The sequence below is a fragment of the Actinoplanes campanulatus genome, from assembly GCF_014647795.1.
GTDB classification, from domain to species: domain Bacteria; phylum Actinomycetota; class Actinomycetes; order Mycobacteriales; family Micromonosporaceae; genus Actinoplanes; species Actinoplanes campanulatus.
In genome coordinates, this window is record NZ_BMPW01000033.1 from 1 (window position 1) to 87,728 (window position 87,728).

Consider the following 87,728-nt stretch of genomic DNA (forward strand, 5'->3'; position numbering starts at 1 on the left):
AGTTCGGGAACTTGAGGAAACGCCGGAGTGCGCGACGGGGGCCCCTCGGTTGCCGTCCGGTTGACTCCTCGAGTGGGCCCGGTTTCCCCGCGTGCCTATTGTGGGGCCGTGAACATCGGAGTGCTGGCCCTGCAGGGCGACGTACGCGAACACCTGGCCGCGCTGGCCGAGTCGGACGTCCTGGCCCGGCCGGTCCGCCGGCCGGAGGAGCTCGCCGACGTCGACGGACTGGTGATCCCCGGCGGCGAGTCGACCGCGATCAGCAAGCTGGCGGTCTCCTTCGGGCTGCTCGACCCGATCCGTAAGCGGATCGCCGACGGCATGCCGGTGTACGGCTCCTGTGCCGGCATGATCATGCTGGCCGGGACCGTGCTGGACGGCCGTCCGGACCAGGAGTCGTTCCACGGCATCGACATGACCGTCCGGCGCAACGCGTTCGGCCGGCAGGTCGACTCGTTCGAGGCGTCGGTGGAGATCGATGACATCGAGGGCGGCCCGTTCCACGCGGTCTTCATCCGCGCGCCGTGGGTCGAGGAGATCGGCGGCGACGTGCGGGTGCTGGGGCGCGTGGCCGAGGGGGCCGCCGCCGGTAGGATCGTGGCAGTTCGGCAGGGGAACCTGCTCGCCACGGCTTTCCACCCGGAGCTGACCGGCGACCTTCGTGTCCACCGGTACTTCGTCGAGATGGTCCGCCAGGCCGCACCCGTTCGGTAGACACGGAGGTTACGCATGTCCGGCCACTCCAAGTGGGCGACGACCAAGCACAAGAAGGCCGTCATCGACGCCAAGCGCGGCAAGATGTTCGCCAAGCTGATCAAGAACATCGAGGTCGCGGCCCGGACCGGTGGTGGTGACCCGGCCGGTAACCCCACGCTCTACGACGCCATCCAGAAGGCGAAGAAGTCGTCGGTTCCGAACGACAACATCGACCGCGCGGTCAAGCGGGGCTCCGGCCTCGAGGCCGGCGGCGCCGACTGGCAGACGATCATGTACGAGGGGTATGGCGCGAACGGCGTTGCCATCCTGATCGAATGCCTCACCGACAACCGCAACCGGGCGGCCACCGAGGTGCGCACCCGGCTGACCCGCAACAACGGCACCTTCGCCGACGCCGGGTCGGTGTCGTACCTGTTCAACCGCAAGGGCGTGGTGATCGTCCCCAAGGGTGAGCTGACCGAGGACGACATCATGCTCGCCGTGCTCGAGGCGGGCGCCGAGGAGATCAACGACCTCGGCGAGGAGTTCGAGGTGGTCAGCGAGCCCGGTGACCTGATCGCCGTGCGGACGGCGCTCCAGGGCGCCGGCATCGAGTACGACTCGGCCGAGTCCTCCCTGGTCCCGACCATGACGGTCGAGCTGGACGAGGACGGGGCCCGCAAGGTGCTCAAGCTCGTCGACGCCCTGGAGGACTGCGACGACGTGCAGAACATCTACTCCAACGCCGACATCTCCGACGAGGTCATGGCGACCATCGACGCGTGAGCGGTGCGCTGCTGGAGGCCGGTCCGGTCGGGCCGGCCTCCCGGCGTTCTCAGAGCGGATCGGTGCTCAGCCAGGCCATGTACTGGATCAGGCCGAGCACCAGCAGGAAGCTGCCGATCGCGTAGCCGAGTGTGCGGCGCAGCCGACTGCGCAGGCCGGCGTGCACCCAGGCGATCTCGGCGTCGGCCAGCGCGTCCAGGGAGGCTCTCGCCGTACCCCCGATGATCGCGGCCTTGCGCAGCGCCAGGCTGCCGCCGGACCGCGGAAGCGCGACCACCGGCTCCGGAGGGCGCAACACGCGCACCTCGACCTCGTAGACCTGGTCCTCGCGCCACTGCGCGGTCCGTGCCAGCAGGCGCTTGCGCACGTAGCCGCCGGTCCGGCGCAGCCAGCGCATCCGGCGCCAGTGCCCGGCCAGGTCGGTGAGCACGGCCAGATAGATCTCCTCGGACACCGGCGCGCCACCGACCAGGCGGAACGCCTCGGCGCGCAACTCGGGGGCGTGCAGCGTGACGAAGGCGACGTATTCCGGTGGCGGCTCGTCGTCCATCGGCGGAATGAGGCGCATAGCGGACCTCCCGTCCCCATCGTCGAGGCGTGTCGGCGGAGGCCGCAAGTGGCCCGGGTACTAGGGTGTCGAACACACGTACGCGAGGGGGAGGCAGTCTGTGCGCGTGCTCGGCATCGATCCGGGGCTGACGAGATGCGGCGTCGGCGTCGTCGAAGGGGTGCCGGGACGGCTCGGGAAACTCGTCGCCTACCAGGTGGTCCGCAGCGAACCGGACGAGGACATCGCCCACCGCCTGCTGCACCTGGACCGAACGCTTGCCGAGCTGGTCGAGCGGTACCAGCCGGACAGCGTCGCCGTCGAGCGGGTGTTCTCCCAGCACAACGCACGGACCGTGATGGGCACGGCACAGGCCAGCGGGGTCGCGATCCTGGCCGGGGCTCGGGCCGGGCTGCCGGTGCAGACCTACACCCCGAGCGAGGTGAAGGCGGCCGTCACCGGCTCCGGCACCGCCGACAAGGCGCAGGTCACCGCCATGGTGACCCGGTTGCTGAGACTGGCCGCGCCACCGAAGCCGGCCGACGCGGCCGACGCCATCGCCATCGCCATCTGCCACATCTGGCGCGGGGGCACCCGTGCGAAGATCGAGGCCGCAGCAGCCCGCAGGAGTAACCGATGATCGCCAGCGTGCGCGGTGTGGTCACCGCGATCCTCCATGACAGCGCCGTGGTCGAGGTCGGCGGTGTCGGCATGCGGGTGCTCTGCACGCCGAACACGCTGGCCGGGCTGCGCACCGGCGCCGAGGCCCGGCTCGCGACCACGCTCATCGTCCGGGAGGACTCGCTCACTCTCTTCGGCTTCGCCGACGAGGACGAGAAACAGCTCTTCGAGCTGCTCCTGACGGCCAACGGCGTCGGTCCGCGGATCGCGCAGGCGGTGCTCGCCGTTCATCAACCCGATGTCGTACGCCGTGCGCTGTCCGGTGGCGACGTCGCGGTCCTGACCGCCGTCCCGGGTATCGGCAAGCGCGGCGCGGAGAAGATGATCGTCGAGCTCAAGGACAAGATCGGCCCGGTCGGGCCGGCCGGCGCCGGCTCGGCCGGCCTGCTCAACGGCGCGTGGCAGGAGCAGGTCCGCCAGGGTGTGCTGGCGCTCGGCTGGACGGCGTCGCAGGCCGATCAGGCGGTGGCCGCGGTCGCCGAGACGATCGACGGCGAGACGCCCGCGGTCCCGGTGCTCCTGCGCCAGGCCATCCGTCTGCTGGGCAAGGCGCGATGAGCGAGCTTGCGAGCGAATCCATGAGCAACGTCGACAGGTCATCGCGACGCCGGAGCGCAGCGGAGGTGGCGCGATGACCACCTCGGGGGGCGACGGTCTCGTGTCGCCGGACGCCTTCGACGAGGAGTTGGACGCCGAGGCCAGCGTCCGGCCGCGCCGGCTGGCCGACTTCATCGCACAGCACCGGGTCCGCGACCAGCTGGAGCTGCTGCTGAAGGCGTCGATGGGCCGGGGCACGCCGCCCGACCACATCCTGCTGTCCGGCCCGCCCGGCCTGGGCAAGACCACCCTGGCCAACATCGTGGCCGCCGAGCTGGGCACCGGGATCCGGACCACCAGCGGCCCGGTGATCGAGCGGTCCGGCGACCTGGCCGCGATCCTGACCGGGCTGGGCCCGGGCGACGTGCTCTTCATCGACGAGATCCACCGGATCGCGAAACCGGCCGAGGAGCTGCTCTACAGCGCCATGGAGGACTTCCGGGTCGACGTGGTGGTCGGCAAGGGGCCGGGCGCCACCGCGATCCCGCTGGACGTGGAGCCGTTCACCCTGGTCGGCGCCACCACCCGGGCCGGTCTGCTGTCCGGGCCGATGCGTGACCGGTTCGGTTTCGTGGCGCACCTCGACTTCTACTCGCACGAGGACCTGGACGCGCTGCTGCACCGCTCGGCCCGGATCCTCGGGGTGCGGATCACGCCGGAGGGGTCGGCGGAGATCGCCCGCCGGTCCCGGGGCACGCCGCGTATCGCCAACCGGCTGCTGCGCCGGGTCCGGGACTTCGCCGAGGTGCGGGCGGACGGCGTGATCACCGAGGAGGTGTCGAAGGCGGCCCTCCAGGTGTACGACGTCGACGCCCTCGGGCTGGACCGGCTGGACCGGGCGGTGCTGCGGGCGCTGATCGAGTCGTTCAAGGGTGGCCCGGTCGGCCTGTCGACGCTCGCCGTCGCGGTGGGCGAGCAGAGCGACACGGTCGAGGAGGTGTGTGAGCCGTTCCTGGTCCGGGCCGGGCTGCTCGCCCGGACCCCGAGGGGCCGGGTCGCCACCGAGGCGGGCTGGGCACATCTGGGCAGAACGCCACCCGCCGACGGTCGCCCGGGCGTCTTTCAGGGTGACCTGTTCGCCCGGGAAGCCTGATTCTCCCTCGTGATGCGAACGTGACGTGTGCCGCATTCGTTATCTCAAGGTTGACCGATTAGACTCGCCGCCGTTCCAACCGAACTCTCTGCATATCGCCACCGGCGCCCGCCCACGATGCGCCGGCGGCTGACGGAAGGCTTTCTAGGTGCTCAACGCAGCTGACCCAGCGAGCGGTGGCGGAAATTTCTCGTTCCTGCTGATCCTCGTCCTGCTCTTCGGGTTCATGTATTTCGTCATGATCCGTCCGCAGCAGAAGCGGCGCCGGGAAGCGGCGGACATGCAGAACTCGCTCGCCCCGGGCGACGAGATCGTCACCATCGGCGGCCTGCACGGCACCGTCACCGGGATCGTCGACGACCAGGTGGCGCTCGAGATCGCGCCTGGTGTCGAGGTCCGGTTCGCGCGTCCGGCGATCGCCCGGGTCGTTCAGAAGGCGGGCGGGGCCATCCCCGAGCCCGACGAGGCCCCACCGGTCGCGGACGAGCCGGAGAGCCCCGTCACCGAGACGCGCAAGCAGGACTGACCCGAAGCACGCCCATCGCGCCGGTCCGGGGTGACGCTCCCGGTCCGGCGCGTCCGCCCGCCGTTCGACCGTCGACGGCCGGTCACAGACAAAGAGCGCCGCGCCGTCGCGCGGCCGAAACACAGGGAGACCTAACGCCGTGGCACGACCACCACAGGGACAGATGCATCCTGGACGCCAGCTAGGCGTGCTCGGTCTGGTCTTCGTCGTCCTGTATCTGTGCGTCTTCTTCGCCGCCGGTGCGGAGGGCAGCTGGAAGCAGCGGCTCGAGCCGAAACTCGGCCTGGACCTGATCGGTGGCACACAGGCCACCTACATCGCCTCCCAGCAGGGCGCCCCGCCCCGCCCGGAGGACATGGAGCTGGCCCGCGAGATCATCCAGAGCCGGGTCGACGCTCTCGGCGTCTCCGAGGCCGAGGTGGTCATCCAGGGCAACAACACAATCGTCGTCTCCCTCGCCGGCAAGGCCGACGAGCAGCTCAAGGGCCTGGAGCAGGCCGCGAACATGCGGTTCCGCCTGGTCACCGGCGTGACCGGGGACGTCTCGTCGGTCGCCCTCAACCCACCGAGCCCGGCCCCGAGCGCGTCGGCCAGCGGCAGCGCCGCCCCGTCGCCGTCCGCCGGCGCCAGCAGCGCCCCGGCCCCGAAGGCCGAAGACGCCAAGCCGTCCGCCACCCCGTCGACCGGCGGTCAGGGCGGTGGCGCGGCCGCGCCGAGCCCGAGCGCCACGCCGTCCGCGACCCCGTCGCCCGCCGCGTCCGCCGCGGCGCCGGCCCCGGTCAGCGCGGACATCGAGGAGCAGCGCGCGGCCATCAAGAAGAAGGTCGGCGCCGACGCCTGGGCCGCGGCCGAGAAGCTGACCGCGCCGGTGGACCTCAGCGCCGACCCCAAGGCCGGCCTGCCGTTCAAGGCGTTCGCCGAGCTGAGCGGCACCGAGGTGGCCGCGCTCAGCCCGCAGATGCAGTTCAACGTCCCGACGATCAGCTGCGAGCAGCTGAACGCGCGGCCGAACGGCTCGATCGACGGCGTCGACAGCGAGGTCGTCGCCTGCCAGGACGGCGTCTACAAGGTGATGCTGGACAAGGCCGAGGTCGTCGGCGACGACATCGACGAGGCCAGCCCGCAGCTCGACACCCAGCAGAACCAGTGGGTCGTCTCGCTCGACTTCAAGAGCGAGGGCCAGAAGAAGTGGACCGCCCTCACCAAGAAGGCGTACGAGGCCGGCCCCAGCGACCCCTGCTACGTCGCGGTCACCTCGATGTACGCCGACGCCGACCACTGCGCGGTGGCCGTGGTCCTGGACAAGGAGATCATCTCCGCGCCGCAGATCCAGGGTGTGCTCACCGGCCAGTCGCAGATCACCGGTGACTTCAACGGGGCCAGCGCCAAGAAGCTCGCCGACCAGCTGAACTTCGGCGCCATCCCGGTGACCTTCGACGCCGGCCCGGCGCAGACCGTCTCGGCGACCGTCGGTGACCAGCAGCTGCAGGCGGGTCTGCTCGCCGCGGCGATCGGCCTCGGCCTGGTCGCGGTCTACGCGTTCTTCTACTACCGGCTGCTCGGCCTGGTGATCTTCCTGAGCCTGGGCCTCTCCGCGCTGCTCACCTTCGGCGCCCTGGTCTTCCTCGGCCGCTCGATCGGCTTCACCCTGACGCTGGCCGGCATCGTCGGCTTCATCGTCTCGCTGGGTGTCGCGGCGGACTCGTTCGTCATCTACTTCGAACGTCTCAAGGACGAGATCCACGAAGGCCGGAGCCCGCGCAGCGCGGTTCCCCGGGCGTGGCAGCGGGCCAAGCGCACGATCATCTCGGCGAACGCCATCACGATCATGTGTGCCGTGGTTCTCTACATCGTGTCGATCGGTCAGGTGCAGGGTCTCGCCTTCGCGCTCGGCCTCTCGACGATGCTCGACCTGCTCGTGGTGTTCCTCTTCCGGCACCCGATCATGTCGCTGCTCGCCAGCACCCCTGCGTTCATGTCGCCCAGGGTCAGCGGCCTCGGCCGTGCCCTGCGCCGCGGCCAGACCGAGGAGTCCGGCTCCTCGCGCGTGAAGGAGGCCTGACATGGCCCGACCCGGTTTCGCGACCCGCCTGTACCAGGGCGAGGCGAACCTCAACATCGTGGGCCGCCGCAAGATGTGGTTCACCATCGCGGCGGCGCTCGTGGCGATCGCCATCGGCAGCTTCGCGATCAACCGTTTCCACCTGGGCATCGAGTTCGCCGGTGGCAGCGAGTTCAGCGTCCCGGCCCAGGTGGACGGGAAGACCTTCGAGCAGTCGGAGATCCAGCAGGCGGTCGAGACCGCGGTTCACGGGGTGGACCCGGAAGCGCAGGTCAACGCGGCGCAGCAGGTCGGCGACGGGACCGACGCCAACTACAAGATCCGTACCTCCGAGCTCTCCGCCACCGAGATGGCGGAGGCCAAGACCGCGCTCGCCGAGGACCTCGGCATCGAGGTGACCGCGATCAGCGACCAGCAGGTCTCCTCGGCCTGGGGCGGGGCGGTCATCGACAAGGCCATGCTCGGCCTGGTGATCTTCCTGGTGCTGGTCTCCGCGTACCTGGTGGTCCGCTTCGAGTGGCGGATGGCGGTGGCGGCGCTCACCTCGCTGCTGTTCGACCTGATCTTCACGGCCGGTGTCTACTCGCTGGTCCAGTTCGAGCTCACGCCGTACACCGTGATCGGCTTCCTGACGATCCTCGGTTATTCGCTCTACGACGTGGTGGTGGTGTTCGACAAGGTCCAGGAGAACACCCGCGGCATCACGGCGAGCAACACCCGGACGTACGCCGAGGCCACCAACCTCGCGGTGAACCAGACCCTGATGCGCTCGCTGAACACCGGCCTGGTGGCGCTGCTGCCGGTCGGCGGCGTGCTCTTCATCGGCGCCGGCCTGCTCGGCGCCGGCACGCTCAAGGACCTGGGCCTGGTGCTCTTCGTCGGTATGGGCGTCGGCGTCATCTCCTCGATCCTGTTCGCCGCCCCGGTGCTGAGCTGGCTCAAGGACCGGGACCCGAAGATCAAGGCGCACAACGCCCGGGTGCTGGCCCGCCGGGCACAACAGTCGAACGACGTGGCCCGTGGCGAGCGGTCCCGCTCGGCCGGCGCCACCGAGGGCGACGAGGTGTCGGTGCTGGCCGGCACCAGCACCCCGCGGCCCGGCGCCCGGACCACGCAGAAGCGTGGCGGCGCCAACCGCCCGGGGACCAAGCGCCGCTGACGTACATCGTCGACGGAACGGCCCGCCACCCTCCGGTGGCGGGCCGTTCCGTCTGCGCCGGTTTCGGCCGGACACCCCGTCCGGGGCAGACGCTAAGCTGTCCGCCGTGAGTAGCGAGATCCCACCGGTGACCGGTGACAGCGGACCCGAGTTGGCGGCGCTGGTCGCCGGCGGCGCGGTCGATGTGCGGGACTTCCCCAAGCCGGGCATCGTGTTCAAGGACCTGATGCCGTTCTTCGGCGACGGCCCGAGGTTCCGGCGGGTCGTCGACGGGATCGTGGCCCACTACGGGGCCGGCTCGTTCGACGTGGTGGCGGGCGTCGAGGCGCGTGGGTTCGTGGTGGCGGCGGCGATCGCGTACGCGACGGGGGTCGGTGTCGTCCCGGTCCGCAAGGCCGGCAAGCTGCCCCGGCCGGGCTTCTCCGCCTCGTACGCGCTGGAGTACGGCGAGGCCACGCTGGAGGTCAGCGAGGACGCGTTCGTGGCCGGACAGCGGGTTCTGGTGGTCGACGACGTGCTCGCCACCGGCGGCACGGCGGCCGCGACCATGGACCTGGTCGAGCGGGCCGGCGGCGTGCTCACCGGGTTCACCGTGTTGATGGAGCTGGCCTTCCTGAACGGCCGGGAGCGGCTCAGCCCGCGTAAGGTACACGCTCTGTTGACCGTTTGATCCTGCTTCGATGTTCTTCGCCCGGCCAGGCCTGCTTATTCGTAGGTTCGGCCGGGGTACTCGATAGGGCGGTGCGGGTAGGATGGGCGTTCCAAGGTGACCAACCCTGGTTTTGATCCCGGCAAACCTTTGGATGCTGGCGAACCTTTGGATCTCGGCGATTTGGTGAGGAGGCCGGTGTCCAGCGACGTCGCCCCTCCGGCGGAGGGCACGGTGCAACCGACCCAGAATCCGGGCGATGCTACGCCCGGCGACAAGATCGCTGGTGGCGATCTGGAGAACACCCAGCCGCTCTCGCCCGTGGACGAGCCGGGCAGCGGTTTCGGCCTGGCCAGCGCTCCCACCGGGCGGCGGGTGCGGGCCCGTCTGGCCCGCTTCAACGCCCCATGGCAGAGCACGCAGGTCAGCGAGGTCCTCGAGCCGCTGATCGCGACCCACCGGGCCAGCCATCCGAAGGCGGATGCCCGGGCGCTGCAGAAGGCGTTCGACGTCGCGGCCCGCTGGCACTCCGGCCAGTACCGCAAGTCCGGCGATCCGTACATCACGCATCCGCTCGCCGTGGCGACGATCCTGGCCAACCTGGGCATGGACACCACGACGCTGGTGGCCGCCCTGCTGCACGACACCATCGAGGACACCGACTACTCGCTGGACAACATGCGCAACGACTTCGGCGCCGAGGTGGCGCTGCTGGTCGACGGCGTGACGAAACTCGACCGGGTCAAGCTCGGTGACGCGGCCAAGGCCGAGACGATCCGCAAGATGGTCGTGGCGATGGCCAAGGACCCGCGGGTGCTCGTGATCAAACTGGCCGACCGGCTGCACAACATGCGCACCCTGACCTTCCTGCCCCGCGCCAAGCAGGAGCAGAAGGCCAAGGAGACGCTGGAGATCCTGGCCCCGCTGGCCCACCGCCTCGGTATGAACACGATCAAGTGGGAGCTGGAGGACCTGGCCTTCGGCACCCTGTTCCCCAAGCGGTTCGAGGAGATCAACCGCCTGATCGGGGAGCACCAGCCGCAGCGTGAGGCGCTGCTGCGCCAGGTGACCAACCGGGTCCAGCTGGACCTGAAGTCGGCGAAGATCAAGGCCGAGGTGACCGGCCGTCCCAAGCACCTCTACTCGATCTACCAGAAGATGATCGTCCGGGGCCGCGACTTCAACGACATCTACGACCTGGTCGGCGTCCGCATCCTGGTCGACACGGTCCGCGACTGCTATGCCGCGCTGGGCGTCATCCACGCGAACTGGCAGCCCGTGCCGGGCCGGTTCAAGGACTACATTGCGATGCCGAAGTTCAACATGTACCAGTCGTTGCACACGACGGTCATCGGCCCGACCGGCAAGCCGGTCGAGATGCAGATCCGCACCTTCGCCATGCACCGCACGGCGGAGTTCGGCATCGCCGCGCACTGGAAGTACAAGGAGCAGAAGGGCGCGACGATCGTCGGCCCGCCGGCGCACATCGACGAGATGACCTGGCTGCGGCAGCTGCTCGACTGGCAGCGCGAGGCGAGCGACCCGTCCGAGTTCCTGGACGCGCTGCGGTTCGACCTCTCCAGCCAGGAGGTCTACGTCTTCACGCCGAAGGGCGACGTGATCCCGCTGCCGACCGGGTCGACGCCGGTCGACTTCGCCTACGCGGTGCACACCGAGGTCGGGCACAAGTGCATCGGCGCCCGGGTCAACGGCAAGCTGGTGCCGCTGGAGTCCCCGCTGTCGAACGGCGACGTGATCGAGATCTTCACGTCCAAGTCCGCCACGGCCGGCCCCACGCAGGACTGGCTCGGCTTCGTGAAGAGCCCTCGCGCCCGGACCAAGATCCGGCAGTACTTCAACAAGGAGCGCCGCGAGGAGGCGATCGAGGACGGCAAGGAGGCGATCGTCAAGGCGATGCGCAAGCAGGGCCTGCCCCTGCAGCGCATGCTGACCAGCGAGAACCTCATGACGATCGCCCGCGATCTGCACCTGGCCGATGTGGCCTCGCTGTACGCCGCGGTCGGGGAGAGCACCGTCTCCGCCCAGTCGGTCGTGCAGAAGCTGGTCGCCGGCTTCGGCGGCGAGGAGGGGGCGGTCGAGGACATCGCCGAGACCGCCGTCGCCACCCGGCCCCCGCGTAACCGCAGTTCCGCGCAGGATCCGGGCGTCGTGGTGAAGGGCGTCTCGGACGTCTGGGTGAAGCTGGCCCGCTGCTGCACCCCGGTGCCCGGCGACGCGGTGTTCGGCTTCGTCACCCGCTCCGGCGGCGTGAGCGTGCACCGGGAGGACTGCGCCAACGCGGAGGACCTGCGCGAGCAGGCCGAGCGGATGGTCGAGGTGAGCTGGAAGCCGACGTCGGCGTCCACGTTCCTGGTGGCCATCCAGGTGGAGGCGCTGGACCGGCACAAGCTGCTGGCCGACGTGACCCGGGTGCTGTCCGAGGAGCGGGTGAACATCCTGTCCGCGACGGTCACCACGACCCGGGACCGGGTGGCGGTCAGCCGCTTCACCTTCGAGATGGCCGACCCCAAGCACCTGGGTCACCTGGTGGCGGCGGTCCGGAAGGTGGACGGCGTGTTCGACGCCTACCGGGTCACGTCGGGCGCGTAGCCCGTACCGAAGCAGAAAAAAGGGCGACCCCCGCGGGGGCCGCCCTTTTTCGCTGAGTTCAGGTCAGGAGACCGTCATGGTCTTGATGAGGAGTTCCTTCTTCGGGCGACCGCCGCCGGGGCTCGGCTCGAACTTGCCGTCGTCGCCGGCCTTGACCACGTCCTTCACGATGTCGAGGCCCTTGGTGATGGTGCCGAGCAGCGTGTAGTTCGCCGGGAGCTGGGTGTCCTCGGCGACGATGAAGAACTGGCTGCCGGTGCTGTTCGGCATGCCGGTGTTCGCCATCGCGATCGAGCCCGCCGGGTACGGCTTCTCGGTGTCGGTCGGCAGGTTCTCCTCGGCCAGGGTGTAGCTCGGGCCGCCCTGGCCGTCGGTGTCGCGGTAGCCCTCGCCGGTGGCGAACGGGTCACCGCACTGGAGCACCCGGAAGCCCTCCTTGTTCACCAGGCGGTGGCACTTGGTGTTGTCGAGGAACTTCTGCGCGGCCAGGTGCTTGTAGCTGGCGCCGGTGCACGGGGTCTTGGCGAGGTCGATGTCGGCCTCGATGACACCCAGGCCGGTGTCGAGGGAGAGCACGGCGGAGCCGGTGTTCGGCACGTTGGCCGGGGGCAGGCCGACGTCCTTCACCTTGCCGCCGCTGGCCTCGTCGACCGGGGTCCAGGTGCAGTTCACCGTGCCCGCCGGCGGGCCGGCCGCCTCGGTCTTCTCATCCTTCTTCAGGGCGCGGATGACGAAGAACGCCGCTCCGGCGATGAGGATCACCGCGGCCGCCGAGCCGAAGATCGCCTGGCGCTGCCGGCGCTTGCGTGCGGCCGCCGAGCGCTCGGCCATCTCCTTCTCGAGCCGGGCCCGCGCTGCCGCGCGCTGCCGGTCCTTGATCGACGACACGGTCTCCTCCATGCTGCTGCTCTCGTCCTTCGAAGTCACGACTGGGCGCTCGCCGAGGGAGCCGCGATGGCGGCCGCACCGATGGTCAGCGTCTTGATGGTGATCTTGTCCTTGGGCTTGACCTTGTTACCGGCGGAGTCGTCGACCGTGGGGATCTTCGCGATGGCGGCGAGCGTGTCCAGCCCGCCGGTCACCTGGCCGATGATCGAGTACTGCGGCTCGTCGGTGGGGGTGAAGTCCTTGTGGAAGATCAGGAACTGGCTGCCGTTGCTGCCCTTGGGGTTGCCGATCAGAGCGACCGTGCCCTTCGGGTAGACCACCTCGGCGGCCGGGGCGGCGCTCGCACTGGGCGCCGGCTCCGGCAGCACCGGAAGATTCTCGTCGTAGAAGCTGTAGGTCGGCCCGCCCTGACCGGTGCCGCTCGGGTCGCCGCAGCGCAGCGCGCCCTCGGTGGTGAGCTCGTGGCACTCGGTGTTGTCGAAGAAGGCCCGCCCGGCCAGGTGGGTGAGGCTGGCCGCGGCGCACGGGGCGCTGGCCACGTCGAGACTCACCACGATCGGCTCACCCTTGTCGGTGGTGACCGTCATCGTCTCGGTGCCCTCCTGGGGCAGGTCCTTGGTGGGCGGGGTGCCGACCTCTTTGAGGTTGGGGTTGGTCTGCGCGTTCTGCGGGGTCCACAGGCAGACGTCCGCGGCGGTGGTGTCGGCCGGCTCGTCGCTGTCGAACGCGCCACCGATCCAGGCGCCGCCGACGACGATGAGGATCACTGCCAGAGTGGCGCCGACGCCCGCCGAGATCCGGCGACGACGGCGTTCGCGCTCAGCCCGGCGGGCCTGCTGCCGATCGTATTTCGCCCGCGCGAGTTTGCGCTGCCGGTCCTTGCTGGAAGCCACCGAACGCTGTCCCTTCCCGGTACATGTCAAGGGGTGCGGCACGCCACACGACCCGCAAGAGTGTACGGGTACCTCCTGAGAAAGTGGCGTGCGCCCGCCCGGCTACTCTCGTTACGATTCGCACCCACCCCCGCGAGAGGCTGACCCCGTGCTCGTCACCGGCTTTCCGGCCCAGGCCTTCGGCACCAACTGTTATGTGGTCGCCGCCGGTCCGGGGGAGCAGTGCCTCATCATCGACCCGGGGATCGGCGTGCTGGATCAGCTCGAGGAGATCCTCGCCGAGCACCGGCTGTCACCGGCCGCGGTGCTGCTCACCCACGGCCACCTGGACCACACCTTCTCGGTGGCGCCGGTCTGCGGGGCCCGTGGCATCACGGCCTACGTGCACCCCGATGACCGGGAGATGCTCGCCGACCCGGCCAAGGGGCTGAGCACCGACCTGACCGCCCTGTTCGGCGGCCGCCTGCCGTACACCGAACCCGACGACGTCGCGGAGCTCACCGACGGCGCGACCCTGACCATCGCGGGCGTCGAGGTGACGGTCGACCACGCGCCCGGCCATACCGGCGGGTCGGTGCTGTTCCGCCTGCCGGGCGAGTCGTCGGAGGAGATCTGCTTCTCCGGGGACGTGCTCTTCGCGGGGTCGATCGGGCGCACCGACCTGCCGGGCGGCAGCACCCCGACGATGATGGCCAGCCTGCGGGACAAGATCCTGCCGCTGGCCGACGAGACCGTCGTGCTGCCCGGCCACGGACCGGCCACCACCATCGGCCGTGAGCGCGCGTCGAACCCGTACCTGCGGGAGCTGATCGCCGCGCCCGGCCGCTTCCTGTAGGAGATTCTCACGTGCCTATTTCCGGCTTCCCCGAGTGGCTGCCGTCGCAGCGGATCATCGAGCAGCGGGTGCTCGACCGGATCCGGTCCACCTTCGAGCTGTACGGTTTCGCCCCCCTGGAGACCCGCGCCGTCGAGCCGCTGGACATCCTGCTGTCCAAGGGCGAGACGTCGAAGGAGGTCTACCTGCTGCACCGGCTCCAGGAGGAGGAGGGCGCCAAGCGGGAGGACCAGCTCGGCCTGCACTTCGACCTGACCGTCCCGTTCGCGCGGTTCGTCACGGAGAACCACGGCAAGCTGCAGTTCCCGTTCCGCCGCTACCAGATCCAGAAGGTGTGGCGTGGCGAGCGCCCGCAGGAGGGCCGCTACCGCGAGTTCCTCCAGGCCGACATCGACGTGGTGAACCGGGACACGCTGCCGTTCCACTTCGACACCGAGATGCCGCTGGTGATCGGGGACGTGTTCCGGTCGCTGCCGATCCCGCGGGCCACCATCCTGGTCAACAACCGCAAGATCTGTGAGGGCTTCTACCGCGGCCTCGGTCTCGAGGACACGGCACAGGTCCTGCGTACGGTCGACAAGCTCGACAAGATCGGCCCGGAGAAGGTGGCGGCCGCCCTGGTGGAGACCGCAGGCGCCACCGACTCCCAGGCCGCGCAGTGCCTGCGGCTCGCGGAGATCTCGGCCACCGACGGCTCGTTCGCCGACCGGGTCCGGGCCCTCGGCGTCACCGACCCGATGCTCGACGAGGGTCTCGCCGAGCTGCTCCAGGTGGTGGAGACGGCCAACGAGCACGCGCCCGGCCTGGTCCGCGCCGAACTCAAGATCGCCCGTGGGCTGGACTACTACACCGGCACGGTCTACGAGACCCTGCTGGAGGGCTACGAGCGGTTCGGTTCGATCACCTCCGGCGGGCGCTACGACAACCTGGCGTCGGTGGGCAACACCCGCTTCCCCGGCGTCGGCATCTCCATCGGGGTGTCCCGCCTGCTCGGCCTGCTCTTCGGCCAGGACGCGCTGACCGTCTCCCGGTCGGTGCCGACCTGCGTGGTGGTGGCCCTGCCCAGCGACGACCGGCGCGCCGAGTGCGACCGGATCGCGGCGGCCCTGCGTGGCCGGGGGATCCCGACCGAGGTGGCGCCGACCGCCGCGAAGTTCGGCAAGCAGATCCAGTTCGCCGACCGGCGCGGGATTCCGTACGTGTGGTTCCCCGGCGAGCCGGACACGGTGAAGGACATCCGCTCCGGTGAGCAGGTCGAGGCGGACGCGGCGACCTGGCAGCCGGCGCCCGGCGACCTCCACCCGAACGTGTTCGCGCGCTGACTAAGAGTCATATGAGGGCGGTCCGGCGGCTACCTTGAGGGGATGCCGCTGGACCAGACCGCCCTGCTCCTCGAGTTGGAGCCCGTCGTCGCCGCCAACCTCGACCGGCATCTGGCGCTCGCCAAGGAGTGGTTCCCGCACGAGTACGTGCCGTGGAGCGAGGGCCGCACCTTCGACGGCCTCCTCGGCGGCGAGGCGTGGCGGCCGGACGACTCGAAGCTGCCGGACGCCGCCCGCACCGCGCTGATCGTCAACCTGCTCACCGAGGACAACCTGCCCTCGTACCACCACGAGATCGCCACCCTGTTCGGCCGGGACGGCGCCTGGGGCACCTGGGTGCACCGGTGGACCGCCGAGGAGGGCCGGCACGGCATCGCGATCCGTGACTATCTGACCGTCACCCGCGGTGTGGACCCGGTCGAGCTGGAGCGCGCCCGGATGGAGCACATGCAGTCCGGCTACGTCAACCGGCACGACGGCGACGTGCTGCACTCCATCGCGTACGTCGCCTTCCAGGAGCTCGCCACCCGGATCTCGCACCGCAACACCGGCCGGGCCACCGGCGACCCGATCGCCGAGCAGTTGCTGGCCCGGGTCGCCGCCGACGAGAACCTGCACATGGTCTTCTACCGCAACCTGCTCAGTGCGGCCTTCGAGCTGGAGCCGGACCGGGCCATGCGGGCGGTCGCCGACGTCGCCGCCGCCTTCCAAATGCCGGGGGCGAACATCGCGGGCTTCGGGCGCAAGGCGGTCGCCATCGCACTGGCCGGCATCTACGACCTGCGCCAGCACCGGGACGAGGTGCTCGCTCCGGTGCTGCGCCAGTGGAACGTCTGGGACCGTACCGATCTGCGTGGTGACGGTGAGCGGGCACGTGAGCAACTCGCGGCGCAGATGAGCGAGCTGGAGGCACAGGCCGCGCGCTTCGAGGAGAGGAGAGAGGCCCGAAACCACCGGTACGCCTAGGCAGGCTCCTGGATTAGGCATGCTCCTGAATTAGGTGCTTGTTTCGGATTTGTTCCGATTAACCTCAACAGTAGCTCGAGGCTCTGCTGAGGAGGGGCGGTGGACGCAGGCGCCGATCCGCACCACGGGCGGCTGCTGATCATGGGTGGCGCGGCCGGTTCCGAGTTGCTCGGCAGGTTCGTCGAGCTCGCCGGATCGGGGGCCGCGCGTATCGTGGTCATCGCCACGGCCAGTGAGTCCCCGGAGAGCACCGAGTCCGCCTACCGGGAGAGATTCGCCGGCCTCGGCGCCGGGGACGTTCGCGCGCTGAGGTTGGCTCACCGGGCCGCCGCCAACGCGCCGGAGACCGAGTCGGTGCTGCGTGCCGCGACCGGTGTCTTCTTCACCGGCGGGGACCAGGAGCGGATCACCGGCGTGCTGGGCGGCACCGCGACCGACACGCTGCTGCACGCCCTGGTCGGTGAGGGGCGGGTGGTGCTCGCCGGAACCAGCGCGGGCGCCGCGGTGATGTCCGCCACCATGATCATCGGCGGGGAGCGCCCCGGCGTGGCCGCGGACAGTGTGCGCACCGGCCCGGGGCTCGAATTCCTGCCGTGCGTGCTGATCGACCAGCACTTCGCCGAGCGGGGCCGGCTCAACCGGCTGCTCAGCGCGGTGGCCCGCTACCCGCACGAACTGGGCGTGGGCATCGACGAGGACACCGCCATCCTGACCGGGGGCGACACCTTCGAGGTCCTCGGCAGCGGGGCGGTGACGGTGGTCGACGCCGGCGCCGCGACCGACATCCGGGTTCCGCCGGCCGGGCCGATCACGCTCGCCGGCGCCCGCATCCACGTGCTGCCGGCCGGCTGCACCTTCCACCTCTCGGGCCGCCGACCCGGTACCGGCCCGCCCCCAGAACGGGAACCAGCCCCATGAAGATCGAAAGCCTCCGCCGCCTGCGCGGACCCAACGTCTACCTGTCCCGGCCCGCCGTGGTGGCCCGGGTGGACCTCGGTGAGTTCGCCGGCGTGGAGACCACCGACGTCACCGGGTTCACCGAACGCCTGTTGCGGGCGGTGCCCGGCCTGGCCGAGCACCACTGCGCCGCCGGAGTGCCCGGCGGATTCGTGAGCCGGCTGCGCAACGGCACCTACTTCGGCCACGTCAGCGAGCACGTCTGCATCGAGTTGTCCCAGCTCATCGGACGGGACATCAGCTTCGGGCGGACCGTCGCCGCGGACCGGACCGGGGTCTACGACGTGATCATCGAATGTCCGGTGGACGAGTCGCCCGAATCGTCGGTGCCGGGTGAGCTGCTGGAGGCCGCGATCGGGCTGGTCCTGGAGGTGCACAGCGGCTCCGGGCCGTCGGCCCGCACCCTGGCCGAGCGGCTCTCCGGGCTGGGCGAGCTGGCCGAACGGGAGGCCACCGGGCCCAGCACCCGATCGATCATCGCGGCCGCCCGCCGCCGTGGCATCCCGGTGGAACGGTTCGACGATCTCAGCCTGGTGCGGCTGGGCTGGGGCCACCGGCGACGGCTGGCCTGGGCGGCCATGACCGACCGGACCAGCGCCGTGGGCGTGGACATCGCCGGGGACAAGCACGTCACCCGGCGGCTGCTCGACGAGGCGGGCATCCCGGTCGCTCCCGGCGGCGTGGCCGCCACCGCGGGCGACGCTGTCCGCCTCCTCGGTGAACTGGGCGCCCCCGTGGTGGTCAAGCCCCGGCACGGCCGGCAGGGGCACCTCGTGGCGCTGCACCTGGACACCGCCGACGCCGTCGAGCGGGCCTGGGCCGCGATCGGCGGCGAGGTGGTGGTGGAGCGGCACCTCGGCGGCCGCGACTACCGCGTGCTGGTGGTGTCCGGCGAGGTGGTGGCGGCCGCCGAACGGGTCGCCGCGCACGTCGTCGGCGACGGCCGGGCCACGATCGCCGAGCTGGTCGGGCGGGTCAACGCCGATCCGCGCCGGGGCGCCGGCCACTCCCGGGTGCTGACCCGGATCGTCCTCGACGAGGCGGTGGAGGGGGTGCTGCGCCGTACCGGGCACACACCGGAGTCGGTCCCGGAGGAGGGCCGGGTCGTCCGGCTGCGCGATGCCGCGAACCTGTCCACCGGCGGCACCAGCCGGGACGTCACCGATCAGGTGCACCCGGACGTGACCCGGCTCTGCCGGCGGGTCGCCGCCCTGGTCGGCCTGGACATCGCCGGGATCGATCTGCGCCTGCCGGACATCGCGGCGCCGGTGCCGCCCACCGGGGAGCAGGCCACCGCCGGGGTGATCGAGGTCAACGCCGTACCCGGGTTGCGGATGCACCTGGCGCCGGTGCACGGCCGGGCCCGCGACGTGGGCGACGCGATCGTCCGGGCCATGTTCCCGGGCGGTTCGGACGGACGGATCCCGGCCGTCGCGATCACCGGCACCAACGGCAAGACGACGGTGACCCGGCTGACCGCCCACCTGCTCAGCGGCAGCGGCATGCGGGTCGGCATGACCAGCACCGACGGGGTCTCCATCGACGGCCGGATCATCCAGGTCGCGGACGCCACCGGGCCGCGGTCGGCGCAGATGGTGCTCGGCGACCCGCAGGTCGAGGTGGCGGTCCTGGAGACGGCCCGGGGCGGGCTGCTGCGGCGCGGTCTCGGCTACGACTGGTCCGACGTCGGGGTGATCACCAACATCACGGCCGACCACCTGGGCCAGGACGGGCTCGACTCGATCGAGGACCTGGCGCACGTCAAGGCGGTGGTGGCCGAGCGGGTCCGGGACGGCGGGACACTGGTCCTCAACGCCGACGACCCGTGGGTGCGCAGCCTGGCCGGCCGGCCCCGGGTACGGGCGGACCGCAAGCGCCTGATCTGGTTCGGTCTGGACACCGGGAACCCGGTGCTCGGGGAGCATCTGGCGCGCGGCGGGGCGGCGTACGTGCTGCACGACGGCTGGCTGGTGCAGGCGACCGGCGCGCGGCGGACACCGCTGATGCGGTTGGCCGAGGTGCCGGGGGCGTACGGCGGCGCGGCCCTGCACGTGGCCGCCGACACGCTCGCCGCGATCGCCGCGGCCCGGGCCCTGGGCGCCCGTCCGGAGAACCTGGCCGACCGGCTCGCCGAGTTCGACCCGAGCGTCGAGAACCCCGGGCGGGGCACCCTGTTCCGGATCGGCGACGTCTCGGTGTTCGTCGACTACGCGCACAACCCGGCCGCGCTGGCCGCCACGCTGCGGACGCTGCACCGGCTGTGGGGCGCCGAACGCTGCGTGGCCGCGGTCACGCTGCCCGGGGACCGTCGCGAGGATCTGCTGGCCGCCTCGGCGCAGGTTCTGGCGGACGGCCTGACCCGGGTGGTGCTCTACGAGGACGAGGACCGGCAGGGCCGGCCGGCCGGCGAGGTCGCGGCGCTCATCGAGCGGGAGATGCGGGCCCGCCGCCCACAGTTGACCGCGGTCCGGGCGGACGATTACCGCTCGGCGGTCGCGGCGGCGCTGCGGCTGGCCGGGCCGGGCGAGGTGGTCCTGGTGATCTACGAGAAGTGGGAGCCGATGCGCGCCCACCTCGCCGAGCTGGGCGCGGTGCCGGGCGGCACGGCGCCGGTGCTGAGCGGGATCACGTCACTGTCGTCGCGGGCCGCCGGGGCGGTTCCGCACGTGACCCGCGAGCTCACCGGACTCCCGGCGCGAGGGTGACGAGATTGACAGATCAAGGACAGACTTGATCTCTCTCTGTAGCTAAGTGTTGACCGATCGTGAACGCCTCCGGAGTGGACTCACCCGGAAGGTTGAGAGTGAAAGTTCCGACGAAGCGGGCATTCGCTGCCCATCGTCGTGGCGCTATGTGGCGGCCTGATGGCGGAAAGCCCTTTCCCGCACGGTGCGATAACCCGTACGAGCGGCTCCCGGGACCGAACTGACGGTAATGATGCGCAGGTAGATCGCCTTGTGGTGGGTCGAACTGGTGACCGATTGGGACTAACATCCTCGCCGTCGATGGGGGATGCTCGGAGTCCGATGGTGGGCCCGACTCGCCCGGCGTCGGGCAGCATGGCGGTGCGGTCCGGCGATCTTCTCGAAGCGCGCATGTGGGGGCACATGAGCACGACGGACCTGCCCGGTTCGGGGTTGCTCGCCGGTCGTTACCGACTGGTCGAGCGTCTCGGCGCCGGCGGGATGTCAGTGGTTTGGCGAGGGTTCGACGAAGTGCTGGGGCGGCAGGTCGCGGTGAAGGTCCTGCCGCCGTCGACGAGCGCGGACCCCTCGTTCCGGCGCAGGCTGCGCGCGGAGGCCCAGGCCGCCGCGCGGCTGACGCATCCCAATATCACCAATGTGTACGACTACGGCGAGGCCACCACGGTGGATGGCGAGCCGGTGCCCTATGTCGTGATGGAACTCGTCGACGGTGAGTCCCTGGCCGCCGTCCTGGCCCGGGTGCGGATGCTGAAGTGGCCGACCGCCGTGCGGATCTCCGCGGAGGTCGCGGCGGCCCTGGCGGCGGCACACGCCCGGGGCATCGTGCACCGCGACGTCACCCCGGCCAACGTGATGCTCACCCCGAGCGGCGCCAAGGTGGTCGACTTCGGCATCTCGGCGCTGATCGGGGAGAACGACACCGACCCGGACGGCAGCCTGATGGGCACCCCGGCCTACCTGGCGCCGGAGCGCCTGGAGGGTGGCGTGGTCAGCCCGGCCACCGACGTCTACGCGGTCGGCCTGCTGATCTACCGGATGCTGATCGGCCAGCTGCCGTGGGACGTCGGCACCACCACCGCCCTGCTGCGCGCCCATCAGTACACCGAGCCCGACCCGCTGCCGCCGGTCGACGGCCTGCCGTCCGGGGTGGAGGCGCTGGTCGCCCGCTGCCTGGAGAAGCACCCGGCGGACCGGCCGTCCAGTGCCGAGCTGGCGCACGTGCTGGCCGGCGCCTCGGCGAGCGCCCCGATGGTCACCTCCGGGTTCGACGCGGGCTGGGAGGACGGCGAGGACACCTTCATCCTCCCGTCGGGATACCCGTACTCCGGCTTCGGCCCGGCGGCCGCCGCGGCGGCGATGGCGGCCGGCGAGGCGACCGACCCGGACTCGCCCGGCCCGACCGTCCCGGCGGGCCCCACCGCGCCGTCGTCGAAGCCGTTCGAGAGGATGCCCGCCCGGGCCTCCTCCGCACCGCCGTTGCGGCCCGGCGCCGGCGGCCCACCGCCGGTCCCGGCCGACGGCCGTCCCGCCAACCGCAACCACGTCCGGCTGCGCCGGGTCGTGGTGGTGGCCGGCACGGTCGCCGTGCTGAGCGGCCTCACCTACGGCTGGACGGCGATCGGCCAGTCCGAGAAGACCCCGGCCGGCGCGTCGACGCCGCAGCCCACCGTGGTGCCCCCGGCCGGTCAGTGCGTGGTGAGCTACGCCGTCTGGTCCGACACCGGCGGAAGGTTCAAGGCCCAGGTGACGCTCGCCAACCGGGACGACACCCCGGTCCAGGGGTGGAGCCTGTGGTTCCTGATGAACGGGGACCAGATCCTCTCCGGCAACGGGAAGGTCCTGCTCAAGCAGGACGACCGGGAGGTCCGGGTCGCCTCGACCACCGTGATCGCCCCGCAGCGCACCACCACGATGCAGATCACCGGGCGCTACACCGAGAGCAACCAGGCGCCGCTGGTCTTCAAGCTCAACAACCAGACCTGCGAGACGTACGTGTCGTCCGAACCCGGCGAGCCGTCCCGCCCGGTGGAGATCCTCTCCGACGGTCAGGTGCGCCTCGGCGACCCGACCACCTCGCCGGGCATCTCGATCGGGCCCAGCGGCAGCGTGCACATCACCACCACGCCGGCGCCGTCGCGGACCACCTCGAAGCCGCCGACGGTCAAACCGGACCCGGGCGCCAGCACCACGAAGACGTCGGCTCCGGGCGGCACCGACCCGTCGGACACCATCGAGCCGTCGGTGCCCTCGTCCGAGGGCCCGTCGAACCCGGGCGGCATCGTCGACCCGACCGACCCGACCAAGCCGCCCGCCCCGGGCACGTCGCTCGACGAGGATTGCGACTCGGCGGATCCGGATTGCGCCGGAGGAACCGGGGGCGGATGACCGAAAGACGGGCCGTTCGGCCCGTTCGGCCCGGAAAACCACGGGCCGGCGAGCCGGCGATCGCGTTACGGTGAACGGGACCGACAGGCGCTTCTGCTCCACTCCGGTCATCCGGATTGCGGCATTTTGGCGCGGCGTGGCTGCCGGCCCATGTGGCACCCGAGTGGATGATGGGCGAGAGTCCGGCTACCACGTGGTGTCAGCCGATTCCAAGCAGGTCGTCGACATCGGGGAGTTCGACAAAATGTTCAGCACAGTGAAGGACCTGGCCGCCGAGGCGCTGTTCGTCTCGTACCTGCAGCCGTCCGAAAGCCCGACGCGGGCGTCCGTGGAGCAGGCGATCACCATGATGATCCTGCGCCACGGCAGTGACGGCTGTGCTGCCGGTGTGGCAACCGAGTTCGGCGACCACCCGGAGGCCGCGGTGCGGCGGATGGCGTGGGTGCACGCGGCGCTGGCTGAGGTGCTGGCCCCGCCGCGCATGCCGGTGCTGCACTGAAACCACCCCCTCGTTCGTGAACCCGGCCGCGATCACGGCCGGGTTCCGTGTTTAAACCTCGCCGGTCCGTCATGGTCCCCACCGGGCTGAGGTTTTTCATGAAAAAACTCCACAAATGCAACCGAGTTCGGCCGCCGCTGCACCCTACGGCGGCCACTGTTCTCCTTGTCAGCTGGTTTCACCAGCCGGTTAGTACAAGCGAGGAGGACTACGTGACCGCCACGACCGAACTCCCCGCCACCATCGGCACCGGCCACGATGCGCCGTCGGCGCACGACATCGAGGACCTGATCCGTGAAAACATGCCGATGGTTGGCCATCTGGTCCGGGAGCTCCTCAACCGGGTGCCCGGCCATGTCCACGCGGACGACCTCTCGTCCGCCGGCTTCGCGGCCCTGCTCAGCGCCGCCCGCTCCTTCGATGTGACCCGCGGCATCCCGTTCCACCGCTTCGCCGCCGTCCGGATCCGGGGCGCCCTGCTCGACGAGCTCCGCGGACAGGACTGGGCCAGCCGATCGGTACGGGCACGGGCCCGGCGCGCCGCCACCGCACGTCAGGAACTCACCGCCGCTATGGGGCGCACCCCCAGCGACGCCGAGGTCGCCGAGATGCTCGGCATCGGCATCTCCGAGCTGGCCAGCGTCGAGGACGATGTCCAGAAAGCCTCCCTGCTCAGCCTCCAGGGCTTCCCCACCGGCGCGGCCGAGGAGATGGTGCCGGAGACCTCCGAGGGGCCCGAGGACCTGCTGCTCAAGCGGGAACGCCTCGGCTACCTGCACCAGGCCATCCAGGCGTTGCCCGAGCGGCTGCGCCAGGTGGTGGAGGAGTCGTTCCTCCAGGAACAGCCGCTGAGCGAGGTGGCCGCCCGGCTCGGGGTCACCGAGTCGCGGATCTCGCAGTTGCGCACCGAGGCGCTGCGGTTGCTGCGGGAGGGCCTCAACTCCTCGCTCGCACCGGAACTGCTCACCGTGGCCGCGGGAGGACCCCGGACGCGGAAGGGCTGCCTCCAGCGGCGGCGCAGCGAGTACTTCGCGAAGGTGGCCCAGCAGGGGAGCCTGCACACCCGGCTGGCGCTGACCGACAGTCACGGCGTGCCGATCGCGGTCGCCGCCTGATCTCGCCGACGGGCGCGGATCCGGCCACGCCGGAAGTCCGCGCCCGTTTCGCTCCGAACTCGACGGAGCGTCGCCGGCCCACATCTCCGGCTCCCATGATCGTTCGGTCCGGGACTGCCGGCCCGCTGCGCGACGAAGTGGACGGTGACCTCGGCAGCCTCTTCCTCGTGCCGGCCGGGGCCTATCCGGCGGACCGGGCGGCGCGGATCGGGCCGGTCGAGGCGCTGCGCCGCGGAACGATCAGGACCACCCCGACAGCGGCCAGCCACAGGCCCCAGGCGGTGCTGCCGATCAGGCCCGCCGGCTCCCACACCGGGAAGCCCGGCACCGCGGTGGCCAGCACGTCACCCTGGTTGAGCAGGTAGAGCGCCGATGCGGCCAGCCCCGACCAGCCGATCCAGCGGGGCAGCACGCCGGACCGCAGCGCCACCACGCTCACCGTCGCCGACCACACGATCGCCAGCACCTGCCCGAGATGCTCGCCGAGCAGCGCGCCGCCGAACTGGTGCTGCGCCGTCCAGGCCGCCTCCAACGCCGGCCGGGTCGCCGCGTCGCCCTCCGCCCACGGGCCGGCCAGCGCGGGCACCACGAACACCCAGCGCAGGAAGCCGATCAGGGACAGCAGCGCGGAGGCCGCACCGATCGCGCCGGCCGTCCGCAACACCGGGTCCGTGCCGCGCCCCAGGGCCGCCGACATCATCGACATGGGTACGCCCACCAGCGCGTACGTCCACGCGACAGCGAACCACGTCCAGACCAGCGACGGGCCCCCGGCGTGGAACGAGGCGAGCACCACCGGAGCCGGTTCGCGCAGGATGTCCGGCCAGTCGAAGGTGGCCGACAGCACGCTGGAAGCCACCGTGAAACCCGCCGCCGAGGCCAGCAGAAGGCTGCCGGTCCAATTCTGTACGCCGTGCAGAGTCTTCATGCAGCGAATGCTGTACGGTGTGCGGAGATAAGTCAAGGGGGTTGCTGTGACCGAGCCCAGACGCCGGCCCGGACCGAAACGCGCGCTCACCGAAGAGGCCGTCCTCGACGCGGCGCTGACCCTGCTGGACACCGACGGGCCCGGCGCGGCCTCGATCCGGCGGATCGCGGCGGTCCTCGGAGTGTCGCCGAACTCGGTCTACACGTATCTCCCGGACAAGTCGGCCATCGAGCAGGCGCTGGTGGAACGGCTGCTCGGCGACCTGAACCGGGCCGCACCGGGCGGCGACGACTGGCGGACCGACCTGGAGGCGCTCGCCCTCGACCTGCGGCGGCGGCTCACCGCCCATCCGGGAGCCGTCCCACTGCTGCTCGGCGGCGCGATGAACGGGCCGGAGGCGCTGCTGCTCGGTGAGCGGCTACTCGACCTGCTGGCCCGCGCCGGGCTCTCCGCGGCGGAGGCGGCGCGCGGCGCGTACCTGATCATGGTCTATGTCCTGGGCGCGATCGCCCTGGAGGTGGCCGACGTGCCGCGGGCCGGCGCGCTGGCGCCGGAAGAGGACCGCATCGCCGCCCGGCGTGCGGCGATGTCCCAGGTCCCGGCGGCGATGTTCCCGCGCACGGCGGCCGCCGTCGACGTCACCGCCACCTGGATCGGCACCGACCAGTACCTCTGGGGCCTGCACCGGGTCCTCGACGGCCTGCCCACCCACGCCTGACCGGCCGCGTCCGGTTGTCCGGCCGGCTGTCAGGGCCGTCTCAACGACGTTGCGACAGACAGCCCTGACAACCAGCCGCTGTTTCGTGTCTCCCTCAAGACGCGATGGCCGGCCGGCGGCAGAGCGGATCGAGGGCGGCCCGCACCTCGCGGATGTCGGCGCCGACCGCGGTGGCCAGCACGCCCGGCCCGGCCAGCGGCATCACCGCCGCGTTCGGGCCGGCCACACCCGGCTCCGGGAGGCCGGAACCGGCGGCCACCAGCGTGCCCACCGCGCGGCCGCCGCCGAGCACGGCGGCGCCGTCCCAGCCCGGAGCGCCCGGACCGACCGCGAGTTCGTGCCGGTAGAGGGTGGCCCCGGCGTACCGGATAGTGGTGTCCGCCCGGACCGCGCCGGACGGCTCGTCGTGCCGCCCGCAGACCAGGTCGTCACGCCAGAGCAGCGTGCCGCCGTCGGCCACGTCGACCCGGGTCACCGCGATGTGGTCGCATCCGGCCGCCGCGATCAGCGGCTCCGGCAGCCAGCGCAGCGTGCCCCCGGCCGCGACCGTCGCGGTGACGGTCAGCCGGGACGGCGGCCCGGGCCGGCCGGGGAGGGCGAGCGAGGCCGCCACGCTGAGCATCTCCAGCACGGCGCCCGGCCCCACCTCGATGTCCAGCCGCAGGTCGTCGCCGCGCAGCGGCCCGGCCGCGCCACCGACCAGGTGCACCGTCGTGCCGCCGGCGCCTCGTGGCCCGGTGCGGCGCAGCAGCAGCGGCGACTCACCGCGCAGCACGGCGAGCCGCGTCCCGCCCCGCCCGTCCGCCTCGGCCACGACGGTCGCGCTCGCCCGCATGAAGCGGCTCGCCCCGGGGGTTGGTAGAGGTGCCGGTCGGAGGCCCGGATCGGCCAGGTCAGGCACCGGCGACGGCGGTTCGGGTCGCCACCAGGGCACGGATCCAGTCGGCCACCGGAGTGGCCCGCCGGTCCTCGGCCAGGGACAGGAAGACCGTCGGCAGGTCGTGACGCCGGGCCTTCGCGTCGCGGTCCATCACCGACAGATCCGCGCCGACCAGCGGGGCCAGATCGGTCTTGTTGATGACCAGCAGATCGGCGGTGGTGACACCGGGACCGCCCTTGCGCGGGACCTTGTCGCCGCCGGCCACGTCGACCACGAAGATCTGCTGGTCGATCAGCCCTTTGCTGAACGTCGCGGTCAGGTTGTCGCCGCCGCTCTCCACCAGTACCAGGTCCAGCGGCCCGAGCGCCGCCTCCAGGTCCTCGACCGCGTCCAGGTTGGCCGAGATGTCGTCGCGGATGGCGGTGTGCGGGCAGCAGCCGGTCTCCACGGCCCGGATCCGCTCGGCCGGGAGCACGCCGTTGCGGAGCAGGAAGTCGGCGTCCTCGGTGGTGTAGATGTCGTTGGTCACGACGGCCAGCCGCAACTCCTCGCCGAGGGCCCGGCACAGCGCCGCGACCAGGGCGGTCTTGCCCGACCCGACCGGCCCGCCGATGCCGACGCGCAGCGCACGGGCGCCGGTGTGCAGCGGCTCGTGCGGGTCCACCCCGGGCTCCGGGTGGGTGTGGGGGACCTCGTCGGGGCCGTGTTCGTGCAGGTCAGGGTGCATTTTCTCCTCCAGGTCAGGGTGCATTTTCTTCTCCGGTTCAGGATGCGAAGAGACGCACCTCCCAGGTGGCGTGGTGCTCGGCGCCGATGTCGAGCAGGGGAGCGCCCGCGGCCGGCAGGTCGTCGACCGGGTCGCCGTGCCGTTCCGCGGCGAGCGCCGCGATCCGGTCACATTCGGGGGCGAGCCGCGCCAGAAGCGCGTGTACCGCGTACGGATCAAGACCGAGAAGCCGGACCGCCGCGCTGGCCGAGCCGGTGATCGTGCCGTGCGCCGCCGCGACCGCCGCCTCGACGGGCGTCAGCCCGGCAGCCGAGGCCAGGGCGCCGAGCGCGACCGGCTGATGGGGTTCCCGCGACGGCAGCGAGGCCAGCCGCCACATCGCCCGCCCGGCCCGGAGCAGCGCACGCCCCTGCGCCCGGGAAGCCTTACGCAGCGCGGGCGAGGGAGTCCGGGCATCAAGCCCGGCGTCCAGTTCGGCGGCCCGCCCGACGTCCCCGCAGGCCGCCGCCGCGAACGCCGCCGACACGAGCCCACCGGTGGCGAGCCTCCCGCGCAGAAACCCGTCGAGCTCCCGGATGTCACGCACTCGCCCGGCGGCGATCTGCGGCTCCAGCCCGCCGGAGTGCGCGTGCCCACCGGAGGGCAGCCGCCCATCCGCAAGCAGCAACAACGTGGCCAGACTCATACCGCGAGCCCGCCCCACAACCGACCCACCTGGCGTGGCCCCGCCATCAGAAAAGGAAGTAGCGCTGGGCCATGGGCAGCTCGGCGACGGGATCCGGCTCGATGACGGCGCCGTCGATGCGTACCTCGAAGGTGTCCGCCGAAACCTCGATCCGCGGCATCGCGTCGTTGAGCGGCATGTCCGCCTTGCCCACCGACCGGGTGTCGGCGACCGGCACCAGCGCCCGTTTGACGCCGATCCGGTCGGTCAGCAACGCGTCGATGGCGGCCGGGGCGACGAACGCCAGGGACGTCTGGGCCGGGACCACGCCGTACGCGCCGAACATCGGCCGGGGCAGCATCGGCTGCGGGGTCGGGATGGAGGCGTTCGCGTCACCCATCTGGGCGTACGCGATCATGCCGCCCTTGAGGACGAGCGCCGGCCGGACCCCGAAGAATGCCGGATCCCAGAGGACGAGATCGGCCAGTTTGCCCGGCTCGACCGAGCCGATCTGCGCGGCCATGCCGTGCGCCACCGCCGGACAGATCGTATATTTCGCGACATAGCGTTTCGCGCGGTGGTTGTCCGCGGCCCCATCGCCCGGCAGGGCTCCGGTGCGCGCCTTCATCACGTGCGCGGTCTGCCAGGTACGCGTGACGACCTCCCCCACCCGCCCCATGGCCTGCGAGTCCGACCCGATCATCGAGATCGCCCCGAGATCGTGCAGGTGGTCCTCGGCGGCCATGGTGGACGGCCGGATCCGGCTCTCGGCGAAGGCCAGATCCTCCGGTACGGCCGAGTTGAGGTGGTGGCAGACCATCAGCATGTCGAGGTGCTCGCTGAGGGTGTTGCGGGTGTACGGCCGGGTCGGGTTGGTCGACGACGGCAGCACGTTGGGGTGCGACGCGACCGTGATGATGTCCGGCGCGTGCCCGCCGCCCGCGCCCTCGGTGTGATAGGCGTGGATGGACCGCCCGGCGATGGCCCGCAGCGTCTCCTCGACGAAGCCGGCCTCGTTCAGCGTGTCGGTGTGGATCGCCACCTGGACGCCGGACGCGTCGGCCACCCCCAGGCAGGCGTCGATCGCGGCCGGGGTGGTGCCCCAGTCCTCGTGGAGTTTGAAGCCGCCGGCCCCGCCGCGCAGCTGTTCCCACATCGACTCGGTGGACGTCGTGTTGCCCTTGCCGAGCAGCAGCACGTTGACCGGCCAGGCGTCGAGGGACTCCAGCATCCGGGCGAGGTACCAGGCGTTCGGGGTGACCGTGGTGGCCTTGGTGCCCTCGGCCGGGCCGGTGCCACCGCCGATGATCGTGGTGATGCCGGACGCCAGCGCGGTGTCCAGGATCGTCGGGCTGATCAGGTGTACGTGGCTGTCGATCGCCCCGGCCGTGAGGATCTTGCCGTTCCCGGCGATGATCTCGGTGCCCGCGCCGATGACCAGGCCGGGGTGCACGCCGTCCATGGTGTCCGGGTTGCCGGCCTTGCCGATGGCGACGATCCGGCCGTCGCGGATGCCGACGTCGGCCTTGACGATGCCCCAGTGGTCGAGCACCACGACGCCGGTGATGACGGTGTCCGGGGTGCCCTCGGCGCGGGTGGCGCGGGACTGGCCCATCGACTCGCGGATCACCTTGCCGCCGCCGAAGACGACCTCGTCGCCGGGCCGGGGCCCGGCGCTGCGGTCCTCCTCGATCTCGATCAGCAGGTTGGTGTCGGCGAGCCGGATCCGGTCGCCGGAGGTGGGTCCGTACAGGGCGGCGTAGCGGCCGCGCTCCAGAAAGCTCACCGCGGGCTCCCGTTGTGCTCGCCGTCGCCTTCGTCCTCGTCGAGGGAACCGGCCGGCTCGATGTCGGTGGGGTCGGTCTCGGGAGCGGCCGGCGGCTGGTCGAGCGGTCCGCCGGCGAGGCCGCGCAGGCCGGGCACGACCCGCTCGCCGGCCAGCGCCACCAGGGTCACGTCGCGGGGGATGCCGGGCTCGAACCGGACCGAGGTGCCGGCCGGGATGGCCAGCCGGTGCCCCCAGGCGGCGGCGCGGTCGAACTCCAGGGCAGCGTTGGACTCGGCGAAGTGGTAGTGCGAGCCGACCTGGACGGGCCGGTCGCCGGTGTTGCGGACGGTCAGGGCCACGGTGGGACGGCCGGCGTTGATCTCGATGTCGCCCTCGCCGTACAGGACCTCGCCGGGGATCACGAGATCGGCCCGTGCACGGTGACGAGCTTGGTGCCGTCCGGGAAGGTGGCCTCGACCTGCACCTCGGCCAGCATCTCGGGCACCCCGTCGAGGACGTCGTCGCGGGTGAGCACGCGGCGCCCGGAGTCCATCAGCTCGGCGACGGTCCGCCCGTCCCGGGCGCCTTCCAGCAGGAACGCGGTGATGACGGCCGTGGCCTCCGGATAGTTGAGCCGCAGGCCCCGCTCGCGGCGGCGCCGGGCGACATCGGCCGCGACGTGGATGAGCAGGCGTTCCTGCTCGTGCTGGCTGAGGAACAAAGGGAACCTCCTGTTAGCGCTCCGGAATGCTCGCAGGCGGAAGTTTCGGACGTGTGAACCTATGAGGATCAAAACACGGAACGGCCACGCCTTCCGTGCTTCCGCACGGTGGCGTGGCCGTTGGAGTTCGTTTACCGGACTACTTCGGCAGGCGTGCTCCGAGCAGCGGGGCCAGCATGGCGGAGTACCGGGTGGTGATGTGGTCGTCGTCGCGCCACACCAGGAGGTTGCCGACCACGTTGGGGCAGTCCTCGGCGGTGCAGAACCAGGCGGTCGGGTCGATCACCTGGACGCCGTTGGCCTTCGCGGCCTGGTCGACCAGCTGCTGCCGGGCGGGGATCTGGACCGCGTCGCCGGCCGAGGCGGCGCACCGGGAGATGTTGCGGGAGTGCTCGGCGAGGCACTCCGGCGCGTTGTGCCCGGGCCACGGGGTGTCCCGGATCTGCACCAGCTTCGTCCTCGGCGCCTTGATCGTACGGAAGGTGGCCGCCCACCCGTCCGCCCAGCGCTGGTCGGCGCCGGACGTCACCCGCTGGCCGCTCTCGTCCAGCAGCGGGTTGCCGTCGTTGCCGCTCGACGAGATCAGCACGAGGTACGGCCGGGTCTTCTTGATCTCGGCTAGCGCCTGGTCGCGCCAGACCGGGCACTCGGTGTAGGTGCGCTTGAGGGCGGTGCTGAAGGTGTGGACCGAGGCGGCGTGGCAGGCGCTCTTGGTGCGGACCAGCAGCTTCCAGCCGCGCTCCTTCGCGATCGCGTCGACGGCCGGGAACCAGTGCGCGGCGTGCGAGTCGCCGAGCAGGTAGACGGTCCGTTTGCCGGCCGGGTCGCCGAACACGCAGGGCCCCGGCACCTTGGTCTCCAGGTATTCCAGGTGGCAGTTGGTGCTGTAGTAGGTCGGCTTGTCCTTGCGCGCGTTCTGCACCCGCGGGGTGGTGTTGGCCGGCAGCTTCCCGGTGTCCACCGACGCCTCGATGATCCGGCGCAGTTCGCTCTCCGGGTCGGCGGCGGCCGCCACGACCTGGGTGGTGTCGATCGCCGGGTCGCCCTTGGCCAGCTGCGGCGGCTTCATGGCGCCGGCCTGGGCGACCAGGGCGGCCAGCGAGGACAGGGCCAGGCCGACGGCGAGGCCGCGGCGGGACCGGGCCTTCACCCAGGACTGGTTCCGGGCCGGGTTCTCCACCAGGTGGTAGGAGCCGATGGCCAGCACCAGGGAACCGGCCGACAGGCCGAGGTTGAGCGGGATGTTCGGTTCGACGTCCAGCATGTGCGGGACGATCATCAGGACCGGCCAGTGCCAGAGGTACCAGCTGTAGGAGTATCTGCCGATCTGCTGGAACGGCCAGGTGCCGAGCAGGGCCACGGCGCCGCCGCGGGGCGCCGCGCAGCCACCGGCGATGATCGCCGCGGCGCCGAGCACCGGCAGGGCGGCGGCCGAGCCGGGGAACGGGGTCTCGTCGTCGTAGAGGAACGCCGACACCAGCACGGCGGCCAGTCCGGCCCAGGTCAGGGCGGCGGCCAGGGCGCGGGGGAGCCCGGCGAGCCGGGCCGCGCCGACCGCGATCAGCGCGCCCACGGCCAGTTCCCAGGCGCGGGTGTGCGCTCCGAAGTAGGCCCACGGGGCGGACGACGCGGTCTGCGTGATGCTCACCGTGAGTGAGGCGGCGACCACCAGGACGAGCGTGACGATCACCGGGGTACGCCGTTTGCCCCACGCCAGCGCGAAGATCAGCAGGAGCAGCGGCCAGACCAGGTAGAACTGCTCCTCGACCGCCAGCGACCAGAAGTGCTGGAGCGGGGAGGGCTCGGCGTCGGCGTTGAGGTACTGCACGCCCTCGTTCGCGAGCCGCCAGTTGATCCCGTAGAAGGTCGCGTAGATCGCGTCGGCGGCGATCGACTTGAACCGGGTGGCCGGCATCCACAGCCAGCTCGCCGTCACGGTGACGAGCAGCACCACTGTGGAGGCGGGCAGCAGCCGGGTGGCGCGCCGGGCGTAGAAGGTGGCCAGCGAGATCCGGCCGGTCCGGGTCAGCTCCTTGAGCAGCAGCGTGGTGATCAGGAAGCCGGAGATCACGAAGAACACGTCGACGCCGACGTAGCCGCCGGCCAGGCCGGAGAGCCCCGCGTGCGACAGGACGACCAGGGTGACCGCGATCGCTCGCATTCCCTCGATATCCGGTCGGAATCCTGGGTGAGAGCGAGCGGGTGCCCCCGGAGAGGATTCCGGGCGGGCACTCTGGAGTTGTGTGTCGTACGAAACCGACATGTCCTACCTAAGCCTGCTGAAGGGCGACGGCACCCGCCGGGTAATCGGTCGCCGATCGTACCCGTGATGCCATAGGTGATCCACAGCCGGTTCATCACGCTTTCATGGCGAGGAAACCTCACACGCGCGCGGCGACCCCGTCGATCAACAGGTCCACGGCCAGCGCGAACCCGGTGTCGTCCGCCTCGCCGACCCCGATGAGCCGGCCCATGGTGCCGTTGACCTCGGTGTGCAGGAGCCCGCCGACGAGCACCGCGAGCACCGCGCCGGTCCGCTCGACCTCACTCTCCAGGAGTCCCGCGGTGCGCAGGACGGCGCAGAGGGAACGCCACATCGGGCCGTCGCTCCGGATGAAGTCGTCGGAGGCGAAGGCGTGCCGGATCAGGTTGCGGTGGGCCAGGCTGAGCGACCGGAATTCGTACGCCAGGCGGCGCAACTGCTCCTGCCAGGTGCCCTCGGCCACCATGATGTGCCGGGCCCCATCGGTCACCAGGCGGGTCACGCCGTCCAGAAGGGCGGCCTTGTTGTCCACGTGGTGGTAGAGCGACATCGGATTGACGCCCAGGTCAGCCGCCAATCGGCGCATGCTCAGCGCCGCCACGCCCTCGGCGTCGATGATTCTGAGCGCGCTCAGGAGGATCCCGTCCTTCGTTAGACGTTGATCACCCTGCCTTCCGTTTCCAGCCATACGCCGTATGGTAGCGCCATACACCGTATGGCTGAGGAGGATCCCCCTGTGACCGCCCCGATTCCCACCCCGCGCGGACTGCCGATCGTCGGCAATGGACTGCAGGTTCCGGTGGAGGGCACACACCGGTTCTTCGCCGACCTGGCCGCACAGCACCCCGGCGGCCTCTTCAAGCTCAACCTGGCCGGCCGGCACGTCGTCTTCGTCTACGACCCCGACCTGGTCGCCGAGGTCTGCGACGAGAGCCGCTTCTACAAGCCGATCGACCCGCCGCTCGCGCACGTCCGCGACTTCGCGGGTGACGGCCTGTTCACCGCCCGTGAGGGTGAGGAGGTGTGGGGCCAGGCGCACCGCATCCTGCTGCCCGCGTTCAGTCAGCGGTCCATGAAGGCGTACTTCCCGCAGATGCTGGAGATCGCCGAGAACCTGATGACCGCCTGGGCCGGCCGCACCGAGGTCGACGTCACCGACGACATGACCCGGCTCGCTCTCGACACCATCACGCTCGCCGGGTTCGGGCAGCGGTTCCGCTCCTTCGAGCAGCCGGAGCTGCACCCGTTCCTGCAGGCCATGGGCAGCGCGCTGACCGAGGCGATGAACCGGACCCGCCAGCTCCCGATGGTCACCGGCCTGAAGAAGAAGGCCGACGCGGCCTATCGTGCCGACATCGCGATCATGCAGGAGACGGTCGACGAGGTGGTCCGGGTCCGGCGGGCCTCCGGTCTCTCCGACACCCGCGACCTGCTCGGCCTGATGCTCGAGGCGTCCGACCCGGTCACCGGTGGGCGGCTGTCCGACGAGAACATCCGCAACCAGGTGCTCACCTTCCTGATCGCCGGGCACGAGACCACCAGCGGCACCCTCTCCTTCGCGCTGCACCACCTGATGCGCAACCCGCACGTGCTGGCACAGGCCTACGCCGAGGTCGACCGGATCCTGCCCGGCGACACCGTGCCCACCTACGAGCTGATCATGAAGCTCGACGTGATCCCGCGGATCCTCGACGAGACGCTGCGCCTCCACTCGCCGATCACCGCGATCGGCCTCGCCGCCCGGGAGACGACCACGCTGGGCGGGCGCTACGCCATCGAGGCGAACCAGAAGATCGCGGTGGTGCTCAAGCCGCTGCACACCAACCCGGCGGCCTGGACCGACCCGGAGACCTTCGACATCGACCGGTGGCTGCCGGAGCGGAAGGCGTCGCACCACCCGCACGCGTACAAGCCGTTCGGCAACGGCGAGCGGGCCTGCATCGGCCGCCAGTTCGCCCTCACCGAGGCCCGGCTCGCGCTCGCCATGATCCTGCAGCGGTTCGCGCTCTCCGACCCGCAGGGCCACGAGCTGACCATCAAGCAGACCCTCACCATCAAGCCCGAGGACTTCCGGCTCCGGCTGCGCCTTCGCCACGAGCACGAGCGCATCGCCACCTCCGCGCCGTCGGCCGCCGCCGTCACCGACGAGGTCGAGGTTCAGGCCTCGGGGGTACGGATGAGCGTCGCCTACGGGTCCAACCTGGGCACCTCCGAGGACCTCGCCCAGCAGGTCGCCGACCGGGCCCGGCGCTCCGGGTTCGAGGTGACCGTGCAGACCCTCGACGAACTGGCCGCCGACCTTCCCACCGAAGGACTGCTGACCGTCGTCACGTCCAGCTACAACGGCAAGGCGCCGGACAACGCGCAGGCCTTCGACGACCTCGACATCCCGGCCGGGGCGCTCGACGGCGTCAGGTTCGCGGTCCTCGGTAACGGCAACACGCAATGGGCCACCTATCAGGCGTACCCGAAGCGGGTTTTCGAGAAGCTCGCGGCGGCAGGCGCGGAACCGGTCGTCGAACGCGGTGAGACCGACGCCTCCGGCGACTTCGACGGCATGGCCACCACCTGGCTGGAGGGGCTGTGGACGGCGCTCGCCGCCGCCTACGGGACCGCGACGGCCGCCACCACCGGGCCGCGCTACTCGGTCGAGGTGCTCGGCGAGGACCAGATCCGGCCCGCCGTGGTCTCCGGGCAGGCCCACCCGGTCATGATCATGTCGGTGGAGGAGCTGGTCGGCGACCCCACCGGGCTGTGGGACTTCACCCGGGAGGCGCCCCGGCCGGGCGTCAAGGCGATCACCGTCCAGCTGCCGGAAGGGGTCGAGTACACCGCCGGCGACCACCTGGCCGTCTACGCCAAGAACGACCCGGAACTCGTCGACTGGGCCCTGCACACGCTCCGGGTGTCCCGCGACCTGGTGATCCGACTCGGTCAGGACGGCGAGCGGCCCAGCGGACTGCCGATCGGGATCCCGGTCACCGCCGGTCTGCTGCTCACCGACTTCGTCGAACTCCAGGAGCCGGCCACCCGCGGTCAGATCGGGGTCCTCGCCGAGCACACCCAGTGCCCGTGGACCACCCGGCAGCTGGCCGTCTGGACCGCCGACACCCCCGAGGCGCGCCAGGCGTACACCGACGAGATCCTCGCGAAGCGGGTCTCGGTGCTCTCCCTGCTGGAGCGGTTCCCCGCGGTCGAGCTGCCGTTCGGGGTGTTCCTCGAGCTCGTCGGCACGATCCGGCCGCGGTTCTACTCCATCTCGTCGTCGCCCGCCGTCGACCCGTCACTCGTGACGATCACGGTCGGCCTGGTGGACGGCCCGTCCCGCACCGGCAACGGCCGGTACCGGGGCATGTGCTCCCAGTACCTGGCCCGCCTGTCGCCCGGTGACGTCTTCTACGGCCACGTCCGGGTGCCGGCGCCGCCGTTCCGGCTGCCCGCCGACCCGGCCACGCCGATGATCCTGATCGGTCCGGGCACCGGCTTCGCCCCGCTGCGCGGCTTCCTCCAGGAGCGGGCGCTGCTGCCCGATCGCGGACCCGCCAAGCTGTTCTACGGCTGCCGGCACCCCGAGCACGACTGGCTGTACCGCGAGGAGATGGAGCGGTGGGCCGCCGACGGGGTGGCCGACCTGCACCTGGCCTTCTCGGCGGTGCCGGACCACCCGCACCGGTTCGTCCAGGAAGCCCTCGCCGAACAGGGCGACGCCGTGTGGGAGCTGCTGGAACGCGGCGCCCACATCTACCTGTGCGGCGACGGGGCCCGGATGGCGCCGGCCGTCCGCGACGAGCTCTACGCCGTCTACCGCCGCCACACCGGCGCAACGGCCGAGCAGGCGGAGTCGTGGCTGAACTCCCTCGAGGCGGAGGGCCGCTACCAGCAGGACGTCTTCGCCTGACCGGCTCGGAGTGGCGCCGGGCTGTCCGGTCCGGCGCCACTCCCGTACCCCTCGCCGGGTCTTGATCTTTTCCAGCTGTCAGGGCTGTCGCAACGCCGTTGGGGCAGCACCCACGGCCAGCCGAGTCGTTCAGCCCGCATCCGCGGACGGGCCGGCCGGGGTCGGGCTCGTGGGGTCGTCGGAGGATTCGCCGGCGGACGTGGAGGGCGAGACGCCGCCACTGGCGGAGGGGCTGGTGGCCGACGGGCGCGGGGAGCGCGGGCGGGTCGCCGGTGGCGGTTTGCGGGCGGTGGAGGCCGAAGGCGACGGGGTGGGGGACGCGCTCGGGAAGCCGGTCGGGCTCGGCGAGCCGGCCGGGGTGGGCGAGGGCGACGCGGGCCCGACCGGGAACCAGCCGAGCGCATCGGCCACGGTCAGCGCCATCATCGAGACGGCGAGCAACGTCAGTGCGACAGCGAGGATCGGCAGCCACCGTGCGGGTCGCGCGGGGATCGCCGGGCTCTCGTCGACCGGTGTCCGGATGGGCGGCCGGCGCGGGATCGGGGCGGTGACCGGCTCGGTGGCCAGAAGCGCGGCACGCACCACCTCATCGCCGCCGGCCGCGTCCGTCGCCGCGGCGGCCATCGCGGCGGCGGACGGGGCACGGGCGGCGGGATCCTTCGCGAGGGCCTGCTCGACCAGTTCACGGACCGCCGCCGGGACGGCCGGGGGCAGCGGCGGCGGCTCCTCGGAGACGTGGCGCAGCGCGATCGTGACGGCGTCGTCGCCGGTGAACGGGGGTGCCCCGGTCAGGCAGTGGTAGGCGACGGCGCCCAGCGCGTACAGGTCGGCGGCCGGACCGACCACCTGCTTGGACACCTGCTCCGGGGCGATGTAGCAGGCCGTCCCCACCACGTTGCGGGCGCCGGTCAGGGTCTGCGACGTCGCCGAACGGGCCACCCCGAAATCGACCAGCACCACGTTGCCGTCCGGCTCGATGATCAGATTGCCGGGCGTGACGTCCCGGTGCACGATGCCCGCCCGGTGCGCGGCGTGCAGGGCCCGGCCCGCCTGGGCGACCACCGCCATGGTCTCGGCGTGAGACAGCGGGCCGCGCTCGTTCAGCCGCTGATCCAGGGACTGGCCGTCGATGCGGGCCATCACCAGGAACGCGCCCTCGCCGGTGCTGCCGTAGTCGTACACCGCGGCGACACCCGGATGCCGCAGTGCGGCCATCGCCCGCGCCTCGTGCTCGAACCGCCGGCGGAAACTCGCCTCCCCGGCCGGCCCGGCCAGCAGCATCTTCACCGCGACCGGGCGGTCCAGGACGGTGTCGACGGCCCGCCAGACCTCGCCCATGCCCCCGGCGGCGATCCGGTCCTCCAACCGGTATCGCCCGCCGAGTGACTCTCCCGGTCCGGGCATGGATTCATCTTCTACGATCCATGCCCGTTCGCCTAGATCGGGAGACGAGCCTCCAGGAGCGGGGCCAGCATCGCGGCGTACCGGGTGGTGATGTGGCTGCTGTCCCGCCAGGTCAGGATGTTGCCGACCACGGCCGGGCAGACGTCGCCGTCGCAGAACCACGGCCGGGTCTCGATCACCGTGACCCCGTTCTTCCGGGCCTGCTGCGACACCAGCGCCTGCCGCGGCGGGAAGGCGAACGCCTCGGCCGCTGGGCGGGCGCATTTCGACGCCCGGTCCGAATGGGCGGCCAGGCACTCCGGAGCGTCCTTGCCCGGCCACGGGGTGTCCTCGATCATCACGAGCGCGGTGCCCTTGGCCCTGACGGCCTTGAAGGTGGCGGCCCAGCCGGCCACCCACAGCGCGTCCCGCTCCTCGGCGGTGCCCTCGTCGATCCGGTTGCCGGCCGCGTCCAGGAGGCCGCCGTTGTTGTTGCCGTTCGAGGCGATCACCACCATCTTCGGGTGGGTCCGCTTGATCTCGGAGAGGACGGTGTCGCGCCACTGGCTGCACTCGTCGTACGGGCGCTTGAAGACCTGGGCGTACGTCCGGACCACCGGCGCCTGGCAGGCGCTCTTGGTGCGGACCATCAGCTTCCAGCCGTGCTGCTTGGCGATCGCGTCCATGGCCGGGTACCAGTGCGCGGCGTGCGAGTCGCCGAACAGGTACACCATCTCCTTGCCGGCCGGGTCGCCGAAGACGCACTCGCCTGGGGCGGTCACGTCCGCGTACTCCAGGTGACACTTGCTCGGGTAGTACTTCGGCAGGTCGTAGTGGGCGCGCTGCACCTTCGGCGTGACGTTCGCCGGCAGCTCACCCATGCGGGCCGACTCGGCGATGATCCGCTTGAGCTCCGCCTCCGGGTCGGCAGCCGCCGCCACCACCTTGGCGGTGTTCACGGCCGCATCGCCCTTGGCCAGCTGCGGCGGCTTCATGGCTCCGGCCTGCGCGACCAGTGCGGCGGTCATCGACAGGGCCAGACCGACCGCGATGCCGCGGCGGGCGCCCTCCTTGACCCACGCGTGGTTCCGGACCGGGTTCTCCACCAGGTGGTACGACCCGACGGCCAGCACCAGCGCGCCGGCCGACAGGCCGAGGTTGAGCGGGACGTTCGGCTCCACGTCCAGCATGTAGGGGACGATCATCAGGACCGGCCAGTGCCAGAGGTACCAGCTGTAGGAGTATCTGCCGATCTGCTGGAACGGCCAGGTGCCGAGCAGGGCCACGGCGCCGCCGCGGGGCGTCGCGCAGCCACCGGCGATGATCGCCGCGGCGCCGAGCACCGGCAGGGCGGCGGCCGAGCCCGGGAACGGGGTGGCCTCGTCGTACATCAGCGCCGAGGTCACCACGGCCGCGAGACCCGCCCAGGTCAGGCCGGCGGCCAGCGGCCGGGGCAGGCCGGCCAGCCGGCTCGTGCCGATCGCCACCAGGGCGCCGATGCCGAGCTCCCAGGCACGGGTGTGCGCCCCGAAGTACGCCCACGGCGCCGACGATCCGGTCACCCGCACGCTGGTGATCAGCGACGCCACCACGATCAGGCACAGGGTGACGACCACCGCGGTGCGGCGTTTGCCCCACACCAGCGCGAAGATCAGCAGGAGTAGCGGCCAGACCAGGTAGAACTGCTCCTCGACCGCGAGCGACCAGAAGTGCTGGAGGGGGGACGGGGCGGCGTCGGCATTCATGTACTGGACGCCCTCGTGCGCCAGCCGCCAGTTGATCCCGTAGAAGGTCGCGTAGATCGCGTCCGAGGCGATCGACGAGAACCGGGTCGCCGGCAGCCACAGCCAACTGCCGACCACGGTGACCAGCAGGACCAGCGTCGACGCCGGCAGCAGCCGGGTGGCGCGCCGGGCGTAGAAGGTGGCCAGCGAGATCCGGCCGGTCCGGGTCAGCTCCTTGAGCAGCAGCGTGGTGATCAGGAAGCCGGAGATCACGAAGAACACGTCGACGCCGACGTAGCCCCCGGCCAGCCCCGAGATCCCGGCATGCGACAGCACCACGAGAGTCACCGCGACGGCCCGCATGCCCTCGATGTCCGGCCGGAATCTGAGGTGTGGCTGGACCGGCCTGACCTCGTTCTCCGGTCGGAGTGCCGCGGTTTGTGTGTCGTGGATAACCGACATGTCCTGCCTAAGGGAACTCAGTGCCGCCGGTCCGCCCGGAGGGTTAGCTGAGCGATCTTACATATCGATCCCAAAGCTTGCACACAGCTCTTTCACTGGTTGTTCACCAGCTGGTCGGCCGGGTCGGCGGCCTCGTTCTCGCCGGTTTCGGTCTCGTCCTCCCCGGGCTCGCTGGTCTCGTCGTCGGGGGTCTGCTCCGGTGTGGACGTCTCCCCGGCCGTCGGCTCGGTGGTCGGTCCGGTGGCCGGCCCGGTCTGGCTCCCCGCGGGCCGGGTGGGCGTCCGGCTCGGTTCGGGAGTGGCTGATCTCTTAGGCTTCGGGGTCTTGTCCTGATAGTTCGTCTTGTTATCCGGTCCGCCCTCTTCGTCCTTCTGCTCCACGGTTCGGGGCGCCGAACTCGCCGGAGCCTCGGGCACGAGCCGGTCGATCCTCTCCGGGCCACCGAAGAGCCCGAAGGGATCCGCCGCGGCGACCACACCGGCCACCCCGAGGATCACGGCCGCCGCCACCGCGAGAACCCGCCGCCGGTTCCTCTCCCCGGACGCTCCGCCCCCATTTCCGGTCGCCACGCTCATGCCGGTGCCCACTGGTCCGGCGCCTGTGCCCGCTGTTCCGGCGCTCGTTCCGGCGCTCGCTGTTTCTGTGCTCATGCCGGCGCTCGCTGTTCCGGCGCTCATGCCTGCGCTCGCCGTTTCGGCGCTCATGCCGGCGACGGCAACTCCGGCGCTCATGCCGGTGCTGGCCGCGCCGGTCTCATCTGCGGAGCCCGTGCCCGCTCGAGTGGTCTCACCCGTGCCCGCTACGAAGCCGCCATCCGCCGGCTCGGCGTCGTCGGACGCAGACGCTTCACCCGCCGTCACCGTGCCGTCCGGGCCGTTCGCCGCGGTGATACTCGGCGTGGCGGCCCAGCCCTCCGTCGCGGCCGCGGTCTGACCCGCGATGTGATCCTCCGGCACGGCCGGGCTCGGCACGGCCGGCGTGCCCGCCGTCGCGGTTGAGCGTTGGGCGGGGACCGCGGGACCTCCGCCGGTCGAGCCCGGATCGATGGTCTCGCTCTCCTCCGAGGTCGCTCCGGCGGGGACGACCCCGGCGATGCCGAACCAGGGCGCACCGGTCCTCGTCTTCGCGAGACCGTCGTCGCCGGGCTCGAATGGCGTCGCCGGGGCCGGGCCGGTCGCGATTCCACCGGCGCCAGACGCGGCGGGTTTTCCCCCAGCTCGGGCTCCGAGCCTGACGGCGGGCGTCTTCCCGGCTTGGCTCGCGAGCTCGGCGGCCGGTGTTTCGCGGGCTCGATCTCCGAGCCCGGCGGCGGGTGTCTCCCCAGCCTGGTTCGTGAGCCCGGCCGTTGATTTCCCGGCCTGGTTCGTGAGCCCGGCCGCTGCCGAGGCGGCCTCGGCCATGGCCTCGGCGGACGGGAAGCGCGCCGCCGGATCCTTCGCCAGCGCGGTACGGACGAGCGCGTTCACCTCGGGCGGCACGTCGTCCGGCAGCGGCGGCGGCTCCTGATCGAGATGCTGGAGGACGATCGCGATCGGGTTCTTGCCGAGGAACGGCGGATGCCCGGCAAGGCAGTGGAACGCCAGAGCACCCAGCGCGTAGACATCCGAGGCGGGACCGGCCTCCTGCTTCGTCACCTGCTCCGGCGCGATGTAGAGGGCGGTCCCGATCACCTCCCGCGCTCCGGTCAGCGTGCCGGAATGGGCGGATCGTGCCACCCCGAAGTCGACCAGGACCACCGTGCCGTCCGGCTCGACCAGCAGGTTGCCGGGCTTGACGTCCCGGTGCACGATCCCGGCGGCGTGTGCGGCCGCCAGGGCCGAGGCCGCCTGCGCCACGAGCGACATGGTCTCGGCCGGGGTGAGGCGGCCGCGCTCGCCCAGAATCCGGTTCAGCGGCTGCCCGTCGACCCGGGCCATGACCAGGTAGGCGTCCTCGGTTCCGGTGCTGCCGAAGTCGTACACCGCGACGACACCGGAGTGGCGGAGGGCCGCGAGCGCCCGCGCCTCGTGCCGGAATCGTCGCTGGAAGCCGGCATCGCTGGCCCGGTCGGCGAGCAGGGTCTTGACCGCGACGGCCCGTCCCAGAACGGTGTCGGTCGCCTGCCAGACCTCGCCCATGCCGCCGGAGGCGATGAGATCGTCCAGCCGGTAACGTCCGCCGAGCAACTCTCCGGGGTGAGGCATGAATGTCCCACTACCCAGGAGAGTTCGCGGCTATCCGTCCGCGGTCATGGCCCGGTGTAGAGAATGGCGTCGATCTCGATGTCGAAGCCGACCAGCGGCACGGGCAGCGTCGTGCGCACGGGACGGTGCTCCCCCTTGATGTACTCCTGGTAGATCTCGTTCATCTCCGCGAAGTCGCCGAAGTCGCGCAGGTAGACACCCACCCGCACGGCGTCGTCCAGGCTCGCGCCGGCGGCCTCGGCCACCGCCGCAAGATTGCGGAACGCCGCGTGCGCCTGCTCGGCGAAGCTGCCGGTCACCCGGGTGCCCTCCGGCAGCGCGGGGATCGCCCCGGCCAGATAGATCGTGTCGCCGGCGACGACGGCGTGTGAGTAGGGACCTCCGGCGGGTGCCGCCTTGTCGGTCATCACAGCGCGCTTGGGCATCAGGAACTCCTCGGTTTCGGTCTCGGGAACTGATCGGCCAGCCCGTCCACGTCGACGAGTGGCGTGGTGAGCAGGGCACGGATGTCGTGATCGCGGCGTGCCAGGGCGGCGTGCTGCGCGTCGGTCAGTGGGATCCACGGCGCGGGCGGCGCGGAAAGTTTCGGCGGTAGTGGGCGGCCGTCCACATAGGTGGACCGGTTGATCAGGCGGAGCGGGGAGATCCGGACCTGGCGGTGCGCGTCGGAGACCGGGAACGGCTCCTCCCGGACCTCGAAGATCGCGAAGTCGGCCGGAGCGCCGACCGTGAGCGAACCGCCGGGGAGGCCCAGCGCCCGCGCCGGGTGTGTGGTCGCCGCGGCGACCACCTCGGGCAGCGTCATCCCGGCCGCGAGCAGCTTCGCCATGGTGGTCGGCAGGTCGAAGGCCGGCCCGTGCAGGGACCGGGCGTGCAGGTCGGTGGAGACGGTGAACGGCAGCAGACCCGCCTCGAGCTGGGCCTCCAACACGTCGAAGGCGAACCCGCCGGAGCCGTGGCCGATGTCCAGCAGGACACCGCGTTCGGCGGCCGCCCGGATCGCCGGGCCCAGCGGCGTGGCGATGCCGCTCGCGCAGTGCGTCACGATGTCGCCCGGGCGCAGCAGATCGAGCACCTCAGCCAGGGCCGGCGGGGACGTGCCGATGTGGACCATGACCGGCACCCCGCAAGCGTCCGCTGCCGCGAGCCCGCGGCGCAGCGGCTCCACTCCGTTGTCGCCCACCGTGTCGGCGTCGATGCGAACTTTCACCCCGGCCAGCAGATCGCGGTTCGCCTGGATCGTGTCGATCGCCAGAGCGGTGTCGCAGTTCGCCAGATCGCGGCACTCGCCGGTGCGCCCGGCCAGCCCCACCGCGGAGATGTTGAGCAGCGCCGGGATCCGCACGGCGGCCGACTCGGCGGCGCGCCGCAGGCCGGCCAGCGTGAACGCCCCGGCCGAACCCGCGTCCACCCAGGTGGTGACCCCGGAACGCCAGGCGACGGCATCCGGATCGATGCCCCAGTAGCCCGGCCCGACATGCGTGTGCAGATCGATCAGGCCCGGGGTGACCAGGCAGCCGGTCACGTCGACGACCCGGCGTGCGTCGTGGGGCAGGCCGGCGCCGACCGCCGCGATCCGCCCGTCGCGGATCCCGAGCTCCTGATCGCCGCCGGTCAGCAGCAGGTCGAATCTCATCCTCGAGCACCGCCCGCCACGCGGCCGGTCCCGTCCGGGCCGTCGGGCGACGACACCGCGGGGGCGCGGCTCGCGGCGAGCGCGGCGGTGATCGCCAGGCGGTAGAGGCGGGCGGGGCGACCCTTGTGATGCGGCTGGGTGCTGCCCTCCGCGACGACCAGACCCGCCTCGGTGAGCTTGCGGATGAGCCGCCGGCCGCTCGGGTCGGTGATGCCGAGCGCCTCCGCCACCTCGCCGGGTGAGACCGGCCGGCCCGCGAGGGAACGCTCCAGCGCGGTGAGACGGGACAGGGTGGCCGGGCTCAGGCCGGCCCGGCCGGCCAGCTCCTCCAGGCCGCCGTGCTGACGGTAGGTGTAGGTGAGCGGCGATCCGCCCGCACCGCCCATCGGGCCGATCATCACGCCGTCGTCGGTGATCAGGTAGGCGGTGGGGGCGCCGTCGCGCTCGGCCCGGTCGGCCGCCTGCTCGGCGAGGGACACGCTGTGCCGGGCCGAGGGGCCGATGCCGAACCCGGCGAACGCGCCCACCGGCCCGCTCTCCCGCTCGGTGGCGTCGTGCCAGGAGACCGGGGCCGTCACCCAGTGCCGGGTGAACCTCTCGAAGACGGCGGCCGGTGCGAACGCCACCACGTCACGTGTGCCGTGCTCCTGCATCCAGGCGTCGCCCAGCTCCGGGACCTCCGCCAGAGCCCGGCGCAGGGCGGCCCGCGCGCCCGTCTCCGGGGAGCGGAAGACGGCGGCCGCGAACCGCTGCTCGTCGGCCCGCCGCCGACGGATCCGTAGTGCCAGCTCGTGCAGGTCGGCGCGGATCGTGCCGGGGGTGGCCAGCGCGTGCAGGACGGCGGCGCGGCCGTCGAGGGCGGCGGCGACACCGGTCCGCACGGTGATCACATAGCTCGCGCCGGTGCTGTCCAGACGGGCGCGGTGGAACCGCACCACCTCGGCGAGCGACTGCTCCGGGTCGAACGGCAGCGTGGCGACGGCGGACCGGTCGAGATCGAGCGCCGCGGCGACCTCGTCGACCGTCTCGGTGGCGAAGGTGTCGATGCTGACCGGGGTGGCCGGCCAGCCGTTGCCGCGAGCCCGGGCCCAGGCCAGGGCCAGGTCGAGGGCGGCCGACCGGGTGACCGCGACGGGCAGGCCGGCGGGGATCAGGTCACGGGCCCGCGACCAGGGGACCAGGCCGAGCAGCAGGCCGTCGAGCCCGCCGGTGGCCAGCAGCTCGCCGACCCGGTCGCGGATCTGCTCCTCGCTCTCGTAGACGGCCCAGGAGAAGGAGACGCCGGTGAGCGTGCGCGCGGCCTCGGCGAAACGCTCCCGGTGGCCGGCGTGCACCACCAAACCGATGATCATCACCGCTCCTCTTGTGGTTCGTATGTGGTGCGTATTAGCGTCCTCCATGACGAAGGCGTGGTCAAGGAGGTTCCGTGAACGAACCAGTTACGAGCCTGATTCCGCTCCCGCGAGCGGTCAACGGTTCGGCCGGGTCCTTCCGGTTGGAGACCACCACCAGCCTGTCAGCCGATCCGGGGGCGGAGGCGGTCTCCGGATGGTTGCGGGCGGCGCTCGGCCCCGCGACCGGTTGCCCGCTGCCACCTGGCGAGGGAGGCATCCGGATGCGTCTCGATCCGGGCCTCCCGCCCGAGGGCTACCTGCTCGACGTGACCCCGGCGGGCGTGCACATCGGGGGCGGTTCGGCGGCGGGCGTCTTCTACGGAGCGCAGACGTTGCGCCAGCTCCTGCCCCCGGCGGCGCTGCGCAGGGCGGCGATCTCGGCCGGCCCGTGGGAGATCCCCGCTCAGCGGATCACGGACGAGCCCAGGTTCGCCTGGCGTGGCGTGCTGCTCGACGTGGCCCGCCACTTCATGCCCGTCTCCGACGTGCTCCGCTTCATCGACCTGGCTGTCTTCCACAAGCTCAACGTGCTGCACCTGCACCTCACCGACGACCAGGGCTGGCGGATCGAGGTTCCCGGCCTGCCCCGGCTCACCGAGGTCGGCTCGTGGCGGTCCGCCAGCATGCTCGGCTCGCGTGGCCACGAGCGCTATGACGGGCGGCCGCACGGGGGCTACTACACCACCGCCGACCTGCGCGAGATCGTGGCGTTCGCGGCCGCCCGCCACATCACCGTCGTCCCCGAGGTCGACATGCCGGGCCACATGCAGGCGGCCATCGCGGCCTATCCCGAGCTGGGCAACGGGTTCGCCGGCCCGGTGCGCAGCGCCTGGGGGATATCCGAGCACGTCCTGAATGTCGGCCCGGAGGCGCTCGACTTCTGCCGGGCCGTGCTCGATCACGTCTGCGACGTCTTCCCCGGTGAGCTGATCGGCATCGGCGGCGACGAGTGCCCGACCACGGAGTGGCGGGACAGCCCGTCCGCCCGGCAGCGGATCCGCGCCGAGGGCCTGGCCGGCCCGCACGAGTTGCAGCCCTGGTTCACCGCCCGGCTGGCCGAGCATCTCGCCACCCGGGGCCGCCGGCTGTTCGGGTGGGACGAGATCCTGGCCGGTGGGGCGCCACCCGGCGCGGTCGTCGCCGCCTGGCGGGGGCGTGCGCCCACCACCCACGCGGTTCGCGCCGGGCATCAGGTGGTGGCGTGTCCCGACATCGCGGTCTACCTCGACTACCGGCAGTCCGACGATCCCGGCGAGCCGACACCGGTCGGCACCCGGCTGACCCTCGCCGACGTGTTCGCGTTCGATCCCGTCCCGGACGGGCTCAGCGAGTCCGAGGCGGCCCTGGTGCTCGGCGGGCAGGCCAATGTCTGGACCGAGCATCTGGAGTCCGCCCGCCGGGTCGACTACCAGGCCTTCCCCCGGCTCTGCGCGTTCGCCGAGACGGTCTGGGGGCCGCCCGGGCGCGACTTCGCCGGCTTCTCCGCGCGGCTGCCCGCCCATCTGGCCCGCCTCGACGCGCTCGGCGTCGGTTACCGGCCGCTCACCGGTCCCCGGCCGTGGGATGCCCGGCCCGACGCACCGGGCCATCCCCGGGACCTGGCCGGCCGCCTGGCCGAGCTGCACGAGATGACCGCCGGCCTGCGGCGGGTGGCGACATGACGGCCCCCGCCTCAGGACAGCATCGGCAACAGCCGCCGGGCCAGCCGCAGCGGGCGGCCGGTCACCACCCCGTCTCCTTCGAAGGTCCACACCTCGGAGAGCACCGCCTGCACGAAGCCCCAGGCCACGACCCGGCCCAGCGGGATGCCGAGGCCGTCGGCGAGCTGTTCCATCCGGGCCGGCGCCAGGTCGAGGACGGTGTCGTCCGGGTCGAGCGGATCGGGGTTGTAGAGCATGGCGCCGATCTCGTAACCGGGATCGCCGACCACCCCGTGCGGGTCGATGGCCAGCCACGGTTCCCGTTCCGCGGCCAGCACGTTGTCGTGGTGCAGGTCGCCGTGCAGCACCACCCGCTCGGTGGCGCTCGAGCAGAGTTCGGTGAGGAGACCTCCGGCCCGCTCCACGAGATGCCGGGGGAGGGGGTCGTCACCGGGGAAGCGGCGCAGGTGCCCGGCGAAGGAGGCGCTGCGATCGGCGAGCTCGGGCAGCGGCACGTCCGGCGGCGCCGGGCGGTGCAGCCGTTTGACGACCTCGATCAGGGCGGCCGTCGCCGCTTCGTCCCGTGCCGGCGAGAGGGCGCTCACCGGAGTGCCGGGCCGGGCCTCCTCCAACAGCAGAGCGCCCCGGGCCTCGTCGCGGGCCAGCACGGTGATCGCCCCGCGACCGGCGAAACACGCCAGCGCCGCCGCCTCGTCCCGGAGGTGGTCACTGTCCGGGACACCCAGTTTGAGGACCGCGGTCGTTCCGTCCGCGCGGCGGACGCGGGTCACCCAGTTCATGCTCAGCGGGAGACGGCCGGCCGGCCGCAGCTCCCAGTCGCGCATCGTCCGGTCGACGATGCCGGGCAGGTCAGCCAGCCACTGGCTGCCGAAGTCACCCCAGCACTCCTCGACATTGCGGACAAACGAATCGGGGAGCGCGATATCGACCATGAGGTGCAGTCTGACAGCCGGCGGAGAAGGAGAGCGAAGTGACGATCGACTGGCGTAGCAAGGGCTTCTGGGCTCCGGACGAGGCGAGGGATCCCGCCCGCCTCGCGGCCGAACGGCCGGGCATCTTCGACGGTGGCTTCACCTGGCCGTTGCTGGTGGTGCGGCGGGACGCGGTGGAGGCGAACATCGCCACGATGGCGGCCTACTGCCGGCGGCACGGGCTGGATTTCGCCCCGCACGCCAAGACCACGATGGCCCCGCGCCTGCTCGACGCTCAACTACGGGCCGGGGCGTGGGGGATGACGGTGGCCACGCCCCATCAAGCGCTGGTGATGCGGCGGCTCGGGGTGGAGCGGGTGCTGATCGCCAACGAGATCCTCGACCCGACGGCGCTGCGCTGGCTGGCCGCCGAGAGCGCCGCCGGATGGGAGGTCTACTTCCAGGTCGACTCCCTCGCCGGCGTGGCGGCGGCGGCCGCGACGGGTGGACCGTTGCGGGTCCTCGTCGAGCTGGGGCACGCCGGCGGGCGGACCGGGGTGCGGACCCTCGACGAGATGGAGACGGTGGCCCGGGCCGTCGCCGCCGCTCCCGGGCTGGAGCTCGCCGGAGTCACCGGGTATGAGGGCCAGCTGCCCGATCAGGACGGTGTCGACGCCTTCCTGGACCACCTCGTCGCAGGTGTGGCCCGCCTGAGCGGAGCCGGGCTACTGCCGGAGCGCGGAATCGTCTCGGCCGGGGGCAGCGCCTGGTTCGACCGGGTCGCCGACAAACTCGCCGGCCTCGACGTGGCGGCCCGGCTCGTTCTGCGCAGTGGCGCCTCGGTCACCCACGACGACGGCTTCTACCGGGAGCGGACCCCGTTCGTCCGGGTGCCCGACGAGGGCCCGCTCGCCGCGGCCCTGGAGATCTGGGCACAGGTGCTCTCGGCGCCCGAGCCGGGGCTGGCGCTCGCCGGCATGGGCAAGCGGGACGCCCCGTTCGACGAAGGATTGCCGGTGCCCCTGGAGATCCGGCGACCAGACGGGGTGGTCGAGTCAGCGGAGGGCCTGCGGGTCACGAAACTGAACGATCACCACACCTATCTCCAGGTCGAGGGTGCCGTCCTCGAGCCGGGTGATCTGATTCGGTTCGGGATCTCGCATCCCTGCACCGCCTTCGACAAGTGGCGCGACATCCCGGTCGTCGACGAGCAGCGGCGGGTGGTCGACGTGCTGCACACCTACTTCTGAGGGGGCTCGACCAGCAGGCGGGCTTCCCGATGGAGCGGAATCGCCCGATCAGGGAGGCCGGTGGCGTCGAAGGCGGAGACGCGTTCGAAGAGGCCGGCGGCTGCCCGGCAGGAGGTAATCGAGAAGCGTGCGGGAGATCGTCGTGCCAGACTGCCGCCCGTGACGACGTTGACCCTGTGGCGGCCGACCGGCCCGAAGGAGCTGGACCTGGTCCGTTCCTCGGGATGGCGGCGCTGGCCACCACGCCTGCCGGATCAGCCGATCTTCTATCCGGTGCTGAACGAGGACTACGCGATCATGATTGCCAGGGACTGGAACGTCCCGGCGTCCGGAACCGGGTATGTGACCCGGTTCGAGGTCGACGCCGGGTTCGCCGCCCGGTATCCGGTCCGGCAGGCCGGTGGTGACAGCATTCTCGAGTTGTGGGTTCCGGCCGAAGAGCTCGAGGAGTTCAACGATCACATCGTCGGTCTCATCGAGGTGGTGCACGAATTCCGATGAGAGAGGTGTTCGGGCAGAGCGCCTATCGGGTGCGGTTCGACTGGGGGCCGGCCGGGGCGGAACGGATCGCCGACGGCGCCGCCTGTGTGGTGGTCGTCGACGTGCTGTCCTTCACCACGGCCCTCACCGTGGCGGCGGAGCACGGCATCTCGGTGCTGCCCTACCCCTGGCGGGACGCGTCCGCGGTGGCCGAGGCCGCCCGGCACCGGGCCGAACTCGCGGTCGGCCGTATGGAGGCGAGATCGGCGGAGACGGTCAGCCTCTCGCCGCCGACCATCGCCCGTGCGGCTGCGCACCGGCGCATCGAGCGGCTCGTCCTGCCCTCGCCCAACGGCTCGGCGATCTCCGCCCGCATGGCGGCGACCGGCGCCACGGTGGTCGGTGTGAGCCTGCGCAACGTCGCGGCCGCCGCCGCATGGGTCCGGCAACGGGCGGCGGGGCGGCCGGTCGCCGTGGTCGCGGCGGGTGAACGCTGGCCGGACGACTCGCTGCGCCCGGCCGCCGAGGACCTCTGGGGCGCCGGCGCCTTCCTCAGCGCTTTCGTCGCCGACCGGCCGGAGCGGGACGACGTGTCCTTCGAGGCCGGTGCGGCCATCGCGGCGTACCGGGCGGTCGCCGCCGATCTGCCCGCCGCGCTGGCCGCGTCCGTCTCCGGGCGCGAGCTGGCCGCGAGGGGTTTCGAAGCGGACGTCGCGACCGCCGCCGATGCCGGCGCGAGCACCGTCGTCCCGGTCCTGAGCGACGGTTGGTTCCGTCCGCACACCGCCGACGCGGCGGGCGCGTAACCGCGGAAATGTCGGGTGCCTGTGCAACCGGCTGGGATGGGCGGCGAATAGCCGGGAGGAGTCGGGGGCCGCGCAACCGGCGAGAGTGACGGCAATCAGTCGCCTCAGCGGGGGATGGTCGCTGAGATCGATGGTGTTTATGGTGATTGAGCGCCGATAGACCGCTTTCTCCATCTGCGTCGCCGGAGTCATATATGCCCGTTTTCCGCGCAGCCGCCAGCGATCCCGCCGCCCACCAGCCACCACCGCCGGACCCCGCGAACCCGGGACCCGGGCCCGCTCCCCGGCCGGCCGCCGGACCCTCCTCCGGTACGACCTACCCGAATGGCACGCACCCTGCTGCCGCCCCTTCCGGTCACACCTACGGCAGCGCCGCCGCGCCTCCCGGAGCGTCGGTGTACGCCGCTGGGACGGCCCACCCGGGACCGGCCGGCGGGAGCGCGCCGGCCTATCCGCGCGGCTCGCAGTACGGCGGCGAGCCGGGCTGGCCGAGGATCCCGAGGCAGCACGGTGCGCCGGGCCAGAACGGGGGTGCCGGTCACCCGGCCGCCCAGCGTCACCCGGCCACCTGGCCGGCGCCGGATCAGGCCGCCTCGGAAGGGCCCACCCAGCCGTTGGGAACGCCCCCACCGCCCCATCCCTCGAGCCCGGACAACCCGACCGGGGAGCGCGCCGAGGCGGCGAACGAGAAGAACGAGGACGCCCAGCCCGCCAAGGTGCCGAAGACCCCCGTCAAGGAGCCGAGGGCGAAGGTACGGAAGACGCCACGACGGGCGACGGTCGCTCTCGCCGTACTCCTGAGTCTGCTGGCCCTGGCCGGCTCGGTGGCGGCGGTGGTTCTCGCCTGGCGTACGAAAGAAGCAAAAGAGGAAGCACCGCCCAGCCCGGCCCCCGCGCAATCCGATGGATACCGGGTCTCCTACGCCAAGGAGCCGTTGCGGATCCAGCTGGCCTGCGCCGCCGTCCTCCACCTGGACCTCGACGAACCTCGCGCCGACGCCGCGGAGAGCCTGGCCGATCTGCGGTACGAGAGCCGCTGCGGCACCCAGCCGCCACAGTTGAGCCTGGGCCCGGGCGCGGCCGGGGGAAGCCGGCACGCCGGCGCCGACACCGACGCCGAGGGATGCGACCGGGCGATCCGGACCAGCCCGCTCGGGCAGGGCCTGCGTGTCGAGGTCACGAAGGGCACGGCGCTCTGCGTGCTGACCGCGGCGACACCGGCCGAGCTGGTGCTCGTGGAGATCGTCGAGGTCGGCGGCTCCGGCACCGCCGGTCTGCGCGCCACATCGTGGCGGATGCCGAGAGCGCGGTGACCGGCCCGTGCCACGCGGCGCCGGCGCTCCTGACAGAATGTCGGGTGCGCCCCGCGAACTCTGTTAGGAGACGTTTCCGTGATCCGTACCCATGACGCCGGCACTCTGCGCGCGAGCGACGCCGGCACGACGGTGACGCTCGCCGGGTGGGTCGCGCGTCGGCGCGACCACGGCGGTGTCATCTTCGTCGACCTCCGCGACGCCTCGGGTGTGGTGCAGGTCGTGTTTCGCGAGGAGGACGCGCACGCGCTGCGCAACGAGTTCTGCGTGAAGGTCGTCGGCGAGGTCAGCGCCCGCCCGGCCGGCAACGAGAACCCGGACCTGGCCACCGGCGCGATCGAGGTGGTCGCCAGCGAGCTGATCGTGCTCTCCGAGGCGGCCCCGCTGCCGCTGCCGGTCGACGACACGGTCACCGCCTCGGACGACCTCCGCCTCAAGTACCGCTACCTGGACCTGCGCCGTTCCGGCCCGGCGAAGGCGCTGCGCCTGCGCAGCCGCGCCAACCAGATCGCCCGCGAGGTGCTGCACGCCCGCGACTTCAACGAGATCGAGACGCCGACGCTGACGCGTTCGACGCCGGAGGGCGCCCGCGACTTCCTGGTGCCGGTCCGCCTCCAGCCCGGCACCTGGTATGCGCTCCCGCAGTCCCCCCAGCTGTTCAAGCAGCTGCTGATGGTGGCCGGCATGGAGCGGTATTACCAGATCGCCCGCTGCTACCGCGACGAGGACTTCCGCGCCGACCGGCAGCCCGAGTTCACCCAGCTCGACATCGAGATGTCGTTCGTCACGCAGGACGACGTCATCGCGCTCGGCGAGGAGATCGTCTCCCGCCTGTGGAGCGAGCTTGCCGACTACCAGGTGCAGCTCCCGATCCCGCGGATCACCTGGACCGACGCGATGAACCGCTACGGATCCGACAAACCCGATCTCCGGTACGGGGTGGAGCTGGTCGAGCTCACCGACTACCTGCGCGGCACCGCGTTCCGGGTGTTCGCCGGCGCGATCGACGCGGGCGGCTACGTCGGCGCGGTCGTCATGCCGGGCGGCGCCTCGCAGACCCGTAAGGAGCTGGACGGCTGGCAGGACTGGGCGAAGGCGCGCGGCGCCCGCGGCCTGGCCTACGTGGTGCTGGACTCCGAGACGGGCGAGCCGAAGGGCCCGGTCGCGAAGAACCTGTCGCCGGAGCACCTGGCGGGTCTCGCCGACCAGGTCGGGGCGAAGCCGGGTGACGCCGTCTTCTTCGCCGCCGCGGCCGAACGGCGGGAGGCGCAGGAACTGCTCGGCGCGGCCCGGATCGAGATCGCCAAGCGGGCGAACCTGATCGACGAGTCCACCTGGGCGTTCTGCTGGGTGGTCGACGCGCCGATGTTCGAGAAGACGGACGACGGGGGCTGGACCGCGGTGCACCACCCGTTCACCTCCCCGAACGAGGAGTGGGAAGCGCGCTTCGAGGAGGCGCCGGACCAGGCCCTGGCGTACGCGTACGACATCGTCGTCAACGGCAACGAGATCGGCGGCGGATCGGTCCGTATCCACCGCGCCGACGTCCAGAGCCGGGTCTTCGACCTCCTCGGCATCACGCCGGAGGAGGCCGCGGACAAGTTCGGCTTCCTGCTGGAGGCGTTCAAGTACGGCCCGCCGCCGCACGCCGGCATCGCGCTCGGCTGGGACCGGACCTGCATGCTGCTCAGCGGCAACGACTCGATTCGTGAGGTCATCGCGTTCCCGAAGACCCGCGGCGGCTTCGACCCGCTGACCACCGCGCCCACGCCGATCACCGCCCAGCAGCGCCTGGAGGCCGGCATCGACGCCAAGCCGAAGGCCACCGCCGGCACCCCGGGCACCGACGGCCAGGCGGTTCCGGTCCTGCACTCCAACTGAGCCATCGATGAAACGGGCCGCCCAGGCGGCCCGTTTCTGGTTTCGGGAACCCTCCCATTCGGGTATCAGCGGGTCACAGGCTCTCTGACACCCCCCCGGAGGAACCATCATGCTCGCCATCGCAGCCGCCGTCGTCTTCGGCATCTACCTTCTCGCCGACCTGCTCGACACCAACTTCGGTGCGCCCGACCTGTTCAACTTCTCGACCATGGCGTCGCTCGGCCTGCTGCTCGTCTCGCTGTACCTGGCGGGCATCGGCAGCGGCCCGCGCGCCGGTGCGGGTACGGGCTCCGGCCGTCGCTTCTACGGCCGTCGCCCCGGCCGCGGCTGATCCCCGCGGCCGATCGGCCGCGACCTCCGGCCACTGGAGGCCCGCCCTTCCCCCGGCGGGCCTCCAGCCGTGTCCGCACACTCTGCGTGAGGCCGTCGTGGCTGCTCGGGAGCGTTTCCACAGGGCGGCAGTCCGCATTGCGGATCGGGCCGCCGGGGCCGGTACTGTCGTTTGTGATGGAAACGGACGGGCTCTTCTCCCTCGCATCCCCGGAGGCGCCGACCGCTGGTCCGGCCGCCGCCGGGACCGCCGGATTCGGCTCGCCCTCCGGTGACGCGCCGCTCCCGGTGCGGATGCGGCCGGCCTCCCTCGACGAGCTGGTCGGGCAGAAGCATCTGCTCGCCCCCGGCGCCCCGCTGCGCCAGCTGGTGACCGGCGCGAGCCCGATGTCGGTGATCCTCTGGGGCCCGCCCGGCACCGGCAAGACCACCATCGCGCACCTGGTGGCCAACGCCACGGATCGCAAGTTCGTCGCCATGTCGGCGCTGACCGCCGGCGTCAAGGACGTGCGCGCGGTGATCGACACGGCCCGCCGCGAGCGGCGTTACGGCGGCCCGCCGACCGTCCTGTTCATCGACGAGGTGCACCGCTTCAGCAAGACCCAGCAGGACTCGCTGCTCGCCGCGGTCGAGGACCGCACGGTCACCCTCCTGGCCGCGACCACGGAGAACCCGTACTTCTCGGTCATCTCGCCCCTGCTCTCCCGCTGTGTGCTGCTCACCCTCCAGGCCCTCGACGAGCAGGACGTGCGGGATCTCATCCGGCGCGCGATCGCCGACGAGCGCGGGCTGGGCGGTGCGGTCACTCTTTCCGCCGAGGCAGAAGACCATCTGGTACGGCTGGCGAGCGGCGATGTGCGCAAAGCCCTCACGGCGCTGGAGGCCGCGGCCGGAAGCGCCCTGGCCCAGAACGTCACGGAGATCGATCTCGCCACCGCGGAGAAGGCGGTCGACGTCGCCGCGGTCCGTTACGACCGAGACGGCGACGCCCACTACGACGTGATCAGCGCGTTCATCAAGAGCATGCGCGGCAGCGATCCGGACGCGGCCCTGCACTACCTGGCCCGCATGCTGGTCGCCGGTGAGGACCCACGGTTCATCGCCCGGCGGATCGTGATCTTCGCCAGTGAGGATGTCGGCATGGCCGATCCGCAGGCGCTGCTCGTGGCGTCGGCGGCGGCTCAGGCCGTACAGAACGTGGGTCTGCCCGAGGCCGGGCTGAACCTGGCCCAGGCCGTGGTGCACCTGGCCACCGCCCCGAAGTCGAACAGCGTCACCACCGCCCTCGGTGAGGCGATGGCGGACGTCCGGGCCGGCCGGGGCGGCCCCGTTCCGCCGCATCTGCGCGACGCCCACTACCCGGGTTCGCGGGGGCTGGGGCACGGCCGTGGCTACCGTTACCCGCACGACGACCCGCGCGGTGTGGTCCGCCAGCAGTACGCTCCCGGCGACCTGACCGGAGTCGACTACTACCGCCCGACCGACCACGGCGCCGAACGGCTGGTGGCTGAGCGGGTCCCCCGCCTCCGGCGTATCGTTCGCGGTCTCGGCCCGGCTCCCCGCACTGATGGTGACGAATCTTCCTCGGCGCGGGTGAGCAGGACTGTTACCGCTTCGATGGGGACCCCGGACCGCGCGGCGGGTGGTGCTCGGGCCGCCGATGAGTCACAGTCGTCGGCGGACTCGGAACCGGTCGAGGTCGCGGTGGTGGGGGAGAGCCCGGCCACCGACGGTGGTGGAGGCTCCGACGGGGCCGTGGCCGACGCCTCCGGCGGGGTGGAAGACCCCGACGGAGCCGGGGCTTCCGCGGAGACCGGGGCCGAGAGTGACTACGACAGCGGCGCCAGCGCCGGAGAGGAAACGCGGTGACAGGGCGGGGTGCCGATCGGCCCGACGACGACGCGGGGCTGCGCGACGAGCCGGGCGGGAAGAACCGCCGGCGCTTCGGGCGTGGCGGCCGTGCCGATCAGCCGGCCGTTCCCCAGGAGGTCCCGCGCGAGGAGACCGGCTGGCTGGACGACCTGCGGGTGGCCAAAGAGGAGCGCAACGCCATCGGGCCCGGCACCATGCCGGGGGAGGGCCGGACCAGTAAGTCCGGTCGTGTCGCGCCGGGGCCGGACGACATGCCCGACGACGACTTCGCGTTTCCCGGCGGTCCCGGCGAGGGTTTCCCGGCGCCGGGCGACCGGATGGACGCCGAGCCGGGCCCGCGCCCGGGGCAACGACCCGGCCCACCGGGTCCGGCGTCCCCCGCCCCCGGTGGGCAGCGTGGTGCGGCGGCTCCCCCCGGCGGTCGTGCGCCGGGCGGGCCGGTGCCTCCCGGTCAGATCCCGCCGGGTGCGATGCCGCCCGGTCAGATGCCCGCTGGACCGGTCCCTCCCGGCCAGATGCCGCCGGGCGGTGCCCCGGGCGGGCGGCGCCAGCGCGGCCAGATGCCGCCGGGAGCGCCTCCGCGTCAGATGGGACCGGGCGGTCAGATGCCGCCGGGCGCCCCGCCCGGGCCCCCGGGCATGCCGGGTCAGATGCCGCCGGGCGCCCCGCCCGGGGCCCCGGGGATGCCGGGTCAGATGCCCCCGGGAGCGCCTCCGCGTCAGACGGGGCCGGGCGGTCAGATGCCGCCGGGCGCCGCGCCCGGTTCGCCGGGCCGGACGCCACCGGGCGCCGGACCGGGATCGCCGGGGTCCGTCCCGCGTATGCCGGGGCAGATGCCGCCGGGGTCCGGACCGGCCATGCCCGGTCAGATGCCGCCGGGAGCTCCCGCCGGTCCGCCCGGCTCGGTGCCCGGGCAGGCGCCGCCGGGCGCCCGCCGCACCGGACCGCCGCAGGGTGGCCGCGCGGCGGTAGCCCCCGAGGCGGGACACGCCCGCCGTCAGATGGACGTCGATCCGTCCGGCCAAATGTTCCCCGGGCAGGCGCCCGTGCCGCTCTCCGGCAACGCGCCCGAGGTTCCGGGAGTTCCGCCGACCGCTCCCAGTGTTCGTCCGGTCTCGCCGGCCGCCCGTTCCGCGGGCCCGGGTATCCGCCCGCTGTCCCCGGCCGCCCCGGCTCGTGACCGCTTCCGCCCCGCGGACCCGGTCTCGCCCGGACGCTCCGGCCCTCAGCCCGGCGGCTACGACCCCGCATCTCAGCCGGGCGCCCACGACCCGGTGCACCGCTCCGGCCCGATTCCGGGTGTGCACGACTCGGGTCCGATCCCGGGTGGTGCCGCGCACCGCTCCGGCCCGGTCCCCGGCGGCTATGACCCGGTTCAGGATTCCGGTCCGGTTCCGGGTGGGCGGCGGCCGGGTTCGGGGCAGGGTGGCTATGACCCGGTTCACGACTCCGGTCCGATCCCCGGCGGGCAGGATGCCGTGCATCGCTCCGGGGCCATTCCGAACGGGTTCGAGCAGAGCGGCGGACGTGCCGCGCCGGGCACCTACGGGGTCCCGGGCGCGCCCGACGACCGGCAGGGGCGGGGCCGGCGGTCCCGCGCCGAGGAACCGGGCGCCTTCGAGGAGCCGACCGGCCGGCACGGTGGTGGGGGCAGGCCGGGGCGGGCCGCCCCGGACGGCGACCCACGGCACCGGCCCGGGCATGCCGCCCCGCCCGGCGACGAGCGACCCGGCAGGCACGGCGCTTCGGAGGGCGACTTCGGCACCGGCTCGCACTCGCTGGTCCGTGCGGACGGTTTCGCCGATCCCGGGAACGACACCGGCACGGTGGGGTTCGTCCGCCGTCCCGGTGACGGTGGGTCCGGTCCCGAGGCACAGCCCGGCAAGGACGGCCGGGGCGGTGCCGGCGGACGTTCCGGCGGTGAGCCGCGCCGGCGCCGTGCCGCACGCCGTTCCGCCGACCCGGACGAGCCGGAGATCGGTGGCTTCACCGGCACCCCGGACGTGCCCGGTCCGCGCCGCATCGGGCCGGGTGACGGCCGCCCGGTCCGGGCCGCCGCCGCCGTCCCGCCGGTCGTTCCCGGACGTCAGGGCGCCCGCACCCCGGCCGTTCCCGGCCGTGCCGGCGCGATGGCGGACAGCACCTCCGGTGTGATCCAGCGTCCGGGCCGGGGCCAGCAGGGTCCCGGAGTTCCGTCGCGGCCCGGCGAGGACCAGGGCGCCGCCGGTGGCGTGGCGGTGCCCGAACAGCCGGGTCCCGGCCGCCGTGGGGCCCGCGCCGATGTGCCTGCCGCCGGACCGTTCGCGCCGGAGGCGGAGCACACCAGCCGGCACGGCGCCGTCCGGCCGGACGGCCCGGGCGGTGCCCGGACCGGCGCAGCCGTGCCCGGTCGCGCCGCGCCCGTCTCGGGCGGCCCCGGCCGCTCCGCGCCTGTCTCAGGTGGCGGCCCCGCACAGGCGATGGGCGCCGCTGCTCCCGGCCGTGCCGTGGTGGGCCCGCCCGGCCCCGACGGCGGACCCGGTCCCGGCGCACCCGGCCCGGGTGGAAAACACAGCGGTGGTCCCGGCCCAGGTGCCATGACCGGCCCCGCGATGGCTGGCCCCGGTGCAGGCGGCCCAGGTCGAGTGCCGGGTGGCGCCGGCGGCCCCGGTGGTCCGGGTGGCATGCCCGGGCCCGGTGGCATGCCCGGTCCTAACGGTGGTCCGGCACGAGGCGGCGCCCAGGTTCCGGGGCGGGCTCCGGGCCGCGGCCCCGCACGTGGTGGCGCTGCCGTGCCCGGCCGCGGTCCGGCAGACCCGGAAGGCGGACCTTCGGGTCTGCCCGGCCGTGGTGCCGAAGGCGGCCCCGGACACGGAACGGCGGGTCCGGATGGTGGTCCGGGGCGCGGTATGGCGGGTCCGGACGGTGGCCCGGGACGTGGCACACCCGGTTCGGAGGGCGACCTGTCCCGAGGCCCGGGCGGCCCGGACGGTCCTTCTCGGGCGATGGGCGGCGCGCCCGTTCCCGGCCCGGCCGGGGCTCCGCGTGCGAGAGCCGGCGTCGCCGTTCCCGGCGGGCCCTCCCGGCCGATGGGCGGGGCCGCCGTTCCCGGACTCGACGGACCGAGCCGTGGCGGTGCCGCGCCGGGCGTCGACGGTCCGGCACGTGGCGGTGCGGTTCCCGGTGGGCCCTCGCGGGCGATGGGTGCCCCCGCGGGCGTGGACGGCCCGGCCCGGGCCGGTGTCGCGGTTCCCGGGGTGGACGGCCCGGCCAGGGGTGGTGCCTCCGTTCCGGGGGCGGACGGTCCGGCCAGGGGCGGCGCCGCGGTTCCCGGTAGGCCGTCGCGGGCGATGGGTGCCGGCGCGGGCGTGGACGGCCCGGCCAGGGGTGGTGCCTCCGTGGACGGCCCGGCACGGGGTGGTGCCTCCGTGGACGGCCCGGCACGGGGTGGTGCCTCCGCGGACGGCCCGGCCAGGGGTGGTGCCTCCGTTCCCGGTCGTGGGCCCGACGGTCTGCCGGGTCCGGACGACTCGCAGGGACTGGGCGCGAACGCGACCGGCTCCGTGCGCCCCGCGGGGTCCGGCGATGCGTCCAGGGGGAACGCGAACGGCGTACCCCTGAAGGATGAAACGGCCGAGGGTGGCCTCGCCGAGCTGCGCCACAAGTTGCGCACGCAGCGAAGGCTGCGGCTCGTCACGCTGTTCTCGCTGGCGGCGCTGGTGTTGCTGGCTCTGCCGGCGTTCGTCGGTCTGCGCGCGGCGAGCAGCGATCCCGTGCTGGCCTCGCTGGCGGCGCTGAAGGTTCCGTCCTGGGCCGCGAAGGGTGTGGAGAATCAGGAGACCGGCAGCACGCTCTGCATCATGGAGTGCTCGTTCCGGGAGCGGAAGGCCGAATCGGACCGGCCGTTCAAGGAGACCGCCGACGTCTACACCAAGGCGCTGACCAAGGCGGGCTGGAAGCAGCGGAAGGTCGAGGGCTGCCCGGAGACGCCGGTCGCGCCGGAGGAGGGCACCTACAGCTGCTGGAGCCGGGACGAGCTCACCCTGGACCTGGCGGTGGGCCTGCCGGGCTGCGCGGTGGATCAGATCTCGGCCGAGCAGAACCCGACGGCGGGCGCCGCGGAGGAGCTGCCGGATCCGGCGGCGTGCCAGGGCTCGACGGTCCGGATCAAGGTGTGGAACAAGATCGAGGACCGGCGGGGTGAGAAGGAGACCACGCCGGGACTGGTCGGGGTGACTCCGGACACGGTGCTGTCCACCGACGATCCGCTCTTATCGCCGACACCCCAGGCGTCGTGACGCGGGTGGTGGTCACGGACGGTAGGGTCTGCTAGTTGTCCCGCCGAATCCGTGACCACCCGAATAGGAGACGCGCCAGATGGATGCCGGAGAAATCGCAGGCCTGATCGCGGCGGGCGCCTTCCTCATGCTCGTTCTCGTGCTGTCCGTGCCGATCCTGAAGTTGGGCCGCACCGTGGACGCCACGACGAACGCGATCAACGACCTCGTCGACCGGACCGGACCGCTGCTCTCCAACGTGAACGTCACGGTGGAGAACGTGAACACCGCGCTCGGCCAGGTTCAGGTCTCTTTGGACGGCGTCAACGTCCAGCTCGCCAAGGTCGACACGATGACCGGGCACGCTCAGAACATCACGGCCAATGTCGCGAACCTGGTCACCGTCGTGTCGGCCGCCGCGGCCAACCCGCTGGTCAAGGTCGCTTCTTTCGGGTACGGCCTGCGCAAGGCCACCGCCGCCCGACGGCACGCCGAGGAGGAGCGCGAGGTCCGCGCCACCCTCAAGCAGCGCCGTAAGGCCGCCCGCTGACCTTCGATCGAGAGGTTTTTCGCCGTCATGAAGCGCCTGCTGTGGCTCGGCGTCGGCTTGGCCGTCGGCGCCCTCGTCGTCCGCAAGCTGAACCAGAAGGCCAACGAGTTCACCCCGACGGGGATCGCGACGTCGCTCTCGGAATCCGCTGGCGGCCTCGTCGAGTCGCTGCGTAGCTTCGTGGAAGACGTCCGCGAGGGGATGGCCGAGCGGGAGAACCAGATCCACGAGGCCTTCGCCGCGGGTGAGCTGTATGAGGACAAGTTCGCCGAGTTGCGTGACGACGCGTGGCCCGGCTCGCAGGAGGGAAATCGATGAGAACGGCGGAAGTAAAGCGGCGCTTTCTGGCGCATTTCGAGGCGAACGGGCACACGGTGGTCCCGAGTGCCCCGCTGCCGGCTATCGACGACCCGAACCTGCTGTTCATCAACGCCGGCATGGTGCAGTTCGTCCCGTTCTTCCTGGGGCAGCGGACCCCGCCCTACCAGCGGGCCGCGAGCGTACAGAAGTGCATCCGGACGCCGGACATCGACGAGGTCGGCAAGACCAGCCGGCACGGCACGTTCTTCCAGATGAACGGCAACTTCTCGTTCGGTGACTACTTCAAGGCGGGGGCGATCCCGCTGGCGTGGGAGCTGTCCACCAAGCCGGTCGAGCAGGGCGGTTTCGGCCTCGACCCGGAGAAGATCTGGGCGACCGTCTACCTGGACGACGACGAGGCCATCGAGATCTGGAAGCAGACCGGCCTGCCGGCGGAGCGGATCGTGCGCCGCGGCAAGAAGGACAACTTCTGGTCGATGGGCATCCCCGGCCCGGCGGGCCCGTGCTCGGAGCTGTACTACGACCGTGGTCCGGCGTACGGCAAGGAGGGCGGCCCGGAGGTCGACGAGGACCGGTACCTGGAGTTCTGGAACCTGGTCTTCATGCAGCACGAGATCACCGATGTGAAGTCGAAGGAGGACTTCACGATCGTCGGTGACCTGCCGAAGCAGAACATCGACACCGGCATGGGCCTGGAGCGCATCGCGTCGATCCTCCAGGGCGTCGACAACCTGTACGAGATCGACGAGGTCCGCCCGATCCTCGCCAAGGCCGCCGAGCTGACCGGTAAGGAATACGGCAAGCGCTCCGGCCACGCGGCGTCCGAGAGCCACCCGGACGATGTCCGTCTGCGGGTGATCGCGGACCACGTCCGTACCGCGCTGATGCTGATCGGCGACGGCGTCACCCCGACGAACGAGGGCCGCGGTTACGTGCTGCGCCGCATCATGCGCCGGGCGATCCGGTCGATCCGCCTGCTCGGCTGGCAGGAGAAGGCGCTGCCGATCCTGCTGCCGATCGCGCGCGACTGCATGTCCCCGTCGTACCCGGAGCTGGCGACCGACTTCGAGCGGATCTCCACCTACGCCTACGCGGAGGAGGATCAGTTCCTCTCCACGCTGAAGGCGGGCACCACGATCCTGGACCTGGCGATCACCGAGACTCGCGCCTCCAAGCAGACGCAGCTGTCGGGTGACAAGGCGTTCCAGCTGCACGACACGTACGGTTTCCCGATCGACCTGACCCTGGAGATCGCGCAGGAGCAGGGCCTCGACGTCGACCACGAGGGCTTCCGCCGGCTGATGGCCGACCAGCGGAACCGGGCGAAGGCGGACGCGGCGGCCCGAAAGACCGGCCACGCGGACCTGTCGGCGTACCGGTCGGCGCTGGACGCGGGCGGCCCGGTCGAGTTCACCGGCTACCAGGAGATCTCCCGTGAGTCCCGGGTCCGGGCGCTGATCGGGGACAAAGGCCGGATCGAGGTGGCCGGCGAGGGCGACTTCGTCGAGCTGGTGCTGGACACCACCCCGTTCTACGCGGAGGGCGGCGGCCAGCAGGCGGACACCGGCGTGATCAACGTCGGTGGCGGCCGGCTGGAGATCGTCGACGTGCAGCAGCCGCTGCCGGGCCTGATCGTGCACAAGGCGCGGGTGGTCCGGGGCGAGGTGCGCGCGGGTGAGACGGCGCTGTCCGAGATCGACGTGACCCGCCGGAAGGCGATCTCCCGGTCGCACACCGCGACCCACCTGGTGCACCAGACGATGCGCAACTTCCTCGGCGAGTCGGCGACCCAGGCGGGTTCGCTGAACGCGCCGGGCCGGCTGCGGTTCGACTTCCACACCCCGGGCGCGGTCAACCCGTCGGTGCTCTTCGACGTCGAGCAGCAGATCAACGAGGTGCTGCTGCGCGACCTCGAGGTCAACGCGTTCATCACCTCGCAGGAGGAGGCGCGCCGGCTCGGCGCGATGGCGCTGTTCGGCGAGAAGTACGGCGACGAGGTCCGGGTCGTCGAGGTCGGCGACTACGCCCGTGAGCTGTGCGGCGGCACCCACGTCTCCCGGTCCGGCCAGCTCGGTCTCGTGAAGATCCTCAACGAGTCGTCGATCGGCTCCGGGGTGCGCCGCGTGGAGGCCCTGGTGGGTCTGGACGCGTTCGGCTTCCTGGCCAAGGAGCACCTGCTGGTGTCCCGTCTGGCCGACCTGTTCCGGGTGCCCGGCGATCAGGTCGCCGACCGGGTCGAGCAGACCGTCACGGCGCTGCGCGACGCGGAGAAGGAGCTGGAGAAGCTCCGGGCGCAGATGGTGCTGGGCGGGGCGGCGGCGCTCGCGTCCGGGGCGAAGGACGTGCGCGGTGTGGCGTACGTCGGGACCGAGGCGCCGGAGGGTGCGGCGGTCAACGACGTGCGGACGCTGGCGCAGGAGATCCGCGGCAAGATCGACGCGGCGCGTCCCGCGGTGGTCGCGGTGACCGCCCGGGCGAACGGCAAGGCGTCCCTGATCGTCGCGATCAACGGCGCCGCGAAGACCCGTGGGCTGTCCGCGCAGGACCTGGTGAAGGCGGCGCTGTCCGGCCGGGGTGGCGGCAACGCCGACCTGGCGCAGGGTGGCGGCGTGCCGGCCGCGGAGGCCCCGCGCCTGCTGACCGCGATCGAGCAGGCGGTCGCCGACAAGGCCTGACAGCGCTTCTCGACGGAACGCCCCGGACCCTGTCCGGGGCGTTTTCGCGATGCGTGGTGATTGCGCTGGGTAGTCGTTTGCTGATGTTGGGTACTCCATTTCTTAGCGGATCTTTAGGCCTTGCAAAGGGTGGCGGCGCATCGGCCAGCGGTGCGGTTAAGCTTCGGGTCGCGATCGGGGCGATGGCATCGAAGCGAGCGAAAGCCGTAGCCGTTACTCTTCGCATCGGAATCTTGATCGGGGACGGGAGACGCGTGTTGCTGCTGTGCAGGGTGGGAGCGTGACTCAGCGCTTCGCTCGGGGCGTCCGCCTGGGTGTGGACGTGGGTCAGGTGCGTGTCGGGGTGGCCAGGTGCGACCCCGACGGGATCCTGGCCACCCCTGTGGTGACCGTGCCGCGGGACCGGGAGACCGGTGACGACGGCACGCCGAAGGACATGACGGAGCTGGCGCGGCTGACCGCCGAGCACGAGGCGATCGAGGTCGTCGTCGGGCTTCCGGTGGCGCTCAACGGGCGTGAGGGTGTGGCGGCCGGCCACGTCCGGGCGTACGCGGAGCGGCTCGGCGCGGTGCTGGCGCCGGTCCCGGTCGTGCTGACCGACGAGCGCATGTCCACGGTCGTCGCCAGCCGCCGGCTCTCCGAGCGGGGTGTCAAGGGCAAACGCCAGCGTGCGGTCGTGGATCAGGCGGCCGCCGTGGAGATCCTGCAGGGCTGGCTCAACGCGCAGCGGAGGCAGACTTAATTGATCGGCGAGATAGAAGACCTGAGGTACGAGGACAATCCCGATCCCGGGCGATGGAGACATCGCAAGAAGGAGAAGGGTGGCCGCTCGGTCGTCACGTTCGTCCTGGTCCTGGTGCTGTTCGGCGTCCTCGGTGGCGGAGCCTGGTACGGCTACGACAAGGTGTCCGGCTTCCTGTCCGCGGCCGACTACGACGGCCCCGGCAGCGGTGAGGTGATCGTCGAGGTCAAGAAGGGCGAGTACGCCTCCGACATCGCCGAGACCCTGTTCGCGGCAGGGGTTGTCAAGAGCGCCGCGGCCTTCGTCGAGGCGGCCAAGGACAATCCCGACAGTACCGGCATTCAGGTTGGATCCTACAAGCTGCGCAAGCAGATGAAGGCCAGCGACGCGGTTTTGATGCTGCTGGACCGGAAGAATCTCGCCGTCAACGGGGTGGTCATCCCCGAGGGCTGGACCAAGATGCAGGTCTTCGCGGCGTTCTCCGAGTACACCGGCATCAAGGTCGAGGAGTTCGAGAAGGCCGCCAAGGACATCTCGAAGCTCGGCGTCACGTCCACCTGGCTGAAGCGGACCGACGGCAAGAAGGTCGACAAGTCCAACATCGAGGGCTTCCTGTACCCGGCGACCTACGAGATCCCGAAGAAGACCACCGCGACCGACATCCTCAAGCTCGTCATCAAGAACTTCAACGCCGAGATGGAGAAGCTGGACTTCGCGGCCACGGCCCAGTCGAAGCTCAAGATCTCACCGTACGAGGCTCTGGTCGCGGCGTCGATCACCCAGGTGGAGGCGCTGCTCCCGGCGGACATGGGGCCGGTGTCGCGGGTTCTCTACAACCGGGCGTACTCCGGCGACTTTCCGTGCGGATGCCTCCAGTTGGACAGTACGGTCAACTACTGGCTGCGACTGAACGGCAAGCAGGGCAAATCATCCGAAAAGCTGACGATCGACGAGATGCACGGCGAGAACAACCCGTACCGGTACAACGCGCCGGGCATGTCGATCGGCCCGATCAGCAACCCCGGGGAGATCGCCCTGAAGGGTGCCATCGACGCTCCGAAGAGCCAGTATTTCTTCTTCGTGACCATCGACAAGAAGGGCACGATGGCGTACGGCAAGACGTTCGACGAGCACAACGCCAACATCAAGGTCGCGTGCAAGAACGGCATCCCGATCTGTTGACCCGCTAGGGTGACGTGGCCGGGTGGAGTTTCCTCGCCCGGCCACGCGCGTTAGGAAGGACGCCGCGTCACCGCCCGGTCGACGGACAGTCGCCGGGGTGGGCGGCGGACCATCGAAATAGGTATGGTGCGCCCAGTGCTCGCGGAGTCGGCCGGACGGGCAGCGGAGGCAGACGACATGATCGACGAACTGGACGTGGCGTTCGAAGAGGACGCCGACGGAGGCGGTTCCCGGGGTGACCACCGGGCCCGGAAAGGACGTGGCCGCTCCGCGGTCGCCCTGGTCCTGACGCTTCTGCTGTTCACCGTGCTCGGCGGGGGCATCTACCTCGGCTACACCAAGGTCGCCGGTTTCTTCGTGGCCGCCGACTACGAGGGCGCCGGCGGCAACCCGGTCGAGATCACGATCATCAAGAACTCGTCGCTCACCGAGATCGGCAACGTGCTCGTCAAAGCCGACGTGGTGAAGAGCACCAAGGCCTTCCTGGAGGCCGCCGACGCCGAGCCGCGCAGCGAGAACATCCAGGCCGGCACCTACGTGCTGCGCCGGCAGATGGCCGCCGAGCAGGCGGTCGCCCAGCTGCTCGACCCGAACACCCGGCTCAGCAAGGGCGTGACCATCCCCGAGGGCAAGACCGCCAAGCAGACGTTCGAGCTGCTCGCCAAGGCCACCGGCATCCCGGTCAAGGACTTCGAGGCCGCGGCGAAGGACCCGGAGGCGCTCGGCGTGCCGGACTGGTGGTTCAAGCGCACCGACGGCAAGCCGGTGTCCAAGACGGCCGAGGGCTTCCTCTTCCCGGACACGTACGAGTTCGACCCCAAGGCCACCGCCTCGCAGATCCTCAAGACGATGGTCGAGCACTTCCTCACCGTCACCGGCGAGATCGGGTTCGCCGACGGGGTGCAGAAGAATCTGGCCGTCTCGCCGTACGAGGCGCTCATCGTGGCGTCGCTGGCGCAGGCCGAGGCCGGTAACGCCGACGATCTGCCCAAGGTGGCCCGGGTCGCCTACAACCGGGCGTACAAGAAGAAGATGCCGTTGCAGTTCGACGTCACCACGAACTACTGGCTGGAGCTCAACGGCAAGAAGGCGAAGCACTCGGGCCAGCTCACCGAGGCCGAGATGAACGACCCGAAGAACCCGTACAACTCGGAGACCGTCGTGGGGCTGCCGATCGGGCCGATCAACAGCCCCGGCAAGGCCGCGTTGACCGGCGCCCAGAAGCCGCCGGTGGCGCCCTGGCTGTTCTTCGTCGCGATCGACAAGGCCGGGCACTCCGCGTTCGCCGCCACCGACGCCGAGCACGAGAAGAACAAGAAGAAGGCCTGCGACAACGGGATCAAGCTGTCCGACTGCTGAGCCCCGCGTGTGGGTGAGGGCGTGCGGCGGGTGTCCACCCGTAGAGTGAGCCCGTGCAGAAGCCCGAGGAGACCCCGGCCGCGCGGAAAGCCGCGGTGTGCGGCAAGCCGATCGCGCATTCGCTCTCGCCCTTCATCCACACCGCCGGTTTCGCCGCGACCGGCCTGCTCGACTGGACCTATACGGCGATCGAGTGCGCCGAGTCCGAACTGCCCGACCTGGTGGCCGGCCTCGGCCCGGAGTGGGCCGGCCTGTCCCTGACCATGCCGCTCAAGGAGACCGCGCTGCGGCTGGCGTCCTCGGCCTCGCCGCTGGCGATCGCGGTCGGCTGCGCCAACACCCTGGTCCGCCAGCCGGACGGCACGTGGCACGCGGACAACACCGACGTCATCGGGATGGTCCAGGTGCTGCGGGAGGCCGGGCTCGGCGTGAGCACCGGCCGGCACGCCGCCAAGGTGGACCCGCCCCGGATCACCGTGCTCGGTGGCGGCGGCACCGCGCGGGCCGCTCTCGGCGCGGCCGCCCAGCTCGGCGCCGAGACGGTGACTCTGGTCACCCGCCGTCCGGAGGCCCGCGAGGAGCTCGGCCCGGTCGCCGTCGCGCTGGGCATCACCCTCGACGGCGTGTCCTGGGACGACGCGGCCGGCACGTTCGACGCCGACGCGATCATCGCCACCGTCCCGAAGGGCGCCGCCGATCCGCTCGCCGAGCAGGTGAGCTGGCGCCCCGGCAGCGTCTTCTTCGACGCCCTCTACGACCCGTGGCCGACGCCGCTGGCCGCCGCCGCGACCGCGCACGAGGTGCCGGTCTTCTCCGGCCTGGACCTGCTGCTGGCCCAGGCGCTCAGCCAGTTCGAGCAGTTCACCGGTCTGCCCGAGGCTCCCGAGGAGGCCATGCGCAAGGCTCTCGGCGAGGCCGTCCAGAACCGCGCCTGAGCGGCGTTCAAAACCAGAGATCAAGAGCATCGAGCCGGGGTACGCGGTGAGCGCCGCCGCCCCCGGAAGGTGTCCGTAAGGCGGGACGCGGGCGGCCAGTCGCCGCCCGTCACCGGCGCCGTGCCAGACTGTTGCCGTGTTGCGCTGGCTTACTGCAGGTGAATCGCACGGACCGGCGCTCGTCGCGCTGCTCGAGGGTGTCCCCGCCGGGATCGAGGTGACGAGCGCGGACATCATGCGTGATCTGGTGCGCCGCCGCCTCGGATACGGCCGTGGCGCCCGGATGAAGTTCGAGCAGGACGAGCTGGAACTCATCGGTGGCATCCGGCACGGGGTGACCCAGGGCTCGCCGGTCGCGATCCGGGTGGGCAACAGCGAGTGGCCCAAGTGGGAGACCGTCATGGCGGCCGACCCGGTGGACCCGGCCGAGCTGTCCGCGCAGGCCCGCAACGCGCCGCTGACCCGCCCGCGTCCCGGTCACGCCGACCTGGCCGGCATGCAGAAGTACGGGCACACCGACGCCCGCCCGATCCTGGAGCGCGCCAGCGCCCGGGAGACCGCGGCCCGCGTCGCCGTCGGGGTGGTCGCCAAGAAGCTGATCAAGCAGGCGCTCGGCATCGACATCGTGTCGCACGTCATCGAGCTCGGCCCGGTGGCCGCCAAGCCCGGCGTCATCCCCACTCCCGACGACTTCGACCGGATCGACGAGGACCCGCTGCGCTGCCTCGACCCGGAGGCCAGCGCCCGCATGGTGGCCGAGGTCGACGCCGCCAAGCAGGACGCGGACACCCTCGGCGGCATCGTCGAGGTGCTGGCCTACAACGTGCCGCCGGGCCTCGGCTCGCACGTGCAGTGGGACCGCAAGCTCGACGCCCGGCTCGCCACCGCCCTCATGTCGATCCAGTCGGTGAAGGGCGTGGAGATCGGCGACGGCTTCACCCAGGCCCGCTCGCGCGGCTCGGTGGCGCACGACGAGATCGTCCCGACTCCGGACGGGGTGAAGCGGATCACCGACCGGGCCGGCGGCCTGGAGGGCGGCATCACCAACGGCGAGCCGCTGCGGGTCCGCGCCGCGCTCAAGCCGATCTCGTCGCTCAACCGGGCGTTGCAGACCATCGACATCACCACCGGCGAGCCGGCCACCGCCATCAACCAGCGCTCCGACGTCTGCGCGGTCCCGGCCGGCGCGGTCGTGGCCGAGGCGATGGTCGCGCTGGTCCTGGCCGAGGCCGCGACCGAGAAGTTCGGCGGCGACTCGGTCGCCGAGATCCGGCGTAACCTCCGGTCGTACCTCGACAATCTGATCATCCACTGATGGCCCCGGTCGCGGTCTTCGTCGGCGTCATGGGCGCCGGCAAGAGCACCATCGGCGCGGCGGTCGCCGCCGAGCTGGGCGTCGCTTTCGCCGACACCGACGCGATCATCGAGGACCGGGCCGGCAAGCCGATTCCGGACATCTTCGTCGAGGACGGGGAGCCCGCCTTCCGCGATCTGGAACGGCGGACCGTCGCCGACGTGCTGGCGACCTTCGACGGCGTCCTGGCCCTGGGCGGCGGCGCGATCCTGGACGAGGGCACCCGGAAGCTGCTGGCCGGGCACACCGTCGTCTACCTCTCGGTCGAGCTGGCCGACGCGATCAAGCGTGTCGGCCTGGGCGCCGGCCGCCCGCTGCTCGCGATCAACCCCCGGGCCACCCTGCGGCACCTGCTGGAGCAGCGCCGCCCGCTCTACCTCGAGGTGGCCACCCACACGGTCGCCACCGACGGCCGCGAGGAGGCCGAGACCACCGCCGAGGTCCTCACCCTCCTCAGGCGGTAGCGGGCGGCGGCGGGCTCGGGCGGGTCTGGAGGGCGGCCAGCTCGGAGACCGTGGCGAACCGGAAGCCGCGGGCCTTCAGGCCGCTGAACATGGCGCTCAGGCCGCGCAGCGAGACCAGGCGGTGCGGTTTGCCGACGTCGTGGGCCAGGATGATGGAGCCGGGGCGGACGTTGTCGACGATGTCGCGGATCTGGCCGTCCGGGTCGTCCTGGAAGTACTTCTCCCGCATCAGGTGCGACCACAGCACGATCTCGTAGCCGAAGTGGTCGGCGGCCAGCACCGTGGATCCGCCGAGATGCCCGTAGGGCGGGCGCAGCAGCGTCGTCTCCCGGTGGAAGACCTTCTTGATCATGTCGTGGGTGCGGGACAGCTCGGTCTCCACGCCCGCGCGGTCCAGGGTCGCCAGGTCGTCGTGCGACCAGGAGTGATTGCCGATCTCGTGACGGCCCATCCGGTCGCGGACCAGACCGGCGTGCTCCTCCAGGTTCTGGCCCACCATGAAGAACGTGGCCGGGATGTTCGCCTGGTCCAGCGCGTCCAGCACCATCGGCGTCCACTGCGGGCCGGGGCCGTCGTCGAAGGTGAACGCCACCACCGGCTCGGTGGTCTCCACGAAGTACCGGATGGTCAGGTTGGCGGTGCGCAGGGCCTCGGGCGCGTCGGCTGCGGCCGCGTAGCCACCGCTGACCGGTGGCCGGTCCCAGCCGAACGCCTGTGACAGCGTGTCCTTGCCCACCGCGCCGAAGGCCGCCCCACCGGCGGTCAGCAGCGCGGCGCGCATGGCGGCACGTCGACTCAGTCTCATATTGATGATCTCCCCCGTTGCGGCCGTGACGGTAGCGGATGGCCGCAAATGGGGCCGGTGCGCCGAGGCGGAGGGTGACGCCGGTGACACCCTTGAGGGGCTATCGGCAAGGGGTCATAGGCACATGACCCCATCCGAGGAGTGGAATCGGTGCGGCGGGGTCGCGGCCCGGTTCCCCGGCGGGGATAGGGTGGCGGCCGTGGTGACACGGATTCCGGTGGCGGGTGACCGTCCATATGACGTGGTCGTGGGCCGAGGGCTGGCGGACGAGCTGCCCGCGATGATCGAGGGCGCGGCCCGGGTGGCGGTGCTGCACCCGCCGACGCTGCGTGAGCGGGCCGAGGCCGTGGCCAAGGCGGCCGGTGTCGAGACGGTCGTCCCGATCGAGGTGCCGGACGCCGAGCGCGGCAAGTCCGTCGAGGTCGCCGCCCGGTGCTGGGACGAGCTCGGGGCCGCGGGCTTCACCCGTACGGATGTGGTGGTGGGTGTCGGTGGGGGAGCGACCACCGACCTGGCCGGCTATGTCGCCGCGGCCTGGTTGCGCGGGGTCCGCTGGGTGCCGGTGTCGACGTCGGTGGCCGGCATGGTCGATGCCGCCGTCGGCGGTAAGACGGCGGTGAACATCGCGGCCGGCAAGAACCTGGTCGGCGCCTTCCACCCGCCCGCCGGTGTGCTCTGCGACCTGGACGCGCTGGACACGCTGCCCGCCGAGGACATTGCGGCGGGCCTGGCCGAGGTGGTCAAGGGTGGTTTCATCGCCGACCCGCGGATCCTCGAGCTGATCGAGGCGGACCCGGCCGCCGCCCTGGACCCGCGCGGCGACGTGCTCCGGGAGCTGGTCGAGCGCAAGATCAGGGTGAAGGCGCACGTGGTCGGCGTGGATCTCAAGGAGTCCGGGCTGCGGGAGATCCTCAACTACGGCCACACGCTGGGGCACGCCATCGAGCGCCGCGAGGGGTACACCTGGAAGCACGGGCACGCGATCGCGGTGGGCCTGGTCTTCGCGGCCGAGCTGGGGCGGCTCACCGGGCGGCTGGACGACGCCACGGCGGACCGGCACCGGGCGGTCCTGGAGAGTCTGGGGCTGCCCACGGCGTACCCCGGAGGGGCCTGGCCCGAGCTGTTGCCCGCGATGCGCGTCGACAAGAAGGCGCGGGCCGCGACCTTGCGTTTCGTGGTTCTGGACGGCCTGGCGAAGCCGGGCATCCTGGCCGGGCCGGACGAGGGCCTGCTGGAGCGCGCCTACGCGGCGGTGGCCCGATGATCTACGTGCTGAACGGGCCGAACCTGGGCCGGCTGGGCCTGCGGGAGCCGGGGGTCTACGGCTCGGCCACCTACAAGGACCTGGTCGAGATGTGCCAGACCGTCGCCGAGGACCTGGGCCTGGAGGTCGAGGTGCGGCAGACCAACGCCGAGCACGAGATGCTGGAGTGGCTCTACCAGGCCGCTGACGAGGGCGCCGACGTGGTGCTCAACCCGGGCGCCTGGACGCACTACAACTACGCGGTCCGGGACGCCTGCGCGATGCTGCGCGGCAAGCTGGTCGAGGTGCACATCTCCAACATCCACAAGCGTGAGGAGTTCCGGCACCATTCGGTGATCTCGGCCGTGGCGACCGGTGTGATCGCCGGACTCGGGTTCGACGGATATCGGCTTGCTCTGGAGCACATCGCACGGTAGGCCCGATTCGCTCCGGGCCGGTTCACGCCGGTAGAGTGGTTCGGTCACCGATACGTATCAAGATCATTTACGTGTCAAGATTTCAGCTCCGGATTAAAAAGGCAGGACATGGCTTCCACCAACGACCTGAAGAACGGCCTGGTGCTCAACCTCGACGGCGAGCTGTGGGCCGTCGTCGAATTCCAGCACGTCAAGCCGGGCAAGGGTCCGGCCTTCGTGCGGACCACGCTGAAGCACGTGCTCTCCGGCAAGGTGGTGGACAAGACCTTCAACGCCGGCACCAAGGTCGAGACCGCGACCGTGGACAAGCGCACCATGCAGTACCTGTACCAGGACGGTGAGGACTTCGTCTTCATGGACCTGGACACCTACGACCAGATCCACGTGTCCGGCGGCACGGTCGGCGAGAACGCGAACTACCTGCTCCCCGAGGCCGAGGCCACGGTGGCGCTGCACGAGGGCGTGCCGCTCTACATCGAGCTGCCGACCAGCGTGTTCCTCGAGGTCACCTACACCGAGCCGGGCCTCCAGGGCGACCGCTCGACCGGCGGCACCAAGCCGGCGACCGTCGAGACCGGCGCGACCGTCAACGTCCCGCTCTTCATCACCACCGGTGAGAAGATCAAGGTCGACACCCGCGACGGCCGCTACCTCGGCCGCAGCTGATGGCCGAAGGTCCCAAGAAGGAACGGCTCGCGCGTCGCAAGGCCCGCAAGCGAGCGCTGGACGTCCTTTTCGAGGCCGACCTGCGTGACCTGCCGCCGAGCCAGGTGCTGCTCACCTACCTGGACCGGATCGCCAAGCCGCACCCCGAGCACCTGGAGTACTCGAAAACGCTCATCGACGGTGTGGCGAAGCATCTCGACCGGATCGACGAGCTGATCGCCAGTTACGCCGAGGGGTGGACGATCGACCGGATGCCGACGGTCGACCGCAACCTCGCCCGGATCGCGGTCTACGAGCTGCTCTACGAGGCCGACGTCGACGACCCGGTGGCGATCACCGAGGCGGTCGAGCTGGCCAAGGAGATGTCCACCGACGACAGCCCCCGTTTCCTCAACGGGCTGCTGGACCGGATCGCGGCTTTCGCCACCCGCTGATTCTCTGGAACGGCCCGGATCATGTGATCCGGGCCGTTTCTTCATGTCCGGGGGTACGCGCGACGCACCCGCCGAGTTCAAAAGACGCAAAAGCCCGCGCCGGGGGGACGCGGGCCTTACGGGGGGCGCTACTGGGTGTTGCTGATTTTGTTCAGTGTCAGCTGGCGAAGAAGGCACGCGGGTCGGCCACCAGGACACCCTGCTCGGTCAGGCGCTCGATGAGGCCGGACGGCGAGATGTCGTAGACGATGGCGAGCGCGCGCAGGTCGTCGGCGCGGATGGAGAGCACGCGGCCGTTGTAGTCGCCGCGCTGCTGCTGGATCGCCCGGGCGTACCGCGCCACGTAGGCGAGGTCCTCGCCGGTGGTGTCGTACAGCTTCTCGAGGTCCAGGACGATCTTGTTGGTCGCCTCCAGGCGGATGCCACTGCCGTCGGGCAGCAGCTCGGAGACGGGAACACGGTAGAAGTCGGCGAGTTCGGCAAGGCGCGACACGGTCACCGCGCGGTCGCCACGCTCGTACGAGCCCACAACGACGGCCTTCCAGCGGCCGTTGGACTTCTCTTCGACACCCTGCAGGGACAGGCCCTGCTGCTGGCGGATGGAGCGCAGACGAGCGCCCAGCGACTTCGCGTACTCAGACGGCATTAGGACACTCCCGGTACTGTGCTGGCCCGGAGGGTTCTTTCCTCACGGATCGCTACGCTGCGTGACGGTACGGAGTTTGCGACCGCCGGTCAAGTGTTGGTTACCGATGAGTCGCGCGGGCCGCACCAAAGTAACCGGCTGTATCCCTAGACGACGGGATTTGTCCGATCTGCTCCAGTCAGGCACGTCACCATAATGCATGCGGCGTCCACTGGTAACGTAGCGTCAGCCATCAGGTTCCGGTCCTCCGGGTCCTGTACCGACATCCTTTAACGACCCGTCCCGTGAGGCGGGGAAGGAGGTCCGCCGTGGCGCAGCCACGCGCAGACGCGCCCAGCAAGATCATCTTGGCGGGGTCCGACCTGCACCGGGTCGTCGACCGCATCGCCCATCAGATCCTCGAGAAGACCTCGGGCGCCACCGGCACCGTCCTGCTCGGCATCCCGACCCGGGGCGTCCCGCTGGCGCACCGGCTCGCCGCCCGGATTCACGCCTTCGAGGGCGTCGAGATCCCGGTGGGCTCCCTCGACATCACGCTCTACCGCGACGATCTGCGCCTCAACGCCACCCGCGCGCTCGGCAAGACCGAGCTGCCGGCCGGTGGCATCGACGGCCTGCGGGTCATCCTGGTCGACGACGTGCTCTTCTCCGGCCGTTCGGTGCGGGCCGCCCTGGACGCCCTCAAGGACCTCGGCCGGCCCAGCTCGGTGCAGCTCGCGGTCCTGGTCGACCGCGGTCACCGCCAGCTGCCGATCCGCGCCGACTACGTGGGCAAGAACATCCCGACCGCGCTCAGCGAGAGCGTCAAGGTGACACTGACCGAGATCGACGGCGCCGACGAGGTCAAGCTGATCGGAGGCCTCAAGTGATCAAGCACCTGCGCTCGGCCGGCGACCTGGACGCGGCCACCGCGACCCTGATCCTGGACACCGCGGCCGAGATGGCGGCCCTGTCCGGCCGCGAGGTCAAGAAGCTGCCCGCGCTGCGCGGGCGGACCGTGGTCAACCTGTTCTACGAGGACTCCACCCGCACCCGGATCTCCTTCGAGGCGGCCGCCAAGCGGCTCTCCGCGGACGTCATCAACTTCTCCGCCAAGGGCTCCAGCGTCTCCAAGGGCGAGAGCCTCAAGGACACCGCGCTCACCCTCCAGGCGATGGGCGCGGACGCGGTGGTGATCCGGCACTCGGCCAGCGGCGCCCCGCACCGCCTGTCGAACTGGGTGGACGGCTCGGTGGTCAACGCCGGCGACGGCACCCACGAGCACCCCACCCAGGCGCTGCTGGACGCGTACACCATGCGGTCCCGCCTGGGCCGGCTGGACGGCCTCAAGGTCGCCGTCGTGGGCGACGTGCTGCACAGCCGGGTGGCGCGTTCCAACGTCCTGCTGCTCAGCACCCTGGGCGCCGAGGTCACCCTGGTCGGCCCCCCGACCCTGATCCCCCTGGACGTCGTGGCCGCCCTCTCCAAAACCACCAAGGTCTCGTACGACCTGGACAGCGTCCTTCCCGACTCGGACGTCGTGATGATGCTGCGGGTGCAGACCGAGCGGATGCAGGATTCGTTCTTCCCCTCCGCCCGGGAGTACAGCCGCCGTTACGGCCTCGATGTCACCCGAATGAGGAAGCTGCCGGAACACGCGATCGTCATGCACCCCGGTCCGATGAACCGGGGCATGGAGATCGCGCCCGAGGTGGCCGACTCACCCCGCTCCACCATCGTCGAACAGGTCGCCAACGGCGTCAGCGTCCGGATGGCCGTCCTCTACCTGCTGCTGGGAGGCAAGTGATGGCGTACCTGATCAAGGGCGTCTCGATCCTCGGTGCTGAGCCGACCGACCTGTACATCTCCGACGGTGTGATCTCAGCTCCGGTCGAGGGCGCCGAGGTGATCGACGCGACCGGCCTGGTCGCGCTGCCCGGCCTGGTGGACGTGCATACCCACCTGCGCGAGCCCGGCCGGGAGGACGCGGAGACCGTCGAGACCGGCTCCCGTGCCGCCGCCCTGGGCGGCTACACCGCGGTCTGCGCGATGGCGAACACGTCGCCGGTCGCCGACACCGCCGGTGTGGTCGAGCAGGTGTGGCGCCTGGGCCGGGAGGCCGGCCTGGTCGACGTGCAGCCGATCGGCGCCGTCACGGTCGGCCTGGCCGGCAAGCAGATGGCCGAGCTCGGCGCGATGGCCACCTCCGCGGCCAACGTGCGGATCTTCTCCGACGACGGGTTCTGCGTCGCCGACCCCAAGCTGATGCGCCGCGCCCTGGAGTACGTGAAGGCGTTCGACGGCGTGATCGCCCAGCACGCCGAGGAGCCCCGGCTCACCGAGGGCGCGCAGATGCACGAGGGCGAGGTCAGCACCCGGCTCGGCCTCACCGGCTGGCCGGCCGTCGCCGAGGAGGCGATCATCGCCCGCGACGTGCTGCTCGCCGAGCACGTCGGCAGCCGCCTGCACGTCTGCCACGTCTCCACGGCCGGTTCGGTCGAGGTGCTGCGCCAGGCCAAGGCCCGGGGCATCCGGGTGACGGCCGAGGTCACCCCGCACCACCTGCTGCTCACCGACGAGCTCGCGGCGGGTTACGACCCGGTCTTCAAGGTCAACCCCCCGTTGCGTACGCGGACCGACGTCGAAGCCCTGCGCCAGGCGCTGCTGGACGGCGTGATCGACGTGGTGGCCACCGACCACGCGCCGCACGCCGTGCAGGACAAGGAGTGCGAGTGGGCGCACGCCCGGCCCGGCATGCTGGGGCTGGAGACCGCGCTGCCGATCGTGCTGAGCGTCTTCGGCCCCCGGTGGGACCTGATCGCCGACCGCATGTCGATCGCGCCGGCCCGGATCGCGGGCCTGGAGGGGCACGGCGGTGACCTGACGCAGGCCGGCACCCCGGCCAACCTGACGCTGGTGGACCCGGCGGCCCAGCGGATCGTGGACCCGGCCGAACTGGCCAGCCGCAGCCGCAACACGCCGTACGCCGGTATGACCCTGCCCGGTCGCATCGTCGCGACCTTCCTGCGGGGCGAGGCCACGGTTCTCGATGGGAAGGCAGTCAAGTGAGCAAGGCGATCCTCGTCCTGGAGGACGGTAGGACGTTCCACGGCACCGCGTACGGCGCCGTGGGGGAGACGTTCGGCGAGGCGGTGTTCACCACCGGCATGACCGGGTACCAGGAGACGCTGACCGACCCGTCGTTCCACAAGCAGGTCGTGGTGCAGACCGCGCCGCAGATCGGGAACACCGGGGTCAACGACGAGGACGACGAGTCCGACCGCATCTGGGTCTCCGGCTACGTGGTCCGCGACCCGGCCCGCCGCCCGTCCAACTGGCGCTCCACCGGCGACCTGGGCGAGCGCCTCGCCGCCGAGGGCGTGGTCGGGATCAGCGGCGTGGACACCCGCGCCCTCACCCGCCACCTGCGCTCACTGGGAGCGATGCGGGTCGGCGTGTCGAGCGTCGACCTGGACCCGCGGTCGCTGCTGGCGAAGGTGCGCAATCAGCCGCAGATGCTCGGGGCCGACCTCTCCGCGCAGGTCACCACCGGCGAGCGCTACACCGTCAAGGCCGAGGGCGAGCACCGCTACACGGTCGCCGCTCTCGACCTGGGCATCAAGCGCAACGTCTCGCGCCGCCTGGCCGCGCGGGGCGTCACCACCCACATCTTCCCGGCCTCGTCCTCGATCGAGGACCTGCTGGCGGTCGGCCCCGACGCGGTGTTCTTCTCGCCCGGCCCGGGTGACCCGGCCACCGCCGACGGCCCGGTCGCGCTGGCCCGCGAAGTGATGCGCCGCGAGGTTCCGCTGTTCGGCATCTGCTTCGGCAGCCAGATCCTCGGCCGCGCGCTCGGCTTCGGCACCTACAAGCTGGGGTACGGGCACCGAGGCATCAACCAGCCGGTGCTCGACAAGACCACCGGCAAGGTCGAGGTGACCAGCCACAACCACGGGTTCGCCGTGGACGCCCCGATCGGGCAGCGCATCGACACCGAGTTCGGCGGCGTCGAGGTCTCGCACGTCTGCCTGAACGACAACGTGGTCGAGGGCCTGCGGGGCCTGGAGGTCCCCGCCTTCACCGTCCAGTACCACCCCGAGGCCGCCGCCGGCCCGCACGACGCGGACTACCTCTTCGATCGGTTCGTCGAGCTCGTGGAAAAGAAGGGCTGAGCAAGTGCCGAAGCGTGAAGATCTCAAGCACGTCATGGTGATCGGGTCCGGCCCGATCGTCATCGGCCAGGCCTGCGAATTCGACTACTCCGGCACCCAGGCCTGCCAGGTGCTCCAGTCCGAGGGCATCCGCGTCTCGCTGGTCAACTCCAACCCGGCCACGATCATGACCGACCCGGAGTTCGCCGACGCCACCTACGTCGAGCCGATCACGCCCGAGTTCGTCGAACTGGTCATCGCCAAGGAGCGCCCGGACGCGATCCTGCCGACCCTGGGCGGCCAGACCGCGCTGAACACCGCGATCGCCCTGCACGAGAGCGGCGTGCTGGAGAAGTACGGCGTGGAGCTGATCGGCGCCAACGTCGACGCCATCCGCAAGGGCGAGGACCGGCAGCTCTTCAAGGACATCGTGGCGCTCGCGGGCGGCGAGACGCCCCGGTCGCGGGTCTGCCACTCCATCGAGGAGGTTCGGGAGACCGTCGCGGAGATCGGCCTGCCGGTCGTCATCCGGCCGTCGTTCACCATGGGCGGACTGGGCTCCGGCATGGCGCACACCGCCGAGGACCTGGAACGGATCGCCGGCGCCGGCCTGGCCGCGTCCCCGGTGACCGAGGTGCTCATCGAGGAGAGCGTGCTCGGCTGGAAGGAGTACGAGCTCGAGCTGATGCGCGACAAGCACGACAACGTCGTGGTCGTCTGCTCGATCGAGAACATCGACCCGATGGGCGTGCACACCGGCGACAGTGTGACAGTGGCCCCGGCCATGACGCTCACCGACCGCGAGTACCAGAAGATGCGCGACCTGGGCATCGCCGTCCTGCGTGAGGTCGGCGTGGACACCGGCGGCTGCAACATCCAGTTCGCGATCAACCCGGACGACGGCCGGATGATCGTCATCGAGATGAACCCGCGGGTGTCCCGGTCCTCGGCGCTGGCGTCGAAGGCCACCGGCTTCCCGATCGCCAAGATCGCGGCGAAGCTGGCCATCGGCTACACCCTCGACGAGATCCCGAACGACATCACGCTCAAGACCCCGGCCGCCTTCGAGCCGGCCCTGGACTACGTGGTCGTCAAGATCCCGCGGTTCGCGTTCGAGAAGTTCCCGGGCGCGGACCGGGAGCTCACCACCACGATGAAGTCGGTCGGCGAGGCGATGAGCCTGGGCCGCAACTTCGCCGAGGCGCTCAACAAGGCCATGCGCTCGATGGAGACCAAGGCCGCCGGTTTCTGGACGGCTCCCTCCTTCGACGACCTCGGCGAGGCGCTGGAGGCCCTGCGCACCCCGCATGACGGCCGGCTCTACACGGTCGAGGCGGCGCTGCGGCTCGGCGCCACGGTCGAGCAGGTGCACGAGGCGTCCGGCCGGATCGACCCGTGGTTCCTCGACGAGATCAAGGCCCTGGTCGACCTGCGCGCCGAGATCCTGGCCGCCCCGGTCCTCGACGAGGACCTGCTGCGCCGGGCCAAGCGGGCCGGGCTCTCCGACCGGCAGCTCGCCGGGCTGCGGCCGGAGCTGGCCGGCGAGGACGGCGTCCGGGCCCTGCGGCACCGGCTCGGCCTGCGCCCGGTCTACAAGACCGTGGACACCTGCGCCGCCGAGTTCCAGGCGAACACCCCGTACCACTACTCGTCGTACGACGAGGAGACCGAGGTGGAGCCGAGCGACCGGCCCAAGGTGATCATCCTGGGCTCGGGTCCGAACCGGATCGGCCAGGGCATCGAGTTCGACTACTCGTGCGTGCACGCGGTGCAGGCGCTCCGTGGGGTCGATTTCGAGACCGTCATGGTCAACTGCAACCCGGAGACCGTGTCGACCGACTACGACACCGCCGACCGGCTCTACTTCGAGCCGCTCACCTTCGAGGACGTCCTCGAGGTGTTCCACGCCGAGGACAGCTCCGGTAGGGCGGCCGGCGGCCCCGGCGTGGTCGGCGTGATCGTGCAGCTCGGCGGGCAGACCCCGCTCGGCCTGGCCGACCGGCTCAAGGCCGCGGGCGTCCCGATCGTCGGCACCAGCCCCGAGTCGATCGACCTGGCCGAGGACCGTGGCCTGTTCGGCGCGCTGCTCAACGACAACGGGCTGCGCTCGCCCGACCACGGCACCGCCACCAGCTTCGGCGAGGCCAAGGCGATCGCCGACACGATCGGCTACCCGGTCCTGGTCCGCCCGTCGTACGTGCTGGGCGGCCGGGGCATGGAGATCGTCTACGACGAGCCCACCCTGAAGGGCTACATCGAGCGGGCCACCGAGATCTCGCCCGACCACCCGGTGCTGGTCGACCGGTTCCTCGACGACGCCATCGAGATCGACGTGGACGCGCTCTGCGACGCCACCGGCGAGGTCTACCTGGGCGGCGTCATGGAGCACATCGAGGAGGCCGGCATCCACTCCGGTGACTCGGCCTGCTCGCTGCCGCCGATCACCCTGGCCGCCTCGCACATCGCCGAGGTCCGCCGCTACACCGAGGCGCTGGCCCGGGGCATCGGCGTACGCGGCCTGATGAACGTGCAGTACGCGCTCAAGGACGAGACCCTCTACGTCCTGGAGGCCAACCCGCGCGCCTCGCGGACCGTGCCGTTCGTCTCCAAGGCGACCGCGGTGCCGCTGGCCAAGGCGGCCGCCCGGATCATGCTGGGCGCCACCATCGCCGAGCTGCGTGCCGAGGGCATGCTGCTGCCCGAGGGCGACGGCGGGACCGTGCCGGTGAACGCGCCGATCGCGATCAAGGAGGCGGTGCTGCCGTTCAAGCGGTTCCGCACGCTGGCCGGCAACAACGTGGACAGCCTGCTCAGCCCGGAGATGAAGTCGACCGGCGAGGTGATGGGCATCGACGCCGGCTTCGGCCAGGCGTTCGCCAAGTCGCAGGCCGCGGCGTACGGTTCGCTGCCGACCAGCGGCAAGGTCTTCGTCTCTGTGGCCAACCGGGACAAGCGGTCGATGATCTTCCCGGTCAAGCGGCTCGCCGACCTGGGCTTCACCATCGTCACCACGTCCGGCACCGGCGAGGTGCTGCGGCGCTACGGCATCGAGTGCGAGGTCGTCCCGAAGCACTACGAGGACCCGGGCCGGCGCAACGCCGTCGACCTGATCCTGGCCGGCGAGATCGCGCTGATCATCAACACCCCGCAGGGCTCCGGCGCCGGCGCCCGCCTCGACGGGTACGAGATCCGCAGCGCCGCGGTCACCGCGGACGTGCCCAGCATCACCACCGTGCCCGGCGCGGCCGCCGCGGTGATGGGCATCGAGGCGCTGCGGGCCGGTGACATGAAGGTCCGGCCGCTCCAGGAGCTGCACAAGCTGCTCAGGGGCGGCGAGTAATGGGTCTCTTCACGAACGTCGCCCGGCCGGCACTGTTCCGGCTGGGCGGCGGCGACGCCGAACACGCCCACGAGTGGACGCTGAACCGGCTCGCCTCGCTGCCGGCCCCGGCCCTGACCGCGATGCGCCGCTGGTACGGGTTCTCGAACCCGGTCGAGGTGTTCGGCGTCCGCTTCCCGAACCGGGTGGGCCTGGCCGCCGGCATGGACAAGAACGGCATCGCCCTGCCCGCGTGGCCGGCGCTCGGCTTCGGGTTCGTCGAGGTCGGCACGGTCACCGCGAAACCGCAGCCGGGCAACGACAAGCCGCGGCTGTTCCGGGCCAAGGAGTCCGAGGGCATCGTCAACCGGATGGGCTTCAACAACGCCGGCGCGGCCGCCCTGGCCGACCGCCTGGCCGCGCTGGGCCCGCTCGACGTGCCGCTGGGCATCTCGCTCGGCAAGTCGAAGGTGACGCCGCTTTCGGAGGCGGTCGAGGACTACCTGACCTCGTACCGTCTGCTGCACCCGTACGCCGACTACATCGCGGTCAACGTCTCCTCGCCGAACACGCCCGGCCTGCGCAACCTCCAGGACTCCGACGCGATCGCGGCGCTGCTCAAGGCTCTGGCCGGGCCGGTGCCGGTGCTCGTCAAGATCGCGCCGGACCTGACCGAGCCGGCCATCGCCGAGCTGCTCGAGGTCTGCCTCGACCACGGCGCGGCCGGGATCATCGCGACCAACACCACCCTGTCCCGCGACGGGCTGGCCGCCTCCGACGGGCACCTGGCGAGCGAGGCGGGCGGGCTCTCCGGCGCCCCGCTGACCGCCCGGGCCCGTGAGGTGGTCCGGTTCGTGCACACCGAGAGCGGCGGCCGGCTGCCGATCATCGGGGTGGGCGGGATCATGTCGGCCGACGACGCGTCCCGCATGTTCGACGCCGGCGCCGCGCTGGTGCAGCTCTACTCGGGGTTCATCTACAAGGGCCCGGATCTGGTCCTGTCGGTCGCCCGGGGCGCCCGCCCGTCGCGGACCGCCGTCGCGTGACGAGCCCGGCCGAGCGCGACCTGATGGCGCTCGACCGGGCGCACGTCTGGCACCCGTACGGGCCGATGCCCGGCCGGAGCGAGCCCTACCTGGTGGAGAGCGCCGAGGGCGTCCGGCTGCGGCTCGCCGACGGCCGGGAGCTGATCGACGGGATGTCGTCCTGGTGGGCGGCGATCCACGGCTACCGGCACCCGGCTCTCGACGCGGCGCTGGCTGACCAGGCCGGGCGGATGAGCCACGTGATGTTCGGCGGCCTCACCCACGAGCCGGCCGTGCGCCTCGCCGCCGAGCTGGTCGAGCTCACCCCGGCCGGCCTGGAGCACGTGTTCCTCTGCGACTCCGGCTCGATCGCCGTCGAGGTCGCGATCAAGATGGCGTTGCAGGCGCAGCGGGCGCTGGGCCGGCCCGGCCGGCAGCGCCTGGCGACCTGGCGGGGCGGCTATCACGGCGACACCTTCCATCCGATGAGCGTCTGCGACCCGGTCGGCGGCATGCACTCGCTCTGGACCGGGGTGCTGCCCCGGCAGATCTTCGCGGGCCCGCCTCCCGCGGAGTGGGACGAGGGCTACGCCACCGAGCTGACCGACATGATCGGGCGGCACGCCGGCGAGATCGCCGCGGTGATCGTCGAGCCGGTGGTGCAGGGCGCGGGCGGGATGCGGTTCCACCATCCGGAGTACCTGCGGGTGCTGCGCGAGGCCACGGCCGCGCACGGGATCTTCCTGATCTTCGACGAGATCGCCACCGGGTTCGGCCGGACCGGGCGGTTCTTCGGGGCCGACCACGCCGGGGTGAGCCCGGACATCATGTGCCTGGGCAAGGCGCTCACCGGTGGGTACCTGACCCTGGCGGCGACGCTGTGCACCGGCGCGGTGGCGGAGGCGATCTCGGCGGGCGAGGGCGGCGGGCTGGCGCACGGCCCGACCTTCATGGGCAACCCGCTGGCCTGTGCGGTCGCCGGAGCGTCCCTGAGCCTCCTGCGCGCGGGCGGGTGGGCGGAGCGCGTACCGATGATCGAAAAAGCCCTCACGGACGGCCTGGAGCCGCTTCGCGGGGCGCGCGGGGTCGCGGACGTGCGTGTCCTGGGCGCGATCGGCGTCGTCCAGCTCGACCACGACGTGGACGTGGCGAAGGCGACCGCGGCGGCGGTCGCCGAGGGCGTCTGGTTGCGCCCGTTCCGGGACCTGATCTACACCATGCCGCCGTTCGTTACCGGCGACGCCGACGTGGCCCGCATCGCCGCGGGGATCGCGTCCGCGGCGACGGCCGGCTGACACAGAAGAGGGAAAAACTATGGAGACCTTCGGCGAACGACTGCATCGGGCGGTCGCGGAGCGTGGTCCGCTCTGCGTCGGCATCGATCCGCACGCCTCTCTGCTGGCCCGCTGGGGCCTCTCGGACGACATCGCCGGCCTGGAACGCTTCGCCCGTACGGTGGTCGACGCGCTGGCCGATCGGGTGGCTGTTCTGAAACCACAGTCCGCGTTTTTTGAGAGATTTGGGTCACGTGGCGTCGCTGTTCTTGAGTCAACTATCCGACAGTCCCGAGAGGCCGGGGCTCTTGTTCTCCTGGACGTGAAGCGGGGCGACATCGGCTCGACGATGGCCGCGTACGCCGACGCCTACCTGAATCCAGCGAGTACTCTCTGTTCCGACGCGATTACTGTGAGTCCCTATCTTGGAGTGGGCTCTCTCCAGCCGGCGTTCGACCTGGCGGCCGCTCACGGAGGTGGTGTCTTCGTTCTGGCGCTGACCTCGAACCCCGAGGGCCCGGCCGTCCAGCACGCCGTCGCGGGCGGTGGGAAAACCGTCGCGCAAACGGTCATCGACGAGATTTCCCAGGTCAACGCGGGTGTGAAGCCGCTCGGCAGTCTCGGCCTCGTGGTCGGCGCGACGATCGGCGACACCGGCCACGACCTCTCGAAGGTCAACGGTCCGCTGCTCGCGCCGGGCCTGGGAGCGCAGGGCGGAACGCCCGATGACCTGCGCGCGGTCTTCGGCGAAAGCCTGCACAACGTGTTGCCGTCGTACTCACGCGAGGTTCTCTCCGCGGGTCCGGAGATCGCCGGATTGCGGGCCGCGACGGACCGCGTTCTGGCCGGCGTGCGCGCCGCGCTCGGGTGAAACGGCCTGCTTACCAGGCTCCGGAAGAGCTTGGCCCGGGGTACCCCCACGTTGCCGAAACCGTGTTTGACCGCTAGTTTTCCCGGCGCCGGGAACCAATGCCCCTTTGGTTCCATGGCACACCACGTTTCACAGAAGCGCCGGTATTGAACTACCGCCGCGTAAGGGACCTGAGGAGAACTGGTGCCGCTCCCGTCACTGAGCCCCGAGCAGCGCGCTGCCGCGCTGGAGAAGGCCGCGGAAGTTCGCAAGGCTCGGGCCGAGCTGAAGGAACAGCTCAAGTCCGGCAAGACCACCCTCGCCGCCGTGCTCGACCGCGCGGAGGGCGATGAGGTCGTCGGCAAGCTGAAGGTCTCGGCCGTGCTTCAGGCGCTGCCGGGCATCGGCAAGATCCGCGCGACCCAGATCATGGAGAAGCTGAAGATCGCTGAGAGCCGCCGGCTCCGGGGTCTCGGCGACCAGCAGCGCAAGGCCCTCCTGGGGGAGTTCGCTGCGAACTGACTCACCGGCTCGTGTAGGAATGAGCCGTGAGCATGGATGACGACGCGCAGCCGGCAGCCCGCCTCACTGTCCTTTCCGGCCCCTCCGGGGTCGGGAAGGACAGTGTGATCGAGCTGATCCGGCTGCGCTCGCCGTGGATCAGACTCTCGGTGTCGGTGACAACACGCAAGAAACGCGACTACGAGACCGACGGCGAGCACTACCACTTTGTGACCAGGTCCGAGTTCCAGCGTCTGATCGACGGCGATCAGCTCCTGGAGTGGGCGGAATTCGCGGGCAACCTGTACGGAACCCCCCGCGCGCAGGTCGAGGGCTGGCTCCAGCAGGGCCGGCCCGTTTTGCTGAAGATCGACCTCCAGGGCGCCCGTCAGGTGCGAGCCGCGATGCCGGAGGCCCGCCTGGTCTTCCTCGCCCCACCGAGTGTCGAGGAGCTCCAGCGCCGCCTGATCGGCCGGGGCACCGACGACGAGGAGACGATCAAGCGCCGTCTCGCGCACGCCGACGACGAGTTGGCCGCCGAAGCCGAGTTCGACGTCACCGTGGTCAACGACTTCGTCGAGAGGGCCGCGGATGAGCTGGTAGGATTGCTCGGTTCGTCATACCTGACGCCGGCCACACCAGCTCACGAGCATTAAGGATCTTCCAACGTGGGAACCATCGCGAACCCCGAAGGCATCACCAATCCCCCCATCGATGAGCTGCTCGACAAGACCTCGTCGAAGTACTCGCTGGTGATCTTCGCGGCCAAGCGCGCCCGCCAGGTCAACGCCTACTACAGCCAGCTGGGTGAGGGTCTGCTCGAGTACGTCGGCCCCCTGGTCGAGACCACCCCGCAGGAGAAGCCGCTCTCCATCGCGATGCGGGAGATCAACGCGGGGCTGCTGACGGCCGAGGCGACCGACCAGCCCTGATCGTCTAGTTCATCTGGTCCCGCGTCCGGAGTCTCCGGGTGCGGGACCGCTTGCTGTCCGAGGGGGCACGGTGACCGAGATCGTCCTGGGGGTCGGCGGGGGCATCGCCGCCTACAAGGCCTGTGAGCTGCTCCGGCTGTTCACCGAGTCCGGTCACGGCGTGCGGGTGGTGCCGACCGATTCGGCGCTCAGGTTCGTCGGCGAGCCGACCTGGTCGGCGCTCTCCGGGCGGCCGGTCGCCACCGGGGTGTGGGACGACGTCCACGAGGTGCCGCACGTGCGCATCGGCCGGGCCGCCGAGCTGGTCGTGGTCGCTCCGGCCACCGCCGACCTGATGGCCAAGGCGGCGCACGGCATCGCCGACGACCTGCTCACCAACACCCTGCTCACGGCCACCTGCCCGGTCGTCTACGCGCCGGCCATGCACACCGAGATGTGGGAGAACCCGGCCACCCGCGCCAACGTGGCGACCCTGCGGGAGCGCGGCGCCGTGGTGATCGAGCCCGCGGTCGGCCGGCTCACCGGTAAGGACACCGGCAAGGGGCGGCTGCCGGAGCCGTCGTCGATCTTCGAGATCGCTCTACGCGTACTCCGCCGGGGTGTTGATCTTGATCTTGCCGGACGCCACGTGGTGGTCACCGCCGGAGGGACCCGCGAGCCGCTCGACCCGGTCCGGTTCCTGGGCAACCGGTCCTCGGGCAAGCAGGGGTACGCGCTGGCCCGCGTAGCGGTGGCGCGCGGCGCGAGGGTGACGCTCATCTCAGCCAACGTCGCGTTACCGGAGCCCGCCGGTGCCGATCTCATTCGTGTGGGGACCACCGAGGAGTTACGCAAGGCGACGGTCGAGGCCGCCGGCTCCGCCGACGTCGTGGTCATGGCCGCGGCTCCGGCCGACTTCCGCCCGGCCTCGGTCGCCGAGCAGAAGATCAAGAAAACAGACGCGGGTACGCCGGATGCCATCCATCTCGTGACGAACCCGGACATAGCCGCTGAACTGGGCGCCAACAAGCTGCCCGGCCAGGTGCTCGTCGTCTTCGCGGCGGAGACCCAGAATGCTCTGGAGAACGCCCGCGGCAAGCTGGCCCGCAAGCGCGCCGACCTGATCGTCGTCAATGAAGTGGGCGTCGACCGGGTCTTCGGTCAGGACCGCAACACCGTCACCCTGCTGGGGGCGGACGGTTTCACCGCCACTCACGGGGAACTACTGAAAGACGATGTGGCCGATATGATTTTCGATCAAGTCGCCACCCGTTGGAAGCCCAGGTCCACCGACGCTCGGCGGCCCTGACTACACTTCCGCGTTACGTTGTATTCGACAAATCTGAGGAGCACCGTGGCACGCCGCCTGTTCACCTCCGAGTCGGTCACGGAAGGCCACCCGGACAAGATCGCTGACCAGATCAGCGACGGGATTCTCGACGCCCTGCTCGCGCAGGATCCGCGTAGCCGTGTCGCGGTGGAGACCCTGATCACCACCGGCCAGGTGCACGTGGCGGGTGAGGTCACCACGCAGGCCTACGCCGACATCCCCAAGATCGTGCGCGACACCATCCTGAACATCGGCTACGACTCGTCGAAGAAGGGTTTCGACGGCGCCTCCTGCGGCGTGAGCGTGTCGATCGGCTCGCAGTCGCCGGACATCGCGCAGGGCGTGGACAGCGCCATCGAGCTGCGTGAGGGCGACTCCGACCACATCCTGGACTCGCAGGGCGCCGGCGACCAGGGCATGATGTTCGGGTTCGCCTGTTCGGAGACGCCCGAGCTGATGCCGCTGCCGATCGCGCTGGCGCACCGTCTGGCCCGG

General features: G+C 71.4%; 76 protein-coding genes. 55 read left to right on the forward strand and 21 right to left on the reverse strand.

What is annotated here, in order from left to right; genetic code table 11:
• Window positions 1–108: 108 nt before the first annotated feature.
• Both pdxT and IEZ13_RS41395 read left to right on the forward strand, forming a co-directional pair.
• Window positions 109–714 (forward strand): pyridoxal 5'-phosphate synthase glutaminase subunit PdxT, encoded by a 606-nt coding sequence (gene pdxT, locus IEZ13_RS41390; RefSeq protein WP_183215334.1) that lies wholly within the window; start codon window positions 109–111, stop codon window positions 712–714.
• 15 nt (window positions 715–729) lie between these two features.
• The gene (locus IEZ13_RS41395; RefSeq protein ID WP_183215332.1) at window positions 730–1,482 is read left to right on the forward strand and encodes a YebC/PmpR family DNA-binding transcriptional regulator; all 753 of its coding nucleotides are present in this window, start codon (window positions 730–732) and stop codon (window positions 1,480–1,482) included.
• Window positions 1,483–1,531: 49 nt separating this feature from the next.
• On the opposite strand, the gene IEZ13_RS41400 is transcribed toward IEZ13_RS41395, so the two are convergent.
• On the reverse strand, window positions 1,532–2,050 hold the full coding sequence (locus IEZ13_RS41400) for a SigE family RNA polymerase sigma factor (RefSeq protein WP_183215330.1): 519 nt from the start codon (window positions 2,048–2,050) through the stop codon (window positions 1,532–1,534).
• A 100-nt stretch (window positions 2,051–2,150) separates the two neighbouring features.
• Here IEZ13_RS41400 and ruvC point away from each other — a divergent pair, with 100 nt between their 5' ends.
• The 8 genes from ruvC (at window position 2,151) to IEZ13_RS41440 (ending at window position 11,406) form a co-directional block, all read left to right on the forward strand.
• Entirely contained in the window at window positions 2,151–2,669 is a 519-nt protein-coding gene (ruvC, locus tag IEZ13_RS41405; protein WP_183215328.1) for a crossover junction endodeoxyribonuclease RuvC, read from the forward strand.
• Window positions 2,666–3,268 (forward strand): Holliday junction branch migration protein RuvA, encoded by a 603-nt coding sequence (ruvA, locus tag IEZ13_RS41410; RefSeq protein ID WP_183215326.1) that lies wholly within the window; start codon window positions 2,666–2,668, stop codon window positions 3,266–3,268. The genes ruvC and ruvA overlap by 4 nt, the downstream gene beginning before the upstream one ends.
• 73 nt (window positions 3,269–3,341) lie before the next feature.
• Window positions 3,342–4,400, forward strand: coding sequence for a Holliday junction branch migration DNA helicase RuvB (gene ruvB / locus IEZ13_RS41415; RefSeq protein ID WP_183215324.1), 1,059 nt, complete (start codon window positions 3,342–3,344; stop codon window positions 4,398–4,400).
• Window positions 4,401–4,548: 148 nt separating this feature from the next.
• Window positions 4,549–4,926: a preprotein translocase subunit YajC gene (gene yajC / locus IEZ13_RS41420; protein WP_229795695.1), complete on the forward strand. Its 378-nt coding sequence runs from the start codon at window positions 4,549–4,551 to the stop codon at window positions 4,924–4,926.
• A 163-nt stretch (window positions 4,927–5,089) separates the two neighbouring features.
• Window positions 5,090–6,988 carry a protein translocase subunit SecD gene (gene secD / locus IEZ13_RS41425; protein ID WP_183215322.1) on the forward strand — a complete coding sequence of 633 codons (1,899 nt, stop codon included), beginning with the start codon at window positions 5,090–5,092 and terminating at the stop codon, window positions 6,986–6,988.
• A 1-nt stretch (window position 6,989) separates the two neighbouring features.
• Window positions 6,990–8,147, forward strand: a complete 1,158-nt coding sequence (gene secF, locus IEZ13_RS41430; RefSeq protein WP_183215320.1) for a protein translocase subunit SecF — start codon at window positions 6,990–6,992, stop codon at window positions 8,145–8,147.
• Window positions 8,148–8,253: 106 nt separating this feature from the next.
• Complete coding sequence (locus IEZ13_RS41435; RefSeq protein WP_183215318.1) at window positions 8,254–8,817, forward strand: adenine phosphoribosyltransferase; 564 nt, start codon at window positions 8,254–8,256, stop codon at window positions 8,815–8,817.
• A 177-nt stretch (window positions 8,818–8,994) separates the two neighbouring features.
• Window positions 8,995–11,406, forward strand: coding sequence for a RelA/SpoT family protein (locus IEZ13_RS41440; RefSeq protein ID WP_183215316.1), 2,412 nt, complete (start codon window positions 8,995–8,997; stop codon window positions 11,404–11,406).
• Window positions 11,407–11,469: 63 nt separating this feature from the next.
• On the opposite strand, the gene IEZ13_RS41445 is transcribed toward IEZ13_RS41440, so the two are convergent.
• Together IEZ13_RS41445 and IEZ13_RS41450 are read right to left on the reverse strand one after the other, a co-directional pair.
• Complete coding sequence (locus tag IEZ13_RS41445; protein ID WP_183217107.1) at window positions 11,470–12,294, reverse strand: peptidylprolyl isomerase; 825 nt, start codon at window positions 12,292–12,294, stop codon at window positions 11,470–11,472.
• A gap of 35 nt (window positions 12,295–12,329) precedes the next feature.
• Window positions 12,330–13,187, reverse strand: a complete 858-nt coding sequence (locus tag IEZ13_RS41450; RefSeq protein WP_183215314.1) for a peptidylprolyl isomerase — start codon at window positions 13,185–13,187, stop codon at window positions 12,330–12,332.
• A 148-nt stretch (window positions 13,188–13,335) separates the two neighbouring features.
• Between IEZ13_RS41450 and IEZ13_RS41455 the strand changes: the two genes are divergently transcribed.
• From IEZ13_RS41455 to IEZ13_RS41490, 8 genes are all read left to right on the forward strand, one after another.
• Window positions 13,336–14,022: an MBL fold metallo-hydrolase gene (locus IEZ13_RS41455; RefSeq protein WP_183215312.1), complete on the forward strand. Its 687-nt coding sequence runs from the start codon at window positions 13,336–13,338 to the stop codon at window positions 14,020–14,022.
• A gap of 11 nt (window positions 14,023–14,033) precedes the next feature.
• The gene (hisS, locus tag IEZ13_RS41460; RefSeq protein ID WP_183215310.1) at window positions 14,034–15,344 is read left to right on the forward strand and encodes a histidine--tRNA ligase; all 1,311 of its coding nucleotides are present in this window, start codon (window positions 14,034–14,036) and stop codon (window positions 15,342–15,344) included.
• Window positions 15,345–15,386: 42 nt separating this feature from the next.
• On the forward strand, window positions 15,387–16,310 hold the full coding sequence (locus tag IEZ13_RS41465) for an acyl-ACP desaturase (protein ID WP_183215308.1): 924 nt from the start codon (window positions 15,387–15,389) through the stop codon (window positions 16,308–16,310).
• Window positions 16,311–16,409: 99 nt separating this feature from the next.
• Window positions 16,410–17,228, forward strand: a complete 819-nt coding sequence (locus tag IEZ13_RS41470) for a cyanophycinase (protein ID WP_229795697.1) — start codon at window positions 16,410–16,412, stop codon at window positions 17,226–17,228.
• Window positions 17,225–19,972: a cyanophycin synthetase gene (gene cphA, locus IEZ13_RS41475; protein ID WP_183215306.1), complete on the forward strand. Its 2,748-nt coding sequence runs from the start codon at window positions 17,225–17,227 to the stop codon at window positions 19,970–19,972. Before IEZ13_RS41470 ends, cphA begins: the two co-directional genes overlap by 4 nt.
• A gap of 402 nt (window positions 19,973–20,374) precedes the next feature.
• Window positions 20,375–22,357 (forward strand): serine/threonine-protein kinase, encoded by a 1,983-nt coding sequence (locus tag IEZ13_RS41480; RefSeq protein ID WP_229795698.1) that lies wholly within the window; start codon window positions 20,375–20,377, stop codon window positions 22,355–22,357.
• A gap of 70 nt (window positions 22,358–22,427) precedes the next feature.
• The gene (locus tag IEZ13_RS47210) at window positions 22,428–22,856 is read left to right on the forward strand and encodes a hypothetical protein (RefSeq protein WP_229795699.1); all 429 of its coding nucleotides are present in this window, start codon (window positions 22,428–22,430) and stop codon (window positions 22,854–22,856) included.
• 212 nt (window positions 22,857–23,068) lie between these two features.
• Window positions 23,069–23,971: a sigma-70 family RNA polymerase sigma factor gene (locus tag IEZ13_RS41490; protein WP_183215304.1), complete on the forward strand. Its 903-nt coding sequence runs from the start codon at window positions 23,069–23,071 to the stop codon at window positions 23,969–23,971.
• A gap of 181 nt (window positions 23,972–24,152) precedes the next feature.
• Here IEZ13_RS41490 and IEZ13_RS41495 read toward each other — a convergent pair whose 3' ends face one another.
• Entirely contained in the window at window positions 24,153–24,899 is a 747-nt protein-coding gene (locus tag IEZ13_RS41495; RefSeq protein ID WP_183215302.1) for a DUF4386 domain-containing protein, read from the reverse strand.
• A gap of 46 nt (window positions 24,900–24,945) precedes the next feature.
• Between IEZ13_RS41495 and IEZ13_RS41500 the strand changes: the two genes are divergently transcribed.
• On the forward strand, window positions 24,946–25,617 hold the full coding sequence (locus IEZ13_RS41500) for a TetR/AcrR family transcriptional regulator (RefSeq protein WP_183215300.1): 672 nt from the start codon (window positions 24,946–24,948) through the stop codon (window positions 25,615–25,617).
• 94 nt (window positions 25,618–25,711) lie between these two features.
• On the opposite strand, the gene IEZ13_RS41505 is transcribed toward IEZ13_RS41500, so the two are convergent.
• The 8 genes from IEZ13_RS41505 to IEZ13_RS41540 all read right to left on the reverse strand — a co-directional run bounded on the left by IEZ13_RS41505 (window position 25,712) and on the right by IEZ13_RS41540 (window position 33,328).
• A complete protein-coding gene (locus IEZ13_RS41505) occupies window positions 25,712–26,452 on the reverse strand; it encodes an urease accessory protein UreD (RefSeq protein WP_183215298.1) in 741 nt (246 codons plus the stop codon).
• 58 nt (window positions 26,453–26,510) lie between these two features.
• A complete protein-coding gene (gene ureG / locus IEZ13_RS41510; RefSeq protein ID WP_373293097.1) occupies window positions 26,511–27,248 on the reverse strand; it encodes an urease accessory protein UreG in 738 nt (245 codons plus the stop codon).
• A 13-nt stretch (window positions 27,249–27,261) separates the two neighbouring features.
• Window positions 27,262–27,909 carry an urease accessory protein UreF gene (locus IEZ13_RS41515; RefSeq protein WP_183215296.1) on the reverse strand — a complete coding sequence of 216 codons (648 nt, stop codon included), beginning with the start codon at window positions 27,907–27,909 and terminating at the stop codon, window positions 27,262–27,264.
• A gap of 46 nt (window positions 27,910–27,955) precedes the next feature.
• The gene (locus IEZ13_RS41520) at window positions 27,956–29,674 is read right to left on the reverse strand and encodes an urease subunit alpha (RefSeq protein WP_183215294.1); all 1,719 of its coding nucleotides are present in this window, start codon (window positions 29,672–29,674) and stop codon (window positions 27,956–27,958) included.
• Window positions 29,671–30,078, reverse strand: a complete 408-nt coding sequence (locus tag IEZ13_RS41525) for an urease subunit beta (RefSeq protein WP_183215292.1) — start codon at window positions 30,076–30,078, stop codon at window positions 29,671–29,673. The genes IEZ13_RS41520 and IEZ13_RS41525 overlap by 4 nt, the downstream gene beginning before the upstream one ends.
• A complete protein-coding gene (locus IEZ13_RS41530; protein WP_183215291.1) occupies window positions 30,075–30,377 on the reverse strand; it encodes an urease subunit gamma in 303 nt (100 codons plus the stop codon). The genes IEZ13_RS41525 and IEZ13_RS41530 overlap by 4 nt, the downstream gene beginning before the upstream one ends.
• A gap of 139 nt (window positions 30,378–30,516) precedes the next feature.
• Window positions 30,517–32,538 carry an acyltransferase family protein gene (locus IEZ13_RS41535; protein WP_183215290.1) on the reverse strand — a complete coding sequence of 674 codons (2,022 nt, stop codon included), beginning with the start codon at window positions 32,536–32,538 and terminating at the stop codon, window positions 30,517–30,519.
• 220 nt (window positions 32,539–32,758) lie between these two features.
• Window positions 32,759–33,328: a TetR family transcriptional regulator gene (locus IEZ13_RS41540; protein ID WP_183215288.1), complete on the reverse strand. Its 570-nt coding sequence runs from the start codon at window positions 33,326–33,328 to the stop codon at window positions 32,759–32,761.
• Between the two features lie 48 nt (window positions 33,329–33,376).
• Between IEZ13_RS41540 and IEZ13_RS41545 the strand changes: the two genes are divergently transcribed.
• On the forward strand, window positions 33,377–36,538 hold the full coding sequence (locus tag IEZ13_RS41545) for a bifunctional cytochrome P450/NADPH--P450 reductase (RefSeq protein WP_203833628.1): 3,162 nt from the start codon (window positions 33,377–33,379) through the stop codon (window positions 36,536–36,538).
• A gap of 129 nt (window positions 36,539–36,667) precedes the next feature.
• Here the strand turns inward: IEZ13_RS41545 and IEZ13_RS41550 are convergent, their stop codons facing one another.
• The 6 genes from IEZ13_RS41550 to IEZ13_RS41575 form a co-directional block, all read right to left on the reverse strand.
• Window positions 36,668–37,942, reverse strand: a complete 1,275-nt coding sequence (locus tag IEZ13_RS41550) for a serine/threonine-protein kinase (protein WP_183215284.1) — start codon at window positions 37,940–37,942, stop codon at window positions 36,668–36,670.
• Between the two features lie 32 nt (window positions 37,943–37,974).
• On the reverse strand, window positions 37,975–40,008 hold the full coding sequence (locus IEZ13_RS41555) for an acyltransferase family protein (protein ID WP_183215282.1): 2,034 nt from the start codon (window positions 40,006–40,008) through the stop codon (window positions 37,975–37,977).
• Window positions 40,009–40,199: 191 nt separating this feature from the next.
• Window positions 40,200–42,290 carry a serine/threonine-protein kinase gene (locus tag IEZ13_RS47215; protein ID WP_203833629.1) on the reverse strand — a complete coding sequence of 697 codons (2,091 nt, stop codon included), beginning with the start codon at window positions 42,288–42,290 and terminating at the stop codon, window positions 40,200–40,202.
• 44 nt (window positions 42,291–42,334) lie between these two features.
• Window positions 42,335–42,715, reverse strand: a complete 381-nt coding sequence (locus IEZ13_RS41565; protein WP_183215280.1) for a RidA family protein — start codon at window positions 42,713–42,715, stop codon at window positions 42,335–42,337.
• Window positions 42,715–43,926, reverse strand: coding sequence for an amidohydrolase family protein (locus IEZ13_RS41570; RefSeq protein ID WP_183215278.1), 1,212 nt, complete (start codon window positions 43,924–43,926; stop codon window positions 42,715–42,717). The genes IEZ13_RS41565 and IEZ13_RS41570 overlap by 1 nt, the downstream gene beginning before the upstream one ends.
• Window positions 43,923–45,278, reverse strand: a complete 1,356-nt coding sequence (locus IEZ13_RS41575) for a helix-turn-helix domain-containing protein (protein WP_183215276.1) — start codon at window positions 45,276–45,278, stop codon at window positions 43,923–43,925. Before IEZ13_RS41575 ends, IEZ13_RS41570 begins: the two co-directional genes overlap by 4 nt.
• Window positions 45,279–45,352: 74 nt before the next feature.
• Here IEZ13_RS41575 and IEZ13_RS41580 point away from each other — a divergent pair, with 74 nt between their 5' ends.
• Window positions 45,353–46,981, forward strand: coding sequence for a beta-N-acetylhexosaminidase (locus tag IEZ13_RS41580; protein WP_183215274.1), 1,629 nt, complete (start codon window positions 45,353–45,355; stop codon window positions 46,979–46,981).
• Between the two features lie 11 nt (window positions 46,982–46,992).
• Here IEZ13_RS41580 and IEZ13_RS41585 read toward each other — a convergent pair whose 3' ends face one another.
• Complete coding sequence (locus IEZ13_RS41585; protein ID WP_183215272.1) at window positions 46,993–47,913, reverse strand: aminoglycoside phosphotransferase family protein; 921 nt, start codon at window positions 47,911–47,913, stop codon at window positions 46,993–46,995.
• A gap of 38 nt (window positions 47,914–47,951) precedes the next feature.
• Between IEZ13_RS41585 and IEZ13_RS41590 the strand changes: the two genes are divergently transcribed.
• From IEZ13_RS41590 to IEZ13_RS41670, 17 genes are all read left to right on the forward strand, one after another.
• Window positions 47,952–49,142 (forward strand): alanine racemase, encoded by a 1,191-nt coding sequence (locus IEZ13_RS41590; protein WP_183215270.1) that lies wholly within the window; start codon window positions 47,952–47,954, stop codon window positions 49,140–49,142.
• Window positions 49,143–49,301: 159 nt separating this feature from the next.
• A complete protein-coding gene (locus IEZ13_RS41595; RefSeq protein WP_183215268.1) occupies window positions 49,302–49,643 on the forward strand; it encodes a hypothetical protein in 342 nt (113 codons plus the stop codon).
• Window positions 49,640–50,428 (forward strand): 2-phosphosulfolactate phosphatase, encoded by a 789-nt coding sequence (locus IEZ13_RS41600; protein WP_183215266.1) that lies wholly within the window; start codon window positions 49,640–49,642, stop codon window positions 50,426–50,428. Before IEZ13_RS41595 ends, IEZ13_RS41600 begins: the two co-directional genes overlap by 4 nt.
• Before the next feature lie 395 nt (window positions 50,429–50,823).
• Window positions 50,824–51,741, forward strand: a complete 918-nt coding sequence (locus IEZ13_RS41605) for a hypothetical protein (protein ID WP_183215265.1) — start codon at window positions 50,824–50,826, stop codon at window positions 51,739–51,741.
• A 78-nt stretch (window positions 51,742–51,819) separates the two neighbouring features.
• Window positions 51,820–53,622 (forward strand): aspartate--tRNA ligase, encoded by a 1,803-nt coding sequence (gene aspS / locus IEZ13_RS41610; RefSeq protein WP_183215263.1) that lies wholly within the window; start codon window positions 51,820–51,822, stop codon window positions 53,620–53,622.
• A 109-nt stretch (window positions 53,623–53,731) separates the two neighbouring features.
• Window positions 53,732–53,953, forward strand: a complete 222-nt coding sequence (locus IEZ13_RS41615; RefSeq protein ID WP_183215261.1) for a hypothetical protein — start codon at window positions 53,732–53,734, stop codon at window positions 53,951–53,953.
• 176 nt (window positions 53,954–54,129) lie between these two features.
• Complete coding sequence (locus IEZ13_RS41620; protein ID WP_183215259.1) at window positions 54,130–55,821, forward strand: replication-associated recombination protein A; 1,692 nt, start codon at window positions 54,130–54,132, stop codon at window positions 55,819–55,821.
• Entirely contained in the window at window positions 55,818–60,101 is a 4,284-nt protein-coding gene (locus IEZ13_RS47680) for a hypothetical protein (protein WP_183215257.1), read from the forward strand. The genes IEZ13_RS41620 and IEZ13_RS47680 overlap by 4 nt, the downstream gene beginning before the upstream one ends.
• A gap of 79 nt (window positions 60,102–60,180) precedes the next feature.
• Window positions 60,181–60,630 carry a DUF948 domain-containing protein gene (locus tag IEZ13_RS41630; protein ID WP_183215255.1) on the forward strand — a complete coding sequence of 150 codons (450 nt, stop codon included), beginning with the start codon at window positions 60,181–60,183 and terminating at the stop codon, window positions 60,628–60,630.
• A gap of 27 nt (window positions 60,631–60,657) precedes the next feature.
• Window positions 60,658–60,948 carry a hypothetical protein gene (locus tag IEZ13_RS41635; RefSeq protein WP_183215253.1) on the forward strand — a complete coding sequence of 97 codons (291 nt, stop codon included), beginning with the start codon at window positions 60,658–60,660 and terminating at the stop codon, window positions 60,946–60,948.
• Window positions 60,945–63,626 carry an alanine--tRNA ligase gene (gene alaS / locus IEZ13_RS41640; RefSeq protein WP_183215251.1) on the forward strand — a complete coding sequence of 894 codons (2,682 nt, stop codon included), beginning with the start codon at window positions 60,945–60,947 and terminating at the stop codon, window positions 63,624–63,626. The genes IEZ13_RS41635 and alaS overlap by 4 nt, the downstream gene beginning before the upstream one ends.
• Before the next feature lie 280 nt (window positions 63,627–63,906).
• A complete protein-coding gene (gene ruvX, locus IEZ13_RS41645; RefSeq protein ID WP_183215249.1) occupies window positions 63,907–64,368 on the forward strand; it encodes a Holliday junction resolvase RuvX in 462 nt (153 codons plus the stop codon).
• The gene (mltG, locus tag IEZ13_RS41650) at window positions 64,369–65,550 is read left to right on the forward strand and encodes an endolytic transglycosylase MltG (RefSeq protein WP_183215247.1); all 1,182 of its coding nucleotides are present in this window, start codon (window positions 64,369–64,371) and stop codon (window positions 65,548–65,550) included.
• A 177-nt stretch (window positions 65,551–65,727) separates the two neighbouring features.
• Entirely contained in the window at window positions 65,728–66,909 is a 1,182-nt protein-coding gene (mltG, locus tag IEZ13_RS41655) for an endolytic transglycosylase MltG (protein ID WP_183215245.1), read from the forward strand.
• Between the two features lie 53 nt (window positions 66,910–66,962).
• Window positions 66,963–67,844, forward strand: a complete 882-nt coding sequence (locus IEZ13_RS41660; RefSeq protein WP_183215243.1) for a shikimate dehydrogenase — start codon at window positions 66,963–66,965, stop codon at window positions 67,842–67,844.
• 136 nt (window positions 67,845–67,980) lie between these two features.
• A complete protein-coding gene (gene aroC, locus IEZ13_RS41665) occupies window positions 67,981–69,159 on the forward strand; it encodes a chorismate synthase (RefSeq protein ID WP_183215241.1) in 1,179 nt (392 codons plus the stop codon).
• Window positions 69,159–69,662: a shikimate kinase gene (locus tag IEZ13_RS41670; RefSeq protein ID WP_183215239.1), complete on the forward strand. Its 504-nt coding sequence runs from the start codon at window positions 69,159–69,161 to the stop codon at window positions 69,660–69,662. The genes aroC and IEZ13_RS41670 overlap by 1 nt, the downstream gene beginning before the upstream one ends.
• Here the strand turns inward: IEZ13_RS41670 and IEZ13_RS41675 are convergent.
• Window positions 69,652–70,467: a polysaccharide deacetylase family protein gene (locus tag IEZ13_RS41675; protein ID WP_183215236.1), complete on the reverse strand. Its 816-nt coding sequence runs from the start codon at window positions 70,465–70,467 to the stop codon at window positions 69,652–69,654. The two genes, IEZ13_RS41670 and IEZ13_RS41675, sit on opposite strands and share 11 nt — an antisense overlap.
• A gap of 124 nt (window positions 70,468–70,591) precedes the next feature.
• Between IEZ13_RS41675 and aroB the strand changes: the two genes are divergently transcribed.
• The 4 genes from aroB (at window position 70,592) to nusB (ending at window position 73,247) form a co-directional block, all read left to right on the forward strand.
• Window positions 70,592–71,731 (forward strand): 3-dehydroquinate synthase, encoded by a 1,140-nt coding sequence (gene aroB, locus IEZ13_RS41680; protein ID WP_372441824.1) that lies wholly within the window; start codon window positions 70,592–70,594, stop codon window positions 71,729–71,731.
• Window positions 71,728–72,147 (forward strand): type II 3-dehydroquinate dehydratase, encoded by a 420-nt coding sequence (aroQ, locus tag IEZ13_RS41685; protein WP_183215234.1) that lies wholly within the window; start codon window positions 71,728–71,730, stop codon window positions 72,145–72,147. Before aroB ends, aroQ begins: the two co-directional genes overlap by 4 nt.
• A 108-nt stretch (window positions 72,148–72,255) precedes the next feature.
• On the forward strand, window positions 72,256–72,813 hold the full coding sequence (gene efp / locus IEZ13_RS41690) for an elongation factor P (RefSeq protein ID WP_183215233.1): 558 nt from the start codon (window positions 72,256–72,258) through the stop codon (window positions 72,811–72,813).
• Window positions 72,813–73,247, forward strand: coding sequence for a transcription antitermination factor NusB (gene nusB / locus IEZ13_RS41695; RefSeq protein ID WP_183215231.1), 435 nt, complete (start codon window positions 72,813–72,815; stop codon window positions 73,245–73,247). Before efp ends, nusB begins: the two co-directional genes overlap by 1 nt.
• 157 nt (window positions 73,248–73,404) lie before the next feature.
• On the opposite strand, the gene bldD is transcribed toward nusB, so the two are convergent.
• Window positions 73,405–73,893: a transcriptional regulator BldD gene (bldD, locus tag IEZ13_RS41700; RefSeq protein WP_014446326.1), complete on the reverse strand. Its 489-nt coding sequence runs from the start codon at window positions 73,891–73,893 to the stop codon at window positions 73,405–73,407.
• Between the two features lie 284 nt (window positions 73,894–74,177).
• On the opposite strand from bldD, the gene pyrR reads away from it, so the two are divergent.
• The 13 genes from pyrR to IEZ13_RS41765 form a co-directional block, all read left to right on the forward strand.
• On the forward strand, window positions 74,178–74,762 hold the full coding sequence (gene pyrR, locus IEZ13_RS41705) for a bifunctional pyr operon transcriptional regulator/uracil phosphoribosyltransferase PyrR (protein WP_372441825.1): 585 nt from the start codon (window positions 74,178–74,180) through the stop codon (window positions 74,760–74,762).
• Complete coding sequence (locus IEZ13_RS41710; RefSeq protein WP_183215227.1) at window positions 74,759–75,679, forward strand: aspartate carbamoyltransferase catalytic subunit; 921 nt, start codon at window positions 74,759–74,761, stop codon at window positions 75,677–75,679. Before pyrR ends, IEZ13_RS41710 begins: the two co-directional genes overlap by 4 nt.
• Window positions 75,676–76,941 carry a dihydroorotase gene (locus tag IEZ13_RS41715; protein ID WP_183215225.1) on the forward strand — a complete coding sequence of 422 codons (1,266 nt, stop codon included), beginning with the start codon at window positions 75,676–75,678 and terminating at the stop codon, window positions 76,939–76,941. The genes IEZ13_RS41710 and IEZ13_RS41715 overlap by 4 nt, the downstream gene beginning before the upstream one ends.
• Complete coding sequence (gene carA / locus IEZ13_RS41720) at window positions 76,938–78,044, forward strand: glutamine-hydrolyzing carbamoyl-phosphate synthase small subunit (protein WP_183215222.1); 1,107 nt, start codon at window positions 76,938–76,940, stop codon at window positions 78,042–78,044. Before IEZ13_RS41715 ends, carA begins: the two co-directional genes overlap by 4 nt.
• Window positions 78,045–78,048: 4 nt before the next feature.
• The gene (carB, locus tag IEZ13_RS41725) at window positions 78,049–81,363 is read left to right on the forward strand and encodes a carbamoyl-phosphate synthase large subunit (protein ID WP_183215215.1); all 3,315 of its coding nucleotides are present in this window, start codon (window positions 78,049–78,051) and stop codon (window positions 81,361–81,363) included.
• On the forward strand, window positions 81,363–82,388 hold the full coding sequence (locus tag IEZ13_RS41730) for a quinone-dependent dihydroorotate dehydrogenase (protein ID WP_183215207.1): 1,026 nt from the start codon (window positions 81,363–81,365) through the stop codon (window positions 82,386–82,388). The genes carB and IEZ13_RS41730 overlap by 1 nt, the downstream gene beginning before the upstream one ends.
• 23 nt (window positions 82,389–82,411) lie before the next feature.
• Complete coding sequence (locus IEZ13_RS41735) at window positions 82,412–83,662, forward strand: adenosylmethionine--8-amino-7-oxononanoate transaminase (protein WP_221244941.1); 1,251 nt, start codon at window positions 82,412–82,414, stop codon at window positions 83,660–83,662.
• Between the two features lie 19 nt (window positions 83,663–83,681).
• Window positions 83,682–84,512, forward strand: coding sequence for an orotidine-5'-phosphate decarboxylase (gene pyrF / locus IEZ13_RS41740; protein WP_183215204.1), 831 nt, complete (start codon window positions 83,682–83,684; stop codon window positions 84,510–84,512).
• A 183-nt stretch (window positions 84,513–84,695) separates the two neighbouring features.
• Window positions 84,696–85,013, forward strand: a complete 318-nt coding sequence (gene mihF / locus IEZ13_RS41745) for an integration host factor, actinobacterial type (protein WP_067705076.1) — start codon at window positions 84,696–84,698, stop codon at window positions 85,011–85,013.
• A gap of 32 nt (window positions 85,014–85,045) precedes the next feature.
• Window positions 85,046–85,648: a guanylate kinase gene (gene gmk / locus IEZ13_RS41750; RefSeq protein WP_183217099.1), complete on the forward strand. Its 603-nt coding sequence runs from the start codon at window positions 85,046–85,048 to the stop codon at window positions 85,646–85,648.
• Window positions 85,649–85,660: 12 nt separating this feature from the next.
• Complete coding sequence (gene rpoZ / locus IEZ13_RS41755) at window positions 85,661–85,924, forward strand: DNA-directed RNA polymerase subunit omega (RefSeq protein WP_071807772.1); 264 nt, start codon at window positions 85,661–85,663, stop codon at window positions 85,922–85,924.
• A 70-nt stretch (window positions 85,925–85,994) separates the two neighbouring features.
• A complete protein-coding gene (coaBC, locus tag IEZ13_RS41760; RefSeq protein ID WP_183215202.1) occupies window positions 85,995–87,212 on the forward strand; it encodes a bifunctional phosphopantothenoylcysteine decarboxylase/phosphopantothenate--cysteine ligase CoaBC in 1,218 nt (405 codons plus the stop codon).
• Between the two features lie 45 nt (window positions 87,213–87,257).
• Window positions 87,258–87,728 (forward strand): S-adenosylmethionine synthetase N-terminal domain-containing protein (locus tag IEZ13_RS41765; RefSeq protein WP_306421560.1); only part of this gene is annotated, 471 nt, incomplete at its 3' end.

Excerpts from the sequence above, each read along its gene's own strand:
- IEZ13_RS41465 (WP_183215308.1), top strand. The coding sequence starts at position 15,387 with ATGCCGCTGGACCAGACCGCCCTGCTCCTCGAGTTGGAGCCCGTCGTC.
- IEZ13_RS41570 (WP_183215278.1), bottom strand. The coding sequence starts at position 43,926 with ATGAGATTCGACCTGCTGCTGACCGGCGGCGATCAGGAGCTCGGGATC.
- IEZ13_RS41575 (WP_183215276.1), bottom strand. The coding sequence starts at position 45,278 with ATGATCATCGGTTTGGTGGTGCACGCCGGCCACCGGGAGCGTTTCGCC.
- cphA (WP_183215306.1), top strand. The coding sequence starts at position 17,225 with ATGAAGATCGAAAGCCTCCGCCGCCTGCGCGGACCCAACGTCTACCTG.
- secF (WP_183215320.1), top strand. The coding sequence starts at position 6,990 with ATGGCCCGACCCGGTTTCGCGACCCGCCTGTACCAGGGCGAGGCGAAC.
- ureG (WP_373293097.1), bottom strand. The coding sequence starts at position 27,248 with ATGCACCCTGACCTGGAGGAGAAAATGCACCCTGACCTGCACGAACAC.
- IEZ13_RS41565 (WP_183215280.1), bottom strand. The coding sequence starts at position 42,715 with ATGCCCAAGCGCGCTGTGATGACCGACAAGGCGGCACCCGCCGGAGGT.
- IEZ13_RS41730 (WP_183215207.1), top strand. The coding sequence starts at position 81,363 with ATGGGTCTCTTCACGAACGTCGCCCGGCCGGCACTGTTCCGGCTGGGC.
- IEZ13_RS41515 (WP_183215296.1), bottom strand. The coding sequence starts at position 27,909 with ATGAGTCTGGCCACGTTGTTGCTGCTTGCGGATGGGCGGCTGCCCTCC.
- pyrF (WP_183215204.1), top strand. The coding sequence starts at position 83,682 with ATGGAGACCTTCGGCGAACGACTGCATCGGGCGGTCGCGGAGCGTGGT.
- IEZ13_RS41675 (WP_183215236.1), bottom strand. The coding sequence starts at position 70,467 with ATGAGACTGAGTCGACGTGCCGCCATGCGCGCCGCGCTGCTGACCGCC.
- IEZ13_RS41555 (WP_183215282.1), bottom strand. The coding sequence starts at position 40,008 with ATGCGGGCCGTCGCGGTGACTCTCGTGGTGCTGTCGCATGCCGGGATC.
- secD (WP_183215322.1), top strand. The coding sequence starts at position 5,090 with ATGCATCCTGGACGCCAGCTAGGCGTGCTCGGTCTGGTCTTCGTCGTC.
- IEZ13_RS41635 (WP_183215253.1), top strand. The coding sequence starts at position 60,658 with ATGAAGCGCCTGCTGTGGCTCGGCGTCGGCTTGGCCGTCGGCGCCCTC.
- IEZ13_RS41670 (WP_183215239.1), top strand. The coding sequence starts at position 69,159 with ATGGCCCCGGTCGCGGTCTTCGTCGGCGTCATGGGCGCCGGCAAGAGC.
- IEZ13_RS41600 (WP_183215266.1), top strand. The coding sequence starts at position 49,640 with ATGAGAGAGGTGTTCGGGCAGAGCGCCTATCGGGTGCGGTTCGACTGG.
- IEZ13_RS41535 (WP_183215290.1), bottom strand. The coding sequence starts at position 32,538 with ATGCGAGCGATCGCGGTCACCCTGGTCGTCCTGTCGCACGCGGGGCTC.
- gmk (WP_183217099.1), top strand. The coding sequence starts at position 85,046 with ATGGATGACGACGCGCAGCCGGCAGCCCGCCTCACTGTCCTTTCCGGC.
- efp (WP_183215233.1), top strand. The coding sequence starts at position 72,256 with ATGGCTTCCACCAACGACCTGAAGAACGGCCTGGTGCTCAACCTCGAC.
- ruvB (WP_183215324.1), top strand. The coding sequence starts at position 3,342 with ATGACCACCTCGGGGGGCGACGGTCTCGTGTCGCCGGACGCCTTCGAC.
- nusB (WP_183215231.1), top strand. The coding sequence starts at position 72,813 with ATGGCCGAAGGTCCCAAGAAGGAACGGCTCGCGCGTCGCAAGGCCCGC.
- IEZ13_RS47215 (WP_203833629.1), bottom strand. The coding sequence starts at position 42,290 with ATGCCTCACCCCGGAGAGTTGCTCGGCGGACGTTACCGGCTGGACGAT.
- mltG (WP_183215245.1), top strand. The coding sequence starts at position 65,728 with ATGATCGACGAACTGGACGTGGCGTTCGAAGAGGACGCCGACGGAGGC.
- IEZ13_RS41735 (WP_221244941.1), top strand. The coding sequence starts at position 82,412 with ATGGCGCTCGACCGGGCGCACGTCTGGCACCCGTACGGGCCGATGCCC.
- IEZ13_RS41395 (WP_183215332.1), top strand. The coding sequence starts at position 730 with ATGTCCGGCCACTCCAAGTGGGCGACGACCAAGCACAAGAAGGCCGTC.
- IEZ13_RS41480 (WP_229795698.1), top strand. The coding sequence starts at position 20,375 with ATGAGCACGACGGACCTGCCCGGTTCGGGGTTGCTCGCCGGTCGTTAC.
- alaS (WP_183215251.1), top strand. The coding sequence starts at position 60,945 with ATGAGAACGGCGGAAGTAAAGCGGCGCTTTCTGGCGCATTTCGAGGCG.
- bldD (WP_014446326.1), bottom strand. The coding sequence starts at position 73,893 with ATGCCGTCTGAGTACGCGAAGTCGCTGGGCGCTCGTCTGCGCTCCATC.
- IEZ13_RS41620 (WP_183215259.1), top strand. The coding sequence starts at position 54,130 with ATGGAAACGGACGGGCTCTTCTCCCTCGCATCCCCGGAGGCGCCGACC.
- IEZ13_RS41550 (WP_183215284.1), bottom strand. The coding sequence starts at position 37,942 with ATGCCCGGACCGGGAGAGTCACTCGGCGGGCGATACCGGTTGGAGGAC.
- IEZ13_RS41585 (WP_183215272.1), bottom strand. The coding sequence starts at position 47,913 with ATGGTCGATATCGCGCTCCCCGATTCGTTTGTCCGCAATGTCGAGGAG.
- IEZ13_RS41540 (WP_183215288.1), bottom strand. The coding sequence starts at position 33,328 with ATGGCTGGAAACGGAAGGCAGGGTGATCAACGTCTAACGAAGGACGGG.
- ruvA (WP_183215326.1), top strand. The coding sequence starts at position 2,666 with ATGATCGCCAGCGTGCGCGGTGTGGTCACCGCGATCCTCCATGACAGC.
- aroQ (WP_183215234.1), top strand. The coding sequence starts at position 71,728 with ATGATCTACGTGCTGAACGGGCCGAACCTGGGCCGGCTGGGCCTGCGG.
- IEZ13_RS41400 (WP_183215330.1), bottom strand. The coding sequence starts at position 2,050 with ATGCGCCTCATTCCGCCGATGGACGACGAGCCGCCACCGGAATACGTC.
- IEZ13_RS41505 (WP_183215298.1), bottom strand. The coding sequence starts at position 26,452 with ATGCGGGCGAGCGCGACCGTCGTGGCCGAGGCGGACGGGCGGGGCGGG.
- aroB (WP_372441824.1), top strand. The coding sequence starts at position 70,592 with ATGACCCCATCCGAGGAGTGGAATCGGTGCGGCGGGGTCGCGGCCCGG.
- IEZ13_RS41495 (WP_183215302.1), bottom strand. The coding sequence starts at position 24,899 with ATGAAGACTCTGCACGGCGTACAGAATTGGACCGGCAGCCTTCTGCTG.
- IEZ13_RS41630 (WP_183215255.1), top strand. The coding sequence starts at position 60,181 with ATGGATGCCGGAGAAATCGCAGGCCTGATCGCGGCGGGCGCCTTCCTC.
- IEZ13_RS41615 (WP_183215261.1), top strand. The coding sequence starts at position 53,732 with ATGCTCGCCATCGCAGCCGCCGTCGTCTTCGGCATCTACCTTCTCGCC.